Genomic DNA, 89592 nt, shown 5'->3' with positions numbered 1-89592 from the left:
CCTGCTAGTTTTATTAGTTCGTCAGTCGTAGAACCCATGGCGGAAACTGTTACTACCACCTCTTTGCCAGCTTTCCTGGCCTGTATTGCCCTTAATGCTACCCTCCTGATTTTTTCAGCGTCGGCTACAGAGGTACCGCCAAACTTCATTACTATTATATTACGCTTTTCTCTCATTATAGCTGTTATTGCTCTATATTAATTTTTTATATTATCTATTTGTTTTAAAAATTCGTCAATTTACAATTGAATTTTTCTCAGAACTGTCCCCTGTTAGCAATAGCCCTTCCCAGGGTAAGTTCATCAGTGTATTCCAAATCCCCGCCCACAGGCAGGCCGCTGGCCAGCCTGGTTACGTTTATAGCACGGTCGCCCATAATCTTTTTAATATACATGGCCGTGCTTTCACCTTCCACTGTAGGATTAAGTGCCAATATTACTTCCTTTATATCCCCTTCGTCAATCCTTTTTAGCAGTGAAGGCAATTTTATGTGTTCAGGACCAATATCTTCAATAGGAGAAAGAAGTGCCCCCAGCACATGGTATAATCCCCTGTATTCGCCTGTAGACTCTATCGTGGCTACATCGCTGGGAGACTGCACTACACATATTTTACTTCTATCCCTGGCTTGATCCCTGCAGATATCACAAATATCTTCCTGGCTTAAATTGTGGCATTGCCGGCAAAACCCAACTTTATCCTTCATTTCCAACAAAGATTCTACCAGGTGGTCAATATCTGCTTTGGGGCGGCTAAGCAGGTAAAACACTATTCTTCTGGCAGATTTAGGTCCAATAGCCGGTAATTTACGGAACTCATTGATTAGATTTTCTACTGCTTTTATATATAAGGCCATAACCGTTCCTTAAATTAAAATAAACCGGGAATATTCAGGCCTCCTGTCAAGGATCCCATCTCTTCCTGCATCTTCTGCTTGGATTGGGAAATAGCATCGTTTATAGCCACTACCACCATATCTTCCACCATTTCCAGGTCTTCTGCATCTACCATTTCCTTATTTATTTTTACTTCCAGTACCTCTTGCTCACCGTTAACCTTTACTTTAATTGCCCCTCCTCCGGCAGAAGCATCAAATTCGGTTTTTTTTAGTTCTTCCTGTATCTGCTGCATTTTTTTTTGCATCATCTTTGCCTGTTTCATCATATTACCGTAATTCATACCCACTGTTTTACTCCTTTATTTTAAATTTTTCTTTCAGGTAGTCATAGACCTTTTCAGTAGAATCAGTTTCCTGCACTTTTTCTGTTTCCAGTTCAGCTTCATCCTGATCATAGTCCGCCGGTTTTTCCCGGGGAAGTTCTATATATTGAGTATCTGATTCCGTGGAAAAGGTAATCTTAAATTTCTTTCCAACAGCCTGTTGAACAGCTTTAGCCACTATATCCAAATTCTCTGGCCGGTTAAGCTGCTGTTTATGCCATTCTTTATTTTGGTCCAGATAAAACCATAAATCGTTCTTATCAATTTTGTAGGCAGAGGTTTCTACAAACATGGCATGCACCGATATTTTAGCCCTTTTAACCAGGTTGATGATCTTTAGCCAGTTCGTCTTTAAACTATGGTCTCCCGGTAGACTTGAAGCCTCTTGGGTTACACTAGGTGGACTGCTTTTTTGGACTACAGGCTCCCCATTTACAGATAGGGCCCTAACCATGGTGGTTTTAAACAGGGTTTTCGCCAAGTGGCCATATCTTGCCTGTTTTTGTAATTCAGAATATAACTCAATCAAGTAATTCAGGTCTTTTGCATTTATGCGGTTTGCCTGAGACTTATACCTTTCACTGATATCTGCAGCTATATTTTCTATTTGTTCTGGAAACTCATAATTTTTATATACAAATAACAGGTAAAGGTGGTTAAGCCATTCCTGTACGAAGTTACCTAGGTCCTGGTTTCTGTCAAACAGCCTATGGGCAAACATTATGGCTTGCTCCAAGTCTTTTTCAATCAAAATATCTGCAAACTCAAACAAAAGTTCAAAATCCAGTACTCCCAGCAAAGTAGTGACATCATCTATGGTTATAGTACCTGTCCCATACGAAGACAGCTGCTCCAGCATGCCATCAGCATCCCTTAGGCTTCCATCTGCATATTTAGCTATTATGTTAAGGGCTTGATCCTCGATGGAAATATTTTCCGTTTCAGCTACCCTTTTAAGCTTCTTTACTATTTCTTCTACAGGTATAGGATAAAAATCAAAACGCTGGCATCTGGACATAATAGTAGGCAGAACTTTGTGGGGCTCAGTGGTAGCCATAATGAACACAAGGTGGGAAGGTGGCTCTTCCAGTACTTTTAAAAGAGCATTAAAAGCTGACACTGAAAGCATATGTACTTCATCGATGATGTATACTTTCTTTCTTAACTTGCTGGGGAGATACTTAACTTTTTCCCTCAGCTCCCTTATATGCTCTACCCCATTATTAGAAGCTGCATCTATCTCTATCACATCTACATGGTTTCCGTCCGATATGCTTATACAGCTGCTGCATTTATTGCAGGGGTTGGGAGTAGGTCCCTGTTCACAGTTTAAGGCTTTGGCCAGGATGCGGGCAGTGGATGTCTTTCCGGTACCCCTGGGCCCGCAAAACATATAGGCATGGGATAACCTTTCTTTTAAAATAGCGTTTTTTAGAGTCTTTACCGTATAGTCCTGACCAATAATTTGGTCAAAATCCTGCGGTCTCCATTTTCTGTAAAAAGAAATATATCCCATAATTCTCCTTAAGATAAAGCCGTGCAGCGGAATTCGATTTACCGCAACAGGTGCCCCTAATGCAGTTTGCTCCAGCCAGGTTCCCTCATGGCACCCGAAGTTTATTGCTTACCGCTGCTTCCTTTCGAATCTGACGGGGTTCGCAATTCTTCGCCGCATGAGACCCAGCTTTCATCGCCACTTACACCAGGTCAAACCCTACTGCGGGAAACCTCAATACCGTTGTTCAGCCTCACTATAGCGGATTGTGAGTTCAGGGCACCGCTAGCTCCCCGCCTAGCACGGCCTAATTGATTATATAAAATAAATGCAAAAAAATAAAATTACTATATACCTTATTTTAGCCTATCCCAGGTTTACCCCTGTAAATATATTTTACATTTAAATTTAAAGTTGTAGAATCATTCTTTAATTATTAGGATAGGAATTTATGGCTGATTCTACCTCAAAATTTAACAAATTACAGGTTTCCTTGTCTGCTACCAGCCACCTGGTAACAGACCTGTATTCCAGCTTTATAGTAGGGTTGATACCAGTACTGGCTACAAAATTTGGGTTGTCTCTTTTTTTGGTAAGCATTCTTACTTCCACCAATTATATTGCCAATAGTTTTACCCAGCCAATCTTTGGTTTGCTTTCAGACCGGCACGGAACCAAAAAATTTATGGTAGCAGGACCCATGCTGGCAGCCATATTTATAAGCATGCTGGGGGTATTGCCCTCCTATTGGTTAATTTTAATTTTCCTTTTTTTGGGAAATCTTTCTATTTCTGCCTTTCATCCTTCCAGCGCCTCTATCGCCGGCCACTTCGGTGGAGAAAAAAGGGGATTGGGAAACAGCATAATTTCCTTTGGGGGTAATCTTGGTTATGCGGCCGGGTCCCTGTTTATAATATTTATAATAGAAAAAATTGGTTTGCCCTATACCCCTCTAACCATGGTGCCAGGGATAATCATGTCAGCTATTTTACTGAAAACCTTAAAGTCACCAAATTTAAACCTGCCGGCAGGACCGCACACCAATATTTTTAAAAAAGTAAAAAAAGTAAAAAAACCGAAGCTTGGTTTACTGGCCATAATTATTTTTACCTCTTTTTCCAGGGATCTGATCTGGGTTTCTTTGGCTACTTTTCTTCCACTTCATTTTACCCAGAAGAATATAACTTTGCTAAACGTAGGTTATCTGCTTCTAGCTTTTGGGGTTATTGGAGCTATAGGTGGAGTAGTATCTGGATACCTTAATGATAAGGGAATCAGGAGCACTATACTTATTCAACTGGGTTTGCTGCTATGCCTTCCTCTTTTCTTTTTAGTGTTTAGAACTGAAGGAATGTGGTCAATCCTATTCTATATCAGTGGAGGTTTTTTCCTTATTTCCACCCTTCCGGTGTGTATAAGATTATCCCAACAGATACTTCCTGCCAACCTTGGCCTGGCGTCCTCTCTGGTAATAGGCCTTAGCGGCGGCACAGCCGCTATAACTATGATATTTTTAGGAAAGGTAGCCGATATGATAGGGGTAGTAGCTACAATGAATATAATACTGGTTATCCCCTTGGTGAGCATAATGCTGCTTTTATTTTTTCCCTGGCTTAAAGCCAGATCTTAACTTATATCTTTAAGGGATAAAGATATCCTATTCCTCTGCAGATCTATCTCTATTACTTTAGCCTTAATTTGCTGATGCATGCTTACTACATCCTGTACCTGTTTTACATAATTATCTGACAGTTGGGATATATGTATAAGTCCGTCACTTTTAATTCCAATATCTACAAAGGCACCAAAATTAGTAATATTGGTAATGATGCCATTTACCATCATTCCTGGCTTTAGGTCTTCTATGGTTTTAAGTTTGGAGTTAAATTCGAAATCGTCTACCCTGTTGCGGGGATCCCTGCCTGGCTTAGCCAGTTCTTTGACTATGTCCTTTAAAGTAAGCAAACCTGCATTACCATCCACATACCGGGATAAATCTAATTTCTGTTCTATTTGCCTGTCCCCTATCAAATCTTTTACTTTCACCCCTAAATCTTCCGCTATCTTTTCTACCAGATAATAACTTTCCGGATGAACAGAGCTATTATCTAAAGGGTTAGTGCCTTGCTCTATCCTTAAAAAACCCGCGCACTGCTCAAATATCTTATCTCCCAGTTTAGGCACTTGCTTAAGTTCTTCCCGGTTTTTAAACGAGCCGTTTTGGCTTCTGTAATTTATTATATTTTTAGCTATTTTGGCCCCTAATCCAGATACATACATCAGCAAATGCCTACTGGCTGTATTAAGGTTAACCCCTACCATATTAACACAGCTCTCCACTACCTGGTTAAGGCTTTCTTTCAGCCTGGCCTGGTCCACATCATGCTGGTATTGACCTACCCCTATAGACTTAGGGTCGATTTTAACCAGTTCTGATAAAGGGTCCGCCAACCGCCTTCCAATAGAAACTGCACCTCTCACTGTAACATCATGATGGGGAAATTCTTCCCTGGCTGCTTCAGATGCAGAATAAATGGAAGCTCCGCTTTCGCTGACTACAAATACCTTTACTTTATCTGGAAGGTTTAGGGAATCTATGAACTGGCGGGTTTCCCTGCTGGCCGTACCATTGCCGATAGCTATTGCTTCTATGTTAAACCGGGATATCATTTCCCTGATAGACTGGGCCGCTTCTTGTTCTTTTTTTACTGGAGGATGGGGATATATGGTATGGTTATAGACTAAATCCAGGTTTTCATCCAAGCATACAACTTTGCACCCGGTACGGTAGCCGGGATCAATAGCAAGTATTCTCCTTGAACCCAGTATGGGCGCCAGCAGCAGCTGTTTGAGATTATGGGCAAAAACTGCTATAGCTTCACTATCTGCGCTCTCCTTGGCTTTTGCCCTAAATTCATTTTCCATAGATGGAGCCAAAAGCCGCCGATAACTGTCCCGTATGGCCAACATTACCTGTTGGCTGGCTTCATTGTTTGATTTTATATAAATTTTTTCCAGTATAGATATACCCTCTGCAGAATCAGGGCTTATCATTACCCTAAGGTATTTTTCCTTCTCTCCCCTGATTATAGCCAAATACCGGTGTGAACTTATTGTGGCTAGAGGTTCCAAGTAATCAAAATAGTCTTTATATTTTAATGCATCTTCATTATCTTTATTTGTACATATGGACTGAACTACAGCTTTCTTGGCAAAAAGGTTTCTGATCTTTTCCCTAGCTGGCCTGTCTTCGTTTAACCATTCAGCTATTATGTGCCTGGCTCCTTCCAGGGCAACATCTGGGCTGGCCACTTTTTCACTGGTATAATTTTTAGACTCAGCTTCTAAATCAAAATTACCCTGATCCCATATCTTTTCTGCCAGGGGCTCCAGGCCCCTTTCCCTAGCTATTGATGCTTTAGTTTTTTTCTTGGGCTTATACGGAAGATAGATATCCTCTAATTCTGATATAGTCTCTGCTTTCTCTATATTGCCTTTAAGCTCAGGATTTAGTTTCCCCTGTCGTATAATTTCCTTTAAGATGGTTTCTTTTCTAAGCCCCAGTTCCACTAATTTTTTTTCTTCTCTTTCTATTTCCTGTATAAGGACTTCATCCAGGTTCCCAGTAGATTCTTTCCTGTACCTGGCTATAAAAGGAATAGTATTTCCCTGTTGAAGAAGACTCAGCGTGGCTTCAACCTTGGTTTTATCCAAGTTCAACTGGTTAGCAATAATGTTTGAATAATTTTCCATAACATCCTTTAGCCTTTGAGAATAAACAATATCCTATACTGGATTGATTTAGGAATCAATAAAAAAGAAGTAATGATTATTTTATCTATCTCAAACCTGAAACAATTTATCTTATGGCGGAGAGAGAGGGATTCGAACCCCCGAGGCAGCTTCGAGGCTGCCTACTCGATTTCGAATCGAGCGCTTTCAGCCAAACTCAGCCATCTCTCCCCAACCTTTTTTGCACTGCCTTACCCTTAAGTTCCCTCAGGGCATCAGAAGCAATCCACCGGGCAGTTTCTGAATCTATATTACTTATTTTTTCAGCAGTTTCAATAGCTAAATTATTTAAGGCATGGTTTCTTTTCCCTATTTGCCTTAAGGCCCAATTAACTGCTTTTTTTACATAATTTCTAGGGTCGGTGCTATGGTAAATAATTAAAGGTAAGAATTTGCCAAACTTAGCATCTTCTAACTTCTTATCCCCTACAGCCAAGGTAGCCATTAATACAAAGGCAGCCCTTTTTATAAATTCCTCTTCCCTGTAAGCCCAATTAACTGCCATGCGGCAGGCATAGGGGCTAAACTTAAACAGGTTATTGCATACCTGGTCACATAAATCCCAAGATTTAAAATCCTTGGCCCATTGCTCCATCTGGGCTTTAGTAACCATGGCAGGGTTATCCACCATGCTGGCTAGTATTCTGGCCTCATGTATACCGCTTTGCCATAATTGAAGGGCGATGCTATGGTTTTTCCCTATAGCTTTGGCTGTTTTACGCAAAAAAGGTATGGAAAGACCCAGCTGGCCTGAAACATTTATACCGTAACCTGTTCTAGCCAAAACTGTTTTCCGGTCGGCATTAAGCTTAAGTACTTTTATTATATAGCCCACATCATCCATTTATAATTATGCTCTCCCATAAATTTTCCGCTATTTGTACCACATCTTCTTTTTTTGACAGGCTCTTTATCCAATGTGGCGGTATTTCCCCCAGCCCATAGTAAGTGCCAGCTAGCCCTCCTGCCTGGGCGGCAGTAGTATCAGTATCATGCCCCAGGTAAATAGCTTCCAATACCGTGTCCTGATAGCTGCTATTATTTAAAAGACACCAAATAGAGGCTTCCAAACTCTCCACTACATAACCTCCAGAAAATATATTATCCCTGCTAACTTTTGAAAGGTCATCATTTAGAATACGGTCATAATAAGGTAGCTGTTCATCTCCAGCAAAATAGGAGGCAATTGCTTTTTGCATATTCCTATAAGCCTCTATCAAATTTTTACCGGACAGAATTTCAACAGCAAGCTGAATATAAATGCAACAGGCTATAATTGACCGCTGGTGGGCATGGGTAATGGCCGAAACCTTTCCAGTTATATCAAGTCTCTGGGAGATTTCCATATGATAGCAATAATAAGCCAGGGGTAAAATCCTCATCAGGGAGCCATTGCCATTACTGTCTTCTCCAGTCAGTCCTGAGTGTTGTGGATCTTTTCCCCGCTTTAAATTATTTATGGCCATTCTAGTAGTCTTTCCTATGCCAAAGGCAGTGCCCTGGGGTGTCAGGTAACCATCCTCTAGCCAGGCTACAAATTTATCTGCTATGTTCTTAAGATTGAAACCTCCGGTAAGGCTTTGGGCAAGACAAAGGGTAAGTGAACTGTCATCAGACCATATGCCAGGGCTTTTTTCTATAGAAATCTTCTGGTAGCGGGCCATTTGTTTCCGGGAAAAACCTTCATATGGCACTCCTAATGCATCGCCAATACATAATCCCAGAATTCCTCCACTTAGCTGTTCTTTCTTCATTTAAACTGCCAGCCTGTACTCATTCTCCTTAAGCCACTGCTGGCAATATTTGTAATCTGGCAGGGCTAAAGATACTTTTTCCCAAAATTTCCTGGAGTGATTGTGTTCCAATATATGTATCAATTCATGGATTATTACATAATCTATTACTGCAGGAGGAGCCATTATTAAACGGTAGGTAAAATTTAAATTACCCTTAGCTGAACAAGATCCCCATCTCTTGCGGGCAGAGGTAATACGCACTTTCCTGTAACTTATACCCAGCCGGCATGCTAGATTTTCCACTCTTTGCAGTAAATATTTTTTTGCCTTCCTTTTAAGCCAGCCTACTATTAGCTTTTTTTGTTGTGGTATCCCAACCTTGGGGATGAAAAAGCCACCATCAAATCTTAAATATTTGCCGTCAATATAATTTACAGGATAATATTTGCCGCATAGCAGTACTCGCGGGCTGGATCCTAAATCCAGGGCAGGCTCTAGTTGGGCCCTGGCTTGAGCCAGTTTTTTCTTTTGGTGAATCCAATTTGCTTTTTTGCTTAAAAAGACCTGTAACATACCAGGGTTAACCATAGCCGGGGCCCTAACTATTAGCTTTCCCTGAGGAGTTATTTCCAATCCTACAGTCTTCCTGGAAGACTGTATTAATTTATCAATCCTTATTTGCCCCATTACCATTTAACCCCGCAGGAAGGCCAGCTTTTGCGGGCCTCAAAAACAAATTTATTTTTTACCAGTTCCTGGTCTATAAAATCAAATTTATCAGACATAAAACCTTCAATTTCTTCAATGGTTTTAAATGCTTCCGCCTTGGCTCCCCACTGGCTTAAAAACTGTTGACCCGGGTTATTTTGTAAATAAAAGGCACCAATAAAAGTACCGCTGACCCTTAGTACCCGCTTTATTTCTGTCATAGCCATCTCCTGGGAAGGTATTCTGCTAAACCCCAACATGGATACAACCATACCTATAACCCCTTCCAGCAAGGGTAACCGGTTTAGGTCACAGCAAATAAAAATAGCATTTTTTAGCCCTAAGTCTTCATACCTTTGTTTTGCTCTTAACAACATAGAAGGGTCAGTATCTGCTACCAATATGGATGCTTCCTTGTATTTTTGAAAAGATTTTTTTACAAAAAGATCACTTCCTGAGGGAATATCTAAAGCCACTGCCCTGAAAGTCTGGGGTAAATTGATCTTGCCGGCCAAGGATTCACTTTCTTTAACCATCAGCTCTTCCCATTTAATTAAGGAACCCTGGCCTTGTTCTGGAATTTTAAAATCAGCTTCTTTTAGTTCTGCCCTAAAATTTATGATACTTTCATAAATAGGATATTTTATATCTGAATCTTCCACTTCCAAAAAAATATCAGAGGGATCAGGCTTTAGCCTTTTTCCAGTTTGAGGACATTTCATTTTTCTTACCATTGAATTTAGCATACCATGCTCCCTTCATAGTTGATTTCAGGCTAATTTGGCGGAGAGAGAGGGATTCGAACCCTCGAGGCAGCTTACGCCACCTACACGCTTTCCAAGCGTGCGCCTTAAGCCGCTCAGCCATCTCTCCTTAACCGAAGCAATTATAACATTAGATGAGGGTGTAAGTCTTTATTATATGGAACATAAAATAAAAATCAATCAGCTAAATGCACCTATTTTTCTTTTCACGAACTTGTATGTTTCAATTACCCATAATACTATGGTAGCTAGAGAAAACAGCAATAGCCATTGGGTAAAAGTAATTGGTGATACCCCTAAAAGATTTTGCATGAAGGGAATGTAAAGGCTGGCCAAATGTATTCCTTGTGCGGCTAAGACTCCTCCTATCAGCAAATAGTTTCTGCTCAGGGAAACCCTAAAGGTGGAATTGGATTCAGAGCGGCAATTAAAAACATGTATGTTCTGCATTAGAACCATCAGCATCAGTATAAGGTTTCTGGCTGAAGATATTTCATATCCTTTTTCCATTAAATAATACCAGGTACCAATGGTAATTATAGCCATTGATATTCCTGATATCAGGGTTTGTTCTATCATAAGGCGGTTAAATATTCCTTCATTGGGGTCCCGTGGTTTGCGGGCCATTGCCCCTGGCTCTCCGCCTTCAAAAGCAAGTGCTATATCCTGTATACCATTGGTTACCAAATTAAGCCACAATATTTGTATTGCTACCAGGGCCAGTGGCAACCCCATAAATAATGCAGACATAAAAATCAATATCTCTGCAGCCCCCGTAGAAATGAGCAAGTAGGTTACTTTCCTTATATTATCATAGGCAAACCTCCCTTCTTCTATGCCGGACACTATAGAAGCAAAACTATCATCAGTAACTATAATGGAAGCTGTATCCTTAGCAACATCAGTACCAGAACCCATAGCTACTCCTATATTAGCTTTCTTTAAGGCGGGAGCATCATTTACGCCATCCCCGGTAACTGCTACAAAATTTCCTGCTTTTCTTAATAAGTCAACAATATTTAATTTCTGAATAGGAGATACCCGGGCAAACACCGTAGCTTGCCCTATCTTTTCCTTAAGCTCTGCACTTATCTCTTGTCCCTCTTCTAAATCTTTTAGCTGTCTACCGGTAAGTACCTTATCCATATTTTGGGCAATGTTAAGCTTTTGGGCAATGGACAGGGCTGTTTCTGGATGGTCACCAGTAACCATAACTACCCTTATGCCTGCTTTCTGACTCTTTAGCACTGCCTCTTCTACTTCCGGTCTTAAAGGATCAGAAAAACCTATTATGGCCAGCAAGCTGAGCGAACCAAGGTCCTTAAGGGTTAAATTTTCATAATTATCCTTATTTATTGAGTCGGAAGTAGCTACAGCTAAAACCCTGTACCCCTGCCTGGTTAGCTGGTTTACAAAATCCAAAATTTTATCCTGGTTATAAGGCTGTCCGGGGTTCTGGGGCCATACTTGTTTAGCCATAGGGACTACTACTTCTGCTGCACCTTTGACTACTGCTTTAACCTTATCATCCTTTTGATAGACAGTAGCAGAAAACTTGTTTTCTGATTCAAAGGGTATCCCGCCCAAGTATGAAGTTTTATATCTTAAGTGCTTGGGGTTAATCCCAGCTTTATAGGCAAAAGATAACAGGGCAATTTCTACCGGATCGCCTGCATGGGTCCACTTGCCATCATCCTGCTGCAGGCTTGCTTCATTATCCATTATACAGGCTTCAGCTAACTCAGATATAAATTCATCCTGTTCTGTTTTTAGGCCATTGGCATCTTCTATATGGCCTTGATCGTTATATCCCAGGCCAGTAACTTCATAACTTTTTCCTGAACCCGATATAACCTTCTGTACCGTCTGGCGGTTAACCGTTAAGGTACCGGTCTTATCACTGGCAATAAGGGTACAGCTTCCCAGGCTTTCTACAGCAGCTAATTTCCTTACTATTACATTTCTCTTAGCCATTCTATTGGTAGAAATAGATAAGGCTACTGTAACCGCAATGGGTAAACCTTCCGGTATAGCAGATACTGCCAGGGCAATTGCAAGTAGAAAAACTTCCGAATACCCATAGCCCTGTAACAGGCCCACTACCGCAATCACCGCTGCTGCCGCCAGCACTATGAATCCAATCTGTTTGGCAAACCTGTCCATCCTTATCAGCAGTGGAGGCTTTACATCATCAGCAGCATACACTGCTTCTGCTATCTTGCCTATTTCTGTTTCCAGGCCCGTAGCTACCACCACCCCCCTGGCCCTGCCAGAACTTACTGTGGTGCCAGCAAAGACCATATTGGCACAATCACTAGTAGCTCTCTCGTCAGCCATGGTTTTGATGTTTTTTTCTACTGTAGTTGATTCTCCGGTAAGGATAGATTGGTCCACGGTTAAATTATTGGTATTTATCAACCTAAGGTCTGCCGGAACCTTGTCTCCTGGCTGAAGCAGTACAATATCCCCGGGCACTAACTGGGAGGCATCTATACCTTTTTCCTCGCCCCCTCTTATAACCCTGGCCCATTTCTTTAAATAACTTTCAAGAGATTGAGCACTTTTCTCTGCTTTGTACTCCTGATAGGTTCCCAACCCTGAATTAAGCACTATCACTACCAATATAAATATAGTGTCTTTGTATTCTCCCATGGCCAAGGAAACAACAGCTGCAGCTAGTAGTATATAGATTAAGGGGCTTTTAAATTGTCTTAATATGACCTGCCAAACCGTAATAGCCTTTTTTGAAGGAATCCTATTAGGCCCATATTGCTCTATCCTTTGTGCTGCTTCTTGGGCGGTCAAACCTGTACGGTCTGTATCCAGTTCCTGCAGAGTCTCTTCTACTGTTTTTAAATAGCATTTTAACGCTATTTTCTCTTTTTCAACCATAATGGTTACACGTAAATAATGCCTTGATTCATATTGTATAAAATATAGAACAAAGCCAGGTAATCTCTTAAGTGACGGGTAATAAGGAAGTTGCCTATAACATACTCTGCTGCTGCTTTTCCCATTTGTTGCCTAACTTGCTGCCTGTTAATCAAATATCTTATGCGGTAGGCTGCTCCTTCTGGAGAGTGCACTAAAAAACCGGTCTGATGGTTTTGTATCTGTATGGTAATACCTCCCACTGCTCCCCCTACCACCGGTTTACCCTTATACATGGCCTCAGTAACCACCAAGCCAAAGCCCTCCTTAGTAGATTTTTGGATGATTACATCCGCAGCTCTCTGTAAGGCATTAATTTGGGTATTGGAACCTGGGTCCAGAAGAAGGATATGTATATCAGGGTCATTTCCAGCCGCCTTTCTAACTTCCTGCAGAACCATTTCTCCTTCAGGGTCGTCAGAGGCAGTGCCTCCTGCCAGTACCAGCTGGATATCCAGTTCCTTTTTTACCAGCCGATAAGCTTCAATTACACCTACCGGGTCTTTAAACTTATCAAAACGCGATACCTGAAGAAGCATGGGTTTAGAATCTGATAATCCAAAAGAGGATACCGCTTTTTTAATTTCTTCCGGGGCCATATCACGATTTTTTTCAGCCAGTGGGTCTATGGAAGGAGGTATAAGATACTGGGGATGCGGTAGAGGACGTGAAAACTTAGCTATGGAATAAATGCTGGCCTCATAACCCAGTAGATGCTTCTTAAAAAATTTCCAAAGGGATAATTCCGGTTTAGAAGTATCGATATGGCATCTCCATACCCACTTGCTCTTATTATGGGGGTAGTAGCTTACCAAAGCCAGGGGCTGGGGGTCATGTATAACCACTATGTCTGCCTCCAGGTTTAGGTTCTTGGCATTTTTACGGTTTACCTCCAAATAGTAATCCAAGGTTTCAGGGCTGAAATTTATCTTTTTTCCCTGCATGGCATTGTGCATGGATTTAGTAATCTCATAAAAGGAAGGCTCTGCCTTTATGGTTTCCCAACGGCAGTCTATGCCTAACTCACATAGCAAGGGCACCAGGCGGTGAAGTATTTCAGCTACTCCTCCCCCATCCTTGGTAGAGTTTACCATCACTACTTTTTTATTTTCAGACAATTTGGCCAGCCGGTAAAGTTGGTCGATTTTATCCTTGCCAACTATATGCTGATAGGCTGCTAGCATGCTCATAACTTCCCCATTAAGGTCAATAGTTTTTCTCTTACCTCGGCCAGGCTGAAGAAATAGAAATCTATATTCCTTATTTCTTCTACTAAATCCGGAAGGTTAAAATTTGATTCTATCCATACTGAAAAATCATCTCCCTGTTTAGTTTTATGGCGTTTTCTGGCTTCATAAAAGTGGTAATAGAGACTGGAGTCAGGTATGTGTGATAAAGCTTTGGCAAACTGCCCTATAGTACTGGCCTCATTAGAGGTATCCAATACTATGGTAGCCGAATAGCTGAAATAGAATTCAAAACCGGGCCTAACCCAGGGTACAGTCGGTAAATCCCACAAATGCTCCTCCAGTATGGACACCATTACTTCTTTGGCTTGGGACACATAGGGAAAGTCATAAGGGTCAAAACTGGCCAGCTTTTCCGCCAAGGCTATATCTTCCAGGGCTTCTGCAGCCCAATTGGCAAAGTCATTAGGGTAATCTTTTAAAGTTAAACCATACTTTAAATGAGACTGGTATAGATGATGGAAGATAACTCTATCCGGAGATCCTTCAAGTATATTTAGAAACTCTTTTAGGTTCTGGGCCCTCTGCCCAGTAGGGCTTACCAGTACAACGCTATCCTTAAATATGAATTTTTCAGTTTTTTTCTTAACCATTTATCAAATAGATAATTTAAATATGGGCCAGATAACTGGCCCTGTTAATAATTATGTAAAAAAAGCCAGGGAAATACAAACCCTTAAAATTTATAAATCAATAAATCCCACTTTTTTTCTCCAGCCCAAACCTTTACTTCATGTTAGGGGAAGCAAAGGGCCTGGGTTGCCATGTCCTAATTGTCAGGGCTGCTATTTACGACCTAGAACTGCATTACCCCCGGCTATTATTAAAACCATTTACAGAATTGCAGCTCGCAGCCATGCTGATTGTTGCTTCGTCTGTTTATCCCCTTGCCAATTGGCTTAAAAGCTAATGAGTCAAATTATTCCAAAACCAGGGAATAGATTACAGCAGAAACCTTAGTATCATTGCCCACTATGAGTCCTACCTCCTGGTTTCTGGGAATCTTATAAATGTCTATTGCGTTTATTATTTCCTTTTCTTGTCCATTGGACCTAATTACTGCCGAAAAATAAGTTTGGCTGTTTTGAGCCAATACTATATTTTCCCCTATTTCTTTTTGATTGGGTTCATTTACAAGCTGCTCTACCAGCAGGGTGCTTCCATCAACTATACCTTTTAAAATGGCATTGGCAAAAAATTCATTTTGCCCATCTACAGGCTTAACTTCAGCCTGCTGGCTTTCATCCAGCCATAACTGGTAAATTATTTTTTCCACCACCCCGTTTTTTACATCCAATCCTACTTCCTGCCCGGTAGGTATGTCTTCAATACTTATACCTTGAACATATTCAGCTTCTGTACCATTTCTTACCAAAACACTCAGAATGGCCTGGCAATTGCTGGAATGGGTTACCTGATCCCCTATTTCCTGCTGGTTGGGTTCATTTATCAGCTGCTCTACATATAGCTTTTTTTGTCCTGCATCATAGCTTTTTAGTATGGCGTAAGCGAAAAAGGAATTACTCTCCTGTTCAGCTTCCCCACCTACCTGCTCCTCCTGTTCCGGTTCTGGAGAAATTTTTTCGTCCGCAACATTATCCTCCTGCTCCGGTACTTGTTTTTCAGTGCTTTGCTCTTCTGTAGCTGTCTCCTGGGGAACAGTAGACTTTTCTTGCTCTAATGCTGGCCGGAAAAAACATCCAGAGGATGCCAGCAGCATAGAGGTAAGGGCTATGATTGTTATTGCAGCAATTAGTTTGGTTTTAGTTTTCATCGATTTTACCTCCTTTTTTTCACTAAATTATAATGATTTAGATGATAATTTCAAATTCCAATGATGTCCTAATTTAAAATATGATGCTGAAAATGGTTTTAAGCAATAGATAGAATTATGGCGGAGGAGGAGGGATTCGAACCCTCGAGGCGGGCTAATACCCACCTAACCGCTTAGCAGGCGGCCCGTTTCAGCCACTCACGCACTCCTCCCAACGAGTATTGTATATAATAACAACTATTGTAAAAAAAAGCATCAAGCTTATCCGCAAGCTATTGTAATATATTTATACTATATTTTAAAACATTTATTTAAAAAAATATCCTTGTTACAGAGGCCCTATGTTATTAAAATATATAGGTATAAACAAAATGGTACTACCTGCATCAATAAAAGACCTTATATTATGAAATATTTAAAAAAATTAATCCAAAAAATAGACCAAAGAGGGTATAAAGCCTACCAGCAATTAAGGGGAAGCTATGATTTTGAAGACTTTACACTGTATTTAGACCATATACAGGGGGATCCCTTTGCCGCTCCTTCTAAATTACGGGCCAGGGTTATGCAGGAAAAAGCAAAATTTAGCCCCGGCCTGTTTAACACAAAACCCCGTAGGATAGCCCTGCAGGATTATATTACCCGGGCTTTCAGCCAAGCTATCAACAATTTATCCCTCTCAAAAACTGGCAGCGGCAAGTCGGGCTTGCTGCATATAGATTGCGGCAGACAACATATACTGGAAAGAACTTCATGCACAGTTAACCAAAAATTAGTGGAGGTATGCTTTTATGCCGGTCTTCCCGCCAGGGGCCGTAGGATAATGGGCAGGGAGTGCGAAACCCTTCTAATGGAAAAAATTCCCAAGATTATATCTCTTTCCCTGTTTTATTCGGCCCTAAATAAGGATGATTGTATAAACTATATTCAGGTATGCGAAGACCAGGTTTATTTGCGGAAGCAGCTGCCAAACCATAATCTGGTAGCTTTTATTGCTAACGGCTCCATCCTTCCCCGAAGAAGCGGGGTCTCAGATAAGCCCCTCTCCCTAGAAGATGCCGTACCTTTTAAATCTCCCCCTCAACTAGAGATAGAGCTTACTGCTCCCCATAAAGGAAAAGTTAAGGGTATGGGCATTCCCCCCGGCATAACCTTGATAATTGGAGGAGGTTTCCATGGCAAAACAACTCTTCTGGAAGCAGTAAAGCAGGGTGTATACAACCATGTTCCCCAGGATGGCAGAGAATATGTAATAGCCCTAAAAAACGCAGTAAAAATCAGGGCGGAGGAAGGCCGTAGCATACAAAAGGTAGATATTTCTCCTTTTATTAATAATTTGCCAAGAGGTAAAAACACTCAGAAATTTAGCACCCCCAACGCCAGTGGGAGCACCTCCCAAGCCGCTAATATTATGGAAGCACTAGAGCTGGGAACAGATTTATTATTAATAGATGAAGATACCTCTGCCACCAATTTCCTTATCAGGGACCCAATAATGCAAAAAATAGTTCCCAATAATAAAGAACCTATAACCCCATTCATTGACCAGGTTAAAAATCTTTTTAAGCAGTATAAAACTTCTATTCTCATGGTAATGGGAGGCTGCAGTGATTATTTTGAAGTAGCTGACCAGGTGATTATGATGGATACATATCTGCCTGCACTGGTTACCAACCAGGCAAAACAGATGATTAAAAATAAAAAAGATAAAAGAAATAACGAAATCCCCGGCTGTTTTGGTGCCATAACTGAGAGGATACCCCTGCCGGAAAGCATCAATCCTTACCGGGGGAATAAAAAGAAAATAAAATCCAGGGGCATAAGCCAGATTACATTTGGGTTGGAAGATATTGACCTTTCAGCCCTGGAACAAATAGTTGACTCCAGCCAGGTTAACGCTATTTCAGAAATAATTTATTATGCTTTAAAGAATAAATATATTGACGGCAGCCTTACTCTTAGCCAGTGCCTGGATAAAGTAATTTCAGATATTAGTACTGGTGGGCTAAAGGTCATATCCCCTTTTGCCTCTAAACATCCGGGCAGTTTTGCCCTGCCCAGGAAAATAGAAATAGGTGCAGCCATAAACAGGCTTAGAAGCCTAAAAGTGGTACAGAAAAAGCCATAGGCCTATTGGGAAATAACTTCCAGCAAACTGGTAGCCGCCTCTTGGGGACCATTCATCTCATATCCTTCTATGCCCAGCCTGGTTCTAATCTGGCCTACCTTTATGCCTTTCTGGAAAAAAGCTTGAAAATATTTATCTGCTATTTTCTCATGCAAATCTTTATATTGGGGAGCTCCAAATATATTTGCAAAATAAGAATGAGTCAATCCAGTTGAAGTGGTAGTACCCTTACTCATTACCGTACCTTCCCTAAACATCCGTAAAGCATCCCTATAATTGCTGTTAAACTCGATAATAGGATGATCCTGGTCAACATTTTCATAGTTATTAGCATAAAGGATCAGGTTTATTTTCCAGCCCTTTAATATGGTATCAATATTGGTAACCGGCAATACAATCCTGGCATTAACCTGATTGGGGCTCATGATAATAGCCCGGTCCATCTGGCCAAAAGCATACCCTGGCTGTAAGTCATCCAATCTTAGGAAAGCACCTATTTCAGTACCATAGCCTAAAATTTGCCCTGATTTTAATTCAACCGATCCCATATCATCAGCAATAATAGTCATATCCCGAATATATTTCTGGCCTAATATTCTCAGTGCCTCCAATGTCTCGGATTTGCCTGCTCCTGTGTCCCCCACCATCAGTACAGTAGCATCCTCCCCACCTACCAGTTTTATATTAACCAGTGCTCCATGGAAAGGCCACCTGCCCCTCTTCATCATAATAATATTGTGAAGGGTAAGTACCATTTTTTTAAGATACCCAAAATAGCCAAAACGATCAGCATTGGGAACTGCCGCTATCATTAAATCATTTTCAACATCATCATAGAAGACAGTAGGAAAATCAGCCAAGTCCTTGATTTGGGATTCCTCAACCCCAAACAGGTATACAGCATCCGGTTTTGTACCTAAATTATCATCTTCTACCAACTCAAACAGATTGGACAGCGAGAATCCTAATTCATAGAAATGACGATGGAAAAATATATAAATAGCCAACGGGCCCACCTGTGCTGGATAACATAGCCAATCCTCTTTATTTATTTCTACTTTTTCTAAAGGATTCTTATCCAATCTCTCGAAGCTTCCAGTCCTTTTATTCATAGGAGGGTTCAACACTAAAGGAGGGTAAATTAAGGCTTGCCTGATTACAGGTATTCCTTCCAGTTTTTCATAAAGGCCTGGGGGCATTCCCAATTTTTTAGGCTGGGCAATAGCTGCCACTTCGGAACCTGCCCTAACCTGCCGGTATATGCGGGGATGTTTTCCAGTAATATTTTCCTGTAAATCCCTGTAGGTTCCCCTTACCAGATGAGTAAGTGTTTCTACAGTCTGGTTAAAAGTACGGTAAGGTTTTTTATCTAATGCCTCTATTTCTGAACTACAAATTACAAACCTTTCAAAACTTCTCCAATAATTGTAAAGATATTCTACAAAATCATTGAGCAGTTCACTTTTTTCAACTAAAAAATTGTATTTCTCTGCCATTTTTGGGATTAGCCGGGCAGGATAAATAGTTAACAGTTTTAGAACCCCTATCAGGCTTTCTTCTGTGTTAGAATCAATATCCCTGCCCTGGAAGATTCCCAGAAGTGGAGAATGATGCTTCTGAAGGTTTTTTATACAACGCCTTATCACCTCAGCAAATAATTCACTTTCCACAAGTTCTTCAGAAGTTTCACATATCCTTCTATCAATTTTTATAATTACCTTCTTATCGGTAATATTGTAGGAATAAATAGCCATAAAATCCTTACTGTGCCAATTTTAATATGTTTATTATATCTTCTTTTCTGAGCTCCAAAAAGTTGCCAGGATTTCCAAATTCCACACCTTTGGCCCCCATCTCCTCAAACCGGTCATGGCCTATATTTATTTCGCTTAACCTTATGGGCATCTTAATTTGGGTATAGAACTGCTCCAGCCTTCTTATTCCCTGCAAAGCGGTCTGCTCTAAATCAAATAAATCAGGGTCAACATTCCATACCCTGGTAGCAAACTGGGCAAACCTCTCCAAATCACTTTTATAAACATATTTCATCCAAGCCGGGAAAACTATAGAAAGTCCCGCCCCATGGGCTATATCGTAGATAGCGCTAATTTCATGCTCTATCATATGAGTGCCCCAGTCTCCTTGTCTTCCAGTAGTTAAAAGATCATTATGAGCTACTGTTCCCGCCCACATAATCTCTGCCCTGGCATCATAGTTTTCCGGTTCCTCCAAGACAATAGGGGTAAATTTAATCATTGTTTTTAAGACAGACTCGCACAGCCTGTCCGTAAGATCAACATTCTTAACCCGGGTAAAATATCTTTCCATGACATGGGCCATTATATCTGAAGCTCCGCATGAAGTCTGGTAAGCAGGCAGGGTAAAGGTAGTTTCCGGATTCATAAAAGCAAATTTGGGCCTGATGAGTTCGCTTTCTACCGGTCTTTTGTAGTCATTACTATCATTAGTAATGACCGAACCATTGCTGGCTTCGCTTCCAGCTGCAGGTATGGTTAGTATTGCTCCTACCGGTAATGCCTTGGTTACAGTTGCCTTCTTGGTATAAAAATCCCATACATTGCCCTCATGGGGGACTCCTATGGCAATGGCTTTAGCTGAATCGATTACGGATCCTCCCCCTACTCCCAGTATTAATTCAATCTTGTTCTCCCTGCACAGCCTTATACCTTCCTGGACTAGGCTTAGCCTGGGGTTTGGCTGTACTCCGGACAGCTCAACAAAACCTATATCATTTTCTCTTAAGGATTTTAATACCTGCTCATAAAGACCATTCTTTTTTATGCTGCCGCTACCATAGTGGAAAAGGATTTTTTGTGCATATTTTTTAATTTCCTGTCCTATTTTTTTCTCAACACCTCTGCCAAAGATGATTTTGGTTGGCATACTAAACTCAAAATCCTTCATATCTATTACCCCTCCCCCTAGCTATATTATAAAATGGTGCGCCTGAGAGGATTCGAACCCCCAACCGATGGATTCGTAGTCCACTGCTCTATCCAGTTGAGCTACAGGCGCGCCTTTAAGCTGCTTAACTTTATAACAAAAATAAGACTTAAAATCAATCAGCTGAAAACGCTCTGTCCTGTTATGCATCACCTGGATGCCGGAAAACAATTTTATTTAAAATTTAAATAATCCTTTCAGGCTTTCCACCTATTTTCTGGTTTTTAACCCCCGATATGTTGATTATTAAGCTAAGTGGGCTGCAATTTATAATGTTTGGCTATTGTGCTATAATAACTATAAAAATAAACATATTTAACCTAGCTAATTTAAGATACAGGTTTGGCTTTATTTTTTAAGCTTAAATCATCCACTTAAAATTACTACTTAAGTTGAATTCAGCCAGGTATTTTTTTAACATTATTAATATAAGACATAGGTGATTAAAGTAAAGACTGAACTAAAATTAAAACAAATAAAACAATTAATACAAAAAGGAAAAGATAAAGGCATATTGGATAGCGAGGATATCAAAAGCACTATCACTGATTTAAAATTAAATAAAAATCAAGCCAGTAATATATTCAAGGCCCTGGGCAAGCTTAATATAGATATTCATTCTGAGGCTCCAGAAGATGATTCTAGCACCAAGCATAGTGCGGTTAAACACGTTAGTGATGCTTCCTTTAAATTTACCTCTAAAGACCCCGTCCAGATGTACCTAAAGGAAATTGGCAGAACCAGGCTGCTATCGGCAGTGGAAGAAACCCAGCTGGCAAAAAAAATTGAGGAAGGTAATTTAGCGGCAAGGCAAGCCTTGATTAAGGCAAATTTAAGATTGGTAGTCAGTATAGCCAAGAAATATGCAGGAAGGGGCCTCTTATTTTTAGACTTGATTCAAGAAGGTAATTTAGGGTTAATGAGGGCTGTAGAAAAATTTGACTACCGTAAAGGGTACAAGTTTTCCACTTATGCTACCTGGTGGATTAGACAGGGAATAACCAGAGCAATCTCTGATCAAGCCAGGACCATAAGGGTGCCTGTCCATATGGTGGAAAATATCAACAAGGTAATTCGGACCCAACGTAGGCTTATTCAAAAGCTAGGCAGGGATCCTTCCGTGGAGGAGATTTCTGATTCTACGGAATTCAGCCCAGATAAGATTAGGGAAATTATTAAAATCAGCCAGCAGCCAATTTCACTGGAAACACCTATTGGTGATGAAGGTGATACCAGCCTGGAGGATTTTATCGAGGATACGGAAGCCAAAGAACCGGCAGAAGCTGCTTCCTTTTTTATGCTTCAACAGCAGCTGCACCAGGTACTGTCAACTTTAAATGACCGGGAAAGAAAAATCCTGGAATTAAGGTTTGGACTGCATGATGGCCATCCCCGAACCCTGGAAGAAGTGGGCAGGGAGTTTAATGTTACCAGGGAAAGAATAAGGCAAATAGAATTTAAAACTTTGAGCAAACTCAAAAAATCCAGTGCCGGAAAAAGCCTTAGGGGATATTTTTAAAATAATTGTTCCCAATAAAAATGGCTCACCTTGTTTTAAAGGTGAGCCATTTGTATTTTAGAAACTCTTTTAATTAATATCTTTTAAAGTCTCTACTTGGTCTGCTGGTCTTAGGCCTAGCTTCGTCAACCCTCAGAGTTCTGCCACTAAATTCAGAACCATCCAAAGCTTCTTTTGCTTTTTCTGCTTCTTCGGTAGTAGACATTTCCACAAAACCAAAACCTTTATTGCCTATTAGTGTAACTTCATTTACACTTCCGTATTGGCCAAACAGCTCTTCCAGCTGTTCTTTGGTAGTGGAGTAGCTAAAATTACCAACATATAGTTTGCTACCTTGCATGTTAACCTCCTTCGTAATATTATTCCCCTAAGCTTGATAATATTTTTTTGAAAGAGGATACAGAAAGAAACAAACTTTACCCTTACTCAAAATATTACAAAACAAAGAGAGACTTAATTTTAATCTTTTTCATATATATTTGTCAAATCAAATCTAAGAATCAATAATTGTCAGCAGTAATATGTATTCTTTAATGTAAAAGGATATAGAAAATCCAATTTATACTTTATTGGTTTTTAAAAAGATAGTCATTGCAACATGTAAAATTCTAGAACTGGCGGAGGGGGAGGGATTCGAACCCCCGGAGGGAAAAACCCTCAACGGTTTTCAAGACCGTCGCAATCAACCAGACTCTGCCACCCCTCCAGGCCACTAATTATACACAAAATTGGAATAAATAAAACCTATTTTTTAGGCTTTATCTCTTCTATTCCATTCATATAAGGCGCTAGGGCTTTGGGGACCTTTATATTACCTTCAGGAGTTTGGTAATTCTCATAGATAGCAATTAAAGTCCTGCCTATAGCGCAGGCAGTGCTGTTCATGGTATGTACCAATCCCTTGAAATCTTCCTGCCGGTATTTAATATTAAGCCTTCTAGCCTGGTAATCCGTATCATGGCTGCATGATGCCAGCTCCCGGTAATTTTGCTGTCCAGGGAGCCAGGCTTCCAGGTCATACTTCTTAGCATTAGGGTTACCAATATCTCCAGTACACATGTTCATTATCCGGTAGTGCAGCCCCAGTCCCCCCATTATTTCTTCCAAAGTTTCTCTTAGCAGCTCATACTCCTGCCAGGACTGGTCAGGGTGGGAATATATAAACATTTCCACTTTATCAAATTGATGGACCCTAAACATGCCCCCCATATCCTTTCCGTAAGCCCCCGCCTCCCTTCTGTAGCAGGTCGAAAAACCAGCATATTTTAATGGAAGATTATCATAATCAATAAATTCATCGCTATGATAGGCGCACAAAGGGACTTCAGCGGTACCTACCAGATATAAATCATCCAACTCAGTTTTATAGTATTGGGTCTTTTCTGCAGGGAAAAAGCCGGTACCATACATTGCCTGCTGTTTTACCATAGTAGGAGGAATAACCGGAATAAACCCCCGCTGGGTTAAGATAGTTAAAACGTACTGAACTAAAGCAAACTCCAACCACACTGCTTCGTTCTTAAGGTATACAAACCTTGATCCCGAAACCTTGGCAGCCCGGTCATCATCCAGTAAATCCAGGTTTTTACCCAACTCAATATGGTTCTTAGGTTCAAATTCAAAATGGGGTTTTTCACCTTTATAGTAAAGAGCAACATTATCATTTTCGTCTTTGCCTACCGGGGTGCTGCTATGAGATAGATTAGGATAATTAGCAAGGTGGTTAAAAAACTCCTCTTCTACCAAAGCCAGGTTTTTTTCCAATTCCTGCAGCTGCCTGTTTAAATCCTTCATTTCCGAAATCTTGGCTGCTTTTTGTGCCTGGTCTAGTTTAGGTATCATTTTTGAAGCTTCATTTTTTTCAGCCCTTAGCTGCTCCACTTCAAAGATAAGGGACCTCCGCTTTTGGTCCAGTAAAATATCGGCATCTACATCAATGTCCATTCTTCTTTTACTTATTTCTTCCTTTATAGTATCCGGATTATTCCTTAATAGCTCTAGATCTATCACTTACTGCTCCTTTATTCTTTCCATGCAGGGTAGGAACCTAATATTTTTATTAGATAAACCTTTTTCCTCAATACCTCGATAGCTTCAAATATCCCCGTGTCATGTATATGGCCTTCCACATCTATCATAAAAACATAATCGCCTAAATTCTTCTTGGCCGGCCTTGATTCCAGCCTGCTTAAATTTATATTCCTTTCTGCAAATTCCCTTAAAATATTGTATAAGCTCCCCGGTTTATCTTTTTTTAAAAAACAAACCAGGGATGTTTTATCATCACCGGTCCTGGATGGTATATAATTTCCCACAAATACAAACCTTGTACGGTTCTCCTTATTATCCTCTATATCCCGGGCAACTATCTCCAAATCATAGAGCTTGGCTGAGATAGCAGTGCCTATGGCTGCAGTGTCATCACTTGCTTCCAATAGCTTCTTTACTGCTTCTGCCGTACTATTGGCAGCTATTACCTCCGCCTGGGGGTAATTAGACCTAATATAGTTTCGGCACTGGGCTGTAGCATGGGGATGGGAGATTATTTTTTTTATAGATTGGGCATTAAACCCTTTTCTGGCAATCAGGCTATGCTTTATGGGTATGATAATTTCCCTAACTATCTTAGATTCGCTTTCAAAAGTTAGGATATCTAAAGTGATATTGACCGAACCTTCAATTGAATTCTCAATAGGCACCAGCCCTTCTTCTGCCTGCCCCCTATCTACATATTTAACGACATCAGTAACTGTAGGCAAAGGTAATTTTTCTATATCTTTTTTCTGTTTTAAATAACAGTTTAAAGCTTCCTCGGTAAAGGTCCCCTCAGGTCCCAAATATGCAATTTTAGTCATAGTAAATTTGTCTGATAATGATTTAAAGATTATATAATAATAAAAAGGTATTATAAAGAGTGTTTTTAGCTTAACCAGAAGTATGTTTACGCTATTTCCATTTAAAGAACTTAATGGATAATTCCAAAGTGGCTATTAGCCAAGCTGATACACTGCTATCTGGTTTCCTTAAACCTTCAATTATTTCTACAGTAGTGGTTTTCCCCGCGCCATTGGGATCCAGCAAACCAAAAATATGTCCTACCTGTATGCTAGAATTAATGCCGTCTACTGCTTTTGCTGGCCGTTGGTTTTTACTAGATTATTGACTTCTAGTATGATACCCATTGTTAATTAAAAAATATTTAACAAATTCTAGGGCATATAATCCTGGGGGTCATGTGGTATACCATCTACCAATACTTCATAATGTAAATGAGGGCCAGTGCTGTTTCCTGTATTGCCCATCAGTCCGATAGCATCACCTTGTTTTACTTCATCACCTACATTAACATGTATCTCGCTTAAATGGGCGTATACGGTAGTATAATCAAATCCATGGTAAATCATAACTTTTTTCCCATAGCCCCCGTGGTAATCGGCGAATATTACTACTCCGCTGGCAGTGGCATTAATGGGAACTCCTGTGCTGTTGGCAATATCCAGGCCTTTATGGTTATATCCCCACCTTCTTTCCCCGAACTTGGAAGTTAACTTGCCCCAGGTAGGCCATATGGAGGGGGTATGTTCCATCAAATATATGTAGTCTTCAATATTAGCTTTATCTTGGGATAGTTTTTCTGACAGTCCGGGAGCCACTTGCAGTAATTGATCCAGCAGAGCATCAATATCGTCTAGCTCCTGTTCCTGGTCAATTACATAATAGAAAACTTCTTCAGGATTATTCTCAAAGTCTATATCTGCATTAAGTTCAGTATTATATAATGCAACCTCGCTCTGGAAGCCTCCCTGTCCGGTAATATCCCTTACTACCCTATCCAGCTCTTCTACTTCTTTTAAATAGTTTTCCAGAATTTTAGTCTTGGTTTCTATCTCTGAGGTTTTCTGTTCCAAATTTTGCAACTCTACTGTTTTGTAATTTATTTTATATTCTATTCTTTCTATTTCTGCTATTTTCTCATCAAGTTTTTGCCGGGTTATATAGAGGTTAGATACCAATATTACCGCAGCTGCAATTACAATAACCCCACAAACATATAATGCTCTTAGAAAGTTAAAGGAGATTTTAAATTTTCTTACTTTAGACTTAGCATCAGATAATACCAGTATTGTAAACGACTTACCTTGCTTTTCTTCCATAAATAACTATTATAATTTACAAAACTTGGCTAATTATAACTGAAAATTAAAACTTATAAAACCCTTTTTAGTCTAAATCTAGTTTTCCATCATAAACTTATAGGATGCGGTGTTATTGTTGATAATAGCTTCTCCGGGTACTGGCCCTGCTGTAACTTCCAGATCACATTTTCTGCCGGGATAAGCTGGGAACCCAGTAATAGTAACTGCTTTTTGTTCCGAGGGGTTTATATTGGCTATGGTATAGGTTTTTTCTTCTACAGGATTATCCTGAGCCCTATAGGTCATAACCACATTAACGTCCCTTTCCGCAATATTACCCTGGTTTTCTATCAAAATAGTTACGCTTATTTCAGTACCCTTGGAAAGTATCAGGAAATCTCCCTGCTCATTTATAACCCTGGGGTCAAATTCTATGCTTTGAGTTACTACTGCCACTCCCCTCCTTTCCTGAAGGGTAGTAACTGTTTTTAGATCTTCTACCAGTCTGGCCACACTCTGGGTGTCAGTTAAATTCTTATCCTGGAGTATTACCGAGTCTATTATGGTAAGATTATTAATATCCATATTCTCACCGGCAACCTGCAGCTCTTCCTGGAAATATTTATAAATCTCATCGCTCATAAACATATACAAAAAAGCATTGGTCATCTGAGAGCTTGAAATGTCTATATCTATGTCCTGCAATGCATTAAACAAGGCTGGCTTAAAAGTTTGGTAAGCTTGGTTTCTGGTCTTTAGGACCAGCTTCAGATAACCGTGGGCTACTTCAAAGGATTGGGGGGGATTAAGCTCATTGCAGTTTTCAGAAATAACTGTGCTCTCTTCAATTATACCCAGCAAGGAGCTGTCCAGCTCCTCCCTGGATATGTTTTTTATTCTGTCCAGGGTTAAAAAGAAGTTAAACGAAACCTGATTTGATTGCTGAACCAGCACGGAAACCGAATTAACATAATCGGCAATGCTAAGCCTCTCTTCCTCTGTAAGGTCTTTTCTTCCTGCTTCACAGCTCCATAAACCTGAAATCCAACTCACAATCACCGCTGCAATAATAATCATTATTATCAGGGTGATGATTGATTCTTTTCTTCCTCTTCTCTCCAACAAATCCTTCCTTTAGAGTTGAATTTTAGCCTGCTAAAAAACAAATTTATTATACAAGCCAATATAACAAAATTCAAACCGCCTTGCGCTATTTAAATACAATTTTATTTAAATAAATTAATGTATTTTTATATAATAAACAATATTGGAAAATTAAAAAGGACTTAATAATGAAAGAAGTGGCTAAATTACCAGTTAGAAATGATGTACCAGCGCATCTTAGATGGAAGACAGAAGATATTTTTGCTGACTTTAAGTCCTGGGAAAAAACCTTTTCTGCCACACAAAGCAAGATAAATATTTTTTCCCAGTTTCAAGGCAGTCTTTCAGGTTCTATCGATAACTTGTATAAAACTCTAAATTTTTATACAGGTACAGCACAGGCCGTAGAGAAATTATTCTTTTTTGCCCACCTAAAAAAAGATGAAGATAATGGCAATTCGGAGTACCAGGGTATGTTGGATCGTGCCCAGGGTTTGCTAATAAAATTTGAAACTGAGTCTGCTTGGCTAATTCCTGAAATATTATCTTTGCCCTCTGCTTATCTAAAACAAGCATCCAGCCAGAAAAGGTTTGCAGATTACCGTCATTTCTTAGGTAACCTGCTAAGGAAAAAATCACATGTCCTTACCTCCCAGGAAGAAAAGATACTAGCTTTAAGTGGAGATATGGCCCAGGCACCCAGATATATTTTTTCCATGATAAACGATGCTGATATTAAATTTCCGGCCATAGCGGATGATAAAGGCCGAAAAGTAGAACTTACCAAGGGTAACTATATTAAGTTTATGGAAAATAGGGACAGAAAAGTAAGGAAAAAAGCATTCACCCAGCTTTATAAAACTTACCGGCAGCAAAAAAACACTATTGCTTCTACCTTATCCTTTTCAGTTAAAAAAGATTTATTTTTTGCGCAAACCAGACAATACAGCTCTTCTTTGGAAATGGCTTTATTTGAAGACAATATACCATTATCCGTATATGATAACCTTATAGATTCAGTACACCAATACCTTCCTTCCTTACATCAATACATAGACATCAAAAAACAAGCATTGGGCCAAAAAAAACTTCATGCCTATGATCTTTATGTTCCCCTGGCTGAAGAAATGCAAGATGCCTATTCTTACCCTCAGGCGATAAAAACAGTTAAGGATGGGCTTTCTGCACTAGGGACTGATTATATGTCCATCATAGAGCTGGCATTAGACAATAGATGGATTGATGTAGCGGAAACCAAGAACAAGACCAGTGGTGCTTACTCCTGGGGTTGCTATAGCTGCCACCCTTTTATCCTGTTAAACTACCAGAACAACCTGGACAGCATATTTACCATAGCCCATGAACTGGGCCACTCGGTTCATAGTTACCTGTCTAACCAGCGTCAGCCCTATATCAATTCTGCCTATTCCATATTCTTAGCTGAAATAGCTTCCACCTTAAATGAGATAAAGCTAACCGAGCACCTTTTAAACCATTACCGGCAACCCAAGAAAAAACTCTATATTTTAAACCATTACCTGGAACAGTTTAGAAATACAGTATTCAGGCAAACCATGTTTGCTGAGTTTGAAAAACAGATTCACCAAATGGTTCAAACGCAACAGCCCTTAACTTACCAGAACCTTTCTGATATCTATTCTGCATTAAATAAGAAATACTATGGCCCTCATTTAGTAATGGACCAGGGATTGGAAATGGAATGGGCAAGAATTCCCCATTTTTATAATAGCTTTTATGTTTATAAATATGCTACCGGTTTCTGTGCCGCCTCAGCTATCTCCCAGCAAATTAAACAGGATGGGGCTTATTTGAAACAATACCTTGACTTTTTGGCCAGCGGCGGCAGCGATTATCCCATAGTTCTTTTAAAGAAGATAGGAATAGACATGACGCAGCCTCAACCGGTAAATTTGGCCTTAAAACAATTTTCAAAGCTGGTAGGCCAGCTCGAAAACCTGATATAATTGATTTTAAGGAGGAAAAATGAAAAATAAAACTGAGCAGCAGTGGAGGCAGTCCCTTTCACCCCAGGCCTACCATATCCTGAGGGAAAAAGGGACTGAGCCTCCTTTTAAGAATGAATACTATAACCATAAGAAAAAAGGTAAATATTATTGTGCTGGTTGCGGCACCCTGCTATTTGATTCCAGGCATAAATTTGACTCAGGCACTGGATGGCCCAGCTTTTATGACTGCGCTAAAAAAGGAAATGTCAGTACCAGCATAGACCACAGCCATAATATGGCTAGAACAGAAGTATTATGTACAAAATGCGGAGGGCACCTGGGCCATGTGTTTGATGACGGGCCCCCTCCTACAGGGAAAAGGTACTGCATAAACTCAGGTTCACTTAATTTTGGGCAGGACTAAAAACAGTCACTTAAAACAGTTTTTATAGCTTCTGCCAGGTGGTGAGGCTCTACTCCGGGAGAGCGGATACCATGTTTTTGGTAAGCGGATTTGGTGACTTCATAAATTTTTTCCTGTTCCAAGGGGCATCCCCGTAATCCATTTTCCAAAAAGGTTAACCCATCCAGCGGCAGCAATGTAAAATCCCCTGATATATTTATGTCTTCAATATTGTTATTTTTGGTTGAGCAGGTGATCCTTATCAAGCCGCCTTCACATTTATAATTGCCTTCATATAAGTTTATATCAGCATTTATCTTTACTTTGCGGTCTAAAAATTTTCCCTTCTTGTAAAGCCATCCCTTATCTGTAAGGCGCTTTCTGATTGATTTTAATTCTTGTGCCTCTTTATGTTTAAGCTTATCTTCCAGAACCAAAGGTCTTTTCCAGGCAGCTTTGACCTCCTCTAAAAATACACTGCTAATGTCGTCGGGAGTAAATAAGGGCAACTGTTTTAAATTACATTCCTTGGTTATATTAGTCACATAATCCTTAACATTCTGATAAACTTTATCTCTGAACTTTTCAGAAGGGACCTTTAATATGCGAGGCATGAGTTCATAATTGAAATCAAACATGAAACTGCCTACTACCACCATGGCTTTTCCTATTTCTGCAGCTCCCGTCCCTCCAATTTTTTTATTATCTATATGCAGGTCATTGATGGGCCGGTGATAGACATTCAGTCCCATTTTTTTATAGGCGTTTATTACTGGCTCTAAAAAAATCCTATATATTTGAGAAACATCTTTGGGCAATTTATTTTGGTTAAAAATGAAGTGGAAAAAAAGCTGGTTTGAATCCAAAAGTACGGCTCCTCCCCCAACTTCCCTCCTTATAATGGGGATGTTGTGAGCGGTACAATAATCTATGTCCACTTCTTTTTCCAGTTCCTGGAAATATCCAATACTGACATAAGTACTTTTAGGACTCATGATGGTGATAGTGTCCATGCTGCCAGAATCAAAAGCATGGGCGACTGTGTGGTAAATAGCTTGAGAATCAAGCCATGAGACTTCTCCAAAATTAATTACCCTTATAGGTTGGCCTGGCATAAATCTCCCCTAATAAATATTGTTTTTAATATTATATTTTAGAGCAAGAAGCTGGTGACTTATGGTTTTAACTTGTAAAAATTATTACTATAATACTTTCATTAGAAAATTAAATCAATTGTTGACCTTATATTTTAAAAATATTGGGATATCGCCCTGGACCTGACTTTAATTAACATCATTTGTATTATTTTCCCCAATATGGCTACAGGATAAATTTTTTGGCTTAGATTTCTAATAGATTATTGCCTATAATTTTAAATTAATTGTAATTTACCCCAAAAAACAATGAACAAACTTAAAGATCTGGTAAAAATTGAGCATTATCAAGAATTTGTAGGCCAGGAAACGGTAGACAGGGTAAAAGAAAAAGCAAAACCTTGCCAAGGCTCGCATGTAGCCCATATAAATTCCACTTTTTATGGAGGAGGAGTAGCAGAAATGCTCTCCCCCCTTACCTTGCTTATGAACAGTGCGGGAATTAAAACCGAGTGGAAGGTACTACAGGGTTCGCCTGATTTTTTTAGTATAACTAAAAAAATGCATAATGCCCTTCAAGGGGCGGATATCAATTTAACCCAGCGCAAAAAAGAAATTTACGAGAGAGTGCTTTTTGAAAATTCCGTACGCAACCGAATGGATCATGATTTTATTATAGTGCATGATCCCCAGCCTCTGGGCATGATTAAGTTTTACCCTAAAAGACAGCCCTGGATCTGGAGATGCCATATAGATCTTTCCAGCCCCAACGGGCACCTGTTCTCCTACCTTAAGCGGTACATTCAACATTACGATGCAACCATACTTACCCTGAAGGAATACAAGCAAGACATACCGGTTCCCCAGGTTTTCTTTATGCCGGCCATTGATCCCTTCTCTGTTAAGAATAAAAAGCTAAGCGATCAAGAGATAGATGAACGCCTGCAACATTACCATATACCTACTGATCTTCCCCTGGTAGTCCAAATATCCAGGTTTGACAGGTGGAAAGATCCTGAAGGCGTAATTGAAGCTTTTAAACTGGCTAGAAAAAAGGTAAGTTGTCATTTGGTACTGTTGGGAAATATTGCTACTGATGACCCGGAAGGTGAAGATATATACAAGAATCTGCTCCGGCACCAGGATGAGCATATAACCATTATTAGCCACCAGGACTCAGCACTGGTAAATTCACTACAAAGCAAAGCAGCGGTGGTATTGCAAAAATCAATCAAAGAGGGCTTTGGCCTTACTGTAACTGAAGCCATGTGGAAAGGTGCTGCTGTAATTGGCGGAAGAGCCGGAGGGATCACCCATCAAATAAAAAATGGTTTTAATGGTTTCCTGGTGTCATCTATTGAAGAAACAGCGGAAAGGATAGTCCAGTTAATAAAAGATAGGGATTTACGTAAAAAATTAGGGCTAGAAGCCAGGGAAACGGTTAGAAACAATTTCCTTATGATAAGATACTTGGAACAATATCTAGACCTATTTAACTCATTTGAAACTATTTACAGGCTTAAGCCCCATAAATACGGGCATGGAACAATAATTTAATCCCAGCCGAGTTTTTGGCTTAATAGCTTCCAATAATCGACAATTTTAGGACTTATGGTTTTTTTACCTTTTAACAGTTCAATAACCTTGGTGATTCCTTTTTTTTGAATTATAAAACCAAGAATTGCACCAATTATAGCACCGCCTATTATGAATCCTGCATCCCGTTTATTCATAAACCACTATCCCCTACTCCGAGTTCTTGGCTTTTTTAATACCGCTTATTAGCCCGGCCCCGGTACTTATGACTTTTATAATAGGGCTAGTGACCACTATCCTGGCCAGCCTTATAATCTTTTCTAGCTGCTCCACAATGGAGCCTGCGCTACGGGTAATATCATTTATAGAGGATATTTCCACGTTAAGCTTTCCTACCATAAGATTGAGATCACCAACCATGGGGTCTATCCGGTCGCTAACGCTTCCGATGATACGGTTTGCTTTAGATAAAAGCTTAAATATGGGAACAGCTAAAATTATAGCTATTATAGAAAATGCTGACATCAAAATAATTGCTACCAGACCTATTATCTCCAAAGAAGTCATTACCTTGCTCCTTGCTATTTTTTGTACAACCTATTTATTTTTTTTAGTGACCCTGAAAAAAATATAAGCATATAAGATAATTATACCGAAAACCATCACTGCCAATGTAATAATTAGGCCCAGGCCCCTTTGCTGAACTATAGCCACCACCAAGGCAATAATTAAAAACACCATGACCATGATGGCGCAGCCTATGCCCTGCCTGCTTACATCTTTATTTTTTCTGGTATCTAATATTATCCTTTTCATTTCAGGATTACCTTAATAATATAACATATTGACTTAAATCTGAATTTAAAAATAATAATTGATTTTTAACCGGGGTGAGCCTATGATTAGCTCATTATTTAATTCTAACTTTAGTGAGGTGAGAATGGGCACCAAAAAAGCAAAAGGTAAGAAAAAAACTAAATAATAAAAAACAAAAGTCCTGTACTAGATACAGGGCTTTTTTTATTTAGCATAAGTGCTTATACCTGCCCTTGGTCTAAAGAGTGTGTAAATTTAGTATTGTTATTTGCACAATTTTTATAAGATACCCGGATTATTATTTAAGAAAATTCTAAATTTATTTGCACTTTTAAAGAATTGCTATAATGGGTTATTCAAACCTCCTCTTTTTCACCCATAACGCGCAAAAACAGTTCAGTAATCCTCGGGTCAAACTGTGTTCCCGCCCCCTTACTGATTACTTTAAGGGCTGCCTGTTTCCGTTTCTTTAAAGAAAGTTCGCCTCTGTTCAGCACTCGATCATAAGTCTCGCCAACTGCAATGATTCTAGAAATCAAGGGGATTTGTTCCCCTTTTAGCCGTCTTGGATATCCGGTACCATCCCATTTTTCATGATGACCATAAATATATTCGGCCAAATCTAGCGTGTCATCAAAGAGACTTAAAATCCTATACCCAACTACCGAATGTTGCTGCATTCTTTCTAGCTCTATATCTGAGAGAAAATCCTTGGACAATATGCTATCGTCAAATACGATTTTCCCTATATCGTGCAGATATCCTGCCCTGCTTAATTTACTAATCTCTGCTTCCGGAAGAAGCATAGCTGACCCTATTTTGTAGCACAGTTCACTGACTTTGGCTGAATGTCGTTTCTCCCTTGGGTTTCTTGCATGCAGGGTTTCTATTATAGCATCAATAATGTCCTTATTTATGGATTTTCGATTCATAGTTTTGTCTTTGTACATTGCATTTTCAGCATTAACCATTATCTCGTCAAGCGATTGATCAGTGCTTATTTTTGTATCAAGACCAAGAGAAATGCTGCATTTAATGGCTTCCACCCTGGCATCAGTGAATCCAGCCCTGATTCTATCCATAATCTTTTCTGCATTTACTCCAGTTGTTCTTGGTAAAAATATTATAAACTCGTCACCCCCGACACGTGCAACCAAATCGCCCTGCCTACATGCCTGGAGTAAAATTTTAGATGATTTTTTTATTAACTCGTCCCCGGCAGCATGCCCGAATATATCATTGGTCATCTTCAGCCCGTTAATATCCGCTGAAATAATAGAAAGCGGAAGATTGTCCTGGTTATCAAACTTTGTACGGTTTTCTTCAAAACATCTACGATTTTGAAGTCCAGTGAGGGTATCATAACAGCTTAAATATTGAATTTCTGCTTCTTTTTGTTTGCGCTCACTTATATCCATAAAGGTTATTACAGAGCCTATGATCTCTCCATTTCTAATTTGCGGGTATGAAAAATATTCTACATCAAAAGAAGTGCCGTCAGCACGCCAGAAAACTTCGTCATCTACATGTGAACCTTCACCGTTTATAAATGCTTTTAAAATTTTACATTCATCAATGGGAATAGGGGTCCCGTCCTTGGTGGTATGGTGAATTTGCCAGTGCATATTCTTGCCGATTAATTCAGCCTGACTATTATAGCCCAGCATTTTAATACTGCTTCTATTGCAGAAGCTGCAGTTGCCTTTTAAGTCGACACCATAAATAGCTTCAGCTGCTGAGTCTAAAATCAACCGCAGCTCATCCTGGCTGTTCTCCAATTGAAAATTTATTTTTCTTAGCTCATCCCATGCTTCTTTTCTACTTTTTTCATAGTAAGCTATCATCAACACTATGCTTAGGGTTGCTCCTGCAATATTAAAAACAGACTGATTATCAAATTCTGCCGGACTCCAACCCGCTTTGTTATATAGGAAAAAGTAAAACATGTAAGCTCCAAAAATGCACAAAGCAATCCTTGCAGTCTTTTTACCCAATAAAAAGTATATAATAGGAGGAAGGATAGCGAGCCAATAGAAAGCGTAGTGTTTATTCTGAACAACCTGAAAAAAGGCAGCTAGAATAAAAAACAAAATTGCCACTGAGAGATAAGCAGCAACTTTATAATTATTTGTCTTTTTAAAGTATATTAAAGTTAATAAGGATAAAACAACAGATGCAGCATTAACTATGGCGGCGCCGTACATCCTAAAAAGGACGATATCTATAAAAACAAAAAGGAGGCAAATGACCAGCATAATAGTAAGAATAACATTTAAGACATATACTTTTCTGTATAAAGCATCAACTTTGTCATACCTGCCATTGTTGGTTAAGTATTTACTGAACCAATTAACTCTTCTATTCTCTCTCACACCAGTTCTACTCCCTCAGATTTCTGATACGCATAGAAATACAATGCATATTTATTCTCAATGTACCCATTTCCTATTTACCCCTACCGCTTAAGATAAATCAATAGGTTAAATTAGAATGATAAGGTACATACCTTAAGGCACAGACCTACTGCTCAATTAGTTCTTCCCAATTACAATGTCAATAAAACTCACTATAGGTTCAAAACAAGCCGGATAGGTGAACTTTTATTTTTTTGTTTATAGCCGCTTACCTATCCACAGCTTTTGTATAGATCTTCATTGATTATTTTATCACCGGTGGCCTCAACAGCAATAATTTTTGCCATTAAAGAAATATTTTCTATTTTAATCCTATATGAATAACTAAAACCATCATAGTGATCATGTTGTGCTAGCACTAAATTAGAAATATGATTATACTCACAAGGTTTTTGAAAAATTCCGTCTTCTTTGGGAGGATAAAGCCTCATCACTTCCCCGCTCTTTTTGGCGCCCAGTTTGCACCTTTTTTAAGAACAGCTTAGCTGCCCTTATTTTTCTGATATCAAAAGGATATCCTACAACTTCAAATTTGTCGAATTCTTAATTACGCAAAATCAGCTTCTACACAATAGTTTAACCAAATTTACAGCTTGTTTGGGCAGCTTTTCCTCATTTGCTTTTTTTAACAGAGTTTCCATGATGACATAAACCGTTGTGCTTTTTGCTTTCTTTTTACTTAAAACTTCTTGTTTTCAGTAAAACCCTCTGCCGTTAATCGTTGGTTGAAATGCTATAAACATCAACAATTTTTATTTCTCCGTTCTTAAATCCCTATAGAAGTTAAACTTATCCAAAGCTTTTTTGCTCTGTGCGATGATCTCGTCTTTATCTATGGTGATTATGTGTTGTATTGGCATATTCAAGAGTACTGCCCTGCAATAGACAGAAAAACTGATCATTGATTGGTTGCAATCAAGCAACTATGGAAACTGTTATTTGGCTTCTTCCTATTCTGAGATGTGTAGTATTACCTCTCAAGGTATTTTATTTCTACTTATTGACTACATGCACTGCCTACTATTTCAAGAACCATCCTTTGGCAATAATCCATTGCCCTTATTCCCATAAAAACCATAATGATTTGGTGGGCGAAGGGGGACTTGAACCCCCATGCTCTTGCGAGCACTAGACCCTGAACCTAGCGCGTCTGCCAATTCCGCCATTCGCCCTTACCAAAGTCTGATTTTTCAGCTTATGCTGACTTTTTATTTTAACTATTTTATTTATAAATACAATAGCCCCAAGGCTTTAATTATCATTTTTTTTAAGCATTCCTTATTGCCCCTGGATGAATTTTAACTTGTTTAATGGCTATAATAATAATTAAAGTCCATGTTTTAAAAGATTAAGGCAGGGGAAAGCTGGCCACTCCCATAACAGGAATTAAAGATTCCAACCATAGGCTTAATTATACTTACAATAAATGCTTTAAGTGTTGGGGTCTTTTACTGTTAGAAGCACCCTCTTACCCCTCCAATATCCTAATGTTTGTAAAACCAATAAATTGAATGCAATTTCCGCCTTGATTGCCCTACCCTAACCCTTATTGGGGTCCATTGCCAAATATAAATTGCATATAGTCTTTATTTTTTAAAAATTTATCTTTACTATTATATCCATTGGGTAATGATTTTAAAAAATAATGGAATACTTTTCACTTACTGACATAGGTAACTACCGGGAAAAAAACGAAGACAGCTTGTATGCAGACTCTAATTTGTTTTTAGTAGCAGACGGTATGGGCGGCCATAAAGCAGGGGAAATAGCCAGCAAGACAGCCCTAGAGGTATTTACTAAGAATTTTTATAACCAGAAATTAAATATCAAAAACCTGGCTCCCCCCTCTATTACTCAATTAATGATACAATGCGCCCAATTTTCTAATCGTGAGGTTTACAGGCTCTCAGAAGAAAACCCCCAGTATAGCGGAATGGGAACTACTTTAACTGCCTGCTATATTTCAGATTTAACCGCTTATGTCCTTAATGTAGGCGATAGCAGGCTATATTTAAAAAAAGGCAAAGAAGTGACACTGAAAACTTATGACCAAACGCTGGCGGGGGAATTATATAAAAAAGGGGAAATCAGCTACGACCAGGCCTTTAGCCATCCGCAAAAAAATATACTTACCCAGGTAGTAGGTATGAATTCTGATTTAAAGCCGCAAAGCTTTCAGTTGAACTTGAATCAGGGAGATACCCTGCTTCTGTGCACAGATGGTCTAAATTCTATGCTAAAAGACCAAATGATTGGCAAAATTATGAACAAACAGAAAACCCTTTCTGCTATGGGGCAAAGCCTAGTAGAACACGCCAAGCGCCAAGGCGGCTATGATAATATTACTTTGATAATAATAAGAATATAATAATGGATCAATCTGTTCTGGTAGCCAACAGGTATAAAATAATCAATAAAATAGCCAGCGGAGGCATGGCTGATGTATATCTGGCCCAAGATACCAAGCTGGACCGCAAAGTTGCTGTTAAAATATTAGCCGAAAACTATGCCCAAAACAAAAATTTTGTGGCCAGATTTAAACATGAAGCCCAGATACTGGCTAAACTTAACCATCCCAATATAGTTATGGTTTATGACTGGGGCCAGTATAATGGATCCTATTTTATCTGTATGGAATATATTGAAGGTTACAGCCTAAAGGAAATAATTGACAGAAGAGGCATTATTTTACCCCGGGAAGCGGCCAGATATGGAATACAGATATGCCAGGCTTTGGAAGCAGCACACAGCAATAGCCTTATCCATCGTGACATTAAACCTCAAAACATATTGATAACTTTGGAAAATACAGTCAAGGTAACTGACTTTGGAATTGCCAAAGAAGCCATAGATGATGCTACCAAAACCATGAATATAATTGGTACCGCTAACTATATATCACCAGAACAGGCTATGGGAAAATCCTTGGATGCCCGCTCTGATATATATTCCCTGGGAGTAGTCTTGTATGAAATGATTACTGCGGACCTTCCTTTTAGGGGCGAAAGCAGCGTGGATATAAGCTTAAAACATATTAATGAGATTCCGGCCAAACCCTCCTTGATGGTACCGGATATTCCCTTGCCTTTGGAAAGAATAGTTATGCGGTGTCTCCAGAAGGACCGGGAAAATAGATATCCTTCAATTAGCCATTTAAAAAAGGACCTTTTCCGGTATCTTGAAGCCAGGCCTCTTTCCATAGATCAAGTAAGTTTGAAAAAAACTGGTCTCCGGTCTCGGTGGTTTAGGAAGACAGTGGGTCCCCTAAAAGTGTTGGATTTAATTTTGATGGCAGCAACCCTGATATTGGCCATTACCACCATATTTTTTGCATTAAATTTCATTAAAATTAAAAGCTACAATGAACCTTATCAGCTTCCTGATCTGGCAGGTATGGACTACAGCACTGTTAGGCATTTTTTATCTGAAAATAAAATAGAGATTGAGGCTGAGTATCAATATAATGAAACTATAACTGAAGATACCATAATTTCACAAAAGCCCCCTGCTTTAACCATGATGGACGGACCTGGCACGGTAAATGTAGTGGTAAGCCAGGGGCCAGAGCCTAAACCAATAACTGTTCCCAACCTAATCGGTTTGAGCATGGAGGAAGCAAAAGATATTATAAACAGCCTGCAGTTAGAGGTGGGTATTATAGACGAAGAAACTTCCAGCCCAGGGAGCGATACCAAGATCATAGGACAGGAACCCTCTTACGGGCAGATAATAGAAAAGGGCAGCGAGATCAATGTTACTATAGGAACAGGACCTCAAATGGTAACTATACCTAATATTATAGGAGAGGATTACCCCTATGTGGCCAGCCAGCTACAATCATTGGGACTAAATTTAGATACAGAAATGGTAACCCATTACAGCTATACTCCAGGGTCAGTAATAGAAACCCTGCCTCAGCCTGGTTCTGCGGTAGAAATAGGCAGCATTGTAAAAATTTATATTGCCACCAACCAGGAAATGGTTAATGTTCCCAATCTTTATCAAATGAACCTTACCCAGGCAGCAGAAGCTCTGGGCTCTATCACCCTTAAATACGAAGTGAAAGAAATTACCTCCGCATATTCAGTGCAAAAAGGTTTAATTCTATTCCAATATCCTGCGGCTGGGGATTCTGTATTTTTAAACTCCACCGTAATCATATTTATTGGGAATTAGGCGGCTCTGAAAAAAAACCCATAGATTCAAATTTTTCTGCTCTTTCCTTTTTTAACTGACTTCCTTTTTTATCCAATAATTCCCTCAGGCTAAGCCCCAAATACTTTTTAACAATTCTCACCGTTCTAGGCATATTGTTTTGAGCCCCTCCCCAAGGCTCAGGTATTACCTTATCAATTATTCCTAAACGGTAAAGATCTTTAGCCGTTATTTTTAAGGCCCTGGCCGCTAATTTGGAACCTGCAGGATCCTTCCACAGAATAGCAGCGCACCCTTCCGGGGATATTACTGAATAGGTGGAATTCTGCAGCATCATAACCCTATTGCCAATGGCCATAGCCAGGGCACCTCCGCTGCCTCCTTCCCCAATCAGTATAGTTATGACCGGTACAGTAATTTCAAACATAAGCTCTATGCTTTTTGCGATCGCTGTTGCCTGCCCTTGATCTTCGGCTTCTATGGCCGGATAAGCTCCCGGAGTATCTATAAAAGTAATCACTGGAAAATTAAACTTTTGGGCCATATTCATTATCCTTTGTGATTTCCTATACCCAGATGGACTGCTCATACCAAAATTATATTTTACTCTTTCTTTGATATCCCTACCCTTATTATGGCCTACCACGGCTACAGTAAGGGTGCCAAGCCGGGCCAAACCTGTAATTATTGATTGGTCATCCTGGCCTAGACGATCTCCTTTAAGCTCTACAAAATCATCAAATATTCCTTTAATGTAATCCAGGGTCTGAGGCCTTCTTTCATCCCTGGACAGTTGAACAATATTCCAAACTTTTAAAGCCCCTTTTTCCACTTTCCTGTAGTTTTGTACCTTATCCAATAATTCTTTTTCAGCCTGCGTAAAATGGGAACTTCTAAACAAAGAAAATTCTTTTAGTTTTTCCAGTCTCAAAAAAGCTTTTAGCGTATCTTTTAAATAGTGTCCTGGTATGTTTTTTAAATCCTTTAATTCCATATGGGCCTTTTAGAAAAAATTTAATATTTTTATAAGGGCAGGTCTTAACCGGCTTCTTTCTACAATAATATCAATCAAACCATGTGACAAATCCCTTTCAGCTGTCCCGAAATCAGGGGGAAGGTCTTTTTTTATAGTTTGCTGAACCACACGCGGACCTGCAAAACAGAATAAGGCACCGGGCTCAGCTATAATAATATCTGCAATAGAAGCAAAACTGGCACTTACCCCCCCGGTAGTAGGGTGGGTAATTACTGAAAAGAAAGGCAGCCTTTCCTCGCCCAGCCTTCGGATGCAGGAAACTGTTTTTGCCATCTGCATCAAGGACATGATCCCTTCCTGCATCCGGGCTCCTCCGGAAGCGGTAATTATGATTAAAGGAAGCCTATCTTTGATAGCATGATCACTTAACAGCTTAATCTTTTCCCCAACTACACTGCCCATACTACCCCCCATATAGGCAAAATCCATGACCCCTAAAGCTATGGGCCGGTTGTCCAGCCGGGCTGTTCCCACCATAATGGCTTCATCCATTCCACTTTTAGACCGGGCTTCTACCAGCCTATCAGAATAAGGCTTAATATCCTGGAATTTTAAAAAATCCAAAGAATTAATATTAGAAGCCAGCTCCCTGAAACTATCCTCATCAACAGTAAGGTCTATTCTTTCTAAAGCCGTCAAGGGACTGTGGTGCCCACATTTAAGACATACTTTAAAGTTATTTACAAACTCTTTTTGATCCATCCGGCTATTACATTGGCGGCAGGTTATTGTTCCCATTTTTTAAACCCCAGACATACATTGTGGCCCCCAAAACCCATTGAATTAGATAAAGCAACCCTTACTTTCCTTTCCACCCTGACATGGGGGGTGTAATTTAAGCGGCATTGGCTGTCAGGATTATCCAGGTTTATGGTAGGAGGAATAACTTCATTTACCAGAGCCAGTACTGAAGCTACTGCTTCTATGGCTCCTGCGGCTCCCAGGCAGTGACCGGTCATGGATTTGGTAGAGCTTATATTTATGTTATCGGTATAAGTGCCGAACAGTCTTTCAATAGCTGTGCTTTCCACTATGTCATTTAAAGGGGTAGAGGTTCCATGGGCATTTATATAGTCGACTTCACTTGGTTCGATATTGCCTTGTTCCAAACAGTTACCCATACACCTGGCCACGTTTTGTCCAGATTGTTCTAAAGCTGTCATGTGGTATGCTTCGCCGGAAAGGCCGTAACCAAACATTTCAGCATATATTTTAGCTCCCCTGCCCAGGGCATATTCCATATCCTCCAAAATCAATATTCCGCAGCCTTCCCCCATTACAAATCCATCCCTATCCCGGTCAAAAGGCCTGGAAGCTTTCTGTGGTTCAGAATTCCTGGTAGATAAAGCATTCATGTTAGAAAAACCGCTCATACCCAGAGGAGTTATAGGTGCTTCGCTGCCTCCGGCAATCATTACTTCTGCTGCTCCCCTCCTTATAATTTCAAATGCATCTCCAATAGCATTTGAGCCTGCTGCACAGGCAGTAGTAGTAGTGCTTACCGGCCCCCTGGCTCCACTCATGATAGATACCTGTGCTGCAGCCATATTGCTAATAATCATAGGGATGAGAAATGGGCTTACCCTGTTTGCACCCTTCTGTATCATCCTGGTATGCTGCAATTCCAGGGTGCCCAGCCCCCCTACCCCGCTGCCAATATACACTCCTACCTGGTGGCCGTTTTCCTGATTTATAACCATGGTGCTGTCTTTGATAGCCTGGGCTGCAGCAGCATAGGCAAACTGAGCAAAACGGTCCATTCTTTTAGATAATTTTAACTCCATATAGTCATCAGGATTGAAATTTTTAATCTGGGCAGCTATCTTTGAGGATATCTTATCCAAATCAAAACCCTCAATAGTGCTTACTCCTGATTTTCCCTCTATAAGACTATTCCAGTAAGTTTCGACATCTAACCCCAAAGCAGTAATAACTCCCAAACCTGTAACCACTACTCTTTTTTGTTTACAGTTATTTTCCATATATTTCCTTTCTATATCCCCATTCCACCATCAACATTCAGTACTGTTCCTGTAATATAATCAGAATCGCTGCTGGCTAAAAAAACTATAGCCTTGGCCACATCTTCTACTGAGCCTAATCTTTTTGCAGGTACTAAATCTAAAATTTTTTGTTTAACCTCATCTTTAAGGTTTTCAGTCATGGCAGTATCTATATAGCCCGGTGCCACTGCATTTACCTGAATATTTTTAGCAGCCAGCTCTTTAGCTAAAGACTTGGTCAAGCCAATGAGCCCCGCTTTAGCTGCAGCATAGTTAGCCTGACCCAGATTGCCGTGTAAGCCCACTATGGAAGATATATTTATTATCTTCCCCTTGCGGTTCTTAATCATATTCCTAACTACATTTTTGCACAGCAGGAAAGCTCCGGTTAAGTTAATGTCTAATACCTGTTTCCAATCCTTCAACGGCATTCTCATCATCAGGTTATCCCTGGTAATTCCCGCATTATTAACCAATATATCAATATTGTGGAAAATGCCGGTAATCTTTTCCAGGTTAAGCTCCACATCTTCTTCATTGGAAATATCTACATGGAAATAATGGACACGCTTTGATCCAAATTTTTGGTTAAGTTCTTTTTGGGTTATCTGGCCCTGCTTTTGGTCCAAATCAAATATAATTACCTGGGCGCCTTCCTCCAAGAAAGACTCCGCTATGCTCCTGCCGATGCCTCGGGCTCCTCCGGTTATTAGACAAACTTTATCTTTAAGCTTCATCTGTCCCTTCCTTGTTTTTAAAATCATTTAATAAAGTATCCAGGTTATCTTCAAAATCAAATACCTCTATACTATTTCTTTCACTTTGGCTAATTCTAAGCACCAGGCTTGCCAGTACGTTCTTGGGCCCAATTTCAACAAAAGCGTTAAAACCTTCATTTAGCAATTTAATTACTGAATCCAGCCAATTTATAGGGGTTATTAGCTGTTTTTCCAAAATTTCTTTGACCTCTTCCGCAACTATCCATTTTTTACCACTTGAAGAGAAAAAGGGAATATTTAAATCACCAATAGTTAAATTGTTATTCAAATAGGACTTTAATTTCCGGGCTACCGGTTCCATTAAGGGGCAATGAGAGGATGCCCCAACTTTCAAGGGTAAAATTTTTCTAACCCCGTTATGTTTAAGCTGTTCTATAGCCTTAACCATGTCCTGTTTGAGGCCGCTTAATACAATTTGATTATGACTATTATAATTGGCTATATATATATTAATCTTTAATTCTTTTATGAGCTCTTCTACCATAGTATATTCCTGGCCAAGGACTGCTGCCATCATGCCGGGATTTAGATGGTTTTGTTCAGCCATAATTTTTGACCGGTAAATAACCAGGTTTAGGCCTTCATAAAAACTACATCCCCCGCTGGCATATAAAGCGCTGTAATCACCCAGGCTATGGCCAATTACCGCATCTGCTTGTATGGCTAAACTGGTGTTCTCTTTAAGGTAATCATAATAGGCGCAACTTAAACTGTATATGGCAGGCTGGCTGTATTCTGTTTGGCTTAAAGTATGGGGCTGCTCAGCAATTATCTCTAAAATATCTATGCCCATGGCCTGATTGCATTGCTTTATGTAGGCCATATATTTTGGATTATCCTCTAAAAATTTTATCCCCATTCCCTGATACTGGGATCCTTGTCCAGGAAACATTAATGCTGTTTTTTTCATTATTTCCTTTCAATCAAACTATAGCAAACATTATTTCTCCGCTGCAGGCCAGCTTGCCTGCTACCCTGGCTTCAGCTTTAGCCCGGCCAATTGTTCTTCTTAAATTCAATAATTCAACTTCCATGGTTAGTATATCCCCAGGCTTTACCAACTGTTTAAACCTCACCTTCTCTATGCCGGCAAAAAGGGCTAACTTGCCCTTGTGCTCTTCTAGGGTTAGCAGGGCTATTGCCCCGGCCTGGGCCATAGCCTCCACAATCAACACTCCCGGCATAATGGGGTTGGAAGGAAAATGGCCCTTGAAAAAATATTCATCTCCCCTTATTTTCTTTAAGGCCTTAATACGCTTTCCTGGTTCTAACTTTACTACTTGGTCCACCAGCAGGAAAGGCTCCCGGTGAGGAATAATATCTTTAATTTGTTCTTGATTTAGCATTATTGACACCTTCTAATATTTCTTTGGTTAATTAGACGGCCAGTCTTAGGCATGGTTTCAATATTAAAACAGCAAACTGCCGCTTCCTGGCCACAGCCTGCTGTTTTTATTTGACTGATAAAATAATAAGTTTAAGACAGGTTTTCAGGGTTTAAACCCTCCAGTTTTTTAAGAGTAAACATGCCATCTTTGCGGATGAGAATATCGTCAAAATAAATCTCTCCCCCTCCCATCTCCCTGGTCTGTATACTGATAAGATCCCAGTGTATGGCAGAATCATTGCCGTTGGAAGCTTCTTTGTAGCATTCTCCCGGGGTGAAGTGGAAGCTTCCCCTTATTTTTTCATCAAAAAGAATATCTTTCATGGGTTTTACAATATAAGGGTTTACCCCCAAAGCAAACTCTCCTATATACCTTGCTCCTTCATCTGTATCCAGTACCTGATTAAGACGCTTGCTGTCGCTGGCAGTAGCTTTTACAATTTTTCCCTGCTTGAATGTAAAGCTTATATTTTCATAGGTAAATCCCTGGTATACCGCAGGGGTATTATAGCTAATAGTACCATCAACTGAATCCCTTACGGGGGCGGTAAATACTTCACCATCAGGTATATTGTGTTGACCTGCACATTTTATGGACGGTATACCTTTTATGGAAAATCTAATATCGGTACCAGGCCCTACTATCCTTACCTTGTCTGTTTTATCCATGAGTTTTACTAAATTATCCATTGCCGCCGACATTTTAGAATAATCCAAATTGCATACTTTAAAGAAGAAGTCCTCAAAAGTTTCCAAACTGGTTCCGGCCAGCTGCGCTAATGACTGGTTGGGATATTTTAATATCACCCAGTTAGTGTGGTTAATCCTTACCTTGTTTACTGGATCTACATAGTGTTTCATGTAAGAATTGATGTTTTTTGGATTAATATCACCCCACTCATTGGCATTATCGCTGGCCCTTATGCCTATAAAGGCATCCATTCCTTTCATTTTTACCAAATCATATTCAGCCATAAAATCAAGCTGTTCTTTAGTGTTGTGTTTGAGCAGCTCTCTCTTGATGCTGTTATCCAATAAATCAACATAGGGTTCGGCCCCTATTTCATATACTTTAGAAATTAATGCTTTTACCAAAGGGAAAGCTGAACTGCCCACGCATTCTATCAGCACCCTCTGCCCTTTTTTTACCTGGCATGAATAACCTGTCAAGCCACTGGCCAGTTTATTGATCCTGCTATCTTTCATTACACTCTCCTAAGATGTTTATGCTCCATAATCTGTATCATTTGTCTTTTCTTTATAAAATTTGGCAAATAGCTATAATCAAGTATACTATGTTTGCCTTATTTTAAAAAAATATATATTTTTAATGAACGATTTTAATGTAACATTATATAATCAAAAATTAAACACCTCCTGGCTGGGAAAGGATATCAAATATTTTACCAGCATCGATTCTACCAATAACTATGCTTCCCTTTTAGAAAAAAAAGCTGAACATATAACTGAAGGCATGGTCATAGCTGCCGGCCAGCAAACCAGGGGCAGGGGAAAGCTGGGGGCAGAATGGGTTTCTCCGCCAGGTGGCCTTTATTTTACCCTTATATTAAAACCAAACCTTAAGCCCAGAAACATGCCCCAGATTACCCTTCTTTTTGCTTATGCCGCCGCCCGGGCATTGCAAATTAGATATGGCTTAAAAATAATTATTAAATGGCCTAATGACCTTTATTGCTGTAACAGGAAACTGGGGGGTATACTGGTAGAGCCCGAAAATATAAAGGATAATTTATATGTGAATTTGGGAATGGGATTAAATGTAAATTTGGCCTCTAAACACCTGAAACCTTATGAGGATACATCTACCTCCATTAGCGTTCAATTAGGCCATAGCGTACATCTGGAAACTGTTTTAGCCTCAATTTTAACCCAAATGGAACCTATGTATAGCCAGTTCATTACAAATAATGATTTTGCCTTCTGGTTTAAGCAAATTGAAAAAATACTAATCTACTAAGGATAGACCTTGTTTTATCCTTGAAATCAACTTTGGTACTATTTCCAAAATATCCCCCACAATTCCATAATTTGCAACTTTAAATATAGGAGCCGAACTATCTTTGTTTATGGCTATAATTATATCTGAAGTCTGCATTCCTGCCAGGTGCTGGATAGCTCCGGATATTCCACAGGCAATATATAGTTTGGGGTTAACTGTTTTTCCGGTTTGGCCTACTTGATGGGGATAAGCAATCCAGCCAGCGTCTACTGCTGCCCTGGAAGCGGCTACCGTGCCTTTCAATAAGTCTGCCAGTTCTCTTAACAAGGAAAAATTTTGACTGCCGCCCATCCCCCTGCCCCCGGCAACAATTACTTCATAGTCAGCCAAGTTTATATCCTGGTCCAGGTTATGGTCAACGTCTAGCAGTTTTTGCCGGTTTACCAATCCTGCCTTTTTTAAGGGCACCATCTCTATCTGTTCCGGCTTTGCCCCAAGTTCAACCTTTTTAAAAACATGAGGCCGTACCGTAGCCATCTGGGGCCGGGAGTTCTTGCAGACAATAGTGGCCAAAACATTGCCCCCAAAAGTGGGCCTGGTCTGTTTTAAAAGCCTAGTATCCTTATCAACTTCCAGCTCGGTACAATCAGCAGTCAATCCAGTCTTAAGCATAGCAGCCAGTTTAGGGGTCAATGTCCTTCCAAACGAGGTGGCTGCTGCCAAAAATATTTCCGGTTTTACCTCTCCTATGATTTGGAAAAGAGCCTGGCTGTAGGTATCATCCATGCCTTGCTCCCATCCGTCACTATTAAAAGCAAAAACTTTATCTGCCCCAAATTTGAAAGGCAAATGGAGTTGATCCTGGCTGGCTCCCATGCATACTCCACAAATATTTGTATTTAAAATTTTATTCAATTGGCGGGTTTTACTTAATAGTTCCAGGCCTGAATCCTTGATCCGCCCATCCTTGGTTTCTAAAAATACCATAAACCCCCTATAATCGGGGAAGTCTTTGATGGATTCTTTTGTAGTTAGCTGGATTGCTTGAAATTTACAGGCCGGGACACAAGCTCCACATAATATGCAGCTATCATTAATTACCGCTACTTTATTCTTTATATCTATGGCCTGGTAAAGGCATGATTTAAGGCATAAGCCGCAGCCGGTACATTTATCTTCTAAAACTTTTATCCCCATTAAATATCCTCCTGAACCCTGTTTAGTTGCTTTAGCTTTTTAAAAAGTTTTTCTACCTGCTCCTCCACAGAACCTTCCAGCATCATAACTTCATGTTTTATGGTAGGTATGAATACTTTAACTACCTGGGTAAATGAACCCTGCAGCCCCACCTGATCGGCATTAAGGCCCAAATCATTCCGGCACCATACCGGTATCTGGGCTTTGGCTGCTTTCAGCTTTCCCCTCAGAGAAGGCACCCTTGGCTCGTTTATTTCCTTTAAAACCGAAATAGCTGCAGGCATACTTACTTCTATGGTTTCATAACGGTCTTCGGCCAGCCTTTTCACCTGTAAACTATTTTTATCTATCCTGATAATCCGGCTAACATAACCTACAAAAGGTATGTTTAATATTTGGGCATATTCCGGGCCTACCTGGCCGGTATCCCCATCCAGTGTTTGCTTGCCGAATATGGTAAGACCCACCTGTCCAATTTTACTAGAAGCTGCAGCCAGGGTCTGGGCAGTAGCCCAGGTATCCGCACCGGCAAAATCCCGGTCTGAAACCAGTACCGCCCCATCTGCCCCTACCGACAGGGCATCTTTTAATATCTGCATTGCCTGTAAAGGTCCCATGGTCAATGCTATGGTTTGGCTTATGGCTTCCATTCTTTCATTTAAGCTAACCCCTTCCTCCAGGGCATACTCATCATAAGGATTAATAATGTTTTCAATGCCCTCCCTGATCAGGGTATTGGTTTGAGAATCAATTTTTATATCTGTGGTGCCAGGCACCTGCTTAATGCAAACTAAAACCTTAATATTTACCACCCCTTGGTTAAAATCCCTTTTTAATTAAGTCCAGGGCAATTACATCCCTCTGTATTTGATTGGTTCCCTCATATATCTGCAGTATCTTGGCATCTCGCATCATCTTTTCCACCGGATACTCTTTCATATAGCCATAACCTCCCAATACCTGAACTGCGTCTGTAGTTACTTTCATAGCCATATCTGAAGCAAAAAGTTTGGCCATGGCGGATACCCTGGATATATCTTTCTCCTGCTGGTCCACCCTCCGGGCTGCCATATAAACCAGGCTCCGGGCAGCCTCTACCTGGGTTGCCATATCAGCCAGCATATGGCGGATGGCCTGGAAGGTAGAAATAGGTACCGAAAACTGTTTCCTTACCTTGGCATAAGCCAAGGCTTCTTCCAGGGCACCCTGGGCCAGTCCAACCCCCTGCGCCCCTACTGCAGGACGTGACCTATCCAGGGTTTTCATGGCTATTAGAAAGCCCATACCTTCTTTACCTATCAGGTTCTCCCTGGGAATTTTGCATTGGTTAAAGATTAATTCCCTGGTAGCAGAAGCCCTTATTCCCATCTTATTTTCTTTTTTTCCAAACTCAAAACCTTCCATGCCTTTTTCTACTATAAAAGCAGAGGCTCCCCTGCTTCCCTTAGACGGATTAGTCATGGCAAATATGGTATAGATGTCAGCTTCTCCCCCATTGGTAATCCATTGCTTGGTTCCGTCTAGTATATAGCAGTTGCCCTCCAATTTTGCCTTGGTTTTAATACCACTGGCATCACTTCCTGCTTCAGGCTCGGTAAGCCCGAAAGCTGCCAGTTTTTGGCCCGAAGCCAGTGCAGGCAAATATTTTTTCTTTTGTTCTTCGCTGCCTGATATAAGGATGGGTAAAAATCCCAACCCGCTGGCGGCATAGGAGGTAGCAACACTTAAATCTCCCCTGCTTAGCTCTTCGGTGGCCAGGCATACTTCAAATATGCCGGTCCCCATCCCGTCATACTGCTCAGGTATGAATAACCTGAATAAATCCGCTTTGCCTATTTCCGCTAACAGTTCTGAAGGAAAAACCTGTTTCTCATCCAGCTCTGCCCTTACCGGCTTTATTTTCTGCTCAGTAATTTGCCGGCATATATCTACGACCATCTGCTGTTCCTCAGTAAAAGAATAATCCATAAGTTCCCCCGGATTAATACTATTTATAGTTGGTTAAAAAGACGGGCATCCAGGGGATTGGTTTCAAAATGAGTTGCTTTATTGAAACTTTAAATTGCTAGTTCCGTCTTTTGCCAAAACAGAACCTCTGAAAGGATATTGCTTATGGAACAGACAGTAAGCTTAAAGGTTAAAATAATTTTTACCATAACTTTTGCCTTCCTGACGGCATTAGGGGCAAATTGTTTTTTTTATCTACCTTTTACTCCAGTGCCACTTACCATGCAGGTTTTTACCGTATTGCTAAGCTCCCTTATACTGGGTATGCCCTATGCTTTTTATTCCCAGCTGATGTATGTGGGTTTAGGTTTTATGGGAATGGGAGTTTTTGCAGGATTTAATAATTCCTATACGGTACTGGCAGGGCCTACCGCAGGATATGTTTTAGGTTTTTTAGCAGCCTCCTTTGTATCCAGCTATATTTTTAAAAATATATCCAGTCCTAAAAGGGTATGGTGGGCATTAATGGCAGGGCTATTGTGCATATACAGTTTGGGATACATTCATATTTTATTTTATGTTAACAGGAGTATTGCCTTTAGCAGTGCTGAAGCCGCCAATGTTTTTAAGCTGGCTGTGTTACCCTTTATAGTACCTGATATAATAAAAATATTGCTGGCAGCAAATATTTATAAAGTTTTATCCGGAAAGGGTAAAAACCAAGATGAATAGAATAAGGTTAAACGATGTTACCTTAAGAGATATATTTCAAAATACTGATCTCTGTTCCGTGGATATCCATAAACTGGACCAGGTACTAGAAAATTATTCCCAGATAGGGTTTGATACCGTAGAGGTCCTGGGTGGGTCCACTTTCGAGAAAATGCTGGAAAACTGTTTCTATAAATCTCCTTTTCAGATTTGTGCCTATATAAAAAAAATGGCTCCAGAACTTAAACTGCAAGCTCAAATTGGAGGCAAAAACCTGGTAGGGGTTGATCTTTATCCCCAAGACTTAATTAATAAATTTATTGACCAATCCATAGCAAGCGGGATAGAAGTTTTTAAAATTTATGATGCCTTAAATGATTTTAAAGATATAGAATATACGGCCGAAAAGGTTATAGAAGCTGGGGCTTCTTTCCAGGGTATCCTAATCTATGAACATTCCCGGGATCATAGGTACTACCAGGATAAGATCATGCAGCTTACCTCTATGGGATGCAGCAGCATTTGCATAAAAGACGTTGAATCTACTCTATTGCCTTCCACTACTGCCAAGCTGTTTGAAAAAATCACCTCCCTTACGGATATCCCAATATTGTTAAGCAGCTATAACCTTAGGGGCCTTCAGGTCCTAAACTATTATAAGGCTTGTGCTAATGGAGGTGGTGGGGTTGACTTGAGTTTTTTACCCTCCTCATATCAAGATTACAGCCCCACCATTTTCGCTTTTTTATTAAGCTTAAAAGATTCCAGTATATCTTTTAACCTGAATTGGACTAAGGCCCTACAGGCATTTGAAATAGTTAAGAAAAACATATACCCGTTTTTAATCCAAGACTTTTTCTTTGACACTTCCTCCCTTTTCGAATCAAATCAGAGCCTGCTGCCCAAATGGCTGATAAGCTCGGTAGTAAGACAGCTTAAGGAAATAGGAGAGATGGAAAATATAAATAGGGTAATCAAGGAAATAATCACTATCAAGGGAGAGCTGGGCAATCCTACATTGGCTACCCCTATGGGACAAATAATTGCCAGCCAAGCCATCCTAAACACTTTAATTTCTGAAAAAAGATGGGAAATTGCTTCCGATGAAATAAAGAAATATTTAGCTGGTTATTACGGAAAACCTCCCCGCGATATCAAGTTGGAAGCCAGCATCCTGAACAGCATTAAGGATGACAAATATTGGGAGTTGCCTTCTGAAAACCTTTATAAGCAATGCCGGGAGGAACTAAAGAATATAACTGATAAACCGGAACATATATTAAGTTACTGTTTCTTTCCAGAAAAAACCATAGCATTTTTAAATAAAAAACAACCGTTACCCCCAGCCCAGACCGAGCAAGCAAAACAACACCTGGATAAACTCAGCTTAAAAAAGTTAAGGGAAATAACTGACCTGGTAGAAACTTCCAATATCGGGAATATTAATTTTGAGGTTGATGGAGTAAAGATATCCATAAACAAACAGTCTGCAGCCGCTCCCCCCTCTTCCCCTGAACCTCGAAAGCCAGATTACCAAGAGAACTTGATAGAGGTTAAATCTCCAATAGTGGGTACCTTCTACAGTTCACCTTCCCCACAGGCAGAACCCTTTGTCAAAGAAGGCCAAGCGGTCAGCAAGGGTGACACCCTGTGTATTGTTGAAGCCATGAAATTAATGAATAAAATTACTGCTGAACTTGATGGGGTGATAGATAAGATAATGATAGAGAACGAACAGCCGGTAGAATTTGGCCAGATTATAATGCTTATTAAAAAGGAAATTTGAATTGTTCAAAAGAGTTCTAATCGCCAATAGAGGCGAGATAGCAGTCAGGATTATAAGGGCATGCCAGGAAATGGATCTGGAAACTGTTGCCGTTTATTCTACTGCAGACCAGGATTCCCTGCATGCCAGGATTGCAGACAGAAGCATCTGTATCGGACCACCACCACCTCAAAAAAGCTATCTTAATATTAGCAATATAATCGCAGCTGCTGAAATAAGCAGCTGCGATGCCCTACATCCTGGTTATGGGTTTCTTTCCGAGAATCCTACCTTGGTAGATGCCTGTCAGCAAAACAGCCTAACTTTTATTGGACCGCCCAAAGAATCCATAATGCTGGCCGGCAATAAATCCAAGGCCATAGAAGTTATGCATCAAAATAAAATACCAGTAATACCTGGTTCAACAGGCAATGTCATAGATACAAGGGAGGCATTAAAACTAGCACGGAAAATAGGATACCCCCTCATAATTAAAGCCAGTTTCGGCGGCGGCGGCAAAGGTATGAGGATATGCAATGACAAAAAGGATTTAATGAATTATTTTCCATTAGCCATATCTGAATCCAGATCATCTTTTGGCACGGAAGAGGTTTATATAGAAAAATATATATCCAAACCCCGGCATATTGAATTTCAGATTATAGCTGATAAATACGGCCATATTTCCTGTGTGGGAGAAAGGGAATGTTCCATACAGAGAAGGCATCAGAAGCTAATAGAAGAAGCTCCTTCCATGGCTCTGTCCCCCAGAGACCGTAAAATTATGTATGAAATGGCTGCCCATGCTGCCCGGAGTATTGGTTACCAGAATTTGGGAACCATAGAATTTTTAATGGATCATAAGCATAACTTTTATTTTATTGAGATCAACACCCGTATCCAAGTAGAGCATCCCGTAACCGAAATGGTTACCGGCCTGGATTTAATCAAGCAGCAGATATTTTTAGCCTCAGGCCAAAAACTGAATACCGGGCATGATTATTCCGGCCGCGGACACTGCATTGAATTCAGGATAAATGCAGAAGACCCGGATAAGAACTTTTCTCCCAGTCCAGGCCATATAACTGACTACCACCTACCAGGAGGGCCCGGCATAAGGGTAGATACCTTTGTACATGCTAACTCTAACATATCACCCTTTTATGACTCTTTGCTGGCTAAGCTTATAGTATGGGGAAATGACAGGCAAGAGGCAATAGCAAGGTCCAAAAGAGCTTTAAATGAATTCAAAATAAAAGGTATAAAAACTACTATACCTTTCCATAAAAGAATTCTGGAAAATAAGAATTTTAATGAAGGCAAAATACATACCCATTTTATTGAAGAAGAAATGGGAGTTTAGCTAACCATTATTTTAGAAGCTACACCCCTGCCTATGGCTAACCGGTAATTTCTAACAGCTAGTATAATAGGACCAAGCATATTACGGCTTAACACTTTGATCTTAGTGCCGGGAACCAAGCCCATATCAGCCAGTTTCCTCCTCATTCCATATCCACCTGCAATTTCCGCTATAGTCAATTCAATATTTGGTTTTGCAGATGCCAAAGACATCAATTTAGTATTTTCCATAATTTAGGCATGCTTAACTTTTTTTATTAGTTTATACCTTTTAGTCAAAATGTCAATCAGCTTAGTAGTTTGACATCAAAAATAAATTAGAATAACATTTATTAAATTATTTAGCTAAACTTTACGCTTTAAGGAGTAAATATATGGTTTCGTTTACCAGCACAAAGCAATTTAAACCTAAACCAAAGCCGTTCCTGCATCTCAGATGCATCTATAGGGTTCTGTTTTTTTTAGAAGAAAAACTAAAGGAACTAATCTTTGACTGCAGGTCTTGTGGTCAATGTATCCTGTCCACTACCGGTTTTGTCTGCCCTATGAGATGTCCCAAGGAATTAAGAAACGGTCCCTGCGGTGGATCTCAAGAGGGTAAATGCGAGGTAGACAGCAGTAAAAAATGCGTTTGGAATGAAATATATGAGGGGGCTGAAGCCTTAAACCGGCTGAACCTCCTTTACCAGTTTCAAATTCCTACAGATAAACAGCTTAAAGAAACCTCAGCCGTTGTAAATTATGCTGACAACCGGATAGAAGGCATGAAATTGGCCCTGGCCAACCATGGGAATGCATTAAGCCAATTATTTAAGATACTTTTCCGTATAATAAAAATAAGGTGGCAAAAATTAATACACCCTTCCCTGTACTGGATTAAACATGAATCCCACTACAAAGACGTTTAATAATCAAAAATGGCCACCAGAAGTCCTTCCCTATCCCTTATAAACAAGGTGTCGCCACTGTTATTCCATACAGGGGTATCGCTATTCCAGTAAAAGTGGCCGTCTTCATTTTTGCCGTAACCACTATGTACAAAAATGGTTTGGCCGCTTTGTAGTTCAAACCTGGGGAACTTAAAAATGTTGGTTCCCCGGTCTTTGATAGTAAACCCTGTTACATCCATAGAAAAAGAAGAAGTATTAGTAATTATTACATATTCCTGATTGATATTCTGGCTGTCATCACCAGGGGCATCATATTGGATTTTAACCTCCAGGGGGGAGCTGCTTTGTTCCCACAAACCCAAACTGTTTTGCCTGGCGTATTCCTGGGCCTGAAGCAATTGATCCTGATGTTTTAGATCCGGCGGATAACTATAAGAATGGGCAAAACCCCGTTTTACCATTTCCAGATTTACAAACAAATTGTCCTTATATACATATCTCAACAGCCGGCCGTATTGGTCCAGGTCAGAAATATCTGATTCCAGCTTTATATTTTTCCCTTCTACCATAGCTTCCAGGGCTTGTTTGGCTTCCCTATAAAAATACTGGCCTTCTTCCGGGGTATTTATGCCAATTAGCCTGATTCTCTCTCCGCCTTCTATAACCAAAGTATCTCCATCAATCACTTCCGCTACTATAAATCCTGTATTGGCCCTTTCGCTTGTATCTTCAATTCCGGGCTTATAATAAAATAATCCGCAACCCACTGCCGATATTAATACTATAATTAAAACTATCAGGCTAATTATTTCTGATTTTAGTGAAATCATCCCAGTCCTTTTTATTTAGCCTGGCCCCTAGATTATAAAAAGAAGTATTAGATTGCTTGTTTAGCTGGTTTACTTGCTGCCTTAATTGTGTTTTAAGCTCATTTAACTGCAACCCGAATTCCCGGGAAGACAGCCTGTATACATTTTTCCTGAACACCACTTTTTGCTGTACATAATCTGAAGTAACCACAAAAATTTTATTGTGGCTTTGATCCTGGTTTACCATTTCTTCTATAACTGTGTCTGCAGTCTCCCCTTTTTTGGAATAAATAATCCTCACTTGATTAATCATATGAGTAGTCCTGGTAGCATTGCTGCTGTGGCGGGCATCAAAAACCAGGACCACATCTTTATTTTTGCTGGCTTTATACCCGGCAAGATCATTGATTAGGCGATCCCGGTAGTAGGTTAGGCTGTCATTGTCCATTTTTGTTTCAGCTGCATAGTGAAATATGAAATTGTAGCCATCTACTATTACCAGTTCATTCATTGTTTCATCTCCTGGTATACCCAGTGCATCAATATTCCGCTGGCTACAGAAACATTTAAAGACTGTATATTGTTGCTCATATCAATTTTTACTAGATAATCACACATCTTGGCAGTCAGATTACTGATGCCCTTACCCTCACTTCCCAGCACTATTACCAAAGGAAAAGCCAGGGGTACTTCCTTCATGGGTATTGAGCCTTCTACTTCTGAACCATAGATCCAGAAACCATTATCCTTAAGCTTTTGCAGGCTTCTGGCTAAATTGGTTACCCTGAACACCCTGGTATTTTCTAAAGCACCTGCAGAAGTTTTGGTTACTCTCTGATTTACCTGTGCACTTCGGTTTTTGCCAATAATAATTCCATCGGCTTCAAAAGCACTTACGTTTCTGATTATTGATCCAAAATTGCCGACATCAGTTATACCATCCAGCATAACCAAGAACCTTTTAGGAGAGTGCCCGGATTGTAGATAATTATCTAGCTGGTAATAATTATAGCTAGACACCTCCAAGGCAATACCTTGTGTCGACTCCAGATCCCGCCTGCTTAGAGACCTGGTTATATTAAGCTCAAAAGTATTTTTATCCTGCTCTACTATTTGAATTTTTTTCTTCTGGCATAGGCTCAAAATATTTTTTATGACCGGGGTTTTTTTCTTGCTTCCGGTTAAGAATAAGCGGTAAACCTTCCTCCGGCCGGCATTAGAAGTAAGCACAGCCAGCACTGCATTATTTCCGTATATCAATTCTGTATTATGGCCTGTTTGCATAATCAATATTGATTGTAATGCAATATATCTTTTAGCTGCCTTTTAGGAACATGCATGGTTTTATTATCATCCAGGTAATATTTTACGGATGAGTCCATATCAAAAACAATAGAAGATTGGGCAGGGTAGCCAAGTGCTATTACCAGTTCAAGCTGGTAATTAGCTGGTAATTTTATAATCCCTGCAATTTTTTCTTTATTGCAGGCACCTATAATGCAGCTGCCTATACCGTCTTGGAGAGCAGTCAATATAAGGTTCTCTACTGCCAGGCCGCAGTCAATCAAATAATAACCTGCCTTGGCAATCTGCTGGTTTATTACAACTGCAATGTAGGCCATCGGCTCTTCTCCGGGTGCCGGTGTACCCTCCGGTGATATGTATCCTGCCCATTTGGTTAAAGGAAAAATCTTCTCCCTTTGTTCTTTTTGATCTACTATTATATATTCCAAAGGCTGCATATTAGCAGCACTGGGAGCTAGCCTGGCAGCATCCACCATCCTGTTTAGGGCATCCTTAGCTATGGTTTTTGGCAAAAATTTACGGATGCTTCGGCGTTTGCCTATTAGCTCATAAACTTTATTCTCCATGTTCATACCTGTATATGGTCCCTTCTTTTCTGTCTTCTAATACAACTCCCCTTTTTTCCAGCTCTTCCCTTATCTGGTCTGCCTTAGCAAAATCCTTGTCAGCCCTGGCTTTATTTCTATGGGCAATATAATCTTCTATCTCCTGCTGGCTGATTTTTGATTTCTTCTCCGGATGCTCCACTTCATGCATAAAATCAAAACCCAGAATTTGCATAAGTTCCAGTATGAGCCCATAAACCAGTTCCAGCCCCTTTATAGACCATTCACTATTTTTAAAATTAGTATCCTGGATTAATGAGTTCACCTTTTTAATCATCTCAAAAACATCACCTATGGCTTTGGCCGAGTTAAAATCATCATCCATGCTGGACCTAAATTCCAACACAGCCTTATCAGCCATCTTTTGAAAATTATCATAATCATCTTTTTGTCCTGGTACCGGGGTTTTTTCTTCCATCAAAAACCTTATGTTCCTCAAGGTATTGGTTATCCTGGAAACTGCTTTAGTTGCTTCCTGAAGTTTTTCTTCACTAAACTCCAAAGGACTCCGGTAATGGGTAGAAAGAATATACATTTTTATAACATTATGGTTATATTTTTTTAGCAGGTTCTTTAGTATCCAGTTTTCTTTCAACCCACTGGATTTAGACATTTTTTCATCTTTGACCTCTATCATCCCATTGTGCAACCAGTATTTTACAAACTGACCCTGGCCAGGGTTAGCTGCTTCAGATTGGGCAATCTCATTTTCGTGATGGGGAAATACCAAATCCAACCCGCCCCCATGGATATCTATACTGCTGCCTAATAAATCAGTAGACATAGCAGAACATTCTATATGCCATCCCGGCCTTCCTTCTCCCCAAGGGCTGGGCCAACTAGGCTCTCCCGGTTTTGCTTTTTTCCAGAGGGCAAAATCCACTTTGTTCTTTTTGCCCAGCTCAGCATTATCATCCTGGCTTTTCATTTCTTCTATTTTCTGGCCGCTGAGCTTTCCGTAGGAGGGAAATTTAGCTACCTCAAAGTAGACATTTCCATCAACCACATAACCATATCCATTATCTATGATAGCCTGAATGGTTTTTATTATTTGATCAATCATGTTTGTAGCCAGGGGCATATGGGTAAAAGGCCCTACTTTAAGATTATCTAAATCCTCTAAGAAAGCTTCGATATACCTTTGGGTTATCTCCTTGTAGCTCACCTTTTCCTGATTAGCCTTATTTATTATTTTATCTTCTATATCTGTTATATTCTGCACAAACTCCACTTTATAGCCACGGTATTCAAGGTAGTTTTTTACCATATCAAATACTACTATGGGCCTGCCATTACCTATAGAAATGTAATTATATACGGTAGGGCCGCATACATACATCTTTACCTTATCCTTTTGCGCCGGGATAAATTCTTCTTTTTTCTTGCTTAAGGTATTAAAAACTACCAGATTACCCATTTTCCCCTTCCTTTTCGTTTTTCAGCTTTTTAAGCTCTGCTTCCAACAAATTTATACGAGCACAGCAATCACTTAATAGTTCATTAACCGGATCGGGTAATTTCATGCGATGAAACTCGTCCGAGAGCACCTTCTCTCCCCCTAACCTGACTATGCGGCCCGGTACCCCTACCACAGTACACCTTTCGGGTACAGGGTTAATTACTACCGCCTGGGCACCGATGATGGCATAATCTCCCACTGTAATTGAGCCCAGTACTTTAGCTCCTGCTGAAATGGTAACCCCATTGCCTATAGTGGGGTGCCTTTTACCTTTTTCCTTACCAGTGCCCCCTAAAGTTACCCCCTGGTAAATGGTAACATCATCACCAATTTCCGTGGTCTCACCAATAACTACTCCCATGCCATGGTCTATAAATAGCCTGCGTCCAATTTTAGCGGCAGGATGTATTTCAATACCGGTAATGAAACGGCTAACCTGCGAGCACCACCGGGGCAGAAAAGGAATTTTCTTTTTATGTAGCCAGTGTGCAATACGGTGGGCCACTACTGCATGAAGCCCGGAATAAGTAGTCATTATCTCCCAACTGCTTACTGCGGCCGGGTCCCTTTCTTTAGCTGCCCTTACCTGTTCTTTAATTTCTCCTATTAGCCCCACAATTATTCCATTTCCTTCTTTTAATAACTTTTCACTTATGGTTTAAGGTCTTCTACTTATATTATCAGTTTTGCCCTTGCTTTTAAATTGCTAAAAATAAATTATAATCCACTTTCATTATCAAACCCAGTTATACAGGATTATTCTAATAGAACCACACTTTGGGCTGCAATGCCTAAGCCCTGTCCGCAAAAACCCAACCCTTCAGTGGTAGTGGCTTTTATTCCTACTGCCCCTAAATCAATATTAAGCGTTTCTGCCAGGTTGTTCCGCATCTGCTCCATATATGGGGATAGCTTGGGTTCTTGGGCAATAACCGTAGAATCTACATTTACCAGGGTAAATCCCTTGCCGGTAACCAGCTGATTTACTTTCTTAAGAAGTTTAAGGCTGGAAATATCCTTATATGCTGAATCATTATCCGGAAAATTTACTCCAATATCGGGCAACCCTGCTGCCCCCAGCATGGCATCCATTATTGCATGTATTAATACATCAGCATCGGAATGGCCGTCTAGACCCAAGTGATAGCTTATATCTACCCCTCCCAGTATTAATTTCCGCCCCTTTTTTAGCCGGTGTACATCATATCCTATACCTACCCTCACCCTGTGACTCCTTTCCTATTCATTACCTTTCCTGCTCATAATCAGCTCCGCTAAAAATAAATCCGTAGGGGTGGTTATTTTAATGTTTTCATGCCTTCCCCTAAATATTTTTACCTTTTTTCCCAGCATTTCCACCAGTCCCGCATCATCAGTTCCCACATAATTGGAACTTACGGCCTGAAGATGGGCTTCCTTAAGAGTAGAATAGAAGAAAACCTGGGGAGTCTGGGCATGCCAGACCAAATTCCTTTGAATGGTTTTTTCAATTATATCGTTTCCTGAAATTTTTTTTATAGTTTCATAAGCAGGAGCAGCCATAATTATCCCTTTTATCTCCGGATCTTTTCGATTGGCAACAACTAAAGCAGAAATTATTTTATCTATCTCCTCTGCAGTTATCAGGGGCCTAACCCCATCATGCACTGATACTATGCTTGTATCCTGGGGAAGCTTCTGCAAAGCATTGAAAACTGATTCCTGCCTGGTATTGCCCCCTAATACCACTTCCTTTATTTTACTGTACTTATATTTCTTAATAATGTGGGTATTACAAAAATCTAAATAATCGGGGGAGACTACCAAATAAATTAAATCTATTTTAGAGGCTTTTTGAAAAGTATCTAAGGTATGAGCTACTATTGGTTTTCCATATAAATTTAGGAACTGTTTGCTAACATTGCTTTTAAGTCTGGTACCCCTACCAGCCGCGGTGATTATGGCAACATTCATATAATGGTCTTTGTTTAATAAATAAAAATGTTTATATCACAAATTAAGTTTTTGTACTACCCCTCCCCTTAAATTATAAGGTTCATTATACAAATAATACTCAGAAAATTTCTTTAATTTATCATAAAGTGATTTTGCCCTTACTTTTCCCATTCCGTTTACTTCTATCAAGTCATCCACGCTTGCTGCCATTATATTGCTGAGATTACCAAACCTCTCTATTAAATTATTTAGTACGGCTTGAGGCAGCCTCCGGGCTTCATTCACAATCCTTATACCCCTGGGGTGCACATTAAATTCCCGTAAGTTCCCTTCCGGATCATATCCTATCAGCTTGGCAATCTTATCCAAATCCAGGACCTCATCGGATGAAAGAAAATTTATATGGTCCTTGATCTGTAAAGCCGTTTCCTCTTGTCTGGGGTGGGAATAATCTTTAATTATCTTGATACTGTCATCTACTACATTAGCCATCAGCTCTTCTACCTGCATTTTGAGCAGCCTTCCATCGGCGCCCAGCTCGTATATATATTTTCTTACCTCTTTTTCTGTATTTTGTACAATAGCTGATCTTTGCAGCACACTTACTGCATCGAACAAGGTCACCAGATCTTCAAGTTCCCTGATAGTTAAATTAAAGGTTAGCTGGTCCAAACCCTTCTTGTATTTTTCCAAGGTCTGAAGGGCTTGGTTGGCCTTAGACAACACTACTCTTGGCTCTTCCAGCATATACTTAATATTGTCTATATATAAAGTTACAATATCCCTTTTCTGGGAAATAGATATAACCAGGTTCTTGGTCTGCTTAGCCACCCTTTCCGCTGTCCTGTGCCTGGTCCCGGTTTCCGAGGTCTCTATTTCCGGGTTGGGAAACAAATGGGTATTGGCATACAAGATCTTTTTAGCATCAGAACTAAGGATAATAGCCCCATCCATCTTGGCCAATTCATAAAATTTGGCAGGAGTAAAAGCAGTACCAATATAGAAACCGCCGTTTACCAGCTTCAGCACCTCATCAGAATCACCCACTACAACCAGGCCCCCGGTTTTGCCCTGCAATATGTATTCAATACCTGTTCTAAGCACAGTGCCGGGAGAAACCCTTTTAAGGCTTTCCAACAATAGCTTTTCTTCTTTTTTTTCCATCTTTTAGACTTTTAGCATACTGCCGTTTACTTTTTTTATATCAAATATCATCTGGCCATCTTCGGAGCTGACCCTTATCGCTTGGCCACTCTTTATTTCGCCATTTATGATTTTCTCCGAGATAGGATCTTCAATTAAGTTCTGTATACTTCTTCTCATGGGCCTGGCTCCCATTTTTTCATCATAGCCTTTATTCAGTAGCAGCTCTTTGGCAGATTCAGTAATTTCTATTATGATACCCTGCAGTTCCAGCTGCTGGGCCAGCCTGGAAATCATCAAGTCTATGATGCTGTAAATCTGCTCTTTAGTCAGTTTATGGAATACTATTACCTCATCTACCCTGTTTAAGAACTCAGGCCTGAAAGTCTGTTTTAGCTCACTCATCACCTTATCTTTTATTTCATTGTAGGACAGCTCACGGTTATCAGCAGCCTTAAACCCTAAAGGAGTATTCTTCTGTATCTCCCTTGCTCCCAAATTGGAAGTCATGATGATTACCGTATTTTTAAAATCAACCCTTCTGCCCTGAGAGTCTGTAAGATGTCCGTCTTCAAATATTTGAAGCAGAATGTTAAATACATCTGGATGGGCTTTTTCCACTTCATCCAGCAATATAACGCTGTAAGGCCTTCTCCTAATAGCTTCGGTTAACTGTCCTCCCTCATCATAACCCACATATCCTGGAGGCGAGCCTACCAGCTTGGATACAGAATGTTTTTCCATATATTCTGACATATCAATTTGTATCAGTGCCTCTTCCCTATCAAATAAAAATTCAGCAATTGTTTTGGCCAGCTCAGTCTTGCCTACTCCTGAAGGCCCTAAAAACATAAAGGAACCAATAGGTCTTTTAGGATCTTTTAATCCTGACCGGGTACGCCTGATAGCTTTTGACACTGTCTTTATAGCTTCATCCTGGCCTACTACCCGGCGGTGAAGCTCCTTTTCCATATTCATCAGTTTTTTAGACTCTGTGGAGGTTAATTTATAAACCGGAACCCCAGTCCAGCTGGAAAGTACTTCAGCTATTTCATTTTCATCTACCACTATTTTCTCGGTATGGTCGCTGCGCTTGTTTCTTTCTTCGATTTCCCTTTTTTCCTTAATAAGCTGCTTTTCCTTATCCCTCAGCTGCGCTGCCCGTTCAAAATCCTGCGACTTTATGGCATCTTCCTTTTCGTTTACAATTTTGTTTATATCCTTGTTTATCTCCTTAAGATCAGGAGGAGTTACCAATGCCCGTATCCTGACCCTGGAAGCAGCTTCGTCTATTAAGTCAATGGCCTTATCCGGCAAAAACCGGTCAGAAATATAGCGCTGGGAAAGCTTGGCTGCACTGGAAACGGCATTATCGGTTATGGTTAAATTATGGAAAGCCTCATATCTTTTCTTTAAGCCGTTCAATATTTCAATGGTTTCAAACACGCTGGGCTCATCCACATATATGGGTTGAAACCTTCTTTCCAAAGCTTTATCTTTTTCTACATATTTCCGGAATTCACTATTAGTGGTAGCTCCAATGGTTTGTATTTCCCCCCTGGCCATCATGGGTTTTAATATGCTGGCAGCATCAATAGCCCCCTCAGCTGCTCCCGCTCCTACCAAGGTGTGGACCTCATCGATAAATAATATTACATCACCATCTTCTTTTATTTCAGCCAGAACTTTCTTAAGCCTTTCTTCAAAATCACCCCTGTACCTGGACCCTGCTACCAATGAGCCCAAATCCAGGGTAAAAATCTTTTTATCCTGCAGGTTGGAAGGAACTGATTGTGATACTATCTGTTGGGCCAAACCCTCCACAATAGCAGTTTTGCCCACTCCAGACTCTCCAATAAGTATGGGATTATTCTTGGTCCTTCTGGAAAGTATCTGCATCAGCCTTTCTATTTCTTTTTTCCTCCCTATTACCGGATCAAGCTTGCCTTCCTGGGCCATCAAGGTTAAATCTTTGCCATACTGGCTTAAAGTCTTAAGAACTTTCTTTCCGCTTCTGGCCGAAGTCTGGTTATCCTGGCTTTGGGAGTAGAAGGGATACTTGTTTAGTACTTCCTTAACCTTGGATTTAACCGTTTCTAAAGTTATACCCAGGCTGTTAAGTACCCTGGCCGCTACTCCTTCCCCTTCCCTTAACAAACCCAGCAATATATGTTCAGTGCCAATATAGTTATGCCCCATCTGCAATGCTTCTCTTAAGGAAAGCTCTAACACTTTCTTGGCTCTGGGAGTAAACGGTATATGCTCATAAGATTCCGAGCTTCCTTCTGTAACCGAATCATTAACGGCATTTCTTATATCGGTAGCAGTAACATTAAGGGTTTCTAAAACCTTAGAGGCAATACCTTCCTTTTCATCTATAAGGCCCAGCAAAAGGTGTTCGGTTCCTATATAATTCTGCTTTAGGAACCTGGCTTCATCCTGAGCCCTGACTACAACTTTCCTGGCCCTTTCTGTAAATCTCTCAAACATATTAATCATTCCCTTTTAAAATTTCTTTTCTCAGTATATCTGCCCTTATAGCATCAACCTGATCTTCGGTATCATCCTTATTTCCAAAATAACTTCTTATATATGAATTACCAATTATATTTATCACCTGATAAAAATCAAACTCCTTTAAATTATACAAGATTTTCAACTTTTTACCTAAAAGCACCATAGACAGAAGTTCAATAGCTTCATCAAATGATAGCAGCTGCGCATATTCAAGGACCCCGTAAGACCTATATATATTATCCGCCACGCTTATGGGCGTATCCTTAATTAAAGCTTCCGTCTGCAAGTTTTCCTCTTCAATGATATTTAAACAAATTGCTACCATTTCTTCAACAGTGTCGATATCATTGTTTTTCAGTGAACTTTCCTTTGATACCAGAAACAGGTTACCTAAGACCTCTGACCCTTCTAAATGATAGCCCTGCAAGGTACAATTAAGCTGGTTCAGTCTTTTTATCAAGTCGTTAATCTTGAAGCTCATCACTAGCGAGGGCAGGTGAACCAGCACTGACGCTTCAAATCCTGAACCCACCATGGTGGGACAGGCAGTAAGGTATCCTAAATCACGGTCAAAACAAAAGCTTAACTTGCTTTCCAGCTGCTTTTCTAAGCCAATTACATTCTTATGGCCTTCATAAAGTCCCAGGCCGGGAGTAAGGGCTTGAATCTTAAAGTGGTCATCTTCGTTTACCATCACTGAGCTTATGGTATTGCTTCCATTATCTTTTAACTTTATAAACACCCCTTTTCCGGTCACTTTGCTAACCATGGTCCGGGTGATTATATTGCTTTCTACCAATAGCTCTCTCTCCAGCTGGTTAAGCCTTCTTAAGTCAAAAAAAGCAAAATGGGAAAATTCATCTATATTGGAAGCGGTTATTTTAACCAGTGATAGTATCTTTTTCTTATCCTGTGTACTGATAGTCTGTCCAAAATTATAGCCAACCAGGTTTCTGGATACACTAACCCTGCTATACAAAATCGGACCGTTGTCCGCCACATTTTTCCTGGCTTTAAGGTATGTGGTTAGGCCTTTCATTTTTTACTCTTTACATAGAGTCTCTTTTGTAGTCTTTTAATCATATCCCTTAATTTAGCCGCTTCTTCGAAATTCTCTATGATAACCGCTTCATTAAGCCTGATTTTTAAATCCTTTATTTTCTTTTCCACTTTATAGGTAAAACTAGAATTGACAGGTATTTTACCCTTGTATTCCACACTTCCATGTATAGCTTCCAATAGCGGTAAAAATACTTCACTAAATTCTTTATAGCAATGGGCGCAACCCACCTTACCTGTTTTTTTAATAGTGCTCAGATCTATACCGCAATTAACGCACTTTTTATTGCCTTCGGCACTTTCTTTTATCTCAGGCAGAGACTTGGATGATTGCCCCTTATTACGATGCGTAAATAATTTAATCAAAATATCAGCCAGACCTTCAAGGATGTCCTGGTCTGATCCCATGGAAATCTGACGGGCACAATCTTCACATAAATTAACTTTTTCTACCTGATTATCAATGATTTTAATTAAATGGACATTGGCATCATTGCTGCCACAAAAATCGCATAACATATTGACATCACCGATTGCATTATAACATTTTTAAAATCAAATATTAACTTGCCCAGGTTCCTGTTCGGGCTTCATCAATGGAAACAGCAATACGTCCTTAATGGATTCTGACCCGGTTAGCACCATAACCAGCCGGTCTATGCCTATGCCTTCTCCCCCGGTAGGGGGCATTCCGTATTCCAGCGCCTTAATGAAATCCTGGTCAATTTTGCCGCTAAGCCTTTCTTCTTCATCACTGCTTTTAGACTGAAGCATAAACCTGGACAGTTGTTCAGCGGGATCAGTTAACTCCGTAAAAGCATTGGCTATCTCTTCTCCCCCTATAAACAGCTCAAATCTTTCTACCAGTTCCGGGTTGTCAGGATGCTGCTGGGCTAAAGGAGATATTTCTTTGGGAAAATCCATGATAAAGGTAGGTTGGATAAGCTTAGGTTCCACCACTGCTTCAAAGATTTGGTTTATGATTTTACCCTTGCCAAAAAAGGCAGGTATTTCCAAGCCTAAGCCCTGGGCTACCTTTGTCAGCTGTTCCTTACTATGGTCAAAGCTAACCTCAATATCGCCTATTTCTTTTATGGCTTCTACCATACTTATTTTTTTCCAATCACCTTCCAGGTTAATATCCTGGCCCCTGTAGCTGACTTTGAGGCTGCCCAGCGCCTGCCCAGCTGCATATTTTACCAAATCCTGGGTAAGCAGGGCCAGCTCCTGATAATTAGAAAACATCTGGTAAAATTCCAGCATGGTAAATTCAGGATTATGTTTATAGGATATTCCTTCATTTCTAAAATTTCTGTTTATCTCATAAACTTTTTCAAACCCACCCACTATAAGGCGTTTTAAATAAAGTTCCGGCGCTATTCTTAGATACAGATCTATATCCAAGGCATTATGGTGAGTAACAAATGGCCTGGCTGTGGCTCCGCCCGGAATAGTTTGAAGCATTGGCGTCTCCACCTCCAAAAAACCCTTTTGGTTTAAAAATTCTCTTATCTTTTCTATTATTTTTATTCTTTTAAGAAATACTTCCTTGACCTGAGGATTAACCAGGAAGTCCAGATACCTCTGTCTATACCTGAGCTCCTTATCCTTTAAGCCATGCCACTTCTCCGGCAGTATCCTAATGGACTTGGAAAGCAATTTGTACTGCTGCACACTTAAAGAAAGCTCACCGGTCCGGGTTTTAAAGAGGGGTCCCTCTACTCCTATCCAATCTCCTATATCCAGCTGCCCAAACTTATGGTATTGTTCTTCTCCCACTACTTTTTGACTGAGGTAAAGTTGAAGTTTGCCCTTAGGGTCCTTCAGATCGGCAAAAGTAGCTTTCCCGTGTTTCCTGAAGCCAGTAATCCTGCCGGCTACCTTAAACTCCCGGGGAGTCTTATCACCTTGCTGTAAGTCTTTAAATTTTTCCTTTAAGGTTTCCAGGTCAATATCAGGCTTAAAATCATTGCAGTACAGCTTTTCCCCTTTTTGCTTCATGCTTTTTATCTGGTCCAGTTTTAGCTGCAGAGGTTCGCTTAAAGGCTGTTCTGTTTCCACCAGGTACTTTTCATTGAAGCTGCTATTATTCATATAACTACCACCGGTTTAAATAATTAAAGGCTAGACTATGTCTATTATCTTAAATTTCTTTTTGTCCTGAGGGGTCTTAACAATGATTTCATCGCCAATTTTTTTGTTAAGAAGAGAACTTCCTATGGGACTTTCATCAGATATTTTATTCTTTTCAGGATCAGATTCTATGGAACTTACTACTTTATACCGTTTTTCCTTGCCGCTGCCCATATCTTTTACTACCACTGTGGATCCCAGGTCTACATGGGTTCCACCGTTATCTTCATCTATGATAATATGGTTTTGCAGAATCTCATTAATCTGCTCTATCCTGCCCTCTATAAAAGCCTGCTCATTCTTGGCATATTCATATTCAGAATTCTCACTAAGGTCTCCACCTGATTTCTTGGCATCCCTGAGACGGTCAGCAATTTCTTTCCTTTTATTCTTAATCAGGTCATCCAGCTCATTAAGCAACATCTCATGACCTTCCCTGGTTAAACGGTAAACCTTCATTTAGAATATACTCCCACTGTAAATAAACTGTTATTTAATTGAGGTATTATATTTTATTGGATATAAGATGTCAAAGCCTATGAATATTTAATTAGCCAAACCGTCCGGTAATATAATTTTCAGTTCTTTTGTCGGCAGGAGTGGTAAATATTTTATTAGTATCCCCAAATTCTATCAATGTAGCAGGCTGCCCAATTTCTTCAGTAAGCAAAAAAGCAGTTTTTTGGGAAACCCTGGCCGCCTGCTGCATATTATGGGTTACTATAATGATGGTATAATTCTCTTTAAGCTCATCTATTAAATCCTCTATTTTTTGGGTAGATATAGGATCAAGGGCAGAAGCAGGCTCATCCATCAGTATTATTTCAGAATCTACGGCTAGTACCCTGGCTATGCATAATCTCTGCTGCTGGCCCCCGGACAGCTCCAAAGCATTTTTATTTAACTTATGTTTGACCTCATTCCATAAAGCGGCTTTCTTTAAACTAATTTCAATTATTTGATCCAGCTCAGATTTGCTGTACCTGCCGTGAAGCCTGAGCCCGTAAGCCACATTATCATAAATAGTTTTAGGGAATGGATTAGGGCGCTGAAAAACCATGCCCACCCTTTTCCGGAGGTCCACTACGTCTATTTCACTGCTGTATATATCCACATCGTCTATTAAAACCTGGCCCTCTACCCTGGTTTTGGCCAATAGGTCATTCATGCGGTTAAAAGACCTTAAAAATGTGGACTTACCGCATCCTGAAGGGCCGATTATGGCAGTTATGGTTTTTTCCTGTATTCCCATACCTATACCTGAAAGTATCTTGTTGGTGCCATAGAAGAACCCGAAACCATTTACCTTTATCTTTATTTTCTCACTCATAAACCATCCTTAAATTAGCTTGAATCTGAGAAAATAATAACAAAATAACAAATATACACCAGATGGAGAGGCAAATTTTAATATTTTTTTAATAAACTCTATGATTCCAAGTCTGATTTGAATCTAACCAGGCTTTCCTTCAAGCTGTCATACTTTAAAGCCATAATCTCTATGGCCAGCAGGGCTGCATTTTTGGAGCCGTTTATGGCTACCGTAGCCACCGGTACTCCCGAAGGCATCTGGACTATGGACAGCAGAGAATCCAGGCCGCCCAAGTCAGAGGTTCTAACTGGAACCCCTATTACCGGAAGAGTGGTGTGGGAGGCTATAACCCCCGGCAGATGCGCCGCTTTCCCTGCTCCGGCTATTATTACCTCGTACCCCTTGGCCCCAGCTTCTGCTGCAAATGAGGCGGTCTTATGCGGCATACGGTGAGCGGATAATATGTGTACATCATATTCTATACCAAATTTTTTTAAAGTATTGGCCGCTGGTTTCATTACTTCTTCATCTGAGCTTGAACCCATAACTATAGCTACTTTACCTACTGCAGGCTTCATTTGATTACCTCCCTACATTTAAAGCAATATCTTTCCTGAACTGCTTTCCCCTAAAATCTATGTTCTTGATAGCAGCATAAATGTTTTGCCTGGCCTGTTCAAAGCTGGCCGCTTTACCGACCACTCCCAGAACCCTTCCCCCATCGGTTACCAGGTGGTTTTGGTGGAAAGCGGTTCCTGCGTGAAAAACCATTATGTTTGAAGTTTCAGCCAGTTTTTCCAAACCCTTAATAATGTCTCCCTTTGACGAGGTTTCAGGATAACCGGCTGAAGCCAGTACTACACAAACGCATGATTCATCGCTCCACTGGATAGGGGTATCTTTTAATTTAGCCTGTGAACAGTCCAGCAGCCAGGGCAACAGGTCGTCTTCCATCCGGGGCAGTACTGCCTGGGTTTCAGGATCTCCAAAACGGCAATTGTATTCCAATAGATAGGGCCGACCTTCTGAAATCATAAGGCCGGCATAGAGGATTCCCCTGTAATCTATTCCCTCCTGCTGCAGGCCCCTGCAGGTGGGTTCGATGATGGAATCCATTATTTTTTCCATGAGTTCCTGATTTACCTTGGGTACAGGACTATAGCTTCCCATTCCTCCAGTATTCTTTCCCTGGTTATTATCTTTGATTCTTTTATAATCCTGGGCCAAATCCAAAGGTACTATATTGTTTCCGTCATAAAAACAGAGCAGGGAAACTTCATAGCCGGTTAAAAAATTTTCCACTATGATCTGGTTTCCTGCTGGTCCAAATTTTTGTCCTACAAAAAAATCATCCAAGCAATCCAACGCCTGTTCCCGCCCGGAAGCAATAATGACCCCTTTGCCAAAAGCCAGTCCATCGGCTTTAAGCACCAGGGGGTAGGTTTTGCTGCTTTTAATATATTGCCTGGCTTCGTTGTATTCTTCTGCACTAAATACTTTTCCTTCCGCTGCCGGTACACCATACTTTTGAGCCAGGTTTCTAGTAAAAACCTTGCTGCCTTCCAGTTGGGCTCCTTCTTTTCCCGGACCGAATACATCCAGCCCTCTTTTCCTAAAATAATCGGCGATACCCCCCACTAAGGGAGCCTCAGGCCCCACCACAGTAAGGCCTACTTCGTGTCCGACTGCAAAATCAGCCAGGGCTTCAAATTCATTTATCCCTATATCAATACATTCAGCTACATCGGACATGCCTGCATTGCCGGGTGCCGCATAAATATGGCCGGCCATTCTACTGTGAGAGATTTTCCAGGCCAGGCAATGCTCCCTTCCTCCGCTGCCGATAATTAATACATTCATAGACACTCCTAAGATTATATGATTACTGCATTTTCAGACCCAAACAGCTGATGCCCAAATATGCTATCCTTCATTATTATCTGGCTTCTCTCCGCTCCTACGCTAATCATGGAAACTGGAACCTTGATCAATTCTTCTATACGATGTATATATTTCTGGGCATTCACCGGCAAATCGCCAAAAGATTTTATATGGCTCAAATCGTCTTTCCACCCCTCCATAGTCTCATAAACAGGCTCGCATTTGTGCATCACTGTCTGATGGGGAGGCATCTCCTGGTACAGGTTCTGCCCATACCGGTAACCGGTGCAGATATTAATCTGGTCCAAACCGGTTAGGACATCCAGCTTGGTTAAAGCTATGCTGTCCAGCTGGTTGATCATGGCTGAATACCTCAATATGATGGCGTCCAGCCAGCCGCATCTTCGGGCTCTTCCGGTGGTGGTTCCGTATTCATGGCCTCTTTGCCTTAAAAAATCTCCAATTTTATCTTCCAGCTCTGTAGGGAAAGGTCCTGATCCTACCCTGGTGGTATAAGCTTTAACTACGCCCAGAACTTCATCTATCCTCCCGGGACCCACTCCCGCACCAATATAGGCTCCGCCAGCAATGGTGGAAGAAGAGGTAACAAAGGGATAGGTGCCATAGTCTATATCCAGCATGGTGGCCTGGGCTCCTTCAAACAAAACTTTTTTATTGGCATCCAGCGCTTTGTTGATAAGGATGGAAGTATCAATAATATACTTGCCCAGTTTCTGGGAATAACCGCAATAAGTCTCAAATACCTGGCTTGGGTCCAGGGGTTTTAATCCATATATCTTTTCCAATATAGCATTCTTAAGCTTTAAGGCTTCCTCCAGCTTGGTTTTGAAGATCTTGGGATCCAGCAGGTCTTGGATCCTGATACCGATCCTGGCTGCTTTGTCTGCATAAACAGGACCTATACCCTTATGGGTAGTACCGATCTTGGATTTGCCCAGCCTGCCTTCGGCGGCTTTGTCCAGCATCATATGATAAGGCATAATAAGATGGGCATTACAGCTAATCCTTAGATTACCTACATCTATTCCCCTGGCCTGGAGCCCTTCTATTTCTTCTATTAACACCTGGGGGTTGATTACTACCCCATTGCCGATGGCACATATGGTGTCAGGATAAAATATTCCGGAAGGGATAAGGTGCAGCTTAAATTCTTCTTCTTTAAGCACCACTGTATGGCCGGCATTGTCCCCTCCCTGGAACCTGACCACATAATCCATTTTCTGGGCCAGCAGATCAGTTATTCTACCTTTACCTTCGTCACCCCACTGGGTACCTACTAATACTATACTTGGCATTTCAAACTCCTAATTAGTCTCATTTACCTTGGTTAAATTTCTAAAAAGTGCATATTCTTTATAAAAGTTCAGGCTAAGCTTGGCAGTAGGCCCGTTCCTATGCTTGGCAATATTGATTTCAGCAATGCCCTGATCCTTGCTTTTCTCATCATAATACTCATCCCGGTATATAAATATTACAATATCGGCATCCTGCTCAATGGCTCCCGATTCCCGTAAATCTGCCAGGGCAGGTCTTTTGCTTTCTCTTTTTTCCACTTCCCTGGAAAGCTGGGAAATAGCTATTACCGGAATATTTAATTCCTTGGCTATACCTTTAAGGTTACGGGAAATTTCAGTTATCTCCAGTACCCGGTTATCCCTGTAATTTAGGCCTGATCCCATAAGCTGCAGATAGTCTACAATCAATAACTTGATACCATAGGTGCTTACCAGCATCCTGGCCCTGGACCTCAAGTCCATTACGGTAAGAAATGCAGTGTCATCTATGAATAACTGGCTTTCCGCCAGCTTCTCTATAGACCGGGCCAGCTTGGGCCATTCATCATCCCTGAGGTTACCGCTCCTTAATCGGTGCAAATCAATTCTGGCCTCGGCACAAAGCAGCCTCTGTGCTATCTGATGCTTGGACATCTCCAGGGAAAATATGGCTACCGGATATTTTTCTTCCATGGCTACATGCTTGGCCAGGCAAAGTGCAAAAGAGGTTTTCCCCATACCGGGCCTGGCCGCCACTACAATAAGGTCTGAATTCTGAAGTCCCGAGGTCTTTTTATCCAGGTCTATAAAGCCTGTAGGTATGCCTATAATATCAGATTTATGTTCATACAGCTTTTCCACCTGCTCATATACCTCGGATAGAATATCCTTCATGGGCGATATACGGCTGCTGTCTTTACCCTGGTTGTAATCCTGGTAAACAGAAAATACCAGCTGCTGGGCCTTATCAATAGTGGATGAAAGGTTATCAGGAACCTCGTAACCCATGGTAGCAATTTCAGTAGCTGCATATATAAGTCTTCTCAATATATGGTTATGGTTTACAATCTGGGCATAGTAGGAGGCATTGGAAGCAAGTGGAACATTACTGATTAGAGAATGAATAAAAGTTTTTCCGCCTACTTGCTCCAGCTGTCCTTTCTTTTCCAGGCAGTCGGCCAGGGTTATGGGATCTACAGGTTCTCCTTTGGAAAAAAGCTCAATAATTGCCTGGTACACCGTCTGGTTGGATTTACGATAGAAAGAGCCGGGAATGACTATTTCTATTACCTGGCCTATAGCTTCCCTGGATATGAGCATAGCTCCCAGCAGAGACTCCTCTGCTTCAATATTGTAGGGCGGTATCCTCTCCATTTTAGAGGTGTCTATCGGGGATAATCTACTTTTGTGATTAGTATTACCCATTATTTTTGTGCTTCGGCCTGCCCGGGCTGTTCTCCCTCCTGCTCAGGCTGACCTTCTTCTGCTTCTGGTTTATCCTTAACTGGCTCAGTCTGGGCCTGGTCCTGTTTAGTCTGGGTTTGGCCGGATTCCTCCTGTTTTACCTCTTCTAAAGGCCTGTCGCTTTCTATTTTAACCTTTATGGTGCATTTTACATCCCTGTAAAGCTTAACTTCTATATCATAATCGCCAATTTCTTTTAAATGACCCTCTAAAGCAATTTTTTTCCGGTCCAGTTCTATTTTTTTATCTTCCAGTATCTTTTCGGCAATATCCTTATTGGTAATAGAGCCGTAAAGTTTCCCCTCGTCGCTGGTCTTTACCGTAAAAGTAACTTCTATATCCTTTATTTGTTCTGCCAGCTTTTGGGCTTCAGCAATATTTTTGGCTTCTACCTTCTGTACTGCTTTTTTTACCAGCTCCATCTGCTTTATATTGCCCCTGGTTGCTTCCAGGGCTATATCATTAGGAATTAAATAATTTTTGGCATAACCGTCTTTAACTTTTACAATATCACCAACATCACCTAAATTTTCCTGGTATTTCTTAAGAATTATCTTCAACTTTTCCTCCTAATTGTAATTAATAGTTCTTATCTTTTTAATTTCCTTATATTAACCCAGACATCAGTCAGTCCCAACAGCAGAAGTAAGAATAAAAAACCTGAAAAAACCAACAGTACCAAAACAATAACTCTCCACAGCATCCGAACCCTGTATTTTTCAAAAATTCCCCATAAAACAGAAATTCCCAACACCAGGTATACAAAACCAAACACAATTAACAGGTTGGTTCCTAATATATATAGCCAGTCGCTGTTCAGGCTGGTAAAGGAAGGGATCAGCAAAAATAAAATCCCCGCTATAAGTCCCCAAACCATATTCCAGGGCAAATCCCAGCTTACGAATGGGGGCAGTCTCTTTAGATTGGTTCCGTATTTACTCAATACAGCACCGCTAATGGCATAATTTACTATTGCTGTAAAGAATGTAGCTGCTAAAATTATTCCCGCTGCAATTTTGGGGATAAACAGCAACAACCTTTGGGTTTGGCTTATTACCAGTTCAAATTGGCCGTCTGCAGTTATCAGCCGGCCATAGCTTCCAATAGCCGGATCATTGGCCAGGTTGCTTACATAATCGCGGTAATTTGCTAAATACTGAGCCCATACACCTGATCCGTTTATGGCCATCAGAAGCCCTAGATAAAGTAAAAGGGAAACCGCCAATACTGAAAAAATCAGTAATACTGACTTTAAAGGTATCAACTTTTTTTGCTCCAGCCAATAGTATAGAAAGGCAGTACCCAGCAAAAAAACAGCCAATGCAGCAAACATGGCATAATTTAGGAACAATACGGGTAGCAAACCAAGGCCCGCACATATGGCCGCATCTCTTTTTCTTCCGGTTACAACCAGAATAGTAGCCGGTACAGGAATCAGGGCCCCTCCCACCACGCCGGCCAGGGGCACCATCAGGGAAACCCCTGTAGCCAGAAAGGTTAACAGCGCCAGCAAAAATAAATTCGGCCTTTTTACTGCTGGTTTATTCAAATTATCAAAGGACATTAAAGATTACCTATCTTTTAAAATATGGTAAAAGGGCAAGCTCCCTGGCCCTTTTAATAGCAATAGCTACTTTCCTCTGGTGCTGAACACAATTTCCGCTGGACCTCTTGGGCCTTATTTTACCCTTATCAGAAATAAACTTCCTTAATACATTAACATTCTTGTAATCAATATCTTCTATATTTTCCTTACAAAAATAACAGTACCTCTTTCTCTGTTTGAGATTAAGGGCTGATAATGATTCGCTTCTTCTATCTCTTCTTTTTTTCTTAGCCAATTAAAAACACTCCTTCTTTAAAATTTAACCTTAAAACGGTATGTCTTCATCAGTAAAATCAACTTCTTCATCTGTCTGGCTGGCTTGATAACCGCCTTCTTCCCTGGCATTCCTGTTAATTTTACAGGAAGCAAACTCCAGGCTGGGTGCTACCACATCGGCCACTATTTCCACCGTGGATCTTTTTTGTCCATCTTTGGCTTCCCAGCTTCTTTGGTTAAGCCGGCCAGATACCAGCACCCTGTCTCCCTTGGACAGGCTTTCGGCACAATTTTCAGCCAGTTTAAACCATACCGATACATTAAAGAATGAAGGGTCGTCTACCCATTCACCTGACTGTTTATCCTGATACCTGCGGTTGACCGCAATGCCAAACGCAGCCACAGGGGTGCCGTTGGGGGTAAACCTCAACTCCGGATCCCTGGTGAGGTTTCCCAGTATTGAAACATTGTTTACTCCATAAGCCATAATTTCCCCTCTTTATGGTTTAAAATAATTATTGATCAAGTTTGATTATAAGGTGTCTCAGAATCATGTCATTAATCCTGTTTACCCGGTCCAATTCATCCAGAAGTTCACCTTCTGCTTGAAAATGGACAAAACAATAGAAGCCGTTTTCCTGTTTTTTGATGGGATAAGCCAGTTTTTTAATCCCCCATTTGTCAATATCATCTACCTTGGATTGGCCTTCTTCAATGATTTTGGTAATCTTGGAAAGCTCATCCTCTATCCCCTGTTCATCAAGGGAAGGATCAAAAACCAGCGCAAGTTCATAATTTCTCAATTGTTTCCTCCTATGGACTAATTTTTTAATTAGGCCCTGGTTCTGGACCAGGGCAGAAGAATATAAATATTCTGTTGTCCACAGGGATATTATAACATTTAAGGGTTTTTATCAATAACTTTTACTGCTTTTCTTGCCTCATGTACACATTCCTGCAGGGATAAGGTATCTCTATGCCTTCCTGGTCAAACTTATCCTTAATTCTTTTTCGCAGCTGCCGGGCAATATCCCACTGGTTGGGGGGAACCACCTTACAGATTATTTTAAACATCACTGCTGAATCGGCCAGGCTGTCCACTCCTCCCTTACCTAGTATTTGGGGCCTTTCCAATATGTGACAGCTAAACTCTTTATCCGCCATAAGCTCATCAAAAACCTGCTCCAGCACACCTATTACCCGGTCAGTGCTTTCTTTGTAATGAACCCCTACCTCTATCATGGCCCGCGACCATATATGGGTCCTGTTACTAAGAATACTAATCTCCCCATTGGGAATATAATGGGCCACCCCTTCAATATCCCTTAAGACGGTAGTCCTTAAATTAAATTTTTCTACAGTGCCTGAAGTATCGTTTATGGTAACTATGTCATTTACCTGGAACCACTGTTCAAATAGGATAAAGGTTCCGTTTATTATATCTTTTATTAGGCTTTGGGCCCCGAAACCAATTACTATGCCTGCCACTCCAGCTCCAGCCAGCAGGGGGGTAACATTGATTCCCAGTTGTATGCCTATTATCATTATGGCAATTACTACACTGCCCACAATTATCAGGTTGGTCAATACGGAGGTAAAGGTATAGGTACGTTTCTTGATTTCCATCTTTTCATTGCTGATACGCTGTTCAAAAATCCTTTTAATCTTATTGGATATTACTTTTACTATCAGTACCACTATGACCAGTATAACTAAAACAATAGCTATATTGAGCCAATTGTCCAAAAAGTTTTGGCTTAGATTACCTGAAATTACTTCCTGGGCTTCTTCATTCATATCTATCTCCCTAATCGTCTTTTAACTTGCTGTAAATATTTATTACCTTGTCTTGCTCATGGCAGTAGGTTTTATTCAAATGTCCGTTGTAATTAATCTGGGATATATAGGGGAAACCCTGGTGAATGACCACTATATTAATGGCCCCCTGGTATTGGATAAGTGATCTCCACCTCTCTGGTGGTACTTTAAGCCACCATACCAGCAGGGCTACAATCACTCCCCCATGGGTACATATCATGACTTCCGATCCCTCTTTGTTTTCAGCCACTATACGGTTTATTTCTTGGGATGTCCTGGATACAAGATTGGTAAAATCTTCTCCCCCGGTAGGGGCATTGGCATAGGGATCTTCCAGCCAGGCCTGGTAATCCTTATGGTACCTAGTATTTATCTGATCAAAGGTCAGGCCTTCCCACCGGCCGAAATCAATTTCCTTTAAGTCATTGCGGATTATTATTTTTTTATCCCTGCCGGCATTAATGATTTCTGCGGTAACTACAGCCCTTTTTAATGGACTGGAGTAAATACTAGCGTAATCAACATCTCGGAGGTATTCCTGGGCCAGCCCTGCCTGCCTTATGCCCAGGCCAGTTAGTTCAATATCCCTGTCACCCTGGTATTTTCCTTCCAGGTTCCATAATGTCTGACCGTGCCTTATTAGGAAAAGCTTTACTCCCAAACCTATTCACCTTGCCATTGCATTCCGTTTAACTGTCTTATTACCCTCTCCCTTATCTGGGATGCCGGGGGTAAATCAGCTACCAGTTTACCATCTTTAATAGCATCCACAAACAATTCCTGGTAAGCGCAACCACATTGGGAACAATTCATGTTTGGAGCAGCGGTATGTTCAAGCACTACCTTATCCTGAAAACATTGGGGGCACCTTATTACTTTCTTGGCCCCAGACATTTTCCCTCTTTTGGCTATCAGTTTGCCTTCTATCTCTACTATATCCATAGAAAAATCCAGTACCCTGGCACCAGAAATGGCAGTTCCTACCCCAAAGGAGTCTGCTACCGCACCTAGCTGAGCAATTTCTGCTTCATCCAGGCCGCCGCTGACTACCAGTTTTACCGACTCAAACCCCCTTATGTCCAGTTCCCACCTTACTTCTTCCAGGATTTTTAAAAAGTCACCCTTCCTGGAGCCGGGGGTATCCAGCCTTAGCGCGTAAATATGGTTTCCCAGAGCCTGGCAGACCCTTATGGCTTCAAACTTTTCATCCTGGAAAGTATCAATCAATGCTATTCGGTTTACCTGGGGGGAGATAATTTCATCAAAAGCGCGGGTAGCCTCTACCGTGTCCCCCACTATAAGTATCAGGGCATGGGGCATGGTTCCTACCGGCTGAGTACCGGTTACCTGGGCTCCCATTACAGTGGAAACCCCCTCTGCCCCTCCTATATAGGCACACCTTTCTACCATGGGAGTAATGGCAGGATGCACCCTTCTTGCCCCAAAACTGTAAACAGGTTTACCCTGAGCCGCTAATTTACACCGGGCAGCCTTGGTAGCAATACCGCTGCTCTGGCATAAGAAACCCAATAATGCTGTTTCAAATACGCCAAAGTCTAAATATTTACCTTCTATTACCATTACCGGCTCATATTCTTTAAATATGGTACCCTCCGGCATGCATCTTACCGAAATTTTTTTGCTGTCCGCCAGCAGCCTTAGGCTTTCCTCTATGCCTGACAGCACTCCCCAACTATAATTGTTGGGTAATTTCTTTAAGAAAACCTCTGCTTTCACCTCTACATCCCGGTTTAGTGATTTTAGTATGGTCTCGGACCTCTTAAAATAAATGTCAGTTACCTTACCGTTTTTAATATCATCTGGAGAAGCCATATAAAACATAGGCACTTCCTTTAGGTAATATTTACTTTCAATACATCTTTCATCTGTTTTAAGGCATAACGGTGATCCCGGTCATTTAAACCTATCACTGCATCTGCCACTACATCCACTCCATAACCCCTTACCAAGGCTTCAAATACAGTCATATAAACACATATATTGGTAACACAACCGGTAATTATAAGGTGGACTATGTTCATGGTTTTAAGTACCCGGTTAAGTTCGGTTTGATAAAAAGCTGAAAAGGTGCTTTTTTTAACTATGATATCGCTGCCCTGGGGTTTTAGCTCAGGAATTATCCTGGCTCCCTCCGTATTCTGAACCGCATGGGGCGGAAACCTTAAAAATTCCGGGTCCTGGGGCAAGTGGCTGTCACATAAATATATTACAGGGATACTATTTATCTTGGCCGACTCTATTTCTCTCTGTATGGGGACTATTATATTTTCAATTCTGGGGACTTTAAGGGGGGCTCCATCCCGCACAAAGTCATTTAACATATCAATTATGATCAAGGCTTTTCTGTTCATAACCACCACCTTATACATATTATGTGCAAGCTATTATATAATAACATTTAGGTTCTAAATTTTGTAACAAATATTTATAACAGCCTATACAAACCGATGCTTTTCCATTAATATTTATACCAAATTATACCAGGGGCAGGTGATTGAATTGAAAAAGAAATGGCTATTGGCCATATCGTTAATATTTATGGCCTTGCTGCTGAGCGCATGTTCAGCACAAACTGTAGGCCTCTATTTTGCAGTGGAGTCAGAGGGAGATTTTTACCTTTCAGCTGAAACCAGGTCCATAAAGCCTTCCCCCAATATATACCAGGCCAGCCTGGAGCAGCTGGTAGATGGCCCAAAATCCTCCCATCTTTATGCTACCCTTCCTGCCGGTACCCGGGTAATACAGGTCCAGGTAAAAGATCAGCTGGCAATAGTAGATTTTTCCAGCGATATTTTGACTGATACCTCCATACCCCATAGCTCTACAACTGAAAAACTGGCCCTGTACTCTATTGTCAATACCCTTACTCAATTCGAAGAAATCAGCAGGGTAAAAATAACCATAGAAGGTAAAAGCTCGGGTACTATAGACGGCAGCAATATAGAAGACTTCTGGGGACATATAGGTTTGTATGAAGAATTTAGCACTAATGAAGGAATAATATTAAGTAATGAGCAATGATTACCGGGAGCTTATACCAGAAAATCTTTACCATAAAGACCGTAATTTATGGGCCTGGATGTGTACCTACACCCCGGAAGAATTAATCATAGCTGCAGGATTTAGCCCTTACCGCTTATATGGGGTGCCTGATTCCAGGCGTGCAGACAGTTATCTTCCCATAAACTTTTGTCCCTATATCAAGGCCAACCTGTCACAGCTTCTGCTAGAAGCAGACAGGCTGCAAGGGGTAGTAATTGCCAATTCCTGCGACGGTTCTAGAAGGCTTTATGACGCAATTGAAGCCTACCTTCCCCAGCTCCCTTCCTTTTTTTTGGATATCCCCCGGCTGGCCGGAGCTGACTCTATATCTTTTTATCAAACTCTGTTAAAAAAATTCTTAAACATGCTGGAAAATATATCTGGCAACCAAGCAGACGATAAAAGATTAAGTGAAGCTATAGCGGTGGTAAATGAAAAAAAGAAAGGTCTGCGCCAGCTGAGGCAGGCCTACCGGGAACAACGGCTGAGCCTAAACCATTACTATCAGCTGGTCAGGGGTTCTGCGGTCATACATCCCCAATTTTTTAATCCTTGGCTGAAAGATTTCTTGGCAGGCCTGCCAGCCACTGTAAAAAAACCAGGTACAGGTCCCAGGATAATGCTGATAGGTAATTTTATTAGCCAGGACCAGTGGTGGAATATCCTTTCAGACCTGGACTGCCAACTGGTTTATGATGATGTTTGCACCTTAAGCCGCTACTTTGACCTTGAAGTAACCGATTACCGGCAACAGCCTTTTTATGCCCTGGCCAGCGCATACCTGCAAAAACCATTATGCATGAGAATGGCTGATTTGGGAACCAAGGTTGACAGCCTGAAACAGGCTATAGATGATTTTGGGGTACAGGCCATAATATTTGTAAGCCTTAAATTCTGCGACAACACCCTTTATTTTTACCCTTTGGCCAAACAAAACCTGGGCCTTCCCATACTCAACCTGGAACTTGAGTTTAATAATTTTCCTGAAGGGCAAATCAGGACCCGGCTGGAAGCTTTTTTGGAGATGCTGTAATGGGAGTTAGGGATAAACTTAAAACTACCATAAAAAACAATCTTAACCAGAACTATATTAAAAGATTCTTATCCATTGCCGGCAAAAGGCCGGTACTTATGATGTTTGGTTCTACCTTTAAATCAATATCAGACAAATACCTTAATATCTACAGCATAGAAGCCATGTCCAAAGCCTATAGAGACGGTGCTCCGGTAGCCTATGGCTCACTGTTCCTGCCTTATGAATTATTACATGGATTGGGACTGGTTCCCTTTCTTCCTGAGGTCCTGGCCGGCTTTACGGCAGGAATGGGAATTGCGCCCAATACCTTAAAAAAAGCTAACAGCCATTGGTATTCCCCGGACCTGTGCACTTTTCACCGCAGCGCTTCGGGAGCGGTGGAATTGAATCTTTTTCCCCGGCCGCAGGCTATCATATGTACCAATTTAGCCTGCGATGCAGCTCAGAAATCTTTCTACGGTTATGCCCATAAATTCAAGATGGAAAAAGATTATCATTTAATAGACATCCCTTACCACTTCAATCCGGAAGCTGTAGATTATGTCAGCTCCCAGTTAGAGCAAATAAGTAATAAAATAAGTAACAAGCTGGGCCGTAAGGTAGACCTTGATGCCCTTTCTACAGCTATTGAAAACTCCAACCGCTTCAGATACTGGGCCTTGAAAGTAAATGAGGTCAGAAAAAACCTAAATGTGTATCCATCCGACTATAACGGGCTTAATTTCATACTGCCCTTCCACGGCATGGCCGGCACACCGCAAGCAGTATCCTTATATAAAAAAATGTATAAGGAATTAAGCCTTTTGGGCCGGAAAGCTGATGATCCTGCCCCTAAAAAGAGACTGCTTTGGCTTCATTTAAAACCCTATTACAAAAATGAAATATTTTCCCTTTTAGCTCAGGGTAACTGCATGGTAGCTTTCGAGGAAATAAACCATGTATACTGGCCCCAACTGGATCCGGCTACACCTTTCAGAAGCCTGGCCGTTAAAATGCTTTCCCATTACTTGGGAGGAAGCATAAACAACAGATTGAAGGTTATCTCCCAACTGACCGCCGATTACCATATGGATGGGGCTATCCTGTTTTCACATTGGGGATGCCGCCAAAATAACGCTGCAGCCAGGTTAATTAAGGACCACCTTAGAAGCCAAGGGCTTCCGGTGTTAATAATTGATGGGGATTGTGTGGATCAGAATAATTACTCCCCCGGGCAGCTGCAAACCCGCATTCAGGGTTTTATGGAACTGCTGGGATCAATTTGAGCAGGAACTGCTGGACCTGCCCTACCCCCCTAAGGTAATAGGGGGCTACGGACTGGATATTTGGTTTGGCAGCAACCTTTATATTTAAACCGTACCGGTTGGCTTCAAACATAAACTCATCAGTAACATCGTCCCCTATGCATAGGACCAAATTATCCTGGCCGGAGCAGCTGTACTGGATCCATTCTTTTATGGCTGTGCCCTTGTTTATGGCCATTGATTTAACCTCTATTACTTTCTTGCCTTCTATTATTTCCAGGGGAAGCCTACTGGTATAATCCTGCAATTTTTTCCTTATTTTATCTAAAATATCCAGGCTGCCGGCAGGACAGTTGCGATAATGTATGGCCAGGGAAACTGCCTTATCTTCCACATAAAAGCAGCTGTTGGTACCGGTAATGTTAAGAACATTCTGTTTTAGATCACTAAGAGCACAGATATGCTTTTTAGCTATTTCTAGGATATGCGGCTTTTTTCCTGCTTTCCTAATCTCCGCCCCATGGCTTCCTATCATGGCCAGCTGACCAATTTCAATATCACCAAAAAAACTTTCCAGTTGGGATACAGGCCTTCCGGAAACCAGCACCGGCTCAATTCTGCGGCTAGAAATTAATCTGGATAAAATAATTTTGGTTTTAATGGAAGGCCGGGCATCCGAGGGATATTTTTTTATCCCTACCAAGGTACCGTCATAATCTAAAAATAAACATATATGGGAAGCTGCCTGGGCTTGGATTATTATCCTGTCTAAACGATCAAACAAATGCTGGATAGCTATCACCTTTTAGTGCCATGGTTTAAAAAACTATGGGCCCAGTTATAGACATCATTACTTTTCACAATATCTCTTAAGGCCAGCATCTTGGATCTCTTCTGGCTGGAGTCCATCTCTAGAGCGCTTTTAATGCTGTCAGCGACTTCTTCAAAATCATAAGGGTTTACCATTAAGGAATGTTTATTCATTTCTTCTGCTGAGCCTGCAAATTCACTTAGTACCAGCACTCCATTGCCATCAGGCTTACAGCTTACATATTCTTTGGCTATCAGGTTCATACCGTCCCTTAGTGGCGTTACCAAGCAGATATCAGAGGCTTTATAGTAAGAAACCAGCACTTCCTGGGGTATGGTTTTATAAATATAATTTACAGGGGTCCATAGCTCATCAGCAAACTCCCCGTTTATATTGCCTACCAATTGGTCAATTTCCTGCTTGAACTGCCTGTATTCTAATATCTTGGTGCGGCTAGGGACCGATATCTGTATAAATATTACTTTTTTCCTGTATTCAGGATATTTTTCAAAAAAGCGTTTGATAGAATGCAGTCTTTCCTTTATGCCTTTGGTATAATCCAGCCTTTCCACACTTATTATCAATTTTACATTCTTATGTGCCTTTTTAAATTCCCTTACCATGTGCTGGGTGGAGCTTTTCTTGGCTATCCTGTCAAAATGGTTAAAATCTATGCTAATGGGAAAATTATCTATCTGTATTTCCTGATTTTCTGTCTCTATCCGCTTGCCCTTATAATCTACAAATAGTTTTAATTCCTGCTTGCAGCTATACATAAAATTCATGGCATCCCGGGAGGTCTGGAACCCTAAAAGGTCTGCTCCTAACAACCCTTCCAATATGCGCTTATCCCAGGGAAGCACCCTGAATATTTCATTGCAGGGAAAGGGTATGTGTAAAAAGAAAAGTATTTTAGCCTGGGGCAGGGCTTTTCTCAGCATCTCGGGCATCAGCATTAGATGATAGTCCTGTATCCAGATTATCTCATCTCCCCCTACCTCCTCTAATACCTTTTCAGTAAATTTTTTGTTTATCCTCTGGTAAGCTTTCCAATAGTTGATATCGAAATAACTCTGGAATATAAAGCCGTGGAAAAGTGGCCATATGGTACGGTTAGAAAATCCGTGATAGAAATCCCTGACATCAAGTTTGCTCAGCCCTAAAAACTTTACTGAATAACCTTCATCCATTTCCACTGTTTTTTCAGCATACTTGTTCTTTCCTACCAGGCCGTTCCAACCCAGCCACAGTCCGCCTTTTTTAGCCAATATGGGATCCAGGGCGGTGACCAAACCTCCTACACTTTTCTTGTATTTTATTCCAGCTTTACTTTTTACTATCTTATAAGGTACCCGGTTTGATACCAGCACAATCTTTTGCGGTTGTTTTCCCATGATTAATTATGGATGTCCTTTATTAATAATTAAATATTTAATATATATTATAAATGGTAATGGCTATTTTTTAAAACAGCCCAGATTTTAAATAGCACCTGCAGCTGAAAAAACCTTTTACATCTGCCTTTTTTTAGCTATTATTAAACACGGCGACAGGCAGTGCTAAAAATTTAAGGGCAGGTAGGTTATTAAATTGATACCTGAAGCACTGCCGCCTAAGGCAGCCTGGTCAAGATAATCTCAGCATTACAGGCCGGCCAGGTGCTGGCAGGAATTATCTAAATTTATTTGAATTTCTTTATACTGTAAATCAGGGCATTTTGTAACTATAAGGCAAGGAGAAAATAATGATTACCTGCGGAATCGATATAGGTTCTGTTTCAGCAGAAGCAGTAATTTTAACCAAGAAGCCGGAGAGCTGCCATATTTTAAGTTATGCTATTATACCGACCGGCTCCAACAGCAAGACCGCAGCCCGCAAGGTATTTAAGCAAGCTGTTGATAATGCCGGTATCACCCCTGAAGACATAAATAAGACAGTGGCCACCGGATATGGAAGAATAAATGTGGACTTTGCCCATAAAAGCATTACAGAAATAACATGCCATGCCAGAGGGGCTTTGTATTACTACCCCCAGACCAGGCTGGTTATAGATATTGGAGGCCAAGACAGCAAAGTTATAAGGTTGGATGAAAACTCCAATCCCTTTGATTTCCTGATGAATGATAAATGTGCTGCCGGAACCGGAAGATTTTTAGAGGTGATGGCCCATGCTTTAGAAATTGATATAACCCATTTTGGAGAAATATTTCTAAGCACCAAAGAGAAAGTGGACATAACCTCTACCTGTACGGTATTTGCTGAATCAGAAATAGTTTCACTTATTGGGCACGGAGTAGATAAAAATAAAATAATAAAAGGCTTGGTTTATTCCATAGCCCACCGGGTAAATACCATGATTGACCGGGTTGGTTTTTCTGAACCGGTATGCATGACTGGAGGAGTGGCTAAAAATACCGGAGTGGTCAAAGCTTTAGAAGAGACTTTGGATTCTGCTATTTATATACCTGAAGATCCCCAGATAGTAGGAGCATTAGGTGCGGCCCTTATGGCTATGGATATTAAATAGTTTTTTAGCATAACTTAACTCTTCTTTTCGATTATGGATAAAACCATCCAGTTTTAGGGCCAGAAGCTTGTCTAGAACTAGTCTAAATACGGGAGAAGGCGTATGGCCTAATCCAGTTAACGCTGTTCCGTCAATTTCAAGCTTGATATTCTGTAACTGGGAAAGATATTTGATAACATTATTCTGATATACTTTACCCCAGGAACAGCAAATAACCAGCAGCTCGCTGCTGTATTTTTTTGCAATGCGGTAAAGTAGAGAATTCTGGCTTACAGGTTCTGCCAGCAGATCAATAGCCTGTTTCCAGTCTGTAAGGGTATCGGTAATTACCTGGATATCCTTTTTTTTAACTTTCATATCCAGGCACCATTGTCTTACTACCGGCAGCGATTCATGCTTTAGGAGCATTATAAAGAGCAGGCGCCATCTTTTTATGGCAGGCCCGATATAAGGCTTCAGTTTTTCTGACCAATTTAAAACCTCCTTTATATCTTGGCTAAAATCATGGTCTACTGACAGCTTTAAGCCGATTTTTGCCAAGGCTCCTAATTGATAAAGCCTTTTAATAGGCTTATAGGGATTTTTTTCCTGAAGTATGGCTACCAGTTCATCCCTTATTCTTACTCCCCCCAAGAGTGATACCATCTCCATATCAATAGTTGTAAGTATTAGTTTTTCAGTTTGGGGATCTATCTTAAATCCAAGCCTTTGTTCAAACCTGACTGCCCTGAATATCCGGGTGGGATCCTCTATAAAACTCATCTTATGCAGTACTTTCACTTTTTTTTGCTCCAGGTCTTTCCTGCCCCCGAAAAAATCAAGTAAGGTTCCGAAATTATCTTGCTCTAAGGATATAGCCATTGCGTTTATGGTAAAATCTCTCCGGCTTAGGTCCTGGCGGATACTGCCGCTTTCCACGCTGGGAAGCGCGGCAGGACTGGTATAATATTCTACCCTGGCTGTAGCGATATCAATATGTAGCCCGGGTTCCAATACCAGTACTGCTGTTTTAAATTTTTGGTAGCTTTCTACTTTTCCCCCCACTTTTTGCTGAAGCCTGCTGGCCAGCTCTATACCGTCTCCCTCTACCACAATATCGATATCCAGATTGGGGATATCCAGCAGTATGTCCCTCACTATTCCTCCCACCAGGTATGCCTTATAGCCTAACTGTCGGCTTTCTGCTGAAATAGCATTTAATATATTTTGAATTCTGGGAGGAAAATGATGGCTTAATCTTGTAATGGAGTCTTCTAATATTTTTACTTTCTGATCAAAACCCCTGCCGTGAAGGTATCTTAGTATATCTTTTCTGGTGATTATTCCCACCATTTTATCTTTCTCTACAATAGGTATCCTGCCAATTCCGTTATCTATCATTAAATCCTGTATAGATTCTACAGTATCGGAAGGACTGGCTGTAACCACCGAATGTGAACGAAATCCCTTCACCGGAGCATGGGAGAGATTATGGTTAATGGCCTTATCAATATCTTTTCTGGTAATTATTCCAGCCAGCTTAAGATTACTATCCAAAATAGGAATACCCGAATGGCCGTATTTTTTCAATATCTTATCTACCTCAGCGATGGTTTGGTCTTCATTTACATATTTTACGGGATAAGACATTACATCCCTGGCTCTTACCGGACTTTTTATCTGTTGGCTTAAAGCTCCAACTATTTTATCCTTAATCAATCCAAACTGGTCAGCTTCCATTACTGCAGAAGCCGCCTGGGGATGGCCGCCGCCGCCTAAAAAACTGAGTATATCCGATACATCTATGCTCCGATCATAGCTTCTACCTACTATATATACCTTGCCTTTCATCTGGGCCCAGCAAATGACCGTATTTATGTCTTCAATCTGAGATAATTTTCTGGTAAGCACAGACAGGCCTTCCACATAATCGTCTACCTTGGCCCAGGAAAGCAGTATTTCCTTTTCCTTTATTTTTATCTTCTCTATGTTGTCAATTAAAACTTCTAGCAGGTAATGCTGGTCTTCAGTAAGCGATATATTGTGAAATTGGTTTAAAACATAGATGTTGGCTCCCTTTTCTAGCAGATAAGCAGCTGCCTGCATATCCTGAAAAGTAGTGCTGGGATAAGTAAAAGAACCGGTATCTTCATATATTCCCAAGGCCAACAAGGTAGCCTCTAGGGAAGTTATGGGTATGTTTTTTTTCTTTAATATTTCCACCAGTATGGAGGTGGTGGACCCTATGTTTTGGGAATAGTCAAAGTCTCCCCTTATATCCTGGCCGGTCTTCTGGTGATGGTCATATATTATGACCTTTACCCCAGGATTTGAAAGGACCTGTGCCGCCTGGCCTATCCTGGAGGCTATCCTGGTATCTACTATTATAATCCGGTTTACCTTTTTAAGGTCTATATCAGATATTTCGTGCAAGGTTAGCAGCTCTTCTTCATGAAGGGCTATAAATTTTCTCACATTTTGATTAATGGAAGTAGGCAGGATGGCTTTAGCCTCAGGATAAATCTTTTTTGCTGCTACCAGTGCAGCAAAAGCATCAAAATCAGAGCTAATATGTGTGGCAATTATTTCCATTACCTGGCCTCAGGCTGGCAGCGTCTTATTCTATATAACGGTCAAAACATACAATCTCAGACAGTGGTTTCCTTCCCCTTTCTCCTGGTTCCCTGGAAGGATAGCCTAATGGAGTTAGAGCTACTACCCTTATATTATCTGGAATACCCATAAGATCCTTTACCAGTTTTTCCTTAAATGATCCAATCCAGCAGGTCCCCAAACCTATTTCTGCGGCTGCCAGCATCAGATGTTCCAATGCTATGGCTACATCTATAGAAAAACTGCTCATATAGCCTCCCATAACCCCGTATGCCTCCTTTTCATTGGCACAAGCTACTATGATAATGGGGGCATCAGCAATAAATGTCTGATTATTGCAGGCAATAGCCAAATCATTTTTCTTTTTAAGGTCCCTTACTACTATTAGCTTCCAGGGTTGGATATTTTTAGCAGAAGGAGCCTTCCTGAATGCCTGTAAGACATATTGAAGTTTTTCTTCTTCTACCGGTTGAGGTTTATAGTTCCTAATACTTTTTCTAGCTTCTATTATATCCATGAGACTAGGCAGTGATTTCATGGTTATACCTCCTAAAACTATAATATAATAGCAAAATATTTTTATCCAACTTTACTTACAGGTTACACTGGCTTACCAGCCGCTTAATAAAATTATAACCGGTCTTACCTTTACCTGAATACTATTGCCACTATAATTTTGGTTATTGAAGTTTAGCTATCAAGTCCTTTGCCTTTCCTTCAATAAGATCCAGGTCTACATCCGGGGGAGCATAGCCAGTTTCTACTGCCGCCTTGGCTACGCTTACTGCTACCGCTGGCAACACCCTGGGATCAAAGGGCTT

Annotated in this window: 86 protein-coding genes, 6 tRNA genes, 1 other RNA gene and 1 pseudogene; 17 read left to right on the top strand and 77 right to left on the bottom strand. The window is 40.5% G+C overall.

Annotated features, from left to right (window positions below; all coding sequences use genetic code 11):
• The 5 genes from PHN32_02610 to ffs all read right to left on the bottom strand — a co-directional run.
• On the bottom strand, positions 1 to 176 hold a 176-nt coding region (locus tag PHN32_02610; protein ID MDD3776481.1), incomplete at its 3' end, for an aspartate kinase.
• An 80-nt stretch (positions 177 to 256) separates the two neighbouring features.
• Positions 257 to 856: a recombination mediator RecR gene (gene recR / locus PHN32_02605; GenBank protein ID MDD3776480.1), complete on the bottom strand. Its 600-nt coding sequence runs from the start codon at positions 854 to 856 to the stop codon at positions 257 to 259.
• A gap of 14 nt (positions 857 to 870) precedes the next feature.
• Positions 871 to 1179: a YbaB/EbfC family nucleoid-associated protein gene (locus PHN32_02600; protein MDD3776479.1), complete on the bottom strand. Its 309-nt coding sequence runs from the start codon at positions 1177 to 1179 to the stop codon at positions 871 to 873.
• A gap of 10 nt (positions 1180 to 1189) precedes the next feature.
• Positions 1190 to 2737 carry a DNA polymerase III subunit gamma/tau gene (gene dnaX / locus PHN32_02595; protein MDD3776478.1) on the bottom strand — a complete coding sequence of 516 codons (1548 nt, stop codon included), beginning with the start codon at positions 2735 to 2737 and terminating at the stop codon, positions 1190 to 1192.
• 19 nt (positions 2738 to 2756) lie between these two features.
• Positions 2757 to 3022: signal recognition particle sRNA large type (gene ffs, locus PHN32_02590), an RNA gene on the bottom strand.
• 145 nt (positions 3023 to 3167) lie between these two features.
• On the opposite strand from ffs, the gene PHN32_02585 reads away from it, so the two are divergent.
• Positions 3168 to 4346, top strand: a complete 1179-nt coding sequence (locus PHN32_02585) for an MFS transporter (protein ID MDD3776477.1) — start codon at positions 3168 to 3170, stop codon at positions 4344 to 4346.
• Here PHN32_02585 and PHN32_02580 read toward each other — a convergent pair.
• From PHN32_02580 to PHN32_02525, 12 genes are all read right to left on the bottom strand, one after another.
• Positions 4343 to 6469, bottom strand: a complete 2127-nt coding sequence (locus PHN32_02580) for a Tex family protein (protein MDD3776476.1) — start codon at positions 6467 to 6469, stop codon at positions 4343 to 4345. The two genes, PHN32_02585 and PHN32_02580, sit on opposite strands and share 4 nt — an antisense overlap.
• A 114-nt stretch (positions 6470 to 6583) precedes the next feature.
• Positions 6584 to 6679 (bottom strand) — tRNA-Ser (locus PHN32_02575).
• A complete protein-coding gene (locus PHN32_02570) occupies positions 6666 to 7352 on the bottom strand; it encodes a DNA alkylation repair protein (GenBank protein MDD3776475.1) in 687 nt (228 codons plus the stop codon). The genes PHN32_02575 and PHN32_02570 overlap by 14 nt, the downstream gene beginning before the upstream one ends.
• Positions 7345 to 8262: an ADP-ribosylglycohydrolase family protein gene (locus tag PHN32_02565; GenBank protein ID MDD3776474.1), complete on the bottom strand. Its 918-nt coding sequence runs from the start codon at positions 8260 to 8262 to the stop codon at positions 7345 to 7347. Before PHN32_02565 ends, PHN32_02570 begins: the two co-directional genes overlap by 8 nt.
• Positions 8263 to 8937, bottom strand: a complete 675-nt coding sequence (locus PHN32_02560; protein MDD3776473.1) for a SprT family zinc-dependent metalloprotease — start codon at positions 8935 to 8937, stop codon at positions 8263 to 8265.
• Entirely contained in the window at positions 8931 to 9698 is a 768-nt protein-coding gene (locus tag PHN32_02555) for a class I SAM-dependent methyltransferase (GenBank protein ID MDD3776472.1), read from the bottom strand. The genes PHN32_02560 and PHN32_02555 overlap by 7 nt, the downstream gene beginning before the upstream one ends.
• Before the next feature lie 35 nt (positions 9699 to 9733).
• Positions 9734 to 9825, bottom strand: a tRNA-Ser gene (locus tag PHN32_02550).
• A 71-nt stretch (positions 9826 to 9896) separates the two neighbouring features.
• Positions 9897 to 12608 carry an HAD-IC family P-type ATPase gene (locus tag PHN32_02545; GenBank protein MDD3776471.1) on the bottom strand — a complete coding sequence of 904 codons (2712 nt, stop codon included), beginning with the start codon at positions 12606 to 12608 and terminating at the stop codon, positions 9897 to 9899.
• 5 nt (positions 12609 to 12613) lie between these two features.
• On the bottom strand, positions 12614 to 13837 hold the full coding sequence (locus PHN32_02540; protein MDD3776470.1) for a glycosyltransferase: 1224 nt from the start codon (positions 13835 to 13837) through the stop codon (positions 12614 to 12616).
• Complete coding sequence (locus tag PHN32_02535) at positions 13834 to 14487, bottom strand: DUF5752 family protein (GenBank protein ID MDD3776469.1); 654 nt, start codon at positions 14485 to 14487, stop codon at positions 13834 to 13836. The genes PHN32_02540 and PHN32_02535 overlap by 4 nt, the downstream gene beginning before the upstream one ends.
• Before the next feature lie 326 nt (positions 14488 to 14813).
• Positions 14814 to 15668 (bottom strand): hypothetical protein, encoded by an 855-nt coding sequence (locus PHN32_02530; protein ID MDD3776468.1) that lies wholly within the window; start codon positions 15666 to 15668, stop codon positions 14814 to 14816.
• Between the two features lie 118 nt (positions 15669 to 15786).
• A tRNA-Ser gene (locus tag PHN32_02525) sits at positions 15787 to 15880 on the bottom strand.
• A 194-nt stretch (positions 15881 to 16074) separates the two neighbouring features.
• On the opposite strand from PHN32_02525, the gene PHN32_02520 reads away from it, so the two are divergent.
• Positions 16075 to 17796, top strand: a complete 1722-nt coding sequence (locus tag PHN32_02520) for an ABC-ATPase domain-containing protein (protein ID MDD3776467.1) — start codon at positions 16075 to 16077, stop codon at positions 17794 to 17796.
• 2 nt (positions 17797 to 17798) lie between these two features.
• On the opposite strand, the gene PHN32_02515 is transcribed toward PHN32_02520, so the two are convergent.
• The 3 genes from PHN32_02515 to PHN32_02505 all read right to left on the bottom strand — a co-directional run bounded on the left by PHN32_02515 (position 17799) and on the right by PHN32_02505 (position 20832).
• Complete coding sequence (locus tag PHN32_02515; GenBank protein ID MDD3776466.1) at positions 17799 to 19550, bottom strand: phosphoenolpyruvate carboxykinase; 1752 nt, start codon at positions 19548 to 19550, stop codon at positions 17799 to 17801.
• Between the two features lie 7 nt (positions 19551 to 19557).
• The gene (locus tag PHN32_02510; protein ID MDD3776465.1) at positions 19558 to 20721 is read right to left on the bottom strand and encodes an iron-containing alcohol dehydrogenase; all 1164 of its coding nucleotides are present in this window, start codon (positions 20719 to 20721) and stop codon (positions 19558 to 19560) included.
• 34 nt (positions 20722 to 20755) lie between these two features.
• Positions 20756 to 20832 (bottom strand) — tRNA-Arg (locus PHN32_02505).
• 367 nt (positions 20833 to 21199) lie between these two features.
• Between PHN32_02505 and rpoD the strand changes: the two genes are divergently transcribed.
• The gene (gene rpoD / locus PHN32_02500; protein MDD3776464.1) at positions 21200 to 22279 is read left to right on the top strand and encodes an RNA polymerase sigma factor RpoD; all 1080 of its coding nucleotides are present in this window, start codon (positions 21200 to 21202) and stop codon (positions 22277 to 22279) included.
• A gap of 73 nt (positions 22280 to 22352) precedes the next feature.
• On the opposite strand, the gene PHN32_02495 is transcribed toward rpoD, so the two are convergent.
• From PHN32_02495 to PHN32_02465, 7 genes and pseudogenes are all read right to left on the bottom strand, one after another.
• The gene (locus tag PHN32_02495; protein MDD3776463.1) at positions 22353 to 22619 is read right to left on the bottom strand and encodes an RNA-binding protein; all 267 of its coding nucleotides are present in this window, start codon (positions 22617 to 22619) and stop codon (positions 22353 to 22355) included.
• Positions 22620 to 22894: 275 nt separating this feature from the next.
• Positions 22895 to 22985 (bottom strand) — tRNA-Ser (locus PHN32_02490).
• Positions 22986 to 23023: 38 nt separating this feature from the next.
• On the bottom strand, positions 23024 to 24289 hold the full coding sequence (gene serS / locus PHN32_02485) for a serine--tRNA ligase (protein ID MDD3776462.1): 1266 nt from the start codon (positions 24287 to 24289) through the stop codon (positions 23024 to 23026).
• Positions 24290 to 24300: 11 nt separating this feature from the next.
• The gene (pheA, locus tag PHN32_02480) at positions 24301 to 25134 is read right to left on the bottom strand and encodes a prephenate dehydratase (protein ID MDD3776461.1); all 834 of its coding nucleotides are present in this window, start codon (positions 25132 to 25134) and stop codon (positions 24301 to 24303) included.
• 157 nt (positions 25135 to 25291) lie between these two features.
• Positions 25292 to 25461, bottom strand: a pseudogene (locus PHN32_02475) (ATP-binding cassette domain-containing protein).
• A gap of 27 nt (positions 25462 to 25488) precedes the next feature.
• Positions 25489 to 26433, bottom strand: a complete 945-nt coding sequence (locus tag PHN32_02470) for a peptidoglycan DD-metalloendopeptidase family protein (GenBank protein ID MDD3776460.1) — start codon at positions 26431 to 26433, stop codon at positions 25489 to 25491.
• A gap of 78 nt (positions 26434 to 26511) precedes the next feature.
• Entirely contained in the window at positions 26512 to 27540 is a 1029-nt protein-coding gene (locus PHN32_02465; protein MDD3776459.1) for a CARDB domain-containing protein, read from the bottom strand.
• 167 nt (positions 27541 to 27707) lie between these two features.
• Here PHN32_02465 and pepF point away from each other — a divergent pair, with 167 nt between their 5' ends.
• Positions 27708 to 29504, top strand: coding sequence for an oligoendopeptidase F (gene pepF / locus PHN32_02460; GenBank protein ID MDD3776458.1), 1797 nt, complete (start codon positions 27708 to 27710; stop codon positions 29502 to 29504).
• Between the two features lie 19 nt (positions 29505 to 29523).
• Positions 29524 to 29910: a peptide-methionine (R)-S-oxide reductase MsrB gene (gene msrB, locus PHN32_02455; GenBank protein ID MDD3776457.1), complete on the top strand. Its 387-nt coding sequence runs from the start codon at positions 29524 to 29526 to the stop codon at positions 29908 to 29910.
• Here the strand turns inward: msrB and PHN32_02450 are convergent.
• Complete coding sequence (locus PHN32_02450) at positions 29907 to 31004, bottom strand: lipoate--protein ligase (GenBank protein ID MDD3776456.1); 1098 nt, start codon at positions 31002 to 31004, stop codon at positions 29907 to 29909. The two genes, msrB and PHN32_02450, sit on opposite strands and share 4 nt — an antisense overlap.
• Positions 31005 to 31292: 288 nt before the next feature.
• Here PHN32_02450 and PHN32_02445 point away from each other — a divergent pair, with 288 nt between their 5' ends.
• On the top strand, positions 31293 to 32540 hold the full coding sequence (locus tag PHN32_02445) for a glycosyltransferase (GenBank protein ID MDD3776455.1): 1248 nt from the start codon (positions 31293 to 31295) through the stop codon (positions 32538 to 32540).
• On the opposite strand, the gene PHN32_02440 is transcribed toward PHN32_02445, so the two are convergent.
• The 6 genes from PHN32_02440 to PHN32_02415 form a co-directional block, all read right to left on the bottom strand.
• Positions 32537 to 32716 carry a hypothetical protein gene (locus PHN32_02440; GenBank protein MDD3776454.1) on the bottom strand — a complete coding sequence of 60 codons (180 nt, stop codon included), beginning with the start codon at positions 32714 to 32716 and terminating at the stop codon, positions 32537 to 32539. The genes PHN32_02445 and PHN32_02440 overlap by 4 nt on opposite strands.
• 13 nt (positions 32717 to 32729) lie before the next feature.
• Positions 32730 to 33086, bottom strand: coding sequence for a hypothetical protein (locus PHN32_02435; protein MDD3776453.1), 357 nt, complete (start codon positions 33084 to 33086; stop codon positions 32730 to 32732).
• Positions 33087 to 33116: 30 nt separating this feature from the next.
• Positions 33117 to 33335: a hypothetical protein gene (locus PHN32_02430; GenBank protein ID MDD3776452.1), complete on the bottom strand. Its 219-nt coding sequence runs from the start codon at positions 33333 to 33335 to the stop codon at positions 33117 to 33119.
• 356 nt (positions 33336 to 33691) lie between these two features.
• Entirely contained in the window at positions 33692 to 35707 is a 2016-nt protein-coding gene (locus PHN32_02425) for a diguanylate cyclase (GenBank protein MDD3776451.1), read from the bottom strand.
• Positions 35708 to 35961: 254 nt separating this feature from the next.
• On the bottom strand, positions 35962 to 36180 hold the full coding sequence (locus tag PHN32_02420) for a hypothetical protein (GenBank protein ID MDD3776450.1): 219 nt from the start codon (positions 36178 to 36180) through the stop codon (positions 35962 to 35964).
• A 654-nt stretch (positions 36181 to 36834) separates the two neighbouring features.
• A tRNA-Leu gene (locus PHN32_02415) sits at positions 36835 to 36921 on the bottom strand.
• Positions 36922 to 37394: 473 nt separating this feature from the next.
• Between PHN32_02415 and PHN32_02410 the strand changes: the two genes are divergently transcribed.
• Together PHN32_02410 and PHN32_02405 are read left to right on the top strand one after the other, a co-directional pair.
• Positions 37395 to 38117: a Stp1/IreP family PP2C-type Ser/Thr phosphatase gene (locus PHN32_02410; protein ID MDD3776449.1), complete on the top strand. Its 723-nt coding sequence runs from the start codon at positions 37395 to 37397 to the stop codon at positions 38115 to 38117.
• A gap of 2 nt (positions 38118 to 38119) precedes the next feature.
• Positions 38120 to 39925, top strand: coding sequence for a protein kinase (locus PHN32_02405; protein ID MDD3776448.1), 1806 nt, complete (start codon positions 38120 to 38122; stop codon positions 39923 to 39925).
• Here the strand turns inward: PHN32_02405 and PHN32_02400 are convergent.
• From PHN32_02400 to PHN32_02370, 7 genes are all read right to left on the bottom strand, one after another.
• Positions 39912 to 40898 (bottom strand): acetyl-CoA carboxylase carboxyltransferase subunit alpha, encoded by a 987-nt coding sequence (locus PHN32_02400; protein ID MDD3776447.1) that lies wholly within the window; start codon positions 40896 to 40898, stop codon positions 39912 to 39914. The two genes, PHN32_02405 and PHN32_02400, sit on opposite strands and share 14 nt — an antisense overlap.
• 9 nt (positions 40899 to 40907) lie before the next feature.
• Positions 40908 to 41678 (bottom strand): acetyl-CoA carboxylase, carboxyltransferase subunit beta, encoded by a 771-nt coding sequence (gene accD / locus PHN32_02395; GenBank protein ID MDD3776446.1) that lies wholly within the window; start codon positions 41676 to 41678, stop codon positions 40908 to 40910.
• Positions 41666 to 42922 (bottom strand): beta-ketoacyl-ACP synthase II, encoded by a 1257-nt coding sequence (gene fabF, locus PHN32_02390; GenBank protein ID MDD3776445.1) that lies wholly within the window; start codon positions 42920 to 42922, stop codon positions 41666 to 41668. The genes accD and fabF overlap by 13 nt, the downstream gene beginning before the upstream one ends.
• Positions 42923 to 42933: 11 nt before the next feature.
• Positions 42934 to 43680, bottom strand: coding sequence for a 3-oxoacyl-[acyl-carrier-protein] reductase (fabG, locus tag PHN32_02385; GenBank protein ID MDD3776444.1), 747 nt, complete (start codon positions 43678 to 43680; stop codon positions 42934 to 42936).
• Positions 43670 to 44632, bottom strand: a complete 963-nt coding sequence (locus tag PHN32_02380) for an ACP S-malonyltransferase (protein ID MDD3776443.1) — start codon at positions 44630 to 44632, stop codon at positions 43670 to 43672. The genes fabG and PHN32_02380 overlap by 11 nt, the downstream gene beginning before the upstream one ends.
• Positions 44633 to 44645: 13 nt before the next feature.
• Entirely contained in the window at positions 44646 to 45068 is a 423-nt protein-coding gene (fabZ, locus tag PHN32_02375; GenBank protein ID MDD3776442.1) for a 3-hydroxyacyl-ACP dehydratase FabZ, read from the bottom strand.
• Between the two features lie 131 nt (positions 45069 to 45199).
• A complete protein-coding gene (locus PHN32_02370) occupies positions 45200 to 46315 on the bottom strand; it encodes an aminopeptidase (protein MDD3776441.1) in 1116 nt (371 codons plus the stop codon).
• A 124-nt stretch (positions 46316 to 46439) separates the two neighbouring features.
• On the opposite strand from PHN32_02370, the gene PHN32_02365 reads away from it, so the two are divergent.
• Complete coding sequence (locus tag PHN32_02365; GenBank protein ID MDD3776440.1) at positions 46440 to 47087, top strand: biotin--[acetyl-CoA-carboxylase] ligase; 648 nt, start codon at positions 46440 to 46442, stop codon at positions 47085 to 47087.
• Here PHN32_02365 and PHN32_02360 read toward each other — a convergent pair.
• From PHN32_02360 to PHN32_02350, 3 genes are read right to left on the bottom strand one after another with little or no spacing between them, the layout of a single operon-like run.
• Positions 47076 to 48266: an electron transfer flavoprotein subunit alpha gene (locus tag PHN32_02360; GenBank protein ID MDD3776439.1), complete on the bottom strand. Its 1191-nt coding sequence runs from the start codon at positions 48264 to 48266 to the stop codon at positions 47076 to 47078. The two genes, PHN32_02365 and PHN32_02360, sit on opposite strands and share 12 nt — an antisense overlap.
• On the bottom strand, positions 48266 to 49069 hold the full coding sequence (locus PHN32_02355; protein MDD3776438.1) for an electron transfer flavoprotein subunit beta/FixA family protein: 804 nt from the start codon (positions 49067 to 49069) through the stop codon (positions 48266 to 48268). Before PHN32_02355 ends, PHN32_02360 begins: the two co-directional genes overlap by 1 nt.
• A 16-nt stretch (positions 49070 to 49085) precedes the next feature.
• On the bottom strand, positions 49086 to 50234 hold the full coding sequence (locus PHN32_02350; protein MDD3776437.1) for an acyl-CoA dehydrogenase family protein: 1149 nt from the start codon (positions 50232 to 50234) through the stop codon (positions 49086 to 49088).
• Between the two features lie 144 nt (positions 50235 to 50378).
• Here PHN32_02350 and PHN32_02345 point away from each other — a divergent pair, with 144 nt between their 5' ends.
• Genes PHN32_02345 through accC form a run of 3 tightly spaced genes read left to right on the top strand, consistent with a single transcriptional unit; the run spans position 50379 to position 54052 of the window.
• Positions 50379 to 50945, top strand: coding sequence for a biotin transporter BioY (locus tag PHN32_02345; GenBank protein ID MDD3776436.1), 567 nt, complete (start codon positions 50379 to 50381; stop codon positions 50943 to 50945).
• Positions 50938 to 52710 (top strand): acetyl-CoA carboxylase biotin carboxyl carrier protein, encoded by a 1773-nt coding sequence (gene accB, locus PHN32_02340; protein ID MDD3776435.1) that lies wholly within the window; start codon positions 50938 to 50940, stop codon positions 52708 to 52710. The genes PHN32_02345 and accB overlap by 8 nt, the downstream gene beginning before the upstream one ends.
• A 1-nt stretch (position 52711) precedes the next feature.
• Positions 52712 to 54052, top strand: coding sequence for an acetyl-CoA carboxylase biotin carboxylase subunit (gene accC, locus PHN32_02335; protein ID MDD3776434.1), 1341 nt, complete (start codon positions 52712 to 52714; stop codon positions 54050 to 54052).
• Here the strand turns inward: accC and PHN32_02330 are convergent.
• The gene (locus PHN32_02330) at positions 54049 to 54282 is read right to left on the bottom strand and encodes a FeoA family protein (protein MDD3776433.1); all 234 of its coding nucleotides are present in this window, start codon (positions 54280 to 54282) and stop codon (positions 54049 to 54051) included. The two genes, accC and PHN32_02330, sit on opposite strands and share 4 nt — an antisense overlap.
• Positions 54283 to 54425: 143 nt before the next feature.
• Between PHN32_02330 and PHN32_02325 the strand changes: the two genes are divergently transcribed.
• On the top strand, positions 54426 to 54959 hold the full coding sequence (locus PHN32_02325) for a methylenetetrahydrofolate reductase C-terminal domain-containing protein (GenBank protein MDD3776432.1): 534 nt from the start codon (positions 54426 to 54428) through the stop codon (positions 54957 to 54959).
• On the opposite strand, the gene PHN32_02320 is transcribed toward PHN32_02325, so the two are convergent.
• The 28 genes from PHN32_02320 to PHN32_02185 all read right to left on the bottom strand — a co-directional run bounded on the left by PHN32_02320 (position 54956) and on the right by PHN32_02185 (position 79870).
• Positions 54956 to 55771: a thermonuclease family protein gene (locus PHN32_02320; GenBank protein MDD3776431.1), complete on the bottom strand. Its 816-nt coding sequence runs from the start codon at positions 55769 to 55771 to the stop codon at positions 54956 to 54958. The genes PHN32_02325 and PHN32_02320 overlap by 4 nt on opposite strands.
• The gene (locus tag PHN32_02315; protein MDD3776430.1) at positions 55743 to 56261 is read right to left on the bottom strand and encodes an NYN domain-containing protein; all 519 of its coding nucleotides are present in this window, start codon (positions 56259 to 56261) and stop codon (positions 55743 to 55745) included. Before PHN32_02315 ends, PHN32_02320 begins: the two co-directional genes overlap by 29 nt.
• On the bottom strand, positions 56258 to 57034 hold the full coding sequence (rlmB, locus tag PHN32_02310; GenBank protein ID MDD3776429.1) for a 23S rRNA (guanosine(2251)-2'-O)-methyltransferase RlmB: 777 nt from the start codon (positions 57032 to 57034) through the stop codon (positions 56258 to 56260). The genes PHN32_02315 and rlmB overlap by 4 nt, the downstream gene beginning before the upstream one ends.
• Positions 57035 to 57036: 2 nt before the next feature.
• A complete protein-coding gene (locus tag PHN32_02305; protein ID MDD3776428.1) occupies positions 57037 to 57621 on the bottom strand; it encodes a nitroreductase family protein in 585 nt (194 codons plus the stop codon).
• On the bottom strand, positions 57611 to 59077 hold the full coding sequence (gene cysS / locus PHN32_02300) for a cysteine--tRNA ligase (protein MDD3776427.1): 1467 nt from the start codon (positions 59075 to 59077) through the stop codon (positions 57611 to 57613). Before cysS ends, PHN32_02305 begins: the two co-directional genes overlap by 11 nt.
• Positions 59070 to 59726 (bottom strand): serine O-acetyltransferase, encoded by a 657-nt coding sequence (gene cysE / locus PHN32_02295; protein ID MDD3776426.1) that lies wholly within the window; start codon positions 59724 to 59726, stop codon positions 59070 to 59072. The genes cysS and cysE overlap by 8 nt, the downstream gene beginning before the upstream one ends.
• Positions 59727 to 59875: 149 nt before the next feature.
• The gene (gene ispF / locus PHN32_02290; GenBank protein MDD3776425.1) at positions 59876 to 60343 is read right to left on the bottom strand and encodes a 2-C-methyl-D-erythritol 2,4-cyclodiphosphate synthase; all 468 of its coding nucleotides are present in this window, start codon (positions 60341 to 60343) and stop codon (positions 59876 to 59878) included.
• 15 nt (positions 60344 to 60358) lie between these two features.
• On the bottom strand, positions 60359 to 61072 hold the full coding sequence (ispD, locus tag PHN32_02285; GenBank protein MDD3776424.1) for a 2-C-methyl-D-erythritol 4-phosphate cytidylyltransferase: 714 nt from the start codon (positions 61070 to 61072) through the stop codon (positions 60359 to 60361).
• A 36-nt stretch (positions 61073 to 61108) separates the two neighbouring features.
• Positions 61109 to 62218, bottom strand: a complete 1110-nt coding sequence (gene disA / locus PHN32_02280; GenBank protein ID MDD3776423.1) for a DNA integrity scanning diadenylate cyclase DisA — start codon at positions 62216 to 62218, stop codon at positions 61109 to 61111.
• 3 nt (positions 62219 to 62221) lie between these two features.
• Positions 62222 to 64687 (bottom strand): ATP-dependent Clp protease ATP-binding subunit, encoded by a 2466-nt coding sequence (locus PHN32_02275; GenBank protein ID MDD3776422.1) that lies wholly within the window; start codon positions 64685 to 64687, stop codon positions 62222 to 62224.
• Position 64688: 1 nt separating this feature from the next.
• Positions 64689 to 65753: a hypothetical protein gene (locus tag PHN32_02270; GenBank protein ID MDD3776421.1), complete on the bottom strand. Its 1065-nt coding sequence runs from the start codon at positions 65751 to 65753 to the stop codon at positions 64689 to 64691.
• Positions 65750 to 66292 carry a UvrB/UvrC motif-containing protein gene (locus tag PHN32_02265; protein ID MDD3776420.1) on the bottom strand — a complete coding sequence of 181 codons (543 nt, stop codon included), beginning with the start codon at positions 66290 to 66292 and terminating at the stop codon, positions 65750 to 65752. The genes PHN32_02270 and PHN32_02265 overlap by 4 nt, the downstream gene beginning before the upstream one ends.
• Before the next feature lie 36 nt (positions 66293 to 66328).
• Positions 66329 to 67867 carry a lysine--tRNA ligase gene (gene lysS / locus PHN32_02260; protein ID MDD3776419.1) on the bottom strand — a complete coding sequence of 513 codons (1539 nt, stop codon included), beginning with the start codon at positions 67865 to 67867 and terminating at the stop codon, positions 66329 to 66331.
• Between the two features lie 30 nt (positions 67868 to 67897).
• The gene (gene greA / locus PHN32_02255; protein ID MDD3776418.1) at positions 67898 to 68365 is read right to left on the bottom strand and encodes a transcription elongation factor GreA; all 468 of its coding nucleotides are present in this window, start codon (positions 68363 to 68365) and stop codon (positions 67898 to 67900) included.
• 91 nt (positions 68366 to 68456) lie between these two features.
• Positions 68457 to 69236 carry a phosphate ABC transporter ATP-binding protein PstB gene (gene pstB, locus PHN32_02250; protein MDD3776417.1) on the bottom strand — a complete coding sequence of 260 codons (780 nt, stop codon included), beginning with the start codon at positions 69234 to 69236 and terminating at the stop codon, positions 68457 to 68459.
• A gap of 98 nt (positions 69237 to 69334) precedes the next feature.
• Positions 69335 to 69796 carry a 5-(carboxyamino)imidazole ribonucleotide mutase gene (gene purE / locus PHN32_02245; protein MDD3776416.1) on the bottom strand — a complete coding sequence of 154 codons (462 nt, stop codon included), beginning with the start codon at positions 69794 to 69796 and terminating at the stop codon, positions 69335 to 69337.
• Between the two features lie 4 nt (positions 69797 to 69800).
• Entirely contained in the window at positions 69801 to 71078 is a 1278-nt protein-coding gene (gene purD / locus PHN32_02240; GenBank protein MDD3776415.1) for a phosphoribosylamine--glycine ligase, read from the bottom strand.
• Positions 71079 to 71092: 14 nt separating this feature from the next.
• Complete coding sequence (locus PHN32_02235; GenBank protein ID MDD3776414.1) at positions 71093 to 72415, bottom strand: adenylosuccinate synthase; 1323 nt, start codon at positions 72413 to 72415, stop codon at positions 71093 to 71095.
• A 9-nt stretch (positions 72416 to 72424) separates the two neighbouring features.
• Positions 72425 to 73768 (bottom strand): replicative DNA helicase, encoded by a 1344-nt coding sequence (gene dnaB, locus PHN32_02230; GenBank protein ID MDD3776413.1) that lies wholly within the window; start codon positions 73766 to 73768, stop codon positions 72425 to 72427.
• 50 nt (positions 73769 to 73818) lie between these two features.
• On the bottom strand, positions 73819 to 74418 hold the full coding sequence (rplI, locus tag PHN32_02225; GenBank protein ID MDD3776412.1) for a 50S ribosomal protein L9: 600 nt from the start codon (positions 74416 to 74418) through the stop codon (positions 73819 to 73821).
• 29 nt (positions 74419 to 74447) lie between these two features.
• Entirely contained in the window at positions 74448 to 75422 is a 975-nt protein-coding gene (locus PHN32_02220) for a DUF2232 domain-containing protein (GenBank protein MDD3776411.1), read from the bottom strand.
• 10 nt (positions 75423 to 75432) lie between these two features.
• A complete protein-coding gene (gene rpsR / locus PHN32_02215; GenBank protein ID MDD3776410.1) occupies positions 75433 to 75699 on the bottom strand; it encodes a 30S ribosomal protein S18 in 267 nt (88 codons plus the stop codon).
• Between the two features lie 30 nt (positions 75700 to 75729).
• Entirely contained in the window at positions 75730 to 76167 is a 438-nt protein-coding gene (ssb, locus tag PHN32_02210; GenBank protein MDD3776409.1) for a single-stranded DNA-binding protein, read from the bottom strand.
• 28 nt (positions 76168 to 76195) lie between these two features.
• Entirely contained in the window at positions 76196 to 76483 is a 288-nt protein-coding gene (rpsF, locus tag PHN32_02205; GenBank protein MDD3776408.1) for a 30S ribosomal protein S6, read from the bottom strand.
• Positions 76484 to 76604: 121 nt separating this feature from the next.
• The gene (locus tag PHN32_02200; protein MDD3776407.1) at positions 76605 to 77477 is read right to left on the bottom strand and encodes a mechanosensitive ion channel family protein; all 873 of its coding nucleotides are present in this window, start codon (positions 77475 to 77477) and stop codon (positions 76605 to 76607) included.
• Positions 77478 to 77487: 10 nt separating this feature from the next.
• Entirely contained in the window at positions 77488 to 78159 is a 672-nt protein-coding gene (locus tag PHN32_02195) for a histidine phosphatase family protein (protein MDD3776406.1), read from the bottom strand.
• A 2-nt stretch (positions 78160 to 78161) separates the two neighbouring features.
• Positions 78162 to 79340, bottom strand: coding sequence for a nicotinate phosphoribosyltransferase (locus PHN32_02190; protein MDD3776405.1), 1179 nt, complete (start codon positions 79338 to 79340; stop codon positions 78162 to 78164).
• A gap of 11 nt (positions 79341 to 79351) precedes the next feature.
• Positions 79352 to 79870, bottom strand: coding sequence for a cysteine hydrolase (locus PHN32_02185; protein ID MDD3776404.1), 519 nt, complete (start codon positions 79868 to 79870; stop codon positions 79352 to 79354).
• A gap of 148 nt (positions 79871 to 80018) precedes the next feature.
• Between PHN32_02185 and PHN32_02180 the strand changes: the two genes are divergently transcribed.
• The 3 genes from PHN32_02180 to PHN32_02170 are packed head-to-tail and all read left to right on the top strand — an operon-like array spanning position 80019 to position 82862.
• Positions 80019 to 80540: a GerMN domain-containing protein gene (locus PHN32_02180; GenBank protein MDD3776403.1), complete on the top strand. Its 522-nt coding sequence runs from the start codon at positions 80019 to 80021 to the stop codon at positions 80538 to 80540.
• Entirely contained in the window at positions 80530 to 81594 is a 1065-nt protein-coding gene (locus PHN32_02175) for a 2-hydroxyacyl-CoA dehydratase family protein (protein ID MDD3776402.1), read from the top strand. The genes PHN32_02180 and PHN32_02175 overlap by 11 nt, the downstream gene beginning before the upstream one ends.
• Positions 81594 to 82862 carry a 2-hydroxyacyl-CoA dehydratase family protein gene (locus tag PHN32_02170; GenBank protein MDD3776401.1) on the top strand — a complete coding sequence of 423 codons (1269 nt, stop codon included), beginning with the start codon at positions 81594 to 81596 and terminating at the stop codon, positions 82860 to 82862. Before PHN32_02175 ends, PHN32_02170 begins: the two co-directional genes overlap by 1 nt.
• On the opposite strand, the gene otsB is transcribed toward PHN32_02170, so the two are convergent.
• Together otsB and PHN32_02160 are read right to left on the bottom strand one after the other, a co-directional pair.
• Positions 82837 to 83625 (bottom strand): trehalose-phosphatase, encoded by a 789-nt coding sequence (gene otsB / locus PHN32_02165; protein ID MDD3776400.1) that lies wholly within the window; start codon positions 83623 to 83625, stop codon positions 82837 to 82839. The two genes, PHN32_02170 and otsB, sit on opposite strands and share 26 nt — an antisense overlap.
• Before the next feature lie 14 nt (positions 83626 to 83639).
• The gene (locus PHN32_02160; protein ID MDD3776399.1) at positions 83640 to 85046 is read right to left on the bottom strand and encodes a trehalose-6-phosphate synthase; all 1407 of its coding nucleotides are present in this window, start codon (positions 85044 to 85046) and stop codon (positions 83640 to 83642) included.
• Between the two features lie 350 nt (positions 85047 to 85396).
• On the opposite strand from PHN32_02160, the gene PHN32_02155 reads away from it, so the two are divergent.
• Positions 85397 to 86179, top strand: a complete 783-nt coding sequence (locus PHN32_02155; protein ID MDD3776398.1) for an acyl-CoA dehydratase activase — start codon at positions 85397 to 85399, stop codon at positions 86177 to 86179.
• Here the strand turns inward: PHN32_02155 and PHN32_02150 are convergent.
• Together PHN32_02150 and PHN32_02145 are read right to left on the bottom strand one after the other, a co-directional pair.
• Entirely contained in the window at positions 86144 to 88750 is a 2607-nt protein-coding gene (locus PHN32_02150; GenBank protein ID MDD3776397.1) for a CBS domain-containing protein, read from the bottom strand. The genes PHN32_02155 and PHN32_02150 overlap by 36 nt on opposite strands.
• Before the next feature lie 25 nt (positions 88751 to 88775).
• Positions 88776 to 89309 (bottom strand): nitroreductase family protein, encoded by a 534-nt coding sequence (locus PHN32_02145; GenBank protein ID MDD3776396.1) that lies wholly within the window; start codon positions 89307 to 89309, stop codon positions 88776 to 88778.
• Positions 89310 to 89592: the final 283 nt, after the last annotated feature.

This window comes from Actinomycetota bacterium (assembly GCA_028698215.1).
GTDB lineage: Bacteria > Actinomycetota > Humimicrobiia > Humimicrobiales > Humimicrobiaceae > Halolacustris.
Note: the sequence above shows the minus strand (reverse complement) of the source record. Positions and strands in the feature narration are given on the sequence as shown.

What these genes read in the sequence shown, in the direction of transcription:
- PHN32_02580 (MDD3776476.1), bottom strand. Translation starts at nt 6,469, where the DNA reads ATGGAAAATTATTCAAACATTATTGCTAACCAGTTGAACTTGGATAAA.
- disA (MDD3776423.1), bottom strand. Translation starts at nt 62,218, where the DNA reads ATGGAAAAAAAAGAAGAAAAGCTATTGTTGGAAAGCCTTAAAAGGGTT.
- PHN32_02515 (MDD3776466.1), bottom strand. Translation starts at nt 19,550, where the DNA reads ATGGCTATTTATTCCTACAATATTACCGATAAGAAGGTAATTATAAAA.
- PHN32_02400 (MDD3776447.1), bottom strand. Translation starts at nt 40,898, where the DNA reads ATGGAATTAAAGGATTTAAAAAACATACCAGGACACTATTTAAAAGAT.
- PHN32_02600 (MDD3776479.1), bottom strand. Translation starts at nt 1,179, where the DNA reads ATGAATTACGGTAATATGATGAAACAGGCAAAGATGATGCAAAAAAAA.
- PHN32_02145 (MDD3776396.1), bottom strand. Translation starts at nt 89,309, where the DNA reads ATGAAATCACTGCCTAGTCTCATGGATATAATAGAAGCTAGAAAAAGT.
- PHN32_02535 (MDD3776469.1), bottom strand. Translation starts at nt 14,487, where the DNA reads ATGGTTAAGAAAAAAACTGAAAAATTCATATTTAAGGATAGCGTTGTA.
- PHN32_02410 (MDD3776449.1), top strand. Translation starts at nt 37,395, where the DNA reads ATGGAATACTTTTCACTTACTGACATAGGTAACTACCGGGAAAAAAAC.
- pstB (MDD3776417.1), bottom strand. Translation starts at nt 69,236, where the DNA reads ATGAGTGAGAAAATAAAGATAAAGGTAAATGGTTTCGGGTTCTTCTAT.
- PHN32_02345 (MDD3776436.1), top strand. Translation starts at nt 50,379, where the DNA reads ATGGAACAGACAGTAAGCTTAAAGGTTAAAATAATTTTTACCATAACT.
- fabG (MDD3776444.1), bottom strand. Translation starts at nt 43,680, where the DNA reads ATGAAGCTTAAAGATAAAGTTTGTCTAATAACCGGAGGAGCCCGAGGC.
- PHN32_02185 (MDD3776404.1), bottom strand. Translation starts at nt 79,870, where the DNA reads ATGAACAGAAAAGCCTTGATCATAATTGATATGTTAAATGACTTTGTG.
- PHN32_02370 (MDD3776441.1), bottom strand. Translation starts at nt 46,315, where the DNA reads ATGAAAGATAGCAGGATCAATAAACTGGCCAGTGGCTTGACAGGTTAT.
- recR (MDD3776480.1), bottom strand. Translation starts at nt 856, where the DNA reads ATGGCCTTATATATAAAAGCAGTAGAAAATCTAATCAATGAGTTCCGT.
- PHN32_02565 (MDD3776474.1), bottom strand. Translation starts at nt 8,262, where the DNA reads ATGAAGAAAGAACAGCTAAGTGGAGGAATTCTGGGATTATGTATTGGC.
- ispD (MDD3776424.1), bottom strand. Translation starts at nt 61,072, where the DNA reads ATGAATGTTGCCATAATCACCGCGGCTGGTAGGGGTACCAGACTTAAA.
- PHN32_02450 (MDD3776456.1), bottom strand. Translation starts at nt 31,004, where the DNA reads ATGCCAGGCCAACCTATAAGGGTAATTAATTTTGGAGAAGTCTCATGG.
- PHN32_02155 (MDD3776398.1), top strand. Translation starts at nt 85,397, where the DNA reads ATGATTACCTGCGGAATCGATATAGGTTCTGTTTCAGCAGAAGCAGTA.
- PHN32_02170 (MDD3776401.1), top strand. Translation starts at nt 81,594, where the DNA reads ATGGGAGTTAGGGATAAACTTAAAACTACCATAAAAAACAATCTTAAC.
- PHN32_02270 (MDD3776421.1), bottom strand. Translation starts at nt 65,753, where the DNA reads ATGAAAGGCCTAACCACATACCTTAAAGCCAGGAAAAATGTGGCGGAC.
- PHN32_02305 (MDD3776428.1), bottom strand. Translation starts at nt 57,621, where the DNA reads ATGGAGAATAAAGTTTATGAGCTAATAGGCAAACGCCGAAGCATCCGT.
- pepF (MDD3776458.1), top strand. Translation starts at nt 27,708, where the DNA reads ATGAAAGAAGTGGCTAAATTACCAGTTAGAAATGATGTACCAGCGCAT.
- ssb (MDD3776409.1), bottom strand. Translation starts at nt 76,167, where the DNA reads ATGGCTTATGGAGTAAACAATGTTTCAATACTGGGAAACCTCACCAGG.
- PHN32_02200 (MDD3776407.1), bottom strand. Translation starts at nt 77,477, where the DNA reads ATGAATGAAGAAGCCCAGGAAGTAATTTCAGGTAATCTAAGCCAAAAC.
- PHN32_02380 (MDD3776443.1), bottom strand. Translation starts at nt 44,632, where the DNA reads ATGAAAAAAACAGCATTAATGTTTCCTGGACAAGGATCCCAGTATCAG.
- lysS (MDD3776419.1), bottom strand. Translation starts at nt 67,867, where the DNA reads ATGAATAATAGCAGCTTCAATGAAAAGTACCTGGTGGAAACAGAACAG.
- PHN32_02360 (MDD3776439.1), bottom strand. Translation starts at nt 48,266, where the DNA reads ATGGGGATAAAAGTTTTAGAAGATAAATGTACCGGCTGCGGCTTATGC.
- PHN32_02555 (MDD3776472.1), bottom strand. Translation starts at nt 9,698, where the DNA reads ATGCTAAATTCAATGGTAAGAAAAATGAAATGTCCTCAAACTGGAAAA.
- PHN32_02350 (MDD3776437.1), bottom strand. Translation starts at nt 50,234, where the DNA reads ATGGATTATTCTTTTACTGAGGAACAGCAGATGGTCGTAGATATATGC.
- PHN32_02495 (MDD3776463.1), bottom strand. Translation starts at nt 22,619, where the DNA reads ATGCAAGGTAGCAAACTATATGTTGGTAATTTTAGCTACTCCACTACC.
- greA (MDD3776418.1), bottom strand. Translation starts at nt 68,365, where the DNA reads ATGAAGGTTTACCGTTTAACCAGGGAAGGTCATGAGATGTTGCTTAAT.
- PHN32_02330 (MDD3776433.1), bottom strand. Translation starts at nt 54,282, where the DNA reads ATGGAAAATACTAAATTGATGTCTTTGGCATCTGCAAAACCAAATATT.
- PHN32_02435 (MDD3776453.1), bottom strand. Translation starts at nt 33,086, where the DNA reads ATGACTTCTTTGGAGATAATAGGTCTGGTAGCAATTATTTTGATGTCA.
- PHN32_02365 (MDD3776440.1), top strand. Translation starts at nt 46,440, where the DNA reads ATGAACGATTTTAATGTAACATTATATAATCAAAAATTAAACACCTCC.
- PHN32_02440 (MDD3776454.1), bottom strand. Translation starts at nt 32,716, where the DNA reads ATGAATAAACGGGATGCAGGATTCATAATAGGCGGTGCTATAATTGGT.
- pheA (MDD3776461.1), bottom strand. Translation starts at nt 25,134, where the DNA reads ATGACTAAAATTGCATATTTGGGACCTGAGGGGACCTTTACCGAGGAA.
- dnaX (MDD3776478.1), bottom strand. Translation starts at nt 2,737, where the DNA reads ATGGGATATATTTCTTTTTACAGAAAATGGAGACCGCAGGATTTTGAC.
- PHN32_02540 (MDD3776470.1), bottom strand. Translation starts at nt 13,837, where the DNA reads ATGAGCATGCTAGCAGCCTATCAGCATATAGTTGGCAAGGATAAAATC.
- PHN32_02430 (MDD3776452.1), bottom strand. Translation starts at nt 33,335, where the DNA reads ATGAAAAGGATAATATTAGATACCAGAAAAAATAAAGATGTAAGCAGG.
- PHN32_02175 (MDD3776402.1), top strand. Translation starts at nt 80,530, where the DNA reads ATGAGCAATGATTACCGGGAGCTTATACCAGAAAATCTTTACCATAAA.
- PHN32_02190 (MDD3776405.1), bottom strand. Translation starts at nt 79,340, where the DNA reads ATGTTTTATATGGCTTCTCCAGATGATATTAAAAACGGTAAGGTAACT.
- PHN32_02265 (MDD3776420.1), bottom strand. Translation starts at nt 66,292, where the DNA reads ATGTTATGCGATTTTTGTGGCAGCAATGATGCCAATGTCCATTTAATT.
- PHN32_02520 (MDD3776467.1), top strand. Translation starts at nt 16,075, where the DNA reads ATGAAATATTTAAAAAAATTAATCCAAAAAATAGACCAAAGAGGGTAT.
- accB (MDD3776435.1), top strand. Translation starts at nt 50,938, where the DNA reads ATGAATAGAATAAGGTTAAACGATGTTACCTTAAGAGATATATTTCAA.
- PHN32_02405 (MDD3776448.1), top strand. Translation starts at nt 38,120, where the DNA reads ATGGATCAATCTGTTCTGGTAGCCAACAGGTATAAAATAATCAATAAA.
- accD (MDD3776446.1), bottom strand. Translation starts at nt 41,678, where the DNA reads ATGGGAACAATAACCTGCCGCCAATGTAATAGCCGGATGGATCAAAAA.
- PHN32_02560 (MDD3776473.1), bottom strand. Translation starts at nt 8,937, where the DNA reads ATGGTAATGGGGCAAATAAGGATTGATAAATTAATACAGTCTTCCAGG.
- PHN32_02325 (MDD3776432.1), top strand. Translation starts at nt 54,426, where the DNA reads ATGGTTTCGTTTACCAGCACAAAGCAATTTAAACCTAAACCAAAGCCG.
- PHN32_02235 (MDD3776414.1), bottom strand. Translation starts at nt 72,415, where the DNA reads ATGCCAAGTATAGTATTAGTAGGTACCCAGTGGGGTGACGAAGGTAAA.
- dnaB (MDD3776413.1), bottom strand. Translation starts at nt 73,768, where the DNA reads ATGGAGAGGATACCGCCCTACAATATTGAAGCAGAGGAGTCTCTGCTG.
- PHN32_02150 (MDD3776397.1), bottom strand. Translation starts at nt 88,750, where the DNA reads ATGGAAATAATTGCCACACATATTAGCTCTGATTTTGATGCTTTTGCT.
- PHN32_02470 (MDD3776460.1), bottom strand. Translation starts at nt 26,433, where the DNA reads ATGGAAGAAAAGCAAGGTAAGTCGTTTACAATACTGGTATTATCTGAT.
- msrB (MDD3776457.1), top strand. Translation starts at nt 29,524, where the DNA reads ATGAAAAATAAAACTGAGCAGCAGTGGAGGCAGTCCCTTTCACCCCAG.
- PHN32_02585 (MDD3776477.1), top strand. Translation starts at nt 3,168, where the DNA reads ATGGCTGATTCTACCTCAAAATTTAACAAATTACAGGTTTCCTTGTCT.
- PHN32_02570 (MDD3776475.1), bottom strand. Translation starts at nt 7,352, where the DNA reads ATGGATGATGTGGGCTATATAATAAAAGTACTTAAGCTTAATGCCGAC.
- PHN32_02220 (MDD3776411.1), bottom strand. Translation starts at nt 75,422, where the DNA reads ATGTCCTTTGATAATTTGAATAAACCAGCAGTAAAAAGGCCGAATTTA.
- purE (MDD3776416.1), bottom strand. Translation starts at nt 69,796, where the DNA reads ATGAAGCCTGCAGTAGGTAAAGTAGCTATAGTTATGGGTTCAAGCTCA.
- PHN32_02275 (MDD3776422.1), bottom strand. Translation starts at nt 64,687, where the DNA reads ATGTTTGAGAGATTTACAGAAAGGGCCAGGAAAGTTGTAGTCAGGGCT.
- PHN32_02545 (MDD3776471.1), bottom strand. Translation starts at nt 12,608, where the DNA reads ATGGTTGAAAAAGAGAAAATAGCGTTAAAATGCTATTTAAAAACAGTA.
- PHN32_02320 (MDD3776431.1), bottom strand. Translation starts at nt 55,771, where the DNA reads ATGATTTCACTAAAATCAGAAATAATTAGCCTGATAGTTTTAATTATA.
- PHN32_02420 (MDD3776450.1), bottom strand. Translation starts at nt 36,180, where the DNA reads ATGAGGCTTTATCCTCCCAAAGAAGACGGAATTTTTCAAAAACCTTGT.
- PHN32_02315 (MDD3776430.1), bottom strand. Translation starts at nt 56,261, where the DNA reads ATGAATGAACTGGTAATAGTAGATGGCTACAATTTCATATTTCACTAT.
- cysS (MDD3776427.1), bottom strand. Translation starts at nt 59,077, where the DNA reads ATGGGTAATCTGGTAGTTTTTAATACCTTAAGCAAGAAAAAAGAAGAA.
- purD (MDD3776415.1), bottom strand. Translation starts at nt 71,078, where the DNA reads ATGAATGTATTAATTATCGGCAGCGGAGGAAGGGAGCATTGCCTGGCC.
- fabZ (MDD3776442.1), bottom strand. Translation starts at nt 45,068, where the DNA reads ATGCTAAATCAAGAACAAATTAAAGATATTATTCCTCACCGGGAGCCT.
- PHN32_02510 (MDD3776465.1), bottom strand. Translation starts at nt 20,721, where the DNA reads ATGAAGGATTTTGAGTTTAGTATGCCAACCAAAATCATCTTTGGCAGA.
- PHN32_02530 (MDD3776468.1), bottom strand. Translation starts at nt 15,668, where the DNA reads ATGAAAACTAAAACCAAACTAATTGCTGCAATAACAATCATAGCCCTT.
- fabF (MDD3776445.1), bottom strand. Translation starts at nt 42,922, where the DNA reads ATGGAAAATAACTGTAAACAAAAAAGAGTAGTGGTTACAGGTTTGGGA.
- PHN32_02445 (MDD3776455.1), top strand. Translation starts at nt 31,293, where the DNA reads ATGAACAAACTTAAAGATCTGGTAAAAATTGAGCATTATCAAGAATTT.
- PHN32_02160 (MDD3776399.1), bottom strand. Translation starts at nt 85,046, where the DNA reads ATGGGAAAACAACCGCAAAAGATTGTGCTGGTATCAAACCGGGTACCT.
- rlmB (MDD3776429.1), bottom strand. Translation starts at nt 57,034, where the DNA reads ATGCAAACAGGCCATAATACAGAATTGATATACGGAAATAATGCAGTG.